Source organism: Pseudomonas sp. A, assembly GCF_056270345.1.
Genome location: NZ_CM149873.1, coordinates 4,149,652 through 4,261,691, shown reverse-complemented (window position 1 = coordinate 4,261,691; position 112,040 = coordinate 4,149,652). Strand labels below are relative to the sequence as shown.

At 66.0% G+C, this 112,040-nt stretch carries 97 protein-coding genes (2 of these 97 only partly in view); 48 read left to right on the top strand and 49 right to left on the bottom strand.

Annotated features, from left to right (window positions below; all coding sequences use genetic code 11):
• Positions 1-632, bottom strand: partial view of an SIR2 family NAD-dependent protein deacylase gene (locus AC0MAZ_RS18870; protein WP_475858834.1) — the 5' portion only. Its footprint begins 118 nt before the window's first position; the window shows 632 of its 750 coding nt (coding positions 1-632); its start codon is at positions 630-632; the stop codon falls past the left edge of the window.
• A 141-nt stretch (positions 633-773) separates the two neighbouring features.
• Here AC0MAZ_RS18870 and AC0MAZ_RS18865 point away from each other — a divergent pair, with 141 nt between their 5' ends.
• The 4 genes from AC0MAZ_RS18865 to AC0MAZ_RS18850 all read left to right on the top strand — a co-directional run bounded on the left by AC0MAZ_RS18865 (position 774) and on the right by AC0MAZ_RS18850 (position 5,297).
• Positions 774-1,193 (top strand): RidA family protein, encoded by a 420-nt coding sequence (locus AC0MAZ_RS18865; RefSeq protein ID WP_203652356.1) that lies wholly within the window; start codon positions 774-776, stop codon positions 1,191-1,193.
• Positions 1,194-1,399: 206 nt separating this feature from the next.
• Positions 1,400-1,900, top strand: coding sequence for a GNAT family N-acetyltransferase (locus AC0MAZ_RS18860; protein ID WP_475858833.1), 501 nt, complete (start codon positions 1,400-1,402; stop codon positions 1,898-1,900).
• Positions 1,901-2,041: 141 nt separating this feature from the next.
• Positions 2,042-4,141 (top strand): putative bifunctional diguanylate cyclase/phosphodiesterase, encoded by a 2,100-nt coding sequence (locus AC0MAZ_RS18855; protein WP_232855554.1) that lies wholly within the window; start codon positions 2,042-2,044, stop codon positions 4,139-4,141.
• 277 nt (positions 4,142-4,418) lie between these two features.
• Complete coding sequence (locus AC0MAZ_RS18850) at positions 4,419-5,297, top strand: DMT family transporter (RefSeq protein WP_232855553.1); 879 nt, start codon at positions 4,419-4,421, stop codon at positions 5,295-5,297.
• A 12-nt stretch (positions 5,298-5,309) separates the two neighbouring features.
• Here AC0MAZ_RS18850 and AC0MAZ_RS18845 read toward each other — a convergent pair whose 3' ends face one another.
• Positions 5,310-6,218: an AraC family transcriptional regulator gene (locus AC0MAZ_RS18845; RefSeq protein WP_232855552.1), complete on the bottom strand. Its 909-nt coding sequence runs from the start codon at positions 6,216-6,218 to the stop codon at positions 5,310-5,312.
• 102 nt (positions 6,219-6,320) lie between these two features.
• Here AC0MAZ_RS18845 and AC0MAZ_RS18840 point away from each other — a divergent pair, with 102 nt between their 5' ends.
• From AC0MAZ_RS18840 to AC0MAZ_RS18820, 5 genes are read left to right on the top strand one after another with little or no spacing between them, the layout of a single operon-like run.
• Complete coding sequence (locus AC0MAZ_RS18840; RefSeq protein ID WP_475858832.1) at positions 6,321-6,881, top strand: carboxymuconolactone decarboxylase family protein; 561 nt, start codon at positions 6,321-6,323, stop codon at positions 6,879-6,881.
• Positions 6,882-6,928: 47 nt separating this feature from the next.
• Positions 6,929-7,993: an acyl-CoA dehydrogenase family protein gene (locus tag AC0MAZ_RS18835; RefSeq protein WP_232855550.1), complete on the top strand. Its 1,065-nt coding sequence runs from the start codon at positions 6,929-6,931 to the stop codon at positions 7,991-7,993.
• On the top strand, positions 7,990-8,811 hold the full coding sequence (locus AC0MAZ_RS18830; RefSeq protein WP_232855549.1) for an ABC transporter ATP-binding protein: 822 nt from the start codon (positions 7,990-7,992) through the stop codon (positions 8,809-8,811). Before AC0MAZ_RS18835 ends, AC0MAZ_RS18830 begins: the two co-directional genes overlap by 4 nt.
• Positions 8,798-10,003, top strand: coding sequence for an ABC transporter substrate-binding protein (locus AC0MAZ_RS18825; protein WP_232855548.1), 1,206 nt, complete (start codon positions 8,798-8,800; stop codon positions 10,001-10,003). The genes AC0MAZ_RS18830 and AC0MAZ_RS18825 overlap by 14 nt, the downstream gene beginning before the upstream one ends.
• Positions 10,003-10,758 (top strand): ABC transporter permease, encoded by a 756-nt coding sequence (locus AC0MAZ_RS18820; protein WP_232855547.1) that lies wholly within the window; start codon positions 10,003-10,005, stop codon positions 10,756-10,758. Before AC0MAZ_RS18825 ends, AC0MAZ_RS18820 begins: the two co-directional genes overlap by 1 nt.
• A 180-nt stretch (positions 10,759-10,938) precedes the next feature.
• On the opposite strand, the gene AC0MAZ_RS18815 is transcribed toward AC0MAZ_RS18820, so the two are convergent.
• From AC0MAZ_RS18815 to AC0MAZ_RS18805, 3 genes are all read right to left on the bottom strand, one after another.
• Positions 10,939-13,104 (bottom strand): TonB-dependent siderophore receptor, encoded by a 2,166-nt coding sequence (locus AC0MAZ_RS18815; RefSeq protein WP_232855546.1) that lies wholly within the window; start codon positions 13,102-13,104, stop codon positions 10,939-10,941.
• Positions 13,105-13,420: 316 nt separating this feature from the next.
• Positions 13,421-14,263, bottom strand: coding sequence for a TIGR03915 family putative DNA repair protein (locus tag AC0MAZ_RS18810; protein WP_203652363.1), 843 nt, complete (start codon positions 14,261-14,263; stop codon positions 13,421-13,423).
• On the bottom strand, positions 14,260-15,480 hold the full coding sequence (locus AC0MAZ_RS18805) for a putative DNA modification/repair radical SAM protein (protein WP_028691821.1): 1,221 nt from the start codon (positions 15,478-15,480) through the stop codon (positions 14,260-14,262). The genes AC0MAZ_RS18810 and AC0MAZ_RS18805 overlap by 4 nt, the downstream gene beginning before the upstream one ends.
• A gap of 554 nt (positions 15,481-16,034) precedes the next feature.
• Between AC0MAZ_RS18805 and AC0MAZ_RS18800 the strand changes: the two genes are divergently transcribed.
• From AC0MAZ_RS18800 to AC0MAZ_RS18790, 3 genes are all read left to right on the top strand, one after another.
• Positions 16,035-17,237 (top strand): TolC family protein, encoded by a 1,203-nt coding sequence (locus AC0MAZ_RS18800; protein ID WP_475858831.1) that lies wholly within the window; start codon positions 16,035-16,037, stop codon positions 17,235-17,237.
• Between the two features lie 105 nt (positions 17,238-17,342).
• On the top strand, positions 17,343-18,539 hold the full coding sequence (locus tag AC0MAZ_RS18795; RefSeq protein WP_475858830.1) for an efflux RND transporter periplasmic adaptor subunit: 1,197 nt from the start codon (positions 17,343-17,345) through the stop codon (positions 18,537-18,539).
• A 15-nt stretch (positions 18,540-18,554) separates the two neighbouring features.
• Positions 18,555-21,710, top strand: coding sequence for an efflux RND transporter permease subunit (locus AC0MAZ_RS18790; RefSeq protein WP_232855542.1), 3,156 nt, complete (start codon positions 18,555-18,557; stop codon positions 21,708-21,710).
• Positions 21,711-21,831: 121 nt separating this feature from the next.
• Here the strand turns inward: AC0MAZ_RS18790 and AC0MAZ_RS18785 are convergent, their stop codons facing one another.
• The 5 genes from AC0MAZ_RS18785 to AC0MAZ_RS18765 form a co-directional block, all read right to left on the bottom strand.
• Positions 21,832-22,329 carry an HvfX family Cu-binding RiPP maturation protein gene (locus AC0MAZ_RS18785; protein ID WP_203652368.1) on the bottom strand — a complete coding sequence of 166 codons (498 nt, stop codon included), beginning with the start codon at positions 22,327-22,329 and terminating at the stop codon, positions 21,832-21,834.
• Positions 22,330-22,457: 128 nt separating this feature from the next.
• Entirely contained in the window at positions 22,458-23,183 is a 726-nt protein-coding gene (locus AC0MAZ_RS18780; RefSeq protein WP_203652369.1) for a sel1 repeat family protein, read from the bottom strand.
• Positions 23,184-23,275: 92 nt separating this feature from the next.
• Positions 23,276-24,376 carry a hypothetical protein gene (locus AC0MAZ_RS18775; protein WP_475858829.1) on the bottom strand — a complete coding sequence of 367 codons (1,101 nt, stop codon included), beginning with the start codon at positions 24,374-24,376 and terminating at the stop codon, positions 23,276-23,278.
• 26 nt (positions 24,377-24,402) lie between these two features.
• Positions 24,403-25,035, bottom strand: coding sequence for a LysE family translocator (locus tag AC0MAZ_RS18770; protein ID WP_232855540.1), 633 nt, complete (start codon positions 25,033-25,035; stop codon positions 24,403-24,405).
• Positions 25,036-25,037: 2 nt separating this feature from the next.
• Entirely contained in the window at positions 25,038-25,814 is a 777-nt protein-coding gene (locus AC0MAZ_RS18765) for a YqcI/YcgG family protein (protein ID WP_203652370.1), read from the bottom strand.
• Positions 25,815-26,003: 189 nt separating this feature from the next.
• Here AC0MAZ_RS18765 and AC0MAZ_RS18760 point away from each other — a divergent pair, with 189 nt between their 5' ends.
• The gene (locus tag AC0MAZ_RS18760) at positions 26,004-26,924 is read left to right on the top strand and encodes a LysR substrate-binding domain-containing protein (protein WP_203652371.1); all 921 of its coding nucleotides are present in this window, start codon (positions 26,004-26,006) and stop codon (positions 26,922-26,924) included.
• Here the strand turns inward: AC0MAZ_RS18760 and AC0MAZ_RS18755 are convergent.
• A complete protein-coding gene (locus tag AC0MAZ_RS18755) occupies positions 26,905-27,816 on the bottom strand; it encodes a LysR family transcriptional regulator (RefSeq protein WP_203652372.1) in 912 nt (303 codons plus the stop codon). The two genes, AC0MAZ_RS18760 and AC0MAZ_RS18755, sit on opposite strands and share 20 nt — an antisense overlap.
• 114 nt (positions 27,817-27,930) lie before the next feature.
• On the opposite strand from AC0MAZ_RS18755, the gene AC0MAZ_RS18750 reads away from it, so the two are divergent.
• The 8 genes from AC0MAZ_RS18750 (at position 27,931) to AC0MAZ_RS18715 (ending at position 43,909) form a co-directional block, all read left to right on the top strand.
• Entirely contained in the window at positions 27,931-29,136 is a 1,206-nt protein-coding gene (locus AC0MAZ_RS18750; RefSeq protein WP_475858828.1) for an MFS transporter, read from the top strand.
• Positions 29,137-29,402: 266 nt separating this feature from the next.
• On the top strand, positions 29,403-31,763 hold the full coding sequence (locus AC0MAZ_RS18745; protein WP_475858827.1) for a DNA polymerase II: 2,361 nt from the start codon (positions 29,403-29,405) through the stop codon (positions 31,761-31,763).
• Between the two features lie 77 nt (positions 31,764-31,840).
• On the top strand, positions 31,841-36,283 hold the full coding sequence (locus AC0MAZ_RS18740; protein ID WP_475858826.1) for an NEL-type E3 ubiquitin ligase domain-containing protein: 4,443 nt from the start codon (positions 31,841-31,843) through the stop codon (positions 36,281-36,283).
• A gap of 94 nt (positions 36,284-36,377) precedes the next feature.
• Positions 36,378-40,847 carry an NEL-type E3 ubiquitin ligase domain-containing protein gene (locus AC0MAZ_RS18735; protein WP_475858825.1) on the top strand — a complete coding sequence of 1,490 codons (4,470 nt, stop codon included), beginning with the start codon at positions 36,378-36,380 and terminating at the stop codon, positions 40,845-40,847.
• A gap of 205 nt (positions 40,848-41,052) precedes the next feature.
• Positions 41,053-41,613, top strand: coding sequence for a DUF4174 domain-containing protein (locus AC0MAZ_RS18730; RefSeq protein WP_203652377.1), 561 nt, complete (start codon positions 41,053-41,055; stop codon positions 41,611-41,613).
• 167 nt (positions 41,614-41,780) lie between these two features.
• Positions 41,781-42,272, top strand: coding sequence for an HvfA family oxazolone/thioamide-modified RiPP metallophore (locus AC0MAZ_RS18725; protein ID WP_110733818.1), 492 nt, complete (start codon positions 41,781-41,783; stop codon positions 42,270-42,272).
• 94 nt (positions 42,273-42,366) lie between these two features.
• Positions 42,367-43,200 (top strand): HvfB family MNIO-type RiPP peptide maturase, encoded by an 834-nt coding sequence (locus tag AC0MAZ_RS18720; RefSeq protein WP_475858824.1) that lies wholly within the window; start codon positions 42,367-42,369, stop codon positions 43,198-43,200.
• Positions 43,193-43,909 (top strand): HvfC family RiPP maturation protein, encoded by a 717-nt coding sequence (locus AC0MAZ_RS18715; protein ID WP_232855532.1) that lies wholly within the window; start codon positions 43,193-43,195, stop codon positions 43,907-43,909. Before AC0MAZ_RS18720 ends, AC0MAZ_RS18715 begins: the two co-directional genes overlap by 8 nt.
• A 41-nt stretch (positions 43,910-43,950) precedes the next feature.
• Here AC0MAZ_RS18715 and AC0MAZ_RS18710 read toward each other — a convergent pair whose 3' ends face one another.
• The 10 genes from AC0MAZ_RS18710 to AC0MAZ_RS18665 all read right to left on the bottom strand — a co-directional run bounded on the left by AC0MAZ_RS18710 (position 43,951) and on the right by AC0MAZ_RS18665 (position 54,694).
• Positions 43,951-45,195 (bottom strand): saccharopine dehydrogenase family protein, encoded by a 1,245-nt coding sequence (locus AC0MAZ_RS18710; RefSeq protein ID WP_475858823.1) that lies wholly within the window; start codon positions 45,193-45,195, stop codon positions 43,951-43,953.
• Positions 45,196-45,225: 30 nt separating this feature from the next.
• Positions 45,226-46,323, bottom strand: a complete 1,098-nt coding sequence (gene nspC, locus AC0MAZ_RS18705) for a carboxynorspermidine decarboxylase (protein WP_232855531.1) — start codon at positions 46,321-46,323, stop codon at positions 45,226-45,228.
• A gap of 344 nt (positions 46,324-46,667) precedes the next feature.
• The gene (locus tag AC0MAZ_RS18700) at positions 46,668-47,282 is read right to left on the bottom strand and encodes a TetR family transcriptional regulator C-terminal domain-containing protein (RefSeq protein WP_267812638.1); all 615 of its coding nucleotides are present in this window, start codon (positions 47,280-47,282) and stop codon (positions 46,668-46,670) included.
• A 334-nt stretch (positions 47,283-47,616) separates the two neighbouring features.
• Positions 47,617-48,531, bottom strand: a complete 915-nt coding sequence (locus tag AC0MAZ_RS18695; RefSeq protein WP_203652382.1) for a pyridoxal-phosphate dependent enzyme — start codon at positions 48,529-48,531, stop codon at positions 47,617-47,619.
• Positions 48,532-48,546: 15 nt separating this feature from the next.
• Positions 48,547-49,233 carry a helix-turn-helix transcriptional regulator gene (locus AC0MAZ_RS18690; protein ID WP_475858822.1) on the bottom strand — a complete coding sequence of 229 codons (687 nt, stop codon included), beginning with the start codon at positions 49,231-49,233 and terminating at the stop codon, positions 48,547-48,549.
• A 231-nt stretch (positions 49,234-49,464) separates the two neighbouring features.
• On the bottom strand, positions 49,465-51,180 hold the full coding sequence (locus AC0MAZ_RS18685; protein ID WP_475858821.1) for an amidase: 1,716 nt from the start codon (positions 51,178-51,180) through the stop codon (positions 49,465-49,467).
• Positions 51,181-51,365: 185 nt separating this feature from the next.
• Positions 51,366-51,950: a hypothetical protein gene (locus AC0MAZ_RS18680; RefSeq protein ID WP_203652385.1), complete on the bottom strand. Its 585-nt coding sequence runs from the start codon at positions 51,948-51,950 to the stop codon at positions 51,366-51,368.
• 16 nt (positions 51,951-51,966) lie between these two features.
• Positions 51,967-52,530 carry a hypothetical protein gene (locus AC0MAZ_RS18675; RefSeq protein WP_203652631.1) on the bottom strand — a complete coding sequence of 188 codons (564 nt, stop codon included), beginning with the start codon at positions 52,528-52,530 and terminating at the stop codon, positions 51,967-51,969.
• A 174-nt stretch (positions 52,531-52,704) separates the two neighbouring features.
• A complete protein-coding gene (gene yghU, locus AC0MAZ_RS18670) occupies positions 52,705-53,541 on the bottom strand; it encodes a glutathione-dependent disulfide-bond oxidoreductase (RefSeq protein WP_254464120.1) in 837 nt (278 codons plus the stop codon).
• Between the two features lie 196 nt (positions 53,542-53,737).
• Positions 53,738-54,694 (bottom strand): DMT family transporter, encoded by a 957-nt coding sequence (locus tag AC0MAZ_RS18665; RefSeq protein ID WP_475858820.1) that lies wholly within the window; start codon positions 54,692-54,694, stop codon positions 53,738-53,740.
• 104 nt (positions 54,695-54,798) lie between these two features.
• Here AC0MAZ_RS18665 and AC0MAZ_RS18660 point away from each other — a divergent pair, with 104 nt between their 5' ends.
• Together AC0MAZ_RS18660 and AC0MAZ_RS18655 are read left to right on the top strand one after the other, a co-directional pair.
• Complete coding sequence (locus AC0MAZ_RS18660) at positions 54,799-55,683, top strand: LysR substrate-binding domain-containing protein (RefSeq protein WP_203652388.1); 885 nt, start codon at positions 54,799-54,801, stop codon at positions 55,681-55,683.
• Between the two features lie 120 nt (positions 55,684-55,803).
• Positions 55,804-56,958, top strand: coding sequence for a GGDEF domain-containing protein (locus AC0MAZ_RS18655; RefSeq protein ID WP_232855524.1), 1,155 nt, complete (start codon positions 55,804-55,806; stop codon positions 56,956-56,958).
• Between the two features lies 1 nt (position 56,959).
• Here AC0MAZ_RS18655 and AC0MAZ_RS18650 read toward each other — a convergent pair whose 3' ends face one another.
• A complete protein-coding gene (locus AC0MAZ_RS18650) occupies positions 56,960-57,283 on the bottom strand; it encodes a DUF2790 domain-containing protein (RefSeq protein ID WP_186733182.1) in 324 nt (107 codons plus the stop codon).
• Between the two features lie 279 nt (positions 57,284-57,562).
• Here AC0MAZ_RS18650 and AC0MAZ_RS18645 point away from each other — a divergent pair, with 279 nt between their 5' ends.
• The 8 genes from AC0MAZ_RS18645 to AC0MAZ_RS18610 all read left to right on the top strand — a co-directional run bounded on the left by AC0MAZ_RS18645 (position 57,563) and on the right by AC0MAZ_RS18610 (position 67,203).
• Complete coding sequence (locus AC0MAZ_RS18645) at positions 57,563-58,906, top strand: OprD family porin (RefSeq protein WP_186714114.1); 1,344 nt, start codon at positions 57,563-57,565, stop codon at positions 58,904-58,906.
• Between the two features lie 365 nt (positions 58,907-59,271).
• Complete coding sequence (locus tag AC0MAZ_RS18640; RefSeq protein WP_475858819.1) at positions 59,272-62,103, top strand: xanthine dehydrogenase family protein molybdopterin-binding subunit; 2,832 nt, start codon at positions 59,272-59,274, stop codon at positions 62,101-62,103.
• On the top strand, positions 62,096-62,635 hold the full coding sequence (locus AC0MAZ_RS18635) for a (2Fe-2S)-binding protein (RefSeq protein WP_110738705.1): 540 nt from the start codon (positions 62,096-62,098) through the stop codon (positions 62,633-62,635). Before AC0MAZ_RS18640 ends, AC0MAZ_RS18635 begins: the two co-directional genes overlap by 8 nt.
• A 2-nt stretch (positions 62,636-62,637) precedes the next feature.
• Positions 62,638-63,849 carry a cytochrome c gene (locus AC0MAZ_RS18630; RefSeq protein ID WP_203652392.1) on the top strand — a complete coding sequence of 404 codons (1,212 nt, stop codon included), beginning with the start codon at positions 62,638-62,640 and terminating at the stop codon, positions 63,847-63,849.
• Positions 63,850-63,852: 3 nt separating this feature from the next.
• Positions 63,853-64,824 (top strand): XdhC family protein, encoded by a 972-nt coding sequence (locus AC0MAZ_RS18625; protein WP_475858818.1) that lies wholly within the window; start codon positions 63,853-63,855, stop codon positions 64,822-64,824.
• Entirely contained in the window at positions 64,821-65,384 is a 564-nt protein-coding gene (locus AC0MAZ_RS18620; protein ID WP_475858817.1) for a nucleotidyltransferase family protein, read from the top strand. Before AC0MAZ_RS18625 ends, AC0MAZ_RS18620 begins: the two co-directional genes overlap by 4 nt.
• 257 nt (positions 65,385-65,641) lie before the next feature.
• Positions 65,642-66,496 carry a glyoxalase III HchA gene (gene hchA / locus AC0MAZ_RS18615; RefSeq protein WP_475858816.1) on the top strand — a complete coding sequence of 285 codons (855 nt, stop codon included), beginning with the start codon at positions 65,642-65,644 and terminating at the stop codon, positions 66,494-66,496.
• Positions 66,497-66,501: 5 nt separating this feature from the next.
• Positions 66,502-67,203 (top strand): PA1136 family autoinducer-binding transcriptional regulator, encoded by a 702-nt coding sequence (locus AC0MAZ_RS18610; protein ID WP_232855519.1) that lies wholly within the window; start codon positions 66,502-66,504, stop codon positions 67,201-67,203.
• A gap of 1 nt (position 67,204) precedes the next feature.
• Here AC0MAZ_RS18610 and AC0MAZ_RS18605 read toward each other — a convergent pair whose 3' ends face one another.
• A complete protein-coding gene (locus AC0MAZ_RS18605) occupies positions 67,205-68,197 on the bottom strand; it encodes an NAD(P)H-quinone oxidoreductase (RefSeq protein WP_475861465.1) in 993 nt (330 codons plus the stop codon).
• 272 nt (positions 68,198-68,469) lie between these two features.
• Here AC0MAZ_RS18605 and AC0MAZ_RS18600 point away from each other — a divergent pair, with 272 nt between their 5' ends.
• Positions 68,470-69,333, top strand: a complete 864-nt coding sequence (locus tag AC0MAZ_RS18600) for a LysR family transcriptional regulator (RefSeq protein ID WP_203652397.1) — start codon at positions 68,470-68,472, stop codon at positions 69,331-69,333.
• Between the two features lie 24 nt (positions 69,334-69,357).
• Here AC0MAZ_RS18600 and AC0MAZ_RS18595 read toward each other — a convergent pair whose 3' ends face one another.
• Positions 69,358-70,305: a LysR substrate-binding domain-containing protein gene (locus AC0MAZ_RS18595; RefSeq protein WP_254464113.1), complete on the bottom strand. Its 948-nt coding sequence runs from the start codon at positions 70,303-70,305 to the stop codon at positions 69,358-69,360.
• Between the two features lie 146 nt (positions 70,306-70,451).
• Between AC0MAZ_RS18595 and AC0MAZ_RS18590 the strand changes: the two genes are divergently transcribed.
• Both AC0MAZ_RS18590 and AC0MAZ_RS18585 read left to right on the top strand, forming a co-directional pair.
• Complete coding sequence (locus AC0MAZ_RS18590) at positions 70,452-71,828, top strand: L-serine ammonia-lyase (RefSeq protein WP_475858815.1); 1,377 nt, start codon at positions 70,452-70,454, stop codon at positions 71,826-71,828.
• Between the two features lie 202 nt (positions 71,829-72,030).
• A complete protein-coding gene (locus AC0MAZ_RS18585) occupies positions 72,031-73,338 on the top strand; it encodes a serine/threonine transporter (protein ID WP_475858814.1) in 1,308 nt (435 codons plus the stop codon).
• Between the two features lie 70 nt (positions 73,339-73,408).
• On the opposite strand, the gene AC0MAZ_RS18580 is transcribed toward AC0MAZ_RS18585, so the two are convergent.
• The 3 genes from AC0MAZ_RS18580 to AC0MAZ_RS18570 form a co-directional block, all read right to left on the bottom strand.
• Positions 73,409-73,864, bottom strand: a complete 456-nt coding sequence (locus tag AC0MAZ_RS18580; RefSeq protein ID WP_203652401.1) for a DUF1842 domain-containing protein — start codon at positions 73,862-73,864, stop codon at positions 73,409-73,411.
• Between the two features lie 19 nt (positions 73,865-73,883).
• The gene (locus AC0MAZ_RS18575) at positions 73,884-74,477 is read right to left on the bottom strand and encodes a DUF1842 domain-containing protein (protein WP_475858813.1); all 594 of its coding nucleotides are present in this window, start codon (positions 74,475-74,477) and stop codon (positions 73,884-73,886) included.
• A 320-nt stretch (positions 74,478-74,797) separates the two neighbouring features.
• Entirely contained in the window at positions 74,798-75,475 is a 678-nt protein-coding gene (locus AC0MAZ_RS18570; protein WP_475858812.1) for a DUF3313 domain-containing protein, read from the bottom strand.
• A gap of 182 nt (positions 75,476-75,657) precedes the next feature.
• Here AC0MAZ_RS18570 and AC0MAZ_RS18565 point away from each other — a divergent pair, with 182 nt between their 5' ends.
• Entirely contained in the window at positions 75,658-75,963 is a 306-nt protein-coding gene (locus tag AC0MAZ_RS18565) for a helix-turn-helix domain-containing protein (protein WP_186714127.1), read from the top strand.
• Between the two features lie 10 nt (positions 75,964-75,973).
• Here AC0MAZ_RS18565 and AC0MAZ_RS18560 read toward each other — a convergent pair whose 3' ends face one another.
• The 3 genes from AC0MAZ_RS18560 to AC0MAZ_RS18550 all read right to left on the bottom strand — a co-directional run bounded on the left by AC0MAZ_RS18560 (position 75,974) and on the right by AC0MAZ_RS18550 (position 79,884).
• Complete coding sequence (locus tag AC0MAZ_RS18560) at positions 75,974-77,269, bottom strand: NAD(P)/FAD-dependent oxidoreductase (protein ID WP_475858811.1); 1,296 nt, start codon at positions 77,267-77,269, stop codon at positions 75,974-75,976.
• Between the two features lie 13 nt (positions 77,270-77,282).
• Positions 77,283-78,371, bottom strand: a complete 1,089-nt coding sequence (locus AC0MAZ_RS18555; protein ID WP_203652404.1) for a polyamine ABC transporter substrate-binding protein — start codon at positions 78,369-78,371, stop codon at positions 77,283-77,285.
• A gap of 154 nt (positions 78,372-78,525) precedes the next feature.
• Complete coding sequence (locus AC0MAZ_RS18550) at positions 78,526-79,884, bottom strand: glutamine synthetase family protein (protein WP_028689491.1); 1,359 nt, start codon at positions 79,882-79,884, stop codon at positions 78,526-78,528.
• Positions 79,885-80,048: 164 nt separating this feature from the next.
• Here AC0MAZ_RS18550 and AC0MAZ_RS18545 point away from each other — a divergent pair, with 164 nt between their 5' ends.
• Positions 80,049-80,948 carry a helix-turn-helix domain-containing protein gene (locus AC0MAZ_RS18545; RefSeq protein WP_050705595.1) on the top strand — a complete coding sequence of 300 codons (900 nt, stop codon included), beginning with the start codon at positions 80,049-80,051 and terminating at the stop codon, positions 80,946-80,948.
• 193 nt (positions 80,949-81,141) lie between these two features.
• Here the strand turns inward: AC0MAZ_RS18545 and AC0MAZ_RS18540 are convergent, their stop codons facing one another.
• Entirely contained in the window at positions 81,142-82,527 is a 1,386-nt protein-coding gene (locus AC0MAZ_RS18540) for an aldehyde dehydrogenase family protein (RefSeq protein ID WP_475858810.1), read from the bottom strand.
• Between the two features lie 105 nt (positions 82,528-82,632).
• On the opposite strand from AC0MAZ_RS18540, the gene ptrR reads away from it, so the two are divergent.
• The 3 genes from ptrR to AC0MAZ_RS18525 all read left to right on the top strand — a co-directional run bounded on the left by ptrR (position 82,633) and on the right by AC0MAZ_RS18525 (position 85,316).
• Positions 82,633-83,508, top strand: a complete 876-nt coding sequence (gene ptrR, locus AC0MAZ_RS18535; RefSeq protein WP_186733201.1) for a putrescine utilization regulator PtrR — start codon at positions 82,633-82,635, stop codon at positions 83,506-83,508.
• Positions 83,509-83,595: 87 nt separating this feature from the next.
• Positions 83,596-84,039: a carboxypeptidase regulatory-like domain-containing protein gene (locus AC0MAZ_RS18530; protein ID WP_475858809.1), complete on the top strand. Its 444-nt coding sequence runs from the start codon at positions 83,596-83,598 to the stop codon at positions 84,037-84,039.
• Positions 84,040-84,794: 755 nt separating this feature from the next.
• Positions 84,795-85,316 (top strand): acyloxyacyl hydrolase, encoded by a 522-nt coding sequence (locus AC0MAZ_RS18525; RefSeq protein WP_203652407.1) that lies wholly within the window; start codon positions 84,795-84,797, stop codon positions 85,314-85,316.
• Between the two features lie 79 nt (positions 85,317-85,395).
• On the opposite strand, the gene AC0MAZ_RS18520 is transcribed toward AC0MAZ_RS18525, so the two are convergent.
• The 3 genes from AC0MAZ_RS18520 to AC0MAZ_RS18510 form a co-directional block, all read right to left on the bottom strand.
• Positions 85,396-86,217 (bottom strand): RHS repeat-associated core domain-containing protein, encoded by an 822-nt coding sequence (locus AC0MAZ_RS18520; RefSeq protein ID WP_475858808.1) that lies wholly within the window; start codon positions 86,215-86,217, stop codon positions 85,396-85,398.
• A gap of 142 nt (positions 86,218-86,359) precedes the next feature.
• Positions 86,360-87,250, bottom strand: a complete 891-nt coding sequence (locus tag AC0MAZ_RS18515; RefSeq protein ID WP_475858807.1) for a universal stress protein — start codon at positions 87,248-87,250, stop codon at positions 86,360-86,362.
• Between the two features lie 83 nt (positions 87,251-87,333).
• A complete protein-coding gene (locus AC0MAZ_RS18510; protein WP_260269812.1) occupies positions 87,334-89,334 on the bottom strand; it encodes a peptidase U32 family protein in 2,001 nt (666 codons plus the stop codon).
• A 193-nt stretch (positions 89,335-89,527) separates the two neighbouring features.
• On the opposite strand from AC0MAZ_RS18510, the gene AC0MAZ_RS18505 reads away from it, so the two are divergent.
• Positions 89,528-90,415 carry an RHS repeat-associated core domain-containing protein gene (locus AC0MAZ_RS18505; RefSeq protein ID WP_475858806.1) on the top strand — a complete coding sequence of 296 codons (888 nt, stop codon included), beginning with the start codon at positions 89,528-89,530 and terminating at the stop codon, positions 90,413-90,415.
• Positions 90,416-90,463: 48 nt separating this feature from the next.
• On the opposite strand, the gene AC0MAZ_RS18500 is transcribed toward AC0MAZ_RS18505, so the two are convergent.
• Entirely contained in the window at positions 90,464-90,844 is a 381-nt protein-coding gene (locus AC0MAZ_RS18500) for a RidA family protein (protein ID WP_050705604.1), read from the bottom strand.
• Positions 90,845-91,013: 169 nt separating this feature from the next.
• Here AC0MAZ_RS18500 and AC0MAZ_RS18495 point away from each other — a divergent pair, with 169 nt between their 5' ends.
• Entirely contained in the window at positions 91,014-91,709 is a 696-nt protein-coding gene (locus AC0MAZ_RS18495; protein ID WP_475858805.1) for a tRNA (adenine(22)-N(1))-methyltransferase, read from the top strand.
• A 192-nt stretch (positions 91,710-91,901) separates the two neighbouring features.
• Here AC0MAZ_RS18495 and AC0MAZ_RS18490 read toward each other — a convergent pair whose 3' ends face one another.
• A complete protein-coding gene (locus tag AC0MAZ_RS18490; protein WP_475858804.1) occupies positions 91,902-93,206 on the bottom strand; it encodes an MFS transporter in 1,305 nt (434 codons plus the stop codon).
• A gap of 99 nt (positions 93,207-93,305) precedes the next feature.
• Positions 93,306-93,551: a DUF2790 domain-containing protein gene (locus tag AC0MAZ_RS18485; protein ID WP_110738166.1), complete on the bottom strand. Its 246-nt coding sequence runs from the start codon at positions 93,549-93,551 to the stop codon at positions 93,306-93,308.
• A 115-nt stretch (positions 93,552-93,666) separates the two neighbouring features.
• Here AC0MAZ_RS18485 and AC0MAZ_RS18480 point away from each other — a divergent pair, with 115 nt between their 5' ends.
• Positions 93,667-94,599 carry a LysR family transcriptional regulator gene (locus AC0MAZ_RS18480; protein WP_234562831.1) on the top strand — a complete coding sequence of 311 codons (933 nt, stop codon included), beginning with the start codon at positions 93,667-93,669 and terminating at the stop codon, positions 94,597-94,599.
• 210 nt (positions 94,600-94,809) lie between these two features.
• On the opposite strand, the gene AC0MAZ_RS18475 is transcribed toward AC0MAZ_RS18480, so the two are convergent.
• The 3 genes from AC0MAZ_RS18475 to AC0MAZ_RS18465 form a co-directional block, all read right to left on the bottom strand.
• Positions 94,810-95,121: a hypothetical protein gene (locus tag AC0MAZ_RS18475; RefSeq protein ID WP_203652415.1), complete on the bottom strand. Its 312-nt coding sequence runs from the start codon at positions 95,119-95,121 to the stop codon at positions 94,810-94,812.
• Between the two features lie 93 nt (positions 95,122-95,214).
• A complete protein-coding gene (locus tag AC0MAZ_RS18470; RefSeq protein ID WP_232855505.1) occupies positions 95,215-96,519 on the bottom strand; it encodes an MFS transporter in 1,305 nt (434 codons plus the stop codon).
• Positions 96,520-96,822: 303 nt separating this feature from the next.
• The gene (locus AC0MAZ_RS18465; RefSeq protein ID WP_475858803.1) at positions 96,823-97,491 is read right to left on the bottom strand and encodes a class I SAM-dependent methyltransferase; all 669 of its coding nucleotides are present in this window, start codon (positions 97,489-97,491) and stop codon (positions 96,823-96,825) included.
• A gap of 258 nt (positions 97,492-97,749) precedes the next feature.
• Between AC0MAZ_RS18465 and AC0MAZ_RS18460 the strand changes: the two genes are divergently transcribed.
• The 4 genes from AC0MAZ_RS18460 to AC0MAZ_RS18445 all read left to right on the top strand — a co-directional run bounded on the left by AC0MAZ_RS18460 (position 97,750) and on the right by AC0MAZ_RS18445 (position 101,574).
• Positions 97,750-98,502: a methyltransferase domain-containing protein gene (locus AC0MAZ_RS18460; RefSeq protein ID WP_232855503.1), complete on the top strand. Its 753-nt coding sequence runs from the start codon at positions 97,750-97,752 to the stop codon at positions 98,500-98,502.
• Between the two features lie 32 nt (positions 98,503-98,534).
• On the top strand, positions 98,535-99,005 hold the full coding sequence (locus AC0MAZ_RS18455) for an OsmC family protein (protein WP_232855502.1): 471 nt from the start codon (positions 98,535-98,537) through the stop codon (positions 99,003-99,005).
• A gap of 938 nt (positions 99,006-99,943) precedes the next feature.
• The gene (locus AC0MAZ_RS18450) at positions 99,944-100,495 is read left to right on the top strand and encodes an isochorismatase family protein (RefSeq protein ID WP_254465297.1); all 552 of its coding nucleotides are present in this window, start codon (positions 99,944-99,946) and stop codon (positions 100,493-100,495) included.
• Positions 100,492-101,574 carry a DUF1615 domain-containing protein gene (locus AC0MAZ_RS18445; RefSeq protein WP_475861464.1) on the top strand — a complete coding sequence of 361 codons (1,083 nt, stop codon included), beginning with the start codon at positions 100,492-100,494 and terminating at the stop codon, positions 101,572-101,574. The genes AC0MAZ_RS18450 and AC0MAZ_RS18445 overlap by 4 nt, the downstream gene beginning before the upstream one ends.
• A gap of 168 nt (positions 101,575-101,742) precedes the next feature.
• Here the strand turns inward: AC0MAZ_RS18445 and AC0MAZ_RS18440 are convergent, their stop codons facing one another.
• From AC0MAZ_RS18440 to AC0MAZ_RS18400, 9 genes are all read right to left on the bottom strand, one after another.
• A complete protein-coding gene (locus tag AC0MAZ_RS18440; RefSeq protein ID WP_475858802.1) occupies positions 101,743-102,612 on the bottom strand; it encodes a metal ABC transporter substrate-binding protein in 870 nt (289 codons plus the stop codon).
• Positions 102,609-103,508 (bottom strand): metal ABC transporter permease, encoded by a 900-nt coding sequence (locus tag AC0MAZ_RS18435; protein ID WP_028692191.1) that lies wholly within the window; start codon positions 103,506-103,508, stop codon positions 102,609-102,611. Before AC0MAZ_RS18435 ends, AC0MAZ_RS18440 begins: the two co-directional genes overlap by 4 nt.
• Positions 103,508-104,254, bottom strand: coding sequence for a metal ABC transporter ATP-binding protein (locus tag AC0MAZ_RS18430; RefSeq protein WP_203652422.1), 747 nt, complete (start codon positions 104,252-104,254; stop codon positions 103,508-103,510). The genes AC0MAZ_RS18435 and AC0MAZ_RS18430 overlap by 1 nt, the downstream gene beginning before the upstream one ends.
• Positions 104,251-105,162 carry a metal ABC transporter substrate-binding protein gene (locus AC0MAZ_RS18425; protein ID WP_475858801.1) on the bottom strand — a complete coding sequence of 304 codons (912 nt, stop codon included), beginning with the start codon at positions 105,160-105,162 and terminating at the stop codon, positions 104,251-104,253. The genes AC0MAZ_RS18430 and AC0MAZ_RS18425 overlap by 4 nt, the downstream gene beginning before the upstream one ends.
• A 10-nt stretch (positions 105,163-105,172) precedes the next feature.
• A complete protein-coding gene (locus tag AC0MAZ_RS18420) occupies positions 105,173-105,742 on the bottom strand; it encodes a DUF6162 family protein (RefSeq protein WP_475858800.1) in 570 nt (189 codons plus the stop codon).
• On the bottom strand, positions 105,739-106,056 hold the full coding sequence (locus AC0MAZ_RS18415; RefSeq protein ID WP_028692195.1) for a hypothetical protein: 318 nt from the start codon (positions 106,054-106,056) through the stop codon (positions 105,739-105,741). Before AC0MAZ_RS18415 ends, AC0MAZ_RS18420 begins: the two co-directional genes overlap by 4 nt.
• Positions 106,053-106,589, bottom strand: a complete 537-nt coding sequence (locus AC0MAZ_RS18410) for a thiamine pyrophosphate-binding protein (RefSeq protein WP_203652425.1) — start codon at positions 106,587-106,589, stop codon at positions 106,053-106,055. Before AC0MAZ_RS18410 ends, AC0MAZ_RS18415 begins: the two co-directional genes overlap by 4 nt.
• A complete protein-coding gene (locus AC0MAZ_RS18405; protein ID WP_475858799.1) occupies positions 106,586-107,788 on the bottom strand; it encodes a PepSY-associated TM helix domain-containing protein in 1,203 nt (400 codons plus the stop codon). The genes AC0MAZ_RS18410 and AC0MAZ_RS18405 overlap by 4 nt, the downstream gene beginning before the upstream one ends.
• A 114-nt stretch (positions 107,789-107,902) precedes the next feature.
• A complete protein-coding gene (locus AC0MAZ_RS18400; RefSeq protein ID WP_232856159.1) occupies positions 107,903-109,096 on the bottom strand; it encodes a PepSY-associated TM helix domain-containing protein in 1,194 nt (397 codons plus the stop codon).
• A 316-nt stretch (positions 109,097-109,412) separates the two neighbouring features.
• Here AC0MAZ_RS18400 and AC0MAZ_RS18395 point away from each other — a divergent pair, with 316 nt between their 5' ends.
• Both AC0MAZ_RS18395 and AC0MAZ_RS18390 read left to right on the top strand, forming a co-directional pair.
• The gene (locus AC0MAZ_RS18395) at positions 109,413-110,396 is read left to right on the top strand and encodes a TauD/TfdA family dioxygenase (protein ID WP_203652428.1); all 984 of its coding nucleotides are present in this window, start codon (positions 109,413-109,415) and stop codon (positions 110,394-110,396) included.
• A gap of 185 nt (positions 110,397-110,581) precedes the next feature.
• Positions 110,582-112,040 carry the 5' portion of an amino acid adenylation domain-containing protein gene (locus AC0MAZ_RS18390; RefSeq protein WP_475858798.1) on the top strand. The gene runs 1,946 nt beyond the window's last position, so the window shows 1,459 of its 3,405 coding nt (coding positions 1-1,459); it begins with the start codon at positions 110,582-110,584; the stop codon falls past the right edge of the window.

Sequence of the window (112,040 nt, the reverse complement as noted above, 5' to 3'; positions counted from 1 at the left end):
CCCGCCGCCAGCGCCAGCCGTGGAATCGAGGCCGCCGGCTGCACCACGCCGGACGTTCCCACCGACAACAGCAGGTCGCACTGCTGCGCGGCGTCGAATGCCCGCTCCAGTATTTGCTCCGGCAACATCTCGCCGAACCACACCACACCAGGTCGCAGCGGCCCGGCGCAGCGACTGCAGCGCGGTGGCTCGATGCGCCGGCCTTGCAGGGCGTCCTCGGGCAGGGCCACAGGCGCGTCCACCGGCCGTGCGCAGTCCAGGCAGCGGAACGCGTCCAGCCGCCCATGCAAATGCAGCACGTCCTGGCTGCCGGCGCGCTCGTGCAGGTCGTCAACGTTCTGCGTCACCAGGGTCAGCTTCGGTACCCGCGCCGCCAGCGCCGCGATGGCCTGGTGAGCGGGGTTGGGCGTGGCCTGGGCGATTCCCGCTCGGCGCATCTGGTACCAGCCCCAGACCAGCGCCGGGTCGGCGCGAAAGCCTTCGGCGCTGGCCAGTTGCGCCGGGTCGAAACGCTCCCACAACCCGGTCAGCTTGTCGCGGAAGGTGGCGATGCCGCTTTCGGCGGATACCCCGGCACCGGTGAACACCACCACGTGGCGGGCTTGGGTGAGCAAGGTTGGATCGAACGGCATGGGGGCTCCAGGACGACGGTGCGAGGGCGCCACTGTGCCAGTGGGGCCGGAAGGCGACAAGCACCGGGGAGTCGGGGGCTTGACCTCGACCTAACCTGAGGTCTGATACTCGGCCGCTCATTCCATCGACGGAGCGATACCATGACCCAGCCAGCCGCCTTCGCCCTGAGCAACCCCGAAGGCCTCTACGACCCCAGTGGCAATGCCTATTCCCATGTCGCCGAAGTGCGTGCCGGCAGCCGCCTGCTGTGCATCGCCGGGCAGGGCGGCGAGGACCTGCAGGGCAATCTCTCGGCGCGATTCGACGAGCAGGCGCGCCAGGCCCTGGTGAACCTGAAGATTGCCCTGGCCTCCCGTGGGGCCACTCTCGAGCACGTGTTCAAGCTCACCTTGCTGGTGGTCGATCATTCCGAGGCGCGCCTGAGCCAGTGGGTGGCCGAGGCCGAGCGCGCCTGGGGTGGCAGGATGACGCCGACCTGCACGCTGATTCCGGTCCCGCGCCTGGCGCTGGACGGGATGCTGGTGGAAGTGGATGCGGTGGCGGCGCTGCCCGAGGCGTGAGCGATCGGCCCTGCACAATCCCTGTAGGAGCGGCCTTGTGCCGCGAAGGGGCGCGTAGCGGCCCCAGGGTTCCAATTTAAAGCAGAAATCGCCGGGGCCGCTTTGCGGCCCTTCGCGGCACAAGGCCGCTCCTGCAGGGGGGCGTGCAAGCCCTGCCCACGATGGACTGGTAGACTCGCGATTTGCCAATCGATCGAGCCTGCGCCATGACCGCCCCTGTCGAACTGCACCAGACCGGCCCCGAGCACGTCGAACTGATGCGCAACCTCTACCAGTTCTACGCCTACGAGTCCTCCGACTGGGAGCAGGAGGACGTCGAGGTGGACGGGCGCTTCTACATCCACGAGCCGCACTTCGCCCGCTACTGGCAAACCCCCGGCTGGAGCGCCAACCTGATCCTGGTGGACGGCTTCATCGCCGGCTTCATGCTTATCGAGCGCAGCGAACTGCCCGGCATCGAGGCCTGCGAGTTGGCCGACCTGTTCATCCTCAAGAAGTACCGCCGCCAGGGCGTGGGCCTGGCGGTGGCGCGGCAGACGCTGTGCGAAGGCGACAGCGACTGGCTGGTGCGCTGCTATCGCGAGGATGCCCCGGCCCTGGCGTTCTGCCAGGCAGTGCTGGCGGACCTGCCGCGTCCGGTGCGGGAGATCGCGCTGGATGACGAGCCGCCACTGCGCAATTTCCTGGTGACCCGACGGCGGCACTGACCACCCCGCAGATTTTTTGTGACGCACTTCACAAAAACCCTGCGTCGAGCGGCATAATGCCAGCACTTCGTTATTTCGGACTGTTCCGACGTACGGTCCGGAGGTTTCCTATTCCTGCTGTGAAGGAGTCAGGTCATTCCCATGCCGCTCGCCGCCAATCCTGACATGATGTACCGGTTGTTGATCCAGAGTGTGGCGGACTACGCCATCTACCAGCTCACCCCCGAGGGCATCGTCGCCAACTGGAACCCGGGCGCGCAGCGGGCCAAGGGCTACCAGGCCGAGGAGATCATCGGCCAGCACTTCTCGGTGTTCTATACCGACGAGGACCGCCATGCCGGCCTGCCGGCGCTCAGCCTGGACACCGCGCGTAACGAGGGGCGCTTCCAGGCCGAAGGACTACGCCAGCGCAAGGACGGTTCGCACTTCTGGACCAGCGTGGTGATCGAACCGATCAAGGACGAACACAGCGGCCAGTTGATCGGCTATGCCAAGATCACCCGCGACATCTCCGAGCGCCGCCAACATGAGCTGGAGCTGCTCAAGGCCAAGGAGCTGGCCGAACAGTACAGCCAGGAGATGACCACCCTGTCGCAGTTCCTCGACTCGGTGATCGCCAACATTCCTGCCAGCGTCATCGTCCAGGACCTGCAGAGTCAGCAGATCCTCCTGGCCAACCAGCAGGCCGAGCACCTGTTTGGCCGCCAGGGCACGCGCATGGTCGGCCAGCTGCCCGGCCAGTGCCTGGTGCCAGCGGCCGTCGACTACCTCGAACAGCAGTTGGCGCGCGGGGCGCGCAGTACCAAGGGCTATGCCGCCGAAACCCGGGTCGACACCGCCACGGGGCCGCGCACCCTGCGCAGCCGGGCCACGCTTTGCGACAACCGCGAAGGGCAGGGGGACTACGTGCTGTTCGTCGCCGAGGACGCCACCGAGGAACTGGCCGCCCATGCCCAGATCCATCACATGGCCCACCACGACGCGCTGACCGGGCTGCCTAACCGTACCCTGTTCCACGAGCGTCTCAAGCAGGCGCTGCTGCGCGGCGAGGACAGCGACAAGCTGACCGCCGCCCTGTGCCTGGACCTGGACAACTTCAAGAACATCAACGACACCCTTGGCCACGCTTTCGGCGACAAGCTGCTGCGCGCCCTGGGCAAGCGCCTGCGCCGCGAGCTGCGCGAGCACGACACCCTGGCCAGGCTCGGTGGCGACGAGTTCGCCGTGGTGCTGTCGGGCCTGGAGACCGGCGACGCGGCGCGTAACACTGCCCAGCGCCTGATCGAGGCGATCTGCCCGCCGTTCCATATCGAAGGGCACCAGTTCAGCGTGGGGGTGAGCATCGGCGTGGCGGTCGCGCCCGACGACCACGACCAGGCCGAGCAGTTGCTGGGCTACGCCGACATGGCCCTGTACGAGGCCAAGCGCAATGGCCGCAACCGCTACGAGTGCTTCCATGTCGAACTGGATGTCGCCGCCCGCCAGCGCCGCCTGGTCGAGACCGACCTGCGCACCGCGCTGCACCTGGGCCAGCTGCAGCTGCACTACCAGCCGGTGGTGGACCAGCAGAGCGCCAGCGTCACCGGCTACGAGGCCCTGCTGCGCTGGGAGCACCCGAGCCGCGGCATGATCATGCCCATGGATTTCATCCCCATCGCCGAGGAGACCGGGCTGATCCACGAGATTGGCGCCCGGGCGCTGAACCTGGCATGCCAGGAGGCGGCCAGCTGGGGCACCGCGCAGACGGTGTCGGTCAACCTGTCGGCGGTGCAGTTCAAGAACGCCAACCTGGTGCACACCGTGGCCCTGGCCCTGGCTGACTCGGGACTACCGGCCACGCGCCTGGAGCTGGAGATCACCGAGTCGGTGCTGCTGGGCAACAGCGAGGAGAACGTGCGCACCCTGCGGGCATTGAAGGATCTGGGTGTGTCGATTTCCCTCGACGATTTCGGCACGGGGTATTCCTCGCTCGGCTACCTGCGCTCGTTCCCCTTCGACCGGATCAAGATCGACAAGTCGTTCGTCCACGACATGTGCGAAAGCCGCGAGGCGATGTCGATCATCCGCGCCATCACCGAGCTGTCCAACAGCCTGATGATCAAGACCACGGCCGAAGGGGTGGAGTCGGCCGAGCAGATGGAGCGTCTGCTGGCCGAGGGGTGCTCGCATTTCCAGGGCTACCTGTACGGCCGACCGGCACCGGCGAGCGAGCGCTTGACGCAGGTGATGCCGCGGTCCTGACGGGTTCTGCACGCCCTTGTAGGAGCGGCCTTGTGCCGCGAAAGGGCCGCAAAGCGGCCCATGCGATCTTTGCAGCAATGCTGAATCCTGGGGCTGCTGCGCAGCCCTTTCGCGGCACAAGGCCGCTCCTACAGAATCCGCAAGGCATTCGGCAAAAGTGGTCGATCAGCGAACAAAATGTACCGGTTGGACCACAAGGCTTTGTCGCGTCCCCGGGTTCTCTTCTAGAATCCGCCCATGCCCCGGCACCATGCCGGGGCCATCGCCCGAGAGCCTCATGAGTTCCAGTTCGCCGCTGTCCGGAGTCAACCAGCCGCTGCGTGGCATCGCCCTGGTGGTGGTGGCCACCTTCCTGTTCGCCAGCCACGATGCACTGTCGAAACTCCTCGGTGGGATCTACCCGATCATCATGGTGGTCTGGGTGCGTTACCTGGTGCACACCCTGCTGATGGCCGGGATCTTCCTGCCCAAGGCGGGCCTCGCGGTGCTGCGTACCCGCCGGCCATTGTTGCAGACGCTACGCGCGCTGAGCCTGCTCAGCACCAGCCTGCTGTTTACCGCCGGCTTGCAGTACTTGCCGTTGGCGGAGGCGACCGCGGTCAACTTCCTCGCGCCGGTGCTGGTCACCGCGCTGTCGGTGCCGCTGCTCAAGGAGCGGGTGACGCCGGGGCAGTGGTTGGCGGTGGTGATGGGCTTCATCGGTGTGCTGGTGGTGGTGCACCCGGGCGGGGCGATGTTCACTCCGGCCATCCTGTTCCCCTTCGGCTCGGCGCTGGGGTTCTGCTTCTACCAGTTGCTGACGCGCAAGCTGGCCGCCCACGACACTCCAACCACCAGCAACTTCTATGCGGGGTTGTGCAACACCCTGATCCTGACGGCGCTGGTGCCGTTCTTCTGGCAGGTGCCGCAATGGCCCCATGTGCCGCTGATGCTGGCGCTGGGCGGCTGCGGGATGACCGCGCACCTGTTGCTGACCCAGGCGTTCCGCCATGCCGCACCGGCATTGCTGGCGCCGTTCAGCTATTGCCAGATCGTGTTCGCCGGGCTGCTGGGGCTGGTGGTGTTCGGCCAGGTCCCGGATGGCACGAGCCTGGTCGGCATTGCGGTGATCTGCCTCAGCGGGCTGGGGGCGGCCTGGATGCAGCGAAGGGCGTGAGGGGCATGTTCCTCAGCCAGCACCCTGCTGTTTGCGATAGGCCCCGGGTTGCACGCCGACCGCCTTGGCGAACGCCCGGGTAAAGGCCGCCACCGATTGATACCCCGCCTGCGCGCCCACCTGTTCGACGGTATTGCCCGCCTTGAGCAACTGGCAGGCATGGCGCATGCGCAGCGCCAGCAGTACCTGCCCGGGCGATTGCCCGGCCAACTCGTTGAAGCGCTTGAAGAAGGCCGAGCGCGAAAGCCCCGTGCAGGCCGCCATGTTCTCCAGCGTCCAGGCCTGCCCCGGCTCCTCGATCAAGCGTTCCAGCAAGCCGGCGAAGGCCGGCTGGCGGGCGAGGGCGACCAGCCCGCCCAGCGAGTGGCCGGCGTGCACCTGCTGGCGCAGCACATACAGGAACAGCAGGTGGGTGAGGCGTTCCAGCAGCGCCTGGGAGGGCTGCGGGCGACGGCATTCCTCGAGGATCAGCCCGAATAGCGCCCGCGCCGCGCTGCCGGCCGGCTCGCTGGCGCGCAGCAGGATCCAGTCCGCCAGCCCGTCGACGATCAGTGACGACAACCCCGACTGGAAGTGGAAGAACCCGCACACCAGCCCCACGCCGTCGCCCGCTTCGAGGTCCAGCGCCTGCATGCTCCGGCGCGGCTGGGCACAGGCGTCGGCGGCATCCTCGTCGTTGGAAAGTCGATAGGCCAGGTCCCGCAAAAGGAATACCGCATCGCCGCTCTCCAGGCGCAGCGGCTGCGCCTGGCCATCGATATGCAGCCAGCAATGGCCCTGCACCACCAGGTGGAAACTGGCCCGGCCCATGCCCTGGGTGCTGGCGTGCCAGCCCCCGCAGTAGCGGCCGACATGGAACAGGCTGGCGTCGAGCTCCAGACTCTCTAATAACCAATCGACGAGGGGGCTGGAAGAAATCATCTAATGCAAGGACTCTGGAGCAAGGAAAGGCGACTGATGAATATGGATGCTACTTCTTATAACCAACAGACTGTAGCGACCTACATCAAAGGAGACCACTCCATGTCCGCACGCATCACTCTACACAGCCTGCAGACCGCCCCGGAAGCCGCCCGCCCATTCCTCGAGAACGCGCAGAAGAACTCCGGCTTCATCCCCAACCTGCTGGGCATCCTGGCCAACGCCCCGGCGGCGCTGGAAACCTACGTTACCGTCTCGGCGCTCAACGGCAAGTCCGAGCTGACCCTGGCCGAGCGCGAGGTGGTGCAGTTGATCGCCGCCACCCAGCACGGTTGCGATTTCTGCGTCGCCGGCCACACCGCCGTGGCGCTGAACAAGGCCAAGCTGCCCCAGGAAGTAGTCGATGCCCTGCGTGCCCGCGGCGAGCTGCCTGACGCCCGCTACGAGACCCTCGCCGAATTCGCCCGTGAAGTGATCGCCACCCGCGGCAACGTCGGCGATGCCACCTATCAGGCATTCCGTGACGCCGGTTTCAGCGAAGGCAACGCCCTGGAAGTGATTCTCGGCGTGAGCCTCGCAACCCTGTGCAACTTTGCTAATGTGTTCGCCCAGACGCCGCTCAACGACGAGCTCGGCAAGTATCGCTGGCAGCCTTCGGCCTGATCAAGGCCTGATGCCGGCGCGTCCGGCGTTTCAACAGGAGTAGGGACATGCTTGATCATGCATTTCGACAATGGCTGGATGCCAATGCCGAGGCCATCGACCAGGGCCAGTGCGATCCACACCTGGTGCTGGCGCATATCGCCGAATCGCAATTGCTGCGCATCGGCGTCGCCCCGGCCCTGGGCGGCTCGGGTGGCGACGTCAGCGCGGCGGTCGAGGCCATCGCCGCCATCGCCAGCCGTTCGCTGGCCGCGGCCTTTGTCTGCTGGGGCCAGCGCGCCTTCATCGAATACCTGCTGCAAAGCCCTAACCGGGCGCTGTGCGAACGGCTGCTGCCCGACCTGCTGAAGGGCGAACTGGCCGGGGCCACCGGCCTGTCCAACGCCATGAAGTTCCTTTCCGGCATCGAGGCCTTGCAGGTGCGTGGCCGCGCCGCGAGCGACGGTTGGAACCTGGAAGGGCGCCTGCACTGGGTGACCAACCTGCGCAAGCGCGGCTTCGTGGTGGCCGCGGCTATCGAGGATGACGCCGGTGGCGCGCCGTTCGTGGTCGCCATCCCGTCGAACGCGCCGGGCCTGGAACGCTCCGACGACCTGCAACTGATGGGCCTGCAATCGAGCAACACCGCGGCGCTGGCCTTCCACCAGGTACCCTTGGCCCGCGACTGGCTGCTGCACGACAACGCCCGCGAGTTCCTGCCCAGGGTGCGTCCGGCGTTCCTGGCGCTGCAGTGCGGCATGGCCATCGGCCTGGCTCGCCGCGCCCTGGAGGAGGCACAGGCACACCTGCAGGGGCGTGGCGCGTTCCTCGATGAGGCGCGTCAGGTGCTCGCCGAGCGTCTGGAGAACACCGTCGCCGAGCTCAAGCAGGGGCTGCTCGACGGCCGCTTCCAGAGCCAGCCGGCCGCCTTGTTCAAACTGCGCATCACCCTCGCCGAATGCGCCGCCGACGCCGTGCAGCTGGAGTTGCAGGCCAGCGGTGGCAAGGCCTACCTGACCGCCTACGGCGAGGGCTTCGCCCGCCGCTGGCGCGAGTCGGCGTTCGTGCCGATCGTCACCCCGAGCCTGGTGCAACTGCGCGCCGAGCTGCAACGCCAGGCGGCCTCTGCATGACCGACGTGCTACTCGAAGCCCGCGACATCAGCCTGGGCTACCCGCGCGAGGGTGGCTGGCAGGCGGTGCTGGAGCAGTTCGACCTGGCGCTGGCGCCGGGGGAGGTGGTCAGCATCCTCGGCCCCAGCGGGGTCGGCAAGTCCAGCCTGCTGCGCGTGCTGGCCGGCCTGCAGCAGGCCCGTGGCGGCAGCGTGCAGTTGCGCGGCGAGCCGCTGCAGGGGCCGCATCCGCGCCTGGCGGTGGCATTCCAGGACCCCAGCCTGCTGCCTTGGCTGAGCCTTGAGAAGAACGTCGCCTTCGGCCTCGACTTCGCCCGCCAGCCCAGGCTGCCGGCGGCCGAGCGGCGCGCACGGATCGACCACGCCATCGACGCGGTGGGCCTGGCCCACGCCCGTGGCCAGTACCCGGCGCAGCTGTCCGGCGGCATGGCCCAGCGCACCGCGCTGGCCCGCTGCCTGGCGCGCCAGCCCGAGGTGTTGTTGCTGGACGAACCCTTCGGCGCGCTGGACGAGGTGACCCGGGCCGACATGCAGCAACTGCTGCTGCAGCTGATCGCCACCCACAACACCGCCGCCGTGTTGATCACCCACGACATCGACGAAGCCCTGCTGCTGTCCGATCGCGTGCTGCTACTGGGCAACCACCCGGCGCGCACCCTCGGCCAGTGGCACATCGATCTGCCGCAGCCCCGCGCGCAGCGGGTCGAGGAACTGGGCGCGCTGCGCATCGAGATACTGAAAACCCTTCGGCGGGCAAGCCGCACAGCCGAACCCACTCCATTCCCCTTGCCCTCGGAGGCTGTCCATGTGCATGGATGACTGCTGTTCCACGACGTCCCGTCGCGACTTTCTCAAGCTGAGCGCCATGCTCACCGCCGCCGGCGCCGTGCCGCTACTGTCGAGCCTGCAGGCCCGCGCCGCCGCCGAGCCGGACGCGCCGGTGCGCATCGGCTACCTGCCGATCACCGACGCCACGCCCTTGCTGGTGGCGCACAACAACGGCCTGTTCGAGGCCGAGGGCATCAAGGCCGAGCGCCCGGTGTTGCTGCGCAGCTGGGCGCAGGTGATCGAGGCATTCATCTCTGGCCAGGTCAACGTCATCCACCTGCTGTCGCCAATGACCGTGTGGGCGCGCTACGGCAGCAAGGTGCCGGCCAAGGTCGTGGCCTGGAACCACGTCGGCGGCTCGGGCCTGACCGTGGCCCCGGACATCACCGAGATGAAGCAGCTCGGCGGCAAGACCGTGGCGATTCCGTTTTGGTACTCGATCCATAACGTGGTGCTGCAACAGATGCTCACCGACAATGGCCTCAAGCCCGTGTCCAAGCCGGCCGATGCGCAACTGGCGGACAACGAGGTCAACCTGCTGGTGCTGCCGCCGTCGGACATGCCACCGGCCCTGGCCAGCAAGCGCATCGCCGGCTACATCGTTGCCGAGCCGTTCAACGCCCTGGCCGAGAACCTCAAGGTCGGCCGCGTGCAGCGCTTCACCGGGGATGTCTGGCGCAACCATGCCTGCTGCGTGGTGTTCATGCACGAGCACGACCTGAACAACCGTCCTGAGTGGTCGCAGAAGGTGGTCAACGCCATCGTCAAGGCCCAGCAGTGGACCCGCGAACACCGCGCCGAGGCCGCAGCCCTGCTGTCCAAGGCCGGCCCCAACAAGTACACCCCGCACGAGCCGGCGGTGCTGACCAAGGTGCTGGCGCCTTCCGCCGAAGACCGCGCCGGCTACATCGCCAGCGGCGCGATCCAGCACCAGCAATGGGACGAGAAGCGCATCGACTTCCAGCCTTACCCGTTCCCCAGCTACACCGAGGAACTGGTCAAGCGCCTGAAGAACACCCTGATCGTCGGCGAGAGCGATTTCCTCGCCGCCCTGGACCCGGCGCAGACCGCCCGTGACCTGGTGGACGAGCGTTTCGTGCGCAACGCCATCGCCGCCGTGGGTGGCCCGACAGCGTTCGGCATCGCCGAGAACTTCCAGCGTAGCGAGGAGTTCGCGGTCTGATGCGCAGGCATGTCGTGCATGGCGCCCTGGGCCTGGCGGGCCTGGCGGCGCTGCTGTTGTTGTGGTGGGCGGGCGTGCGCCTGTTCGGCGCCGCCGATGGCCTGTCGGCGCGTTTCTCGCCCCAGGCCACATTGCAAAGCCTGGTAGAGCTGCTGGGGCAGGGCGAGGTCTACGGGCATATCTGGGTAAGCCTCAAGCGCATCCTCGTCGGCCTGCTGCTGGCGCTGCTGATCGGCGTACCGCTGGGTCTGCTGGTGGGCAGCTACCGTCACCTGGAGGCGGCGACCACGCCGGCGTTCCAGTTCCTGCGCATGATCTCGCCGCTGTCGTGGATGCCGGTGGTGGTTATGCTGATGGGCGTGGGCGACCAGCCGATCTACTTCCTGCTGGCCTTCGCCGCGCTGTGGCCGATCCTGCTGAACACCGCTGCCGGGGTACGCCAGCTCGACCCGCGCTGGCTGCAGTTGAGCCGCAGCCTCAGCGCCACGCGCTGGGAGACCTTGTGCAAGGTGATCATCCCCGGGGTGATCGGCCATGTGCTGACCGGCGTGCGCCTGGCCATCGGCATCCTGTGGATCGTGCTGGTGCCGTGCGAGATGCTCGGTGTCAGCGCCGGGTTGGGCTATTTCATCCTCGATACCCGTGACCGGTTGGCTTACTCGGAGCTGATGGCGATGGTGCTGCTGATCGGGGTGCTGGGGTTCATGCTCGATGCCCTGGCGCGCGGGCTGCATCGGCGTTGGGTACATGCCTGATGTCTGTAGGAGCGGCCTTGTGCCGCGAATGGGCCGCAAAGCGGCCCCGGCGATCTTTGTATCAACGCTGAAATCCTGGGGCCGCTACGCGGCCCTTTCCGGCCGGTCCGACGCCTCGGCAAGGCCGCACCTACAGGGGGAGCGCGTGAGGCCTGGAGGCGCGTCCCTGCGCCTCGGGATTCAGAAACTGTACTTGGCCGTCAGCATCAGGTTGCGCGGATCGCCGAAGGTGTCGCTGCCATAGTTCACCGACTTGGAGATCGACGAGTAGTACTTGCGGTCGAACACGTTGTTGGCATTGAGCTGCAGGTCCAGGTGCTGGTTGACCGCGTAGCCGGCCATCAGGTCGGTGACGGCGTAGGCGCCCTGCTCGAGGCGGTAGCTGCCGCCGTCGGCCACGGTGAAGTCGTTGTACATGCGGCTCTGCCAGGTGACGCCGCCACCGACCCGCAGTTTCTCCAGCGGGCCCTGGAAGTGGTAGGTGGTGAACAGCTTCAACTGGTGCTGCGGCGTGTCGGACTCGAACGGCTTGTTGACCTTCTCTGGATTCTTGGCGTCCTTGACCGTGTGTACGCGGGCATAGGTATAGCCTGCGCCGATCTGCCACTGCTCGGTCAGCGCGCCCTGCACCTCGAAGTCGATCCCCTGGCTGCGCACTTCGCCGGAGGCCTCGTAGCAGGCGAACTGACCGGCCCGGCACAGGCTCTTGTCCACCTCGACCGCGCGGTTCTCCTGATCAATGCGGAACACCGCGAGGCTGGCGTTGAGCGCGCCGTCGAAGTACTCGCCCTTGATGCCCACCTCGTAGTTCTTGCCTTCGATCGGCCGCACCGGCGTGCCGCTGGGGTCCTTGTTGTCCTGGGGCTGGAAGATGTCGGTGTAGCTGGTGTACAGCGAGTGGTGCTCGTCCAGCTCGTAGATCAGGCCGGCGTAGCGGGTGACGTTACGGGTCACCTTGTAGTCGCCCTCGTTGCTGCCGCGCTGGTCGTAGTCGTACCAGTCAAGGCGCCCGCCTAGGATCAGCTTGAGCGGGTCGGCCAGGCTCAGGCGGGTGGTGGTGTACACGCCTTCCTGGTTGATCAGGTAGCGGCTGCTGCTGGTGTGCAGGAAGTCCGGTTTGCCGCCGTCGATGGGGTAGTCCAGGTCGTAGGGGCTGTAGTTGCGCTCGGTCATGTCGTAGATGCGCTTGCTGGCACCCACCACCAGCTCGTGGGTGCGGCCGAAGGCCTCGAACGGGCCGCTGGCGAAGGTGTCCAGGCCCAGCTGGTTCTCGTCGTGGGCCGACTGGTAGACCGTACGGCTCAGCGGCTTGGCCAGGTCCCAGCGCGACTGGTAGGAGCCGCGGAACAGCGCGTTCTGTTCGCTGTAGATGGCGTTGACCTGCAGCTTCCAGTCATTGGCCAGGCGCTGGCGCAGCTCGGCGAACAGGGTGTTGATCTCCTGGTCCTTGACCTCCCAGTCGGTGGCCGGGTTGTACGAACGGGGCAGGTCCTGGTGATGGCCGTTCAGGTCGGTGGGGATCGCGCCCCAGAACACGTTGGTCTTGTCCTTCTGGTGGGACAGGCCAAGGGTCAGGGTGGTGTCCTCGCCCAGGTCGGCCTCGGTGATCGCGTAGAACAGCCCGTGGTCTTCCTGCTGTCCGTCACGGAAGCCGTTGGCGTCGCGGTACGAGGCCACCACGCGACCGCGCAGGGTGCCACTGTCGTTGAGCGGGCTGGAGGCGTCGAGTTCGCCGCGGTAGTTGTCCCAGCTGCCGGCGGCACCGGTGAGAGTGACCTTCTGTTCCGCCAGCGGACGCTTGCGCACCAGGTTGATGGCCGCCGAAGGCGTACCGGAACCGGTGACCAACCCGGTGGCGCCGCGCACCACCTCGACCCGGTCGAACATCGCCAGGTTGGGCTGGGCGCCGACCACCCAGCCGGTGTAGGCGCTGGGGATGCCGTCGTACATGATGTTGTCGACGTCGAAGCCGCGGGCCTTGTAGGTCTGCCGGCCCGGGCCGTTGGACTGGTTGAGGAACAGCCCCGGGGTGTACCTGGCCACGTCATTGATGCTGGTCATGCCCTGGTCGTCCATGCGCTGGCGGGTGATCACGGTCACCGCCTGGGGCGTTTCGCGCATGGTCAACGGCAGCTTGGTGGCGGTGGACATGGAGCCGGTGGTGTACGACTTCGACCCCTCGGTGGTGCTGCCCAGGCTGCTGTCGTTGATGGCCGTGGCGCCCAGCTCGATCACGGCCGGCGCTTGCTCCTCGGCCAGCGCCGGGGTGAGGGTCGCCATGCAGATGGCCATGGCCAGCAGGTTGCGGCTGGGCGTGAAACGGTGAGGGGAGAGGTGCGGTGACATGCCGGGCTTTATCCTTATTGCTAGTGCTTATGAGAATAATTAGCAATAAGTGTGTCGGATTATCAGGCTCGTAACAATGCATCCGAATCTGAATTGATGAATTTTTCAAAAATTCAATTCGATTGAGTTATTTCTTGTGGAGTCATACCCGTGGGAGCGGGCTTGTCGGAACGCCGCACCGCCCGGATCACCGGCTATGCCGGTGCCATACACCGCTTCGCGGGGCAAGCCCGCTCCCACGATGGTGATGCTGGCAACCCTGTTCCCTGTGGGATATCGCAGCACGAAGGGCTGGGCGATCTCCTGCAGGTGACGGTTATGGCAGTGGATCAGCCACCGTAATCCGTTTGCCACGCTGACGCCCGACCTCCAGTGCCTGCCCGTCGCGCTGCTTGCCATGTCGCGCCTGGCCGACCAGCTCGGGGATCAGCGGGCCCTCCGGCAGGTGGCGCCAGAAGCGCCCGGGCAGGTGCTGGCGCAACGCACCGGGGTTGAGCCGGGCGGGGTTGAAGGTGTGCCGGTAGTAGGCCAGCCACAGCTCGGCGCCGGGGTCTTCGGCGTTGCGCGCCCATTGCTGCCACGCCTGCGGGCACTGGCGCTGGTAGTCCAGGTGCTGGCCGTCGAAGCGCACGCCATCGAGGGGCGTGGCGATCAACCAGCGCTGGCGCCCCAGGCGATCGGCGAAATGCCCGCAAGCGCTGTCGAGGATGTCGTGGGCAGGTTCGTGGTAGGCGACCAGGTCCAGTTGCAGTTGTTCGGCCAGTGCCTCGGGCAGCGGCACGAAGCGCACGAAGGCATGCAGGTGATGGGCTTCGCGGCCGACCTGACGGATGCGCCGCTGCATCTCGCTGCCCAGGCGGTCGCCGGCGAGCATGGCGGTGCGATCGCCGTGGGCGACGCGCCAGAGTACTTCGTACAGCAGGTTCCAGCGCTGCTCGCCGCGGTAGCGACCGGCCTGTTCCAGCTGGGCCAGCAGCGCCGCCGGCACGCGGGCGCGGAACGGGCCGGGGCCGACGGGCAGGGGCGTGGGCACGGCCAGCAGGTCGTCCATACGTGCCTGGCCCCAGGTCACCGTGGCCGGGTCGATGCCATGGCCGAGCAGTTGCCGCGCCTGGTCGCGCCAGGTGGCGAAGTCGTCGCCGCAATCCAGCGCAATCATCCCCACAGGCCCATCTGCACCGGTGCCTGGGGTTCACGCAGGCGGGCGCGCAGCAGGCCACTGCGCAGCTCGGCCTGGGCCGGGCGGTAGTCGCTGGTGACGATGAACGGGCGGGCCTTGTCCAGCACGCAGCGCAACTGAATCAGGTCGTCGTAGCGGATACGCCGCTCACGGCGCAGGGCCACCAGGCGCTGCACGCTGCGCAGACCGATACCGGGGATGCGCGCCAGCAGGGCCGGCTCGGCGCGGTTGACGTCGAGCGGGAACACCTCGCGGTTGGCCAGCGCCCAGGCCAGCTTGGGGTCGATGTCCAGGGCCAGGTTGCCGGTTTCGCCCAGCAGTTCGCCGGCCTTGTAGCCGTAGCCGCGCAGGAGGAAGTCGGCCTGGTACAGGCGGTGTTCGCGCAGCAGCGGCGGGGCCGCCAGGGGCACGCTGGACGGGCTGTCGGGGATCGGGCTGAAGGCGGAGTAGTAGACGCGCCTGAGGCCGTAGCCCTGGTACAGCGACTCGGCGTTGCGCAGCAGGGCGCTGTCGTCGGTGGCGTCGGCGCCGACGATGACCTGGGTGCTTTGCCCGGCGGGGGTGAAGCGTGGTGCCCGTGGTTCACCGGCGACGGCCTGCTGGCCGTGGTGGATCACGCCCATGGCCTGGCGGATGGTGCTGGCGCGTTTTTCCGGGGCCAGGCGTTCGAGGCTGGCGTCGGTGGGCAGCTCGATGTTCACGCTCAGGCGGTCGGCCAGGCGCCCGGCTTCCTCGATCAGCAGCGGGTCGGCGTCGGGAATGGTCTTGAGGTGGATGTAGCCGCGAAAGCCATGCTCCTCGCGCAGCAGGCGCGCCACCCGGATCAGCTGCTCCATGGTGTAGTCGGCCGAGCGGATGATGCCGGAGCTGAGAAACAGGCCGCTGATGCAGTTGCGCCGGTAGAAGTCCAAGGTCAGGCGCACCACTTCCTCGGGGCTGAAGCGCGCCCGCGGCACGTTGCTCGAGCGGCGGTTGACGCAGTATTGGCAGTCGTACAGGCAGAAGTTGGTCAGCAGCACCTTGAGCAGCGACACGCAGCGCCCGTCGGGGGTGTAGCTGTGACAGATGCCCATGCCGTCGGTGGCGCCGAGGCCGTCGCGACCACGGGAGCTGCGCTTGGGGGCGCCGCTGCTGGCGCAGGACGCGTCGTACTTGGCGGCATCAGCGAGGATGCCGAGCTTGGCGATGAGCTGCATGGGGTAATCCGATTTTACTGTTCATGCATACAGTATTTCGGCGTTGGGCTGATAGCAAGTGTTTGCAGGTGGTTTTGATGGCGTGATGGCGCAGAGGTGCCTGGCGAAAGTGTTGCAGCGTCTATGAGATCGAGCGCCGCCCGCGCGGCGCATCGCGACGCAAGGCCGCTCCTACATTTGTTGCAACGTGCCGAACCTGTCAGGCCATGGTTGCCCGCCTTGGTGCATGTCTTGAGATAGGTGAGGCGGCAGTGGTGCCCACATTGAAATCGCGTCGAATCAACAAGGCGGACCAGGTGATGGCCCAGGAGGGATTGGCCCGAAACAAATGTAGGAGCGGCCTTGCGTCGCGATGCGCCGCGCGGGCGGCGCTCGATCTCACAGGCGCTGCAACTCTAACGTCGAACACCCTCAAAGACCCTCATTTCAAGACGATCCACCCTCGGCACCCCTTGATTACAAAATTGTAATCTTCCCGCCACCCCCCCGATAACCACCGCTGCCTAAAGTCCCTCGCCAAAGCATTCCGCCGCTTGTCGACGAGGACTTCCGCCGTGCCCATCCCCCGCAAGATCGCCTTGCTCTGCCTGTTGCTGGCCGGCCCTGCCGGTGCCCAGGGCCTGAGTCTGGAGCAGGCGCTCGACGCCGCTTTCGCCCAGAACCCGGACTTCGCCGCCATCGGCCGCGAGATCGGCATCGCCGAGGGCGAGCGCCGCCAGGCCGGGCTGATTCCCAACCCCGAGCTGTCCTGGGAAGTCGAGGACACCCGCCGCGACACCAGCACCACCACCGTGACCCTCAGCCAGGCCCTGGAGCTGGGCGGCAAGCGCGGCGCGCGGATCGAAGTCGCCGAGGCCGGCCAGGCGATCGCCCGGTTGGAGCTCGAGCGCCAGCGCAACAGCCTGCGCGCCGAGGTGATCCAGGCCTTCCATGCCGCCTTGCGGGCACAGACCGCGCTGGAGCTGGCGCAACAGTCGCAGGCGCTGACCGAACGCGGCCTGCGGGTGGTGGACGGGCGGGTGCGGGCCGGGCAGTCCTCGCCGGTGGAGGCCACCCGCGCCCAGGTCCAGCTGGCCCAGGCCGAGGCGGCGGTGCGTCGGGCGCGCACCGAACGTGGCGTGGCCAACCAGGCCCTGGCGCGCCTGACCGGCAGTGCCGAGGCCCGCTTCGACCGGCTCGACGCGAGCAACCTCTCGCCTGGCCCGGCGCCGCAGACCGAGCGCCTGCTGGCCAAGGTCGAGCAGACTGCCGAGTGGCGCCTGGCCGCGGCGCAGATCGAGCGTGGCGATGCCAGCCTCGGCTCCGAGAAGGCCCAGCGCATCCCCAACCTGACCGTCAGCCTCGGCAGCCAGTACAGCCGCGAGGACCGTGAGCGGGTCAACGTGGTCGGGCTGTCGATGCCGCTGCCGCTGTTCGACCGCAACCAGGGCAACGTGCTGGCCGCCGCCCGCCGCGCCGACCAGGCCCGCGACCTGCGCAACGCCGTGGATCTGCGCCTGCGCAGCGAAACCCGCAGCGCCCTGGAGCAGTGGGGCACGGCCATGGGCGAGGTCCAGGCCTACGACCGCACCATCCTGCCCGCCGCCCAGCAGGCGGTGGACACCGCCACCCGCGGCTTCGAGATGGGCAAGTTCGCCTTCCTCGATGTGCTCGATGCCCAGCGCACGCTGATCGAGGCGCGCGGGCTGTACCTCGAGGCGCTGGCCCAGGCGACCGATGCCCGGGCTCAGGTGGAGCGGATCTACGGCGAGCTTTGAGCCTCGTCCCATCGCGGGGCAAGCCCGCTCCCACGGGAATGCGTGGAAGCGGGCTTGCCCCGCGATGGGCCCTGAACTGCAACGACTTTTCCAGCAGGAGCAATAATGACCAACCCACGCAAGCTCGCCATCCTCGCCGCTGCCCTGGCCGTTCTCGGCCTCGGTGGCGCGGCCTGGACCGGTACCCTTGGCAAGGCCGGCAGCGGCCAGGCCCAGCACGACGACCATGGCGAGGAAGGCCATGGCCATGAAGAAGGAAAGGCAGAGGAGCATGCCGACGAAGAGGGCCAGCTGCACCTCTCCGCCGAGCAGATCCAGGCCGCCGGCGTGCAACTGGCCACTGCCGGCCCACAAAGCCTGGGTACCGCCATCAGCTTCCCCGGCGAGATCCGCTTCGACGAGGACCGCACCGCCCACGTGGTGCCCCGCGTCCCCGGCGTGGTCGAGTCGGTGCAGGCCGAGCTGGGCCAGGCGGTCAAGCGCGGCCAGGTGCTGGCGGTGATCGCCAGCCAGCAGATCTCCGAACTGCGCAGCGAGCAGCAGGCCGCCCAGCGCCGCCTGGAGCTGGCGCGCCTGACCTTCGAGCGCGAGAAGCAGCTGTGGCAGGAGCGCATCAGCGCCGAGCAGGACTACCTGCAGGCCCGCCAGGCGCTGCAGGAGGCCGAGATCGCCGCCGCCAACACCGGGCAGAAGGTCGCCGCCGTGGCGCCGGCCGGCAAGGGCAATCGTTACGAGTTGCGCGCACCGTTCGACGCGGTGGTGGTGGAAAAGCACCTGACCGTGGGCGAGGTGGTGGACGAGACCAGCAATGCCTTCACGCTGTCTGACCTGAGTCGGGTCTGGGCCACCTTCGCCGTGGCCCCGCGCGACCTGGACAAGGTAGTCAGCGGCCGTGGCGTCAGCGTCAGCGCGCCGGACCTCGGTGCCCAGGTGGAAGGCAAGGTCAACTACGTCGGCAGCCTGCTCGGCGAGCAGAACCGCGCCGCCACCGTGCGCGCCACCCTGGCCAACCCCAATGGCGCCTGGCGTCCCGGGCTGTTCGTCAACATCGCGGTCACCGTCGAGCGTTTCGACGCCGCCGTGGTGGTGCCGGAAAGCGCCCTGCAGACCTGGGAAGAGCAGACCGTGGTGTTCGCCCGTACCGACGAGGGCTTCGAGGCCCGCCCGGTGAAGACCGGGCGTCGTGACGCCGGCCAGGTGGAAGTGCGCGAAGGGCTGGCCGCCGGCACCGTGGTCGCCGCCGCCGGCAGCTTCGTCCTCAAGTCCGAGCTGGGCAAAGGCTCGGCCGAACACAGCCACTGACCGGGGACGCCATTCATGTTCGAACGCCTTATCCAGTTCGCCATCGAGCAACGCCTGGTGGTGATGCTCGCCGTGGTGCTGATGGCCGCCGTGGGCATCCACAGCTACCAGAAACTGCCCATCGACGCCGTGCCCGACATCACCAACGTGCAGGTGCAGATCAACACCGCCGCGCCCGGCTATTCACCGCTGGAAACCGAGCAACGCATCACCTTCGCCATCGAGACCGCCATGGCCGGCCTGCCGGGCCTCAAGCAGACCCGTTCGCTGTCGCGCTCGGGGCTGTCGCAGGTGACGGTGATCTTCGATGACGGTACCGACATCTTCTTTGCCCGCCAGCTGGTCAACGAGCGCCTGCAGGTGGCTCGCGAGCAGTTGCCCGAGGGTATCGAGGCGGCCATGGGGCCGATCTCCACCGGCCTTGGCGAGATCTTCCTGTGGACGGTCGAGGCCAAGGAGGGCGCGCTAAAGGATGACGGCACGCCCTATACCGCCACCGACCTGCGGGTGATCCAGGACTGGATCATCAAGCCGCAGCTGCGCAACGTACCGGGCGTGGCCGAGGTGAACAGTATCGGCGGCCATGCCAAGCAGTACCTGATCGCTCCCGAACCCAAGCGCCTGGCGGCCTACAAGCTGACCCTCAACGACCTGGTCGCGGCGCTCGAGCGCAACAACGCCAACGTCGGCGCCGGCTACATCGAACGCAACGGCGAGCAGTTGCTGATCCGCGCCCCGGGCCAGGTGGCCTCGGCCGAGGACATCGCCAATATCGTCATCTCCAGCGTCGATGGCACGCCGATCCGCGTCAGTCATGTGGCCCAGGTCGGCCTGGGCCAGGAACTGCGCTCGGGCGCGGCCACCGAGAATGGCCGCGAGGTGGTGCTGGGCACGGTGTTCATGCTGATCGGCGAGAACAGCCGCACGGTGTCCCAGGCGGTGGCGGCCAAGCTCGAGGAGATCAACCGCAGCCTGCCCAAGGGTGTGGTGGCGATCACCGTCTATGACCGCACCAACCTGGTGGAAAAAGCCATCGCCACGGTGAAGAAGAACCTCATCGAAGGCGCGATCCTGGTCATCGCCGTATTGTTCCTGTTCCTGGGCAACATTCGCGCGGCACTGATCACCGCCATGGTCATCCCGCTGTCGATGCTGTTCACCTTCACCGGCATGTTCAGCAACAAGGTCAGCGCCAACCTGATGAGCCTGGGTGCGCTCGACTTCGGCATCATCGTCGACGGCGCGGTGGTGATCGTCGAGAACGCCATCCGCCGCCTGGCCCACGCCCAACAGCATCATGGCCGCATGCTGACCCGCTCCGAGCGCTTCCACGAAGTGTTCGCCGCCGCCCGCGAGGCACGCCGCCCGCTGATCTACGGGCAGTTGATCATCATGGTGGTGTACCTGCCGATCTTTGCCCTGACCGGGGTCGAGGGCAAGATGTTCCACCCCATGGCCTTCACCGTGGTGATGGCACTGCTGGGGGCGATGATCCTCTCGGTGACCTTCGTGCCGGCGGCCCTGGCGCTGTTCGTCACCGGCAAGGTGAAAGAAGAGGAGGGCGTGGTCATGCGCACCGCCCGCCGTCGCTATGCCCCGGTGCTGGACTGGGTGCTGGGCCGACGCAACCTGGCCTTCGCCGGCGCCGCCACCCTTGTGCTGTTGTCCGGCGTGCTGGCCAGCCGCATGGGCAGCGAGTTCATCCCCAGCCTCAGCGAGGGTGATTTCGCCCTGCAGGCCCTGCGCGTGCCGGGCACCAGCCTGTCGCAATCGGTGGACATGCAGCAGCGCCTGGAGAAGACCATCATCGCCCAGGTGCCGGAAGTCGAGCGGGTGTTCGCCCGTACCGGCACCGCCGAGATCGCCTCCGACCCGATGCCACCGAACATCTCCGATGCCTACGTGATGCTCAAGCCCCGCGAGCAATGGCAGGACCCGGGCAAGCCGCGCGATGAGCTGATCGCCGAGGTGCAGCGCGCCGCCGCCAGCGTGCCGGGCAGCAACTACGAGCTGTCGCAGCCGATCCAGCTGCGCTTCAACGAGCTGATCTCCGGGGTGCGCAGCGATGTCGCGGTGAAGGTGTTCGGCGACGACATGGAGGTGCTCAACCGCACCGCCGCGCAGATCGCCGCCAGCCTGCAGCAGGTGCCGGGCGCCTCCGAGGTGAAGGTCGAGCAGACCACCGGCCTACCGGTGCTGACCATCGATATCGACCGTGACAAGGCGGCCCGTTACGGCCTGAATGTGGGCGACGTGCAGGACGCCATCGCCATCGCCGTGGGCGGTCGCACTGCCGGCACCCTCTATGAAGGCGATCGCCGTTTCGACATGGTGGTGCGCCTGTCGGAGGCGCTGCGAACCGATGTCGACGGTTTGTCCAGCCTGCTGATCCCGGTACCGGCCAGCGCCGCCGCCGGTGCTTCGCAGATTGGTTTCATCCCGCTGTCGCAAGTGGCCACCCTGAACCTGCAACTGGGCCCCAACCAGGTCAGCCGCGAGGATGGCAAGCGCGTGGTGGTGGTCAGCGCCAACGTGCGCGGGCGTGACCTCGGTTCGTTCGTCGAACAGGCGTCGCAGACGCTGATCGACCAGGTGCAGATACCGCCGGGCTACTGGACCCGCTGGGGTGGCCAGTTCGAGCAGCTGCAGTCAGCGGCCGAGCGCCTGCGGGTGGTGGTGCCGGTCTCGTTGCTGCTGGTCATGGCCTTGCTGCTGATGATGTTCAACAACCTCAAGGATGGCCTGCTGGTGTTCACCGGCATCCCCTTCGCACTGACCGGTGGGGTGCTGGCGCTGTGGCTGCGGGATATCCCGCTGTCGATCTCGGCGGGGGTGGGCTTTATCGCGTTGTCGGGCGTGGCGGTGCTCAACGGCCTGGTGATGATTGCCTTCATTCGCAACCTGCGTGAGGAAGGCCGGGGCCTGCGCGCCGCGGTGGAGGAGGGCGCGCTGACCCGCCTGCGGCCGGTGCTGATGACCGCGCTGGTGGCGTCGCTGGGGTTCATTCCCATGGCCCTGGCCACGGGCACCGGCGCCGAGGTGCAGCGGCCGCTGGCGACGGTGGTGATCGGCGGAATCCTGTCGTCGACGGCGCTGACCTTGCTGGTGTTGCCGGCGTTGTATCAGTGGGCGCATCGGCGGGATGAGGACAACCTGGCAGAAGGTATGTAACGCTATCTCCTGTAGGAGCGGCCTTGTGCCGCGAAAGGGCCGCGCAGCGGCCCCAGATTTCAGCATTTATGTAACAATCGCCGGGGCCGCTTTGCGGCCCTTTCGCGGCACAAGGCCGCTCCTACAGGTATCTGCGCAGCCAGTGATCCAGACTCAACCTGCCAGCCCCCTTCAACAGCAACGGCAGCAACGCCACCAGGTAGATCAGCGGCAGTTTGAAGTTGCCGAAGCCCTGGTCGGTGATCGCATACCCCCGCCCCAGTTCCGCCAGGCTCGACCACTGGCTCGGCCAGTGCACCGCGGCTATCGCCACCACCGTCACCACCATCAGCACCGCCGAGGCCAGCCGGGTACCGAGCCCCAGCAGCAGGAGCAGCGGGCAGATCAATTCGGCCCACATCGACAGCTGCCAGTTGAGGTCCGCCGGCAGCAGGTCGAACGGGAACGGAAAACTGCCTTGCAGGTCGGCGAACCAGTTGGCGCCGTTGAACTTCTCCAGGCCCGATTCGAAGAACTCCCAGGCCAGGAACAGGCGTAGCGGCAGGTCGGCGCTCCAGTTGCCGGTGTGATCAAGGGCGTTGAACAGCTTCCATTCAGCAAACAGTGGCAGGGCTTTCATGGGCAGGCTTCCCGGTGTAGGCGGCAACGGCGGGGTGCCGTCGCGCTGTTGTGGCCGGGAGTGTGCAGGGCGGGGGTATCGGCAGTGTGTCGGGGGCGATGGGGTTATGTATCGCTGTGTAGCGAGGCTCAGCGATTGCTGGTCAGGCGCTGTTGCGCCGCCGCGCAGCCGTTGATGTCCACCGCCTTCTGCAGGAAGGCCTGGCGCTGGCGGGGGTCGAGCTCACCGAGCAGCCGGTAGATCTCGGCCTGGTAGTCGCGCTGGCGCCCCCACTGCATTTGCAGGCCCTGCGGGCGGGTGCGGCTGCACGCCAGGCGGGTGGCCGGCTGTGGGTAGTAGGCGGCGTACAGGGTGGCCATGCTGGGCACCGCCTCCAGGGCCTCGCGGTAGGCGGGGCTGGCATTGTAGGGCGAACACCAGTGGGCGATGGCCAGCGCGGGCGGGGCGAAGCCTTGCTTGAGGCTGGCCTCCAGCAACGGGCAGGCGGCTTCGGCGATCTGTCCTGCCGGCAGATAGGTGGTGTAGTACAGCGCCAGGCGGTACTGCGCCACCGGGTGGCCGAGGGCCACCGACCTCTTCAGCAGGGCCACCGCCGTTGGCAGCGTGTGGGCCATCGCCTGGCCTTGGCGGCTGAGCTCGGGGTCGCCGCCGGCGGTGCGCAGCGGGCTGGCGCCGTCGTCCTGGCTGTCAGCCTGCTCGAGCAGCGGCAACGCCTGGCGATAGAGCAGGTCGGCATGGGGGTCGATGTTCACGTCCAGGGCCTGGGCGCCTGTGGCGGCCAGCAGCAACGGCAACGACGCGACCAGACAGGCGCGGGGACGGGCCAGAAGCGAGGGGACGGCAGGAATGGTCATGGCGGTTACGCGGTTGCCTCGGGCAAATCAGGAGCGACGACGGCCTATTCTATCCATCCGCGTGCGTTCCCCGAAAGCCCGGCGTGCGGCCATCAGACCAGCTTGATCGGCGCGACCTTGCGCAGGGCCTGTCTTTCCTGGGCCAGCCCCAGCTTGGCGGTGATCACCTTGGCCAGCGTGTTGTTACCCAAATCATTGAAGTGCAGGCGGTCGACGAACAGGTGCTCGGCGAACACCGGCGAACTGCTGAGCATGCTGTTCATGTCGTAGCAGGGGACCGGGTCGGCCTGGCTCTTGATGCGACGGAAGAAGGCCATGTGCAACTGGCTGTCGAAGGTGTCGCCGAGCAAACGGTCGAAATTCGACGGCTGACGCTCAAGCTTGCCGAGCATGGCCTGTTCCGCCTTGGGCAATGCCTCGCGGCACCAGGGCAGCAGCGGCTGCAGGATGAAGGTGAGGGTGGTGTGGCCGTCTGCCAGCAGGCGGTCCCATTGGCGCAGGGTGCGGCCCACGGCAGCGGCGGCGCGGATCAGGCGCTTGTCCGGACTCGATAGCGGTTCCACCTGCGGCCAGTGTGCTTCCCGGGCCGGCGCCAGGAGCTGGCCCAGGCGTTGCCAGAATGATTCGCGGCGCGCTTCGCCTGGCGTTTGCACGCCTTCGTTGAAGCGGTTGAGGAAATCCTGGTAGGCCTGCGCCCGGTGCGGGTCCTGCGCGCCGGACAACACCTCGGCGAGGGCCTCCTGGGCCAGCGTGTTCAGGCCGCTGAGCACCACCACGTGACCGATCTGGCCGAAACGGTGCTGGTGGGTGAGGAACATCAGCAATTCCTGGGTGGCGTTCAGGCCGCAACCGGCAAGGCTCAGCCAGATCTCGCCAGTCAGTACCGACAGGTACGAGGCCACGGTGTGCTCGTCGGAACTGGCACCGATGCCCATGGCGGTGGAGCCGCCCACCAGCAGGTTGACCCGCGCCGCGCCACCGCGCTCGGCCACCGAGAAGCGCTTGCCGGCGCAATGGCTGTAGCGCATGCCCAGGGCATCGGTGTTGATGGTGCCGGAGCGATAGCCGCGCTCGTGCACGTACAGCGTGTGCGGCGCGCGGCGGCTGCCCAACTGCAGGAAGCGCTGGTAGTCCTGCGCCAGGGGGTCGGGCGTGCCCATGCTGCCGGTGGCGGCGGGGTCGATCGGGGTCATGGGCGCTCCTTCTTTTGGGGGTTGGCTCAGGCGGCCAGCTCCTTGAGGTTGTAGGCCAGGCCGACGCCGGCGATCAGCAGCAGGGCGACCCCCGAGGCCAGGCTGATCACACGGTTGCTGCGCGGCGAGGCGATCTTGCCGATGGCGAAGATGTACAGGCTGAGCACGGCGAAATCGATGGCGATCCACAGCAGCGACAGCACCACCATGCTCTTGCCGAACGACTCGGTGATCTGGATGAACTGTGGGAAGAAGGCGATGAAGAAGATGATGTCCTTGGGGTTGGAGATGCCGACCATGAAGCCCTGCAACAGGCCGCCACGACCCGGCTGCGCGCTGGCCGATGGCTGCGGGGCACTGTCGACCGGTGCTTGCAGCGCCTCGCGCAGGGTGCCAAGGGCGATGTAGCCGATGAACAGGCAGCCCAGCAGGCTCATGCCGCTGAGCCAGGCCTTGTCGATGGCCGCGCTGGTCAGGATGATCCAGGCGGCCGCGCCGATCAGCACCAGTGACGCCCAGTTGGTGCCGACCGCGGTGAACAGGGCCTTGCGCGAGCCCGAGGCGGCGGCGGTGTTGACGATCAGGGCCACCACCGGGCCGGGCGTGGCGATCAGCAGCAGGACGGTGAGGGCGTAGGTGGCGGTCAGTGCGGTATTCACGATCAGTTCTCGGTGAGGGTTGCAGCGGTTGCATGGGCATGGAACGGGCAGCGCGCCGGGCTCGGCGAGCCGGGCTCCTGCAGTTGGTACTGCTTCCATTCGAAGTTGTCGTCCTGGCCAAAGAAGCCCAGGGTGTCGGGCATCACCCCGTCGTTGTAGTGGCGCACCCGTTCGCGGATGCGTGCGCGGATGCGCTGGCCGCTTTCGGTGCTGGCGCTGGCGACCTCGTCGAAGCTTTCCCGCGGGTTGATGACGAAGGCGATGTGCCGGCCCAGGTTGCGGCTTTTCATCAAGCGGTGGGCGGGGAAGCTCATGTTGATGAACAGCGGCATGCCGGCGAAGCAGAATGACCAGCGCGTGTCGTGCGGGTCCTGCGGGACCTCTTCGGGCCAGGGCTGCGGGTCGCGTGCATGGACCTGGTTCAGCACATCCCAGGCCAGTGTCTGTTGCGCCTGCAGCGTTGTGTCGGGCGCCGTCTCGAGGAACACCAGCAGCGGGTTGCCGATGCGCTGCTTGAGCGGAATCGGCTCGATGGTGCGGATGTAGTCACCCAGGCCCCGGGCAATATCGTCGGCCAGCCGTTCGGCACGGGCGAAGACGATGTGGCAGGTGCGCGCGTTGACCGCCTTGCGTCCGAACAGGCACGGGAAGTCGGGGTTGGCGAGGGTTTCCTTGAAGTGTTCTATGGTCTTGTGCGTCCAGTGGTGGCGGTTCTGGACATGTTCATCGGCGAGCTCCAGCGCATCCAGGCGGTAGCAGTTTCCATAACCCGTAAACATGATTTCCCCAGGCATATCCGTATGCAGTGTTTAGTAGGACTTCTCGTTCAATAGATCGTTTTCATTACAACTCGGCAGGTTTGCTATATTTAATTGTTATTTACCGGCATTTTCCGAGATGGTTCCCGCGTTGTAAAACGCCTGGATCTATGACCTACTATTAGCTTCACTCATGCTCTGGAAGGCGCCATGTCGGAACGGATTCAAGCCTTGCACGCCTTGCGCGCCTTCGAAGTGGCCTCGCGTTACGGCTCCTTTACCCGCGCGGCCCAGGAGCTGGCCCTGACCCAGGGCGCGGTCAGCCACCACATCAAGACCCTCGAAGCCCTGTTCGGCTGCGACCTGTTCGAACGCCGCGGCCCCAAGCTGCGCCTGACCGAGCACGGCCGGCTGCTGGCCCAGGAGCTCAAGGTCGGTTTCAAGATCATCGAAAACGCCTGCGCGCTGCTGCGCCAGGACCGCTATGGCGTGCGCCTCAAGGCACCTTCCACGCTTACCGTGCGCTGGCTGCTTCGGGCCCTGGACGGCTTCAAGCGGGTCGACAACAGCTGCTCGGTGCAGTTGTCGAGCGTGTGGATGGACATCGACGCGGTGGACTTCTATTCCGAACCCTATGACTGCGCCATCCTGCTCGGCAACGGGCGCTTTGCGGCAGACGTGGAGAGCCTGAAGCTGTTCGATGAATGGCTGATCCCGGTGTGCCACCCGAGCTACCTCGAGCAGGCCCGGCCGGAGCTGTCGGTGCTCTCCAGCTGTGAATTCCTCCACCCCTCGCCGGACCGGCGTGACTGGCGGCGCTGGCTGGCGCGCATGGACGCGCTGGACATCAGCATCGACCAGGGCCAGGTGTTCGATACCCTCGACCAAGGCATCTCGGCCGCCCAGCAGGGGCTGGGCATCTCGGTGGTCGACCTGGTGCTGGCCAGCGCCGACCTGGCCGCGGGCAACCTGGTCACGCCGTTCCCCCACGCGGTGGCCACTGGCGATGGCTACTACATGACCTGGCTCAAGGCCAGCCCCAAGGCCCACCAGATGCACAAGCTGCGCGACTACCTGGTGGCGCAGGTGCCGGGGTTGTCGCACAAGGACATCAGCTACCTGTACGGCTGAGGTCGGTGGCCGGCAGCACCCGTTCGAGCATGAAGTCGATGAACACCCGCAGCTTGGGCGGCATCTGCCGCCCCGATGGCCACAGCAGGTAGAAGCTGCCGCGCCGCTCCATGAAACTTTCGAGCACGCTCACCAGTCTGCCGGCCGCCAGTTCCTTGCGCACGCTGAAGTCCGGCAGGCAGGTGATGCCGCGGTGGTTGAGGGCAAAACAGATGCGCGTCTCGACATGGTTGCAGACCATCGAGATGGGGATCGTGTAGTCCTGCTCGGGGTGCTCCCGGCGCAGCGGCCAGGTTTCCAGCTTGCCGCTGCTGGGGAAGCGGTAGTGCAGGCAGCTGTGCCCGGCCAGTTCGCGGGGATGCTGCGGCGTGCCGCGCTCGCGCAGGTATTCGGGGGAGGCCACCAGGCGATGCTGGAAGTGCCCGAGGAACTTGGCGTTGAGCCGCGAGTCCAGCGGCTGGCCACCGCGCATCACCACGTCGAAGCCCTCGCCGACGATATCCACCATGCGGTCGCTGAAGTCCAGGTCCAGTTCGATCTCGGGGTAGCGCGCCATGAACTCGGCCAGCGCCGGCATCACCAGCCCGGTCACCTGCGGCAGGCTGACCCGCAGGCGCCCGCGGGGCGCGCCGCTGGCCTGGGAGAGTTCCTGCTCGGTGGCTTCGATCTCGGCGAGGATGCGCCGGCTGCGTTCGAGGAACAGTGTGCCCTCGGCGGTCAGGGTGATGCTCCGCGTGCTGCGGTGGAACAGGCGCACGCCCAGGCGTTCCTCCAGCCGTGCCACGCGCTTGCCCACGGCGGACGCACTGATCCCCAGCGACTGGCCGGCGGCGACGAAACTGCGGGTTTCGGCGACCCGGTTGAAGACCATGAAACCGCTGAGGCTGTCCATGTTGCACTCCGATTGCGGACATCGATGTCCTGACTGATCGGAATTGTACCCGGCTTTTTCCGCAATGCCCCAGCGGCGCACCATGCCTGCCTTGATCGATAGCCGGAGACAACCATGCATTCACCTTCCCCGACGGCGAGCGTCGCCGCATCCCCCGCCAGCGCCGTACGCCTGCCCCTGAGCGGCCTGCTGGCCCTGGCCCTGACCGGCTTCATCGCCATCCTCAGCGAAACCTTGCCGGCCGGCCTGCTCGACCAGATCGCGGACGGCATGCAGATCAGCCAGGCCATGGCCGGGCAGTGGGTCACGGCCTATGCCCTGGGCTCGCTGCTCACCGCCATTCCACTGGTGACCCTGACCCAGGGCTGGTGGCGGCGCCGCGCGCTGTTGCTGGCCATCGCTGGCTTCATTCTGTTCAACGGCCTCACCGCACTGTCCTCTGACAACACCCTGACAATGTGCCTGCGCTTTCTCACGGGCGCCGCCGCCGGCCTGGCCTGGGGCCTGATCGCCGGCCATGCGCGGCGCATGGTGGCGCCGGCCCAGCAGGGCAAGGCCATGGCGGTGGCGATGCTCGGGCAACCCATCGCGCTGTCGCTGGGCCTGCCTATCGGCACCTGGCTCGGCGCCTGGTTGGGTTGGCGCGCGGCCTTCGTGGTGGTCACGGTCGCGGCGTTGCTGCTGATCGTCTGGGTGGTGCGGGCGGTGCCGGATTTCCCCGGCCAGGCCGCCGGCAAGCGCCCCGCGGCGCTGGTGGTGCTGCGCACGCCGGGCGTGGCGCGGGTGTTGCTGGTGATCCTGGCTTGGATCCTCGGCCACAACATCCTCTACACCTACATCGTGCCGCTGCTGGCGGCGGCGGGCATGGCGGCCGAGGTGGGCCAGGTGCTGATGACCTTCGGCCTGGCCTCGCTGGCCGGCATCGTGCTGGTGGGCCTGGGTGTCGACCGTCATCTGCGCGGGCTGGTGTTGCTGTGCCTGGCCGGGTTCGCCCTGGCAACCCTGGCCTTGGGGCAGGCACGGGGCGCTGCCTGGCTGGTGCATGTCAGCGTGGCGCTGTGGGGGATGACCTACGGCGGTGCGCCGACGCTGTTGCAGACCGCCTGCGCCGATGCGGCGGGCGAGGGCGGCGATGTGGCGCAGTCGATGCTGGTGACGGTGTGGAACAGCGCGATCGCCCTGGGCGGGATCATTGGCGGGCTGCTGCTGGTCGGCGCCGGGGTCGGGTCGTTTGGCGCGGTGGTGCTGGGGCTGGTGGCGCTGGCGTGGCTGCTGGTGTTGAGCGGGCGGCGGACCGGGTTCGTCGCGGGCGCACGTTAGCCCGGGGGAACGCAAGCGTGTAGGAGCGGCCTTGTGCCGCGAAAGGGCCGCGAAGCGGCCCCGGCGATCTTCCATCAACACTGAGATCCTGGGGCTGCTACGCAGCCCTTTCGCGGCACAAGGCCGCTCCTACAAGGGGCAGGGCATGGCTGGGCGTGGGAGCGGGCTTGCCTCGCGATGGGGCCAGGCCTGGAAACACCCCTTTATGCCAGGAGGAACGGTACAATCCGCCTATATGAGAAAAGCAGCGATCCGAGGTCCCCGCAGTGCCGTTGCAACAAGGCTTCGTCCTGACCCGCCACTGGCATGACACGCCCGAAGGCACCTGCGTGGAGTTCTGGCTGGCCACCGACCAGGGCCCACGGCGCCTGCGCCTGGCCGCCCAGCCCTCGGTGGCGTTCATTCCCGCGGCACAGGCTGCCCACGCCCGGGCGCTGCTGGCCGACGAACAGGGCGTCGAACTCAAGCCGCTGCAACTGCGCGACTTCGATCTGCGCCCGGTGATGGGCCTGTACTGCCGCCAGCACCGCCAGCTGATCGCCTTGGAAAAGCGCCTGCGCGCCGCCGGTGTCGAGGTGTTCGAAGCCGACATCCGCCCCCCGGAGCGCTACCTGATGGAGCGCTTCATCACCGCCCCGGTGCGCTTCGATGGCCGCCCCGACAACCAGGGCGTCCTGCACGATGCCCAGCTCAAGCCCGACCCGGACTACCGCCCGCCGTTGCGCCTGGTGTCGCTGGACATCGAGACCAGCGAACGCGGCGAGCTCTACAGCATCGCCCTGGAAGGCTGCGGCCAGCGCCAGGTCTACATGCTTGGCCCGGCCAACGGCGAGGCGGGCGAGTTGGACTTCGACCTGCATTACTGCGCCGATCGCGCCGAGCTGATCGTCTGCCTCAACCAGTGGCTGGTCCGCCACGACCCCGATGCGATCATCGGCTGGAACCTGGTGCAGTTCGACCTGCGCCTGCTGCATGAGCACGCCCAGCGCCTCAATGTGCCGCTGTGCCTGGGCCGCGACGGCGCGCCAATGCACCTGCGCGAGCATGGCAGCCGCAGCCACTTCTTCGCCGAGGCCCCGGGCCGATTGCTGATCGACGGCATCGAGGCCTTGCGCTCGGCGACCTGGAGCTTCCCCTCGTTCAGCCTGGAGAGCGTCGCGCAGCAGTTGCTGGGCGAGGGCAAGGCCATCGATACACCGTACCAGCGCATGGACGAGATCAACCGCCGCTTCGCCGAGGACAAGCCGGCCCTGGCCCGCTACAACCTCAAGGACTGCGAACTGGTGACGCGGATCTTCGCCCATACCCGCTTGCTGGACTTCCTCCTCGAACGCGCCTCGGTCACCGGCCTGGCCGTGGACCGCAGCGGCGGGTCGGTGGCCGCGTTCTGCCACCTGTACATCCCGTACATGCACCGCCTGGGCTATGTCGCGCCGAACCTCGTCGGCGGCGAGGGCGAGGCCAGCCCGGGCGGTTTCGTCATGGACTCACGGCCCGGGCTGTACGACTCGGTGCTGGTGCTTGACTACAAGAGCCTGTACCCCTCGATCATCCGCACCTTCCTGATCGACCCGGTGGGCCTGGTCGAGGGCCTGCGCCAGCCGGATGACGCGCACTCGGTGGAGGGCTTTCGCGGTGGCCGTTTCTCGCGCAGCCAGCATTGCCTGCCGGCGATTGTCGAGCGCGTCTGGCAGGGGCGCGAGGCGGCCAAGCGCGCAGGCAACGCGGCGCTTTCGCAGGCACTGAAGATCATCATGAACGCCTTCTACGGCGTGCTCGGCTCCAGTGGCTGCCGCTTCTTCGACCCGCGCCTGGCCTCGTCGATCACCCTGCGCGGGCACCAGATCATGCGCCAGACCCGGGCGCTGATCGAGGCGCGGGGCTTTGATGTGATCTATGGCGACACCGACTCCACCTTCGTCTGGCTCAAGGACGCCCACGACGAGGACGCCGCAGCGCGCATTGGCCGCGAACTGGTGGCCGAGGTCAACCAGTGGTGGCAGCGGCACCTGGCCGACACCCTGGGCCTGGAAAGCGCCCTGGAGCTGCAGTACGAAATCCACTACCGGCGTTTTCTCATGCCGACCATCCGTGGTACCGACGAGGGCAGCAAGAAACGCTACGCCGGTCTGGTGCGCCGCGCCGATGGCAGCGAGGAGATGGTCTACAAGGGCCTGGAGTCGGTGCGCACCGACTGGTCGCCGCTGGCTCGCCAGTTTCAGCAGGAACTCTATGGCCGGGTGTTCCGGGGCCAGCCGTACCGGGACTACGTGCGCGGCTACGTCGAACGCACGCTGGCCGGTGAGCAGGATGAACTGCTGATCTACCGCAAGCGCTTGCGCAGGCCGTTGGCCGACTACCAGCGAAACGTCCCGCCGCATGTGCGCGCAGCAAGGTTGGCGGACGAGTACAACAGCCGTCTCGGGCGGCCCCTGCAGTACCAGCGCGGCGGCTGGATCAGCTACCTGATCACCACCGCCGGCCCGCAGCCGCTGGAGAACCTGCAGGCGCCGATCGACTACCAGCACTACCTCAGCCGCCAGCTGCAGCCGGTGGCGGATGCCATCCTGCCGTTCGTCAACGATGACTTCACCCGCCTGACCGATCGCCAACTGCTGCTGTTCTGAGTGGGTGGTAGCTATCTAATCATTGCTAGCGCCTCGCTTTGCCTAGCCTCGGGCCTCCACGCACTATGGAGGTCAGCATGCAGAGCAGTAACCAGCAGCCATCGGTTGCAGTCGATAGCCTGGCCGTGGCCCAGGCCTACCAGGACCAACTGATCGCCAAACGGCTGCCAGCCTGGGTCACGCGGTTGAGCGAGTCCGAGTTCACGCTGCTCGGTGATGCCCTGCGCAGGCTCCTGGACTGCGAGCAAAAGCTTTCGGCCGCGTTTGCCCGGATCAGGCATATCGATGTCTTCAGCAAGCCATTGCTGCAACAGGCGCTCCAAGCTCACGGCAATCTTGACCCCGCGGCTATGTACTTTCGGCGTTGGTATGTCTATGAGGCAAACACGGTCAGCTACCTGGCAGGTCGTGTGCTCGTTCCGGACAGCGACTACTACGATATGCCGGTGCTGGAGTCCGCGCTCTACAACTTCACTGAATCCGAGTGTTGGCAACAGCCTCGGCGCAATGCCGTGGTCGATGGCAAAGGCGTTCGTCAGCCGGGGTTGTCCGCGTTGACCCTGGCCAGACTGTGTCGAGCGCTAGACATGGGGCAGCAGTATCAGGATCACCTTGACTCGGTTCTGCTTGCAGGCACCGACGCATACAGTGTCAAGACACTGCTGGCGCAGTTCCTGCGCAGCAGCATGCTTGCCGACGCCTTGCAGGCCAAGGCGCAGGGAGGGCTGAGCGAGGCCGAGCTGCAATTGGTGATCGGGCTGTGCCGGGATGACAAGCTTGGCAGTCTGGAGGGTACGCCGGTCCATGCCCGGCAACTGAAGATCTTCGGTTGCCCGGTGCAGCGTGTCGTTGTGCTGGATGTCATCGATGAGGGGTGGGTCTTCAATACCAGCAAGCGAGTGCTGGTGTACGTGCCGGGCGACCCACTGGGCGCCTGGAGCGTCAGTGACGATCTTGAGGAGTATGCGCGTCGCGTGCTGGGGCAGCGACTGCGCAAGGATGACTACCGTCGTTTCTTCAGCCGTTTCGTGCGCCGTCGTGACAGCCACCGGGTCTTTACGGCGGTCAGCGAGCGCCTGGATGACGTGGCGGGCTGGGCGACCCGGGATCTCGATGAGCAGACCACAGGCTACCGGCTGCCGCTGTTTGATCATCTGGCAGACGCCTGGATTGCACAGATCAAGGACGATGCCGCAATGATCGCCCCGCCCGTGGCGCAACTGGACCGTCAGGTGCAGGCCGAACACGACAGGCGCCTGCGCTCCGAAGGCTGGATGTTGCTGACCGTGGCCGGCCTGTTCGTGCCATTGCTTGGCGCGGCGCTGGCGGCGCTGATGGTCTACGAGTTGCTGCGCGAGTCCTTTCAAGCCATCGACGACTGGCGCAACGACGAGCGTGATGCCGCCCTCGAGCACTGGCTGAACGTTGGCAAGGGCGTGGTGACGCTGGCTGCGGCTGCCGCAACCGTCACCGTGGTTCGCCGCGGCTGGAGCAAAGTGGACCGCTTGGTCTCGGCGCGGCTGGACGATGGCAGTGAAAAACTGTGGAACGGTGATCTGCAGCCCTACCGCGGCGAAGGGCCGCCGAGTGACGCGGTCATCGACGAACAGGGTATCCACCGGCATCGAGCGAGCCGCTGGGTCGAGATGCAGGGGCACTGGTATCGGGTCGGCCAGGACCGTGCTGGCCAGCCTTGGCGACTATTGCCTTATCGCGGACACCGCCCGCAGCTGCGTCACAACGATGCCGGGGCTTGGCGGCTCTGGCACGAGCAACCGGCCGAGTGGAGCGGTTCGCACATGATGTTTCGCCGGCTGGGCAGGCCGTTCAGTTCGCTCGATGAACAGCAGATCGACCAGGTCATGGCCATTCACGATTTGCAGGAAGATCACCTGCGGGCCTTGCATGTCTATGACCGGCGCCCGGATGCGGCAGTGACCGATACGGCCAGCCGCATCCTGCTGGCCAGCCGCATCGGGGAACTGGCTCAGCAGTTGCGCAGTGGCGCGGCCGTCACCGACGCCACGCTGCTTCGGCGCGCACGCGGTCTGCCTGGGGCAAAGGGGCAGGACGGTCAGTCCCTGGCCGATGTGGTATGGCGTCAGCGCCGTGTCCTGCTGCAGCAATGGTATGACTCGGATTTTCCCGATACCGAAGCCAGTTCGATCCTGCGCGGCAGTTTCGCCAGTCTGCACCGTCTGGCGGCAGATGAAGTCTGGCGTACGGCCAGTGCCGATGACCAGGCTGCATTGCTGGATACGCGGCGGGTGCCGTTGTCCATGGCCCAGTCGGCCAGGCGCCAGGTCATGGGCATCCGTATGGCGCGCGTGTACGAGGCGCTGCTATTCGATACGCCGCAGACACTGGACCTCGGACGGGTCGTCCTGAATCTGCTCGGCCGATTGCAGGGGGCTGCGACCAGGCCCGGCTGGCGGCTGTACGATGGCGATGCAGACCAGCCGTTGGTGAGCATCGCGGGGCGTGGAACACCTTTCGATCTGATCCACCGCAATGGCGTGTTCAGCTGTCGTGTGGCAGGCGCTGAGCCCTTGGCGACCGAGGGCGAGCTGTTCGACATCCTGGGCAAAGCCTACGGTAATGAGCAGTGGGCCTCGCTGGGTCTTGACGAACCCCATGCGCCCGCATTGCGCGCACGACTGGCGGCGGATGCCGGCAGCCTGCGGACCCTGATCGCGACCTGGCTGGGCGCGGATCAGCCAAACGGTGCGTTTCTGGCCCCGTTGCCGCTTGGTGACGGCAGGGTAGGCTATCCGTTGAGCGGTGGCAGATTCTGGGCGACCATGGGTCAGCGCCCGCCGCGGGCCCTTCAGGCACGGCTGCGAGACCTCTATCCGGCGTTCAGCGACGAGCAGATCGGGCGATGGCTTCAAGGAGAGGACGCACAGGCGCGCCTGGACGCGTTGGAGCAACAATACAACGTACTGAACAACCACCTGAACCAGTGGGTTCGAGGTGCATTTCCCACATTCGAACTGTTGGCCCGGCGTGCCTTTCGCAAGGGTCTGATCGACTGCTGGCGCTGGTTGGTACCGGAACTGGAAGGCGGCCTGGCGGAGTCGCAACGCTACATGTTGTTCCAGGTCCGCAGTCGGCTGCAGCGCTTGCCGAGCATCCCGTCGTCCGTCAGCTTCCCCCATATCTCGATTCTCGGGCTGCATGACATGCGCCTGGAGTCGATTCCGGATGACTTTCTGCGGGCATTTCCCAATTTGCGCAGCCTGGAGATCACCCACTGTCGGCTCAGGCGCCTGCCCCTGCCGGAAACCCTCACTGGGCAGCTGGAGGTGCTCGACCTGTCGGGCAACCAGATCGCCCTGGATGAGGGGCAAGCCCTGGTCCTGGCCAGTTGCCAGTCGCTGGTGTATCTCAACCTCTCGTTCAATCCACTGGGCAGGAGTTTTTCGGTCTTCGGCATGCCCAGGCTCAATGCCTTGCACCTTCAAGCCAGCCAGCTGGACACCTTTCCCTACGGCGTCATGGACAGCCCGGAGCTGCACACACTGGACCTCAGGGACAACGCGCTTTACGACTTGCCTGAGGATTTTCACCAGTCGAATCTGTGGCGGGTGGGCAGGGTGAACCTGCGTGGCAACCTGTTCGCCGCAGCGCCGGAGTCTTTGAGTCGATGGCATTGGCTGGAAGCCAGTCGCGTGCCTTACCGCCTGCGTTGGCTGGATGTCGTGCCGGTCGAAAGGCGTGACGAGATGTCTGCCCTGTGGACGCAACTGGAAGCGGAGCAGGGTTCTGCCGACTTTTTCAATACGCTGGCCGCGCTGACTTCATCGGGTAACTTCAAGTCGGCGCCATTGGCCAGGAACTTCGCGGTGCGCCTGTTGGACATGTTCGAATTCATGAGCCGAGACCCTGTGCTCAAGCGGGAGTTGTTCGACAACGCAGCCGTGACTGATTGCCAGGACAACGCAACGATTCGCTTCACAGACCTCGAACTGCGTGTACGGGTGTGGCGGGCGCGACACAGCGAACTGGCACGTCAGCCGGAACAGGCGCTGCTGCACCTGGGTGGGCAGCTCTGGCGGATGAACGTGCTGGATCAGTTCGCGGCTGAGCATGCGCTCAGGGCGGGCGCGAGCAGCGAGTCGATCGAGTTCGCGCTGGCCTATCGCATTGCGTTGCGCAGCAAGCTCGACCTGCCGATCCAGCAGGATGACATGCTCTATTTTGGCATTCCCAACCTCACTCCCTGGGACCTGCACAATGCCACGCATGCGGTCATCGCCGAGCAATCGGCGAACAACCTGGCCCAGTACCTGGCCAGGCAACCATACTGGCAGGACTACTTGCGGGCCAACTACGCCCGCAGGCTCAGGGTGCCATCAGGTATGCATGAAGAGCTGCAGCGGCTCATGGAACTTGGCGACAGGGACCAGGAGATCGCGCGCCTGCATATCGACAACCAGCAACGGGAGCATGAGGTGATGCTGCAGTTGACCCGCGAAGCCATGGGCCGGGCCAGGACAATATCGCTGGGCGCTTCATGAGCAAACTGGAATGCGTGAAGGTGGTAATTAGCTAGCGCCAGGCAAGCCGATGCGTCGGATAGGCTCCTATACCTTTGCGAGCCGGAGCAACGACATGAACAGCGCAGTCAAAAGGTCAGCAGGAAGCATTGATACGCTGGCCATGGAGCAGGCCTACCAGGACCAACTGATCGCCCGGCGCCTGCCGCCGTGGCTGAGTGGCCTGAACCCGGCACAGTTCGCCGTGCTGGGCGAGGCGCTCAAGACCAGCCTGCGCTGTCGTCAGGGATTGAGCATGGCGCTGACGCGGATCCAGGCTATCGACCAGTTTGCCAGGCCGCTGTTGCAGCAAGCGCTGGGCGACCGCCATGGTGTCGTCCAGCCCGTCGATGACTTGTCTTTTCGCCGACAGTATTTCCACTTTGCCAACGAACCTGGCCTGATTGCCGGCCGCTATCCACTTCAGGGGTCGAGTAACTACGAGATCCCTTTGCTCGAAGCGGCCCTGTGCAACTTCACGGCGCAAGAAGCTGGCGCCAACGGACAGCCGCGGCACAGTGCGGTGGTCGACGAAGCGGGGCAGGTCCTGTCTGGCGTGGACGCCAAGGGCTTTGCCAGCTTGTGTCGGACGCTCGACCTGGGCGCACAGTATCAACGCCATCTCGACGAAGTGCTGGGGTCGGATGTCGCCGGGCAGAACGTCAAGGTGCTGCTCAGGCAATCACAGCAGGCCAACCTGCTGATCGATGCCTGCAAGGCCAGGGTCGAAGGCGTGCTGAGTGATGCCGAACTGGCCTTGATCATTGGCCTCTATCACGATGGGAAACCGGGCACGCTTGCCGGTGCCCCGGTGATCGCCAAACAGATGAAAGCATTCGGTTGCGAGCTGCAGCAGATCGTCGTGCTGGATGTGATCGACAAGGGCTGGTTGCGCGATACCAGCAAGCGCGTGCTGGTGTACATCCCAGACGACCCCCACGGCCCCTGGAGTGCCCGTGACGACCTGGAGGACTTTGCCCGGCGAGTGCTGGGCAAGCGCCTGCGCAAGGTCGAATACCAGCGCTTCTTCGCACGCTTTGTGCGCAGGCGTGACTGCCAGGTGTTCTTCTCAAGTGTCCAGCAGCGTGTGGGTAATCTGGCCGACTGGGCGACCCGAGACCTGGACGAGCACATGCATGCCTACCCAGGCCCATTGTTCGAGCATCTGGCCAGCGCCCGTATCGCCCAGATCAAGGACGACGCCGCGATGATCGCGCCACCCGTGGCCCGGCTTGATCGGGCGTTGCAGGCCGAGCACGACAAGCGCCTGGCGGCCGAAGGCTGGACCTTGCTTGGCCTGGCCGGTTTGTTCATACCCCAGGTCGGTATCGCGTTGCTGGCGGTGATGGCCTGGGATCTGTTGAAGGAGACCTTCCAGGCCGTCGAGGACTGGCGCGAAGGCGACACCAATGCCGCCCTGGATCACCTGTTGACGGTAGGCAAGAGTACCGCGCTGGTTGGGGCGACGGTGGCCGGGGTGGTGGTGCTGCGTCGAGCCTGGAGCCTGGTGGACGAACTGCTGCCGGCACGGCTGGAGGATGGCAGCGAGAAACTGTGGAGCGGCGACCTCACGCCCTTTCGCAGTGACGCGCCGCCTGCCGCCGCGCAAGTGGACGAGCAGGGCGTCTATCAGTTGGGCAACCAGCGCTGGATCCGCATGGAGGGGCACTACTACCCGGTGCGCCTGCGGGCGAGTGACGAGCAATGGCAGTTGTGCCCGCACCAGGGCCACGGGCCATTGCTGCGCCATAACGACGCTGGCGCCTGGCGGCTGTGGAGCGAGTCGCCGAGCGAGTGGGATAACCGACACAGGATGTTTCGCCGGTTGGGCGGTGCGTTCGAGCGCCTGGACGATGCGCAGGTAGACCAGGCCATGGCGATCCATGGGATGGATGCCGGACAACTGCGAGGTTTGCACGTGTATGGCAGGGCAGCGCAGGCGGAGTTGACCGATACGGTGGCGCGCATGGAGCTGGCCGAGCGGATCCGGGAGGTGACAACTCAACTGCGTGCAGGCGCCCAGGTGGTTGACCTGGCGGTGCTGGAAAAGGCCAGAGGCCTGCCGGGAGCCGGGGAGATGAGCGACCAGGCGTTGACCGGGCAACTGTGGCACGACCGCCGGATCGTGTTCCGACAGCTGTACGATGAGCAGAATGTCGATACCGAGTCCACCCAGCTTTTGCGACGGGACTTCGCCAGCCTGCATCGGCCGGCCGCGCAGACCTTGCTGCGCGAGGCCAGCGACAGCGACCGGCAACGGCTGCTCGATGAGCGCCGGGTACCAGTGGCAATGGCCCTGGCGGCCAGCACCCGGGTTCGGCGCATTCGCCTGGCCAGGGTGCTGGAGGCGTTGACCTTCGATACCCCGCAGAACCTCGATCTGGCCAGGGTGGTCCTGGCGCTGCTCGAAAAGATGCCTGGCGCGGCCACCGCACCGGCCTGGCGGCTTTACGATGGCGCCGCCAGCGAGCCATTGCTCAGCACCTCGGGCACGGGGCGAGAGCTGCAACTGGTGCATCGCACCGGTGTCTTCCAGCTTGCCGACCACGACGGCGCGGCCATCGGCCAGCCGGGTGAGCTGTTCGCGGTGCTGGCACAGGGTTACGACGCCGGTCAGCGGGCGGCGATGGGTATTGCTGAGCCGTTCGCCGAGTCCCTGCAGGCGGCGCTGGCCCGGCAGGCGTTGCAGCAACGTCAGTCCGTCGCGAGCGTACTGGGCCTGGATCGCGCACCGGTTTCGTTCATGGCCCCGCAACGGCTCGAGGACGGTCGCCTCGGTTATCCACTCAGCGGCTGGCGCCGCTGGTTGGGCATCAGCAACAACCGGCCGCGCGCATTGACGGCCAGACTGCGCGATCTGTATCCGGCGTACAGCGATACCCAGCTCCAGCAATGGCTCGAACAATTGCAGCAGAGCGGCCGGGATGCCGATACCACGCTGGGTGAACTGGAACAGCAGCATGCCCTGCTGCAGGAGACACTGACCACCTGGAAGCGCAAAGCGTTCGCTACGAGCGAATGGGAGGCGCGACGCGACCTGGGGCGCGGGTTGATGGACTGCTGGCGGTTCCTGGTTCCCGAGCAGGCCAATGGTGCGCTGCCGACCGGAGGCTACCTGCTGACCCAGACCCGCAGCCGCCTGCGGCAACTGCCGAGCCTACCTGCCCAGGTCAGTTTTCCCCATGTGTCGAGCCTGGCGCTGAGGGCCATGCGGCTGCGTGAGGTCCCGGACGCGTTCCTGCGGGCCTTCCCCAACTTGCGCACACTGGAGATTACCCACTGCAAGCTGCAGCAGTTGCCGTCAGCGCTCAACGAGCAGCTTGAAGTGCTCGACCTGTCCGGCAACCGCATCACCCTGGATGCCGAGCAAGAACGGATCCTGGCCAACTGCAGGGCGCTGATCTACCTGAACCTGTCGCACAACCCGCTGCGCAGTTCGTTTTCCGTCCGTGGCATGCCGCGCCTGAATGCCTTGTTGCTCAGCCGCACCGAGGCGACCGCCTTGCCCGACGGCGCACTGCAGGCCCCACGCTTGCATACTCTGGACCTCAGCGACAACGGTATCGAGGCGCTGCCCGAGGGCTTTCACCAGTCACATCTGTGGCGCGAGGGCAGGGTAAGGCTGTTCGGCAATCTACTGGCCGTGAGTGTGGACGCGATGGACACGTGGAACCCTGTTACGCAAACCCGGGTGCCCTATCAGTTGCGCTGGCTCGACCTGGTAGACGGGGACGTGCGAGATGACATGGCGGCGGTCTGGGTTCAGCTGGAGAGTGAGGTGAATTCCGCGGAATTCTTCAACCTGCTGGCCGAACTCACCGACTCCGCTGACTTTCACAGCGAGTTTGGCGCCCGCTACCTGGGCGCCCGGCTGTTGCGCATGCTGCAAGCGATGCAGGAGAGCCCGGCGTTGCGCGAGGAACTGTTCGCCAATTCGGCGGTGACCCGCTGCGAAGACAGCGCGACGTTCCGCTTCAGCGATCTGGAGGTACGCCTGAAGGTCTGGCAGGCCGAGCAGGGCACGCTGCCGGGCCAGCGCGAACAGGCCCTGCTGCACCTGGGCGGCCAGCTCTGGCGCCTGCAGCGACTCGACGAACTGGCCTGGACCCACGCCGAACTCATGCCCACCGCGGGCGTGGAGTCACTGGAGGTGGCGCTGGCCTATCGGATCGACCTGCGCGACGAGCTGGGCCTGCCGGTCGAGCTCAGCAACATGCTCTACCGTGGCGTGGCCAACCTCAAACCGGCAGACCTCGCCTGGGCGCGCAACTGGATCCGGGCGGCGCAGACCGAGAATGCGATCAGCGAGTGGATGGTGGGCCTGCGTTTCTGGCGGCAATACCTGGAAACGACCTTTGCCGAACGCCTGCGGGTTCCCCAGGCCGACCACGACACCCTGGACGACCTGCTGGCCCTGGATGCCCCGGAGGAGGCAATTGACCGCCTGCATGCACGGTTCCTGCGGCGCGAGCACGACACCCTGGTGGCGCTGACCCGCGAGGCGCTGGCCAGGAACGCGCTTAGCTGGCAGGTGCCGCTGCATTGACGGGCCTCACGGGCGCGGGCATTGAACTATGCTCAGCTCAGCCGTAGACGGTTTCCGGGAGGCAACGGCCAGTCAGGATGGATCCGGTAATGGCAAGTTACCTTTAGCCCAAGCACCGGTCTATCCGGGTGGTTTAGGCTCCCGCGTCGGATCTTTCTCCCTGATCCGCAGTCTTTGGTTTTATCGAGAGAATAAGGAGATGCCCATGCTCGTCCGGTTACTGACCCTCGCCACCTTGCTCGCCGTAGCAGGCCCCTTGTATGCCGCCGACAGCGACGCGCCCCTGGCCAAGGAACTGGGCAAGGCCAGGCCACTGGTGGTCATTGCCCCGAGTTCGGCCGACCCGACCCTACGCGGCCTGGAAGAGGCGCTGAAAGATCCCGCCACCCAGGCCGGATTCAAGGAGCGTGGCCTGGTGTTGTACAGCGTGGCCCAGATGATGGGTAAGCGTGAGGACAAGAACCTCGAGCAGCAGACCACCATGGCCCTGATCCGCGAGCTCAAGCTGGGCGCGAGCAAGGGCACCAAGGTGATCCTGGTGGGCAGGGACGGCGAGCGCCATATGCTCAAGGACGACGACAGCGGCGCGAAGCTCGACCCGCAGGTGATCTTCAAGGCGGTCGACGAACTGCCGGCCAGCGAGAAGGCGGTCATCGCTCCCGAGCCCGTCGCCGCCGCGCCCGCCGAGCCCAAGGCAAAGGACAGCAAGGCCAAGCCTGCGAAGCCCGCCAAACCTGCCGCACCACCCAAGCCGCTGGAGGACTGACACCTCTGCCACGGCCCTCTGCGTGATCAGGGGGCCGTTCGTGTATCTCTGTGTATCTGTGCCTCGCCGCGACCCACTGGCATACAAAACATCGCCTGCCTCGATACATCCGCGACACACCGCTGCGGCTCAATGGCTCCACTTTCCAACCACAGTGGAGCGACACCATGAAAACGACCCGTCAAACCCTCGGCCTGCTCGGCGCCACCCTGCTCGGCGGCATGGTCCTGGGCAACAGTGCCTTTGCCGTAGAACCCCTGGCCCAGGGCTACCAGCTGGCCGCCGCCAAGACCCCGGGCGAAGGTAAGTGCGGCGAGGGCAAGTGCGGTGCCGGCGGCAAGGCCACGCAGAGCGAAGGCAAATGCGGTGAAGGCAAGTGTGGCGCCAGCGCCAAGGCCGGAGCCGAGGGCAAGTGCGGTGAGGGCAAGTGTGGCGACGCCTCGTTCGCCCGCACCGACAGCAACCACGACGGCAAGGTCTCCCGCGAAGAGTTCCTGGCCGTGGCCAAGGACCGCGCGGCTGACTTTGACAAGATCGACCGCAATCACGACGGCTTCATCTCCGAGCAGGAGGCCCACGATCACCTGGCGGCGATCTACAAGGCCAACGGCAAGGCCATGCCTGATGGGCTGTTCAGCCACCTGACCGGCAAGTCCTGAAGCCTGTCGCGGGGCCAGCCCGCTCCCACGCATGACATTGTGGGAGCGGGCTGGCCCCGCGATGCCGTTCAACGCCCCACGGAGCCCTCCGATCATGCCCCAACCCCAATTGCACACCGGCCTCGGCCTGCGCCGTGGCCTGCTGTCCGACCTGCTGACGATGGAGGCGGGCGCGGTGGACTTTCTCGAGTGCGCCCCGGAAAACTGGATCGGCGTCGGCGGCGCCTTCGGCCAGGGCCTGGCGCGCCTGGCGGAACGCTTTCCCATCGCCTGCCATGGCCTGTCGTTGTCACTGGGCGGTACCGCGCCGCTGGACCGCAGGTTCCTCGAGCGCACCCGACAGTTCCTCGACCGCCACCAGGTGCGGATGTACAGCGAGCACCTGAGCTATTGCAGCGACGACGGCCATCTCTACGACCTGATGCCGATTCCCTTCACCGAAGAGGCCGTCCACCATGTGTCCGCACGCATCCGCCAGGTCCAGGACGTACTTGGCCGGCGCATCGCCGTGGAGAACATCAGCTATTACGCCGCGCCGTACCAGGCGATGCCCGAACTGGACTTCATCCGCGCCGTGCTTGACGAGGCCGACTGCGACCTGCTGCTGGATGTGAACAATGTCTTCGTCAATGCTTGCAACCACCGCTACGACGCACGGGTCTTCCTCGCCGGCCTGCCTCGCGAGCGGGTAGTGAGCATGCATGTGGCCGGTCATTACGACGAGGCACCGGACCTGAAAGTCGATACCCACGGCGCGCCGGTCAAGGAGGATGTCTGGGCGTTGTTCGCCGACGCCTGCCGACGCTTCGGGACGCAGCCCACCGTGCTAGAGCGCGACTTCAATTACCCGCCGCTGGCCGAACTGCTGGCTGAAACGGCGCGGATCCGCAGCCTGCAACGTGCCCACGGAGCGCCAGGCCATGACTGAGACCCTGCGCACCCAGCAGTTCACCCTGGCGCGCCACCTGCGCGACCCGGCCGCCAACCCACCGCCGCCCGGCATTGAGGCACGGCGCCTGAAGGTCTATCGCGAGCTGTTCTACGGCGCCATCGAAGGACTGCTGGCCGGTAGCTTCCCGGTGCTGTGCCGGACCCTGGGCGATCAGCGCTGGCATGCGCGGGTGCGTGATTTCTACGCCCATTACCGCAGCCAGACACCACTGTTCACCGAAGTAGCCGAGGCATTCCTCGACTACCTGCAGGGTATCGAGCCCGATACGCCCTGGCAGCTGGAACTGGCGCACCATGAATGGATCGAGGCGCAGCTGTACCTGAGCGATGCCGAGGATCCGCCGCACGATCCGGGCGGCGACTTGCTCGAAGGCGAGCCGCTGCTGTCGTGTGTGGCGCGGGTACTGGCCTACCGTTGGCCGGTGGAACGCATCGGCCCGGACCACCAGCCGAGCGAAGCGCCGGAGCAGCCTACCCTGTTGCTGGTCTACCGCGACGCCGACCTGCAGGTACGTTTCGCCCGCCTGGCGCCGCTGGCCTGGCAGCTGCTGATGGGCCTGCCCGGCACCGGCCGCGAGCGTTTGCGCGCGCTGGGCGATCAGCATCTGCAGCAGGGGTTGCACCTGCTGCATCAATTGCGCGAGCAGGGCATCATTGTCGGGACCGTGCAGCGCGCGGTGCCGTAAAAACAGAAGGGGCGCCATCTGGCGCCCCTTCGTCGTGCAGCTTAGGCTTCAGCGTCCCACGGACGATCGCCTTTTTCATCCTTGACGCGGGTCGGCAGGCCCATCACGTCCAGCGCCTTGAGGAACGGCTCGGCCGTCAGCTCCTCGACGTTGACCATGCGCCCGGCGTCCCACTCGCCACGGGCGACCAGCAGCGCGGCGGCCACCGGCGGCACGCCGGCGGTGTAGGAGATGCCCTGGCTGTCAGTCTCGGCGTAGGCTTCTTCGTGATCAGCCACGTTGTAGATGAACACTTCGCGCGGCTGGCCATCCTTGGTGCCCTTGACCAGGTCACCGATACAGGTCTTGCCGGTGTAGCCCGGGGCCAGCGAGGCCGGATCCGGCAGCACGGCCTTGACCACTTTCAGCGGCACCACTTCCAGGCCTTCGGCGGTCTTGACCGGTTGCTCGGAAAGCAGGCCGAGGTTCTTCAGCACGGTGAACACGTTGATGTAGTGCTCGCCGAAGCTCATCCAGAAACGTACGTTTGGCACGTTCAGGTTCTTCGAGATCGAGTGCACCTCGTCGTGGCCGGTCAGGTACAGGTTCTGCGAACCCACCACCGGCAGGTCGTCGGTACGCTTGACTTCGAACATGGTGTTGCTGGTCCACTGGCTGTTCTGCCAGCTCCACACCTGCCCGGTGAACTCGCGGAAGTTGATTTCCGGGTCGAAGTTGGTGGCGAAGTACTTGCCGTGGGAACCGGCATTGACGTCGAGGATGTCGATCGAATCAATGCGGTCGAAATACTGCTGCTGCGCGAGTTTCGCGTAGCTGTTCACCACACCCGGGTCGAAGCCGACACCGAGAATGGCGGTAATGTTCTTCTGCTGGCATTCCTCGAGGTGTTTCCACTCGTAGTTGCCATACCAGGGCGGGGTTTCGCAGATCTTGCCCGGTTCTTCGTGAATCGCGGTGTCAAGATAAGCGACACCGGTATCGATGCAGGCGCGCAGCACCGACATGTTGAGGAAGGCGGAACCAACGTTGATCACGATCTGCGATTCGGTCTCGCGGATCAGTGCCTTGGTCGCCTCGACATCGAGGGCGTTGAGCGAGAAGGCCTGGATGTCGGCGGGTACCTTGAGGCTACCCTTGGCCTTGACGCTGTCGATGATGGCCTGGCATTTGGAGATGTTCCGTGACGCAATCGCAATACGACCCAGTTCGTCGTTATGCTGTGCGCACTTGTGGGCCACCACCTTGGCGACACCTCCTGCACCAATGATAAGAACGTTCTTCTTCAATTCAGCTTCTCTCCTTCATGAAAGCCTGTCTTACGACAGGCTCGAAACGTAGTCGTCGAACCCAAACTCGCGCACCACCTCGACGCTGCCGTCGAGCTGCTTGACCGCGATGGACGGCATTTTCAGACCGTTGAACCAGTTTTTCTTGACCATGGTGTAACCGGCGGTGTCGACGAACGACAGGCGGTCACCGATCTGCAGCGGCTTGTCGAACTGATACTCGCCGAAGATATCGCCGGCCAGGCACGACTTGCCGCAGACCATGTAGGTGTGCGCGCCGTCGTTGGGCGCCATCTTGGCGTTGAGGCGATAGATCAGCAGGTCGAGCAGGTGCGCCTCGATCGAGCTGTCGACCACGGCCAGGTGCTTGCCGTTGTACAGGGTGTCGAGCACGGTCACTTCCAGCGAGGCGCTGTTGGTGATGGCCGCTTCGCCCGGCTCCAGGTAGACCTGCACGCCATATTTTTCCGAGAAGGCTTTCAGGCGCGCGCAGAACGCGTCCACCGCGTAGTCTTCGCCGGTGAAATGGATGCCGCCACCGAGGCTGACCCACTCCACCTTGTGCAGGAGGTGGCCGAAGCGCTCCTCGATGTGCGTGAGCATCTTGTCGAACAGGCCGAAGTCGCCGTTCTCGCAGTTGTTGTGGAACATGAAGCCGGAGATCTTCTCGATCACCTTCTCGATCTTTTCCGGGTCCCACTCGCCCAGGCGGCTGAATGGGCGCGCAGGGTCGGCCAGCAGGTAGTCGGAGCTGCTCACCTGCGGGTTGACGCGCAGGCCGCGCACCTTGCCCTCGGATTGCTCGGAAAAGCGCTCGAGCTGGCCGATGGAGTTGAAGATGATCTTGTCGCAGTTCTCGAGCATCTCTTCGACTTCATCGTCGGCCCAGGCCACGCTGTAGGCGTGGGTCTCGCCGGCGAATTTCTGGCGGCCGAGCTTGAGCTCGTACAGCGAGGAGGAAGTGGTGCCGTCCATGTACTGCTGCATCAGGTCGAACACCGACCAGGTGGCGAAGCACTTGAGGGCGAGCAGGGCCTTGGCCCCGGACTGCTGGCGCACATAGGCAATCTTTTCCATGTTGCCCAGCAGTTTCTGTTTATCGATGAGGTAGTACGGCGTCTTGATCATTTAAAGGCCCCCGGCCAGGCCGGCCAAAAAAAGGACACGCATTGTGCCTTCACTTGCCGCGCTACGAAAGGGCGCGAGACGCATTTCGTCCGAGTTGCGCTGCTCTTCGTTAGCGAAGCGCCATCAGGCCCGCGGCTGTGCCGTCCCTGGTGCCGGACCGGTCCGCGCCGCAATGGCCGACCGACAGCCTTTTCCTGCTGGGGCAACAGCAAGTTGAACAAACGAATGTGACTATCGTAATCGGCTGTTCCCGGGCGCAGGGAGAATCCGATGAGCGCGGGAAGAGAGCGATCATTCAATGCATTGCAGGTAAGATAGTCGTTATATTTTTATTGATATAGCGATCAGGCGATCCTGCCCAAAGGCCATGGTTCCGGGCGCAGGCTGCGCAGCAGAAGGTCGGACTGGGCCTGGGTGGATGCATGGGTCGGCTTGATCTGCCCCGAGCTGCCGGGGGCCATGCCGAAGCGGAAGGTCGCCAGCGACGTGGACCAGAGGAACAGCAGCAGATGCTCTGGCGCGGTCCGCACGATCAGCCCCCGGTCCATCCACTGCGCCAGACAGGCCAGGGTCTGCCGGGCACTCTGCTGCAGCAGCTCGGCGCGCTCGCCTGGCAGTTGCCGGGCGCCATGCAGCATTTCCTTGAGCCATACCCGCACGGCACCGGGATGACGCCGCGCCACTTCGGCCTTGGCCTTGAAGTAGCGGGGCAGGGCCTGCTCGGGGTGAGCGTCCGGCACCAGGCTGCGCGCGGCGCGTAGCAGCGGCTCCATCACCAGGTCGAGCACGGCTGCGTAAAGCAGGCGCTTGTTGCGAAAGTAATAGAACACATTGGCCCGGGGCAGGCCGGCGCGGGCGGCGATGTCATCGACCCGGGCGGCGGCGAAGCCGTGGTGGGCGAACTCTTCGCTGGCGGCAGCAAGGATCAGTTGCAGGTTGCGGTCACGGATACTGGGCATGGCAAACATGTACTTCTGAATCGATATGTTCAAAAGTATATAGCGGTGGCGTGCTCGCCGATAGCAGCACGGATTCCTGTGCGCAGATCACCCAGCCCTTCGGGCTACGCTGTCGCGCAGGGAACTGTTATCCCTGTGGGAGCGGGTTCACCCGCGAACACCGGCGCAGCCGGTGCCATACACCGCGCTGGATGCTTCGCGGCGGTGCGGCGGTTCGATAAACCCGCTCCCACAAGGCCAAGCTAAATCAATGGGTTGCGTGTTGTTCCATAGGAGCGGGCTTGCCCTGGATCAAAAATTAGGTTTTGTTCCAGCAGAACGGGTCTGTGTCGAATCAGCAGGTCGCTCGCCAAGCGCGGATCTGCTCCAGCGTGGCGGTGGCGCCGCCGCAGACGATCACCAGCACATTGCCGTAGGCCGCCATGGCCTCGGGGTGTTCGAGCAGGGCCAGCGCGGCGCCGCAGGCCGGCTCCACCAGCAGGCGATGGTCGCGCAGCAGCCGCTCGCAGGCGTCGAGGGCTTCGCGGTCACTGACCAGGTGGCTGAGCACCGGCTGCTGGCGGGTGCAGGCCAGCGCCTGCTCGGCGACCCGCTTGGCGCCCAGCGAAGTGGCCACCGAGGCGATGCGCGGCAGTTCCACGGTATGCCCGGCGGCCATGGCGGCGTGCAGCGACGCCGCGCCGTCGGTCTCCACCGCCAGTACCGGTACGTCGTGCCAGCCGTTGCGCTGCAAGCCCTCGACCACCCCGCAGAGCAGGCCGCCGCCGCCAACCGAAAGCACCACCGCGTCGGGCTTGAAACCTGCTGCGGCGACTTCGTCGATCATGCTGGCGTGGCCGGTCCACAGCAGCGGATCGTCGAACGGGTGGATGAAGGCGTCGTCCGCGCCGACCAGGGTCTGGGCGTGCTCATTGGCTTCCTGCCAGGAACTGCCGCGCACGACCACGCTGGCGTCTTCCAGGCGTAGCAGTTCCCTGGCCCGCTCGGTGGTGGTCTCGGGCACCACCACGGTCACCGGCACACCGAGTTTGCGCCCGGCATAGGCCACCGCCAGGCCGGCGTTGCCGCCGGACGACGAGACGAAATGCCGGGCACCGCGGGCATGGTGGACCTCGCAGGCATGGCCGACGCCGCGCAGCTTGAACGAGCCGCACGGTTGCAGGGCTTCGAGCTTGAGCCACACCGGGCGGCCGGCGCTCAGGGACAGCGGGCGGGATTCGATCAGTGGGGTAGGAATGTGCAGCGGCATGATGGGCTCCGGGGTTCAGTCGCGGGCAGCCGTGGCGGGTTCGCCGCGCAGCTGCTCCAGGTAGTTGTAGACGGTATAGCGGGTCACGCCGAGGGCCTCGGCGGCTTTCTCCACGCCACCCTTGACGATGAACAGGCCGCGCTCCTGCATGATGCGCACGGCCTCGACCTTGGCCTGTTTGTTCATCCGCCCCTGGCCGCTGCGTTGCAACGCATCCTGGATGATCCCGGCCATCAGCGCGGTCATGTCGGCCGCCTCGTCGGTCGCCGCCGGTGTGGCGCCCAGTGGCTGGAAGTGCTGGAGAAAGGCCATGGCCGCGTCCAGGCCGGTGACATCGGTGTTCACGCACAGGCTGGCGAAGGGGTGGCCGTCGCGGTCACGGAAGATCGCCGTGGCGCTGCGCAGGCTGCGACCCTTGAGGGTGGTGGGGTAGTCGGGCAGCACCACTGGCGCGCAACCTTGTTGGTCGGCCGAGGCCTGCATCAGCGCCTTGAAGCCCTGGTCCTGCTCGGGGGCGGCGAGAATCGGACTGCCAACCCGGCGGCCGGAGAGATGGCCGTTGACGATCGCCACCACCGAGCGCTCCGGGTGATCGAGGTCGTGCAGGAGGATTTCGACGTTGCGTGGGACGACACTGCCCAGGGCCTGCAGGGTGGCCTGGAGGACAGTCAGGGTGAGTTGGCGTTCTTCGAGGAGGGTCATGGCATCATGCAAATATCAACATAAAGTTGATATTTGCATGATTTGTTGAGTTTTACCAGCGTGCTCGTTGATCACGCCCCCTCAAGCCTTGCGCGATCCTTGTAGGAGCGGCCTTGTGCCGCGAAAGGGGCGCACAGCGACCCCGGCGATCTTTGCCTGATCACTGAACCTGGGGCTGCTACGCAGCCTTTTCGCGGCACAAGACCGCTCCTACAGGATGTGGCCGGTACTTCAGCCTTGTGGGTCAGCCAGCTTTGGCGTGCGCGGCGGGATCATGCGGCGCGAGCCGGTCGACTCGAAGGCGGCAGCAAATTTCAACAGATTGTTGTCACTGTACGCCTTGCCGGCAAAGGTCAGGCCCACCGGCATGCCGATATCGGCCATCACGCCCATCGGCACGGTCACGGTCGGTACGCCCAGGTGACGGATCGCCAGGTTGCCGTTGGCCACCCAGATGCCGTTGCTCCAGGCGATGTCCGCCGACGCGGGGTTCACATCGGCGTCCGCCGGGCCGACATCGGCCACGGTGGGGAACAGCACCGCGTCCAGGCCCTGGGCGTCCATCCAGTCTTCCAGGTCGAGCTTGCGGGTGGCTTCCAGGCCGCGCAGGCCATCGGGCACGCTGGCGATCTGGTCCCAGGTCTTCAGGCCGCGCTTGGCCATGTTGACGTATTCGTCCATGCCGGCGGCCAGGTCGTCCTCACGGTTGGGCAGGGTGCCCGGGTCGTGGGGGAAGATCCGCGGGCCGTCGACATCGGCCAGGCGGTTGAGCTTGGGATCGTCGTTGGCGCGCAGGAAGTCGTCGAAGGCCCAGCCGGACAGCTCCCACAGTTCGTCATGGAGGAATTCCTTGCTGACGATGCCGCGGGTGAACACGGTCGGCGCGCCCGGGCGGTCGCCCTCGCAGTTGGACACCAGCGGGAAGTCGGTCTCGACCACTTCGGCACCGGCCGCTTCCAGGGCCTGGCGGGCTTGCTTCCACAAGTCGATCACGCTGGCGCGGGTGTTGATGCGCTGGCCGGTCGGGCCGCCGATGCCGGGCTTCTGCGAGGTACCGGCTTCGCTGTCGGCGTTGATGTACATGCGTGGCACGGCGAAGCGCTTGCCCCTGAGCGACTCGGCGCCCACGGCGAGGTCCAGGTACGACTGCGGGCGCACGCTGGAGGCGGCCGGGATCGGCACCCAGGGCTGCAGGCGCCACAGGTCGCCGCGGCTGTCGGCGTCGTCGGCCACCACCGCGTCGAGGATTTCCAGCAGGTCGGCCATGGTCCGGGCGTAGGGCACGACCACGTCCATGGTCGGCGTCAGCGGCCAGTTGCCGCGCACCGAGATCACCCCGCGCGACGGGGTGTAGGCGCACAGGCCGTTGTTCGAGGCCGGGCCACGGCCACTGGACCAGGTTTCCTCGGCCAGGCCGAAGGCGCTGTAGCTGGCAGCGGTGGCGGTGCCGGCGCCGTTGGACGAGCCGGAGGCGAAGGGCGCGGTCAGGTAGGCGGCGTTGTACGGGCTCTCGGCGCGGCCGTAGACGCCGCGCTGCATACCGCCGTTGGCCATGGGCGGCATGTTGGTCTTGCCCAGGCAGATGGCGCCGCCGGCGCGCAGGCGCTCGACGGTGAAGGCGTCACGCTGGGCGACCAGGTCCTTGAACGCCGGGCTGCCGGAGGCGGCGGTCAGGCCTTTGACCAGGTAGCTGTCCTTGGCGGTGTAGGGAATGCCGTCCAGCGGGCCGAGGGTTTCGCCACGGGCGCGGCGGGCGTCGGAGGCTTCGGCCTCCTTGAGCGCGTCAGGGTTGCGCACGACCACGGCATTGAGTGCGGTGGCGGTGTCCTTGCCATCGTAGGCGTCGATGCGCGCCAGGTAGGCCTTGACCAGTTCGACGGCGGTCGTGCGGCCGGACTCGAGCGCGTCGCGCAGCTCGGCAATGGAAACCTCGGTTACCTCGATCATGCTGTCACCACAGTTGTGCAGGTGGAAAAATCATGGCGCGAGTGTAGCAAGAAGGTCCCGATGGGCGCAGGCATGCAGTGGCGAAATGCTTCGTTGCAGCGCGGCATTCAGGCGCTTGCGGGGCAGGGCTGAATAACCGGGGAGCGGCGAACCGCCGCTCCCCCGTTATCGATGGGCTTTGCTGATTACAGCAACTTGCGCTGTACCGCCTCGTCCAGGGTGCTGCGGGCCAGTTCGCGGACCACGTCGCGGGTATCGGCCTGGAACGGCAGGCCGACGATCAATACCAGCTGCATCCAGGTGCGCACCGACTCGCTCTTGCTGACACGGCCGATTTCCTTGCCGTCCTTGTCCTTGAACACGGTCTCCAGGGTGAAGGTGTTCTTGGCGGTCGACGGCACGATGAAGAAGGTGAAGCCGGTGATGAACGCCGAGGCCACGACGAACTGCTCATGGTTGGTCAGGGTCGATTCGGCGTACAGGTCGGCCGTGCCTTTCTGCGTGGTCACCTGGGTGAAGCGTCCGGACTCCTGGTAAGTCTCGGTGAGGGTCTTTTCCCACATCTGCGCCTGGGCGCCGGCGGCGGCGGTGGCCGGGTTGTTGTTGGCCTTGAAGAGCGACGTGCTGCGCAGGTAGGCACTTGGCTTGACCGCCTCGACGCTGGCCTTGGGCGGCCAGGTGCCGACCGGGGGCAGGTCGCCGGTGGAGTAGGAGACGCAGCCGCCGAGCAGCAGTGCGCCGAGCAGCAGCAGGTGTTTGAAGCCGTTCATGGGGTGATCCCTTCTTTCAACGTTTGGCCAGTTGCACGGTGGCGGTGTCCATCAGTTCGGTCACCAGCTGGTTGAGCTGTTTCGAGCCCATGGTCGGTGCCCAGTATTCGCGGCCATACAGGCCGACATTGCGCTCGAGCTTGACCTGGTCCTTGGCCCTGGCCAGCTCGCTGCCGTTGCGGTCGACAATGACCAGGTCGCCGGCGACATCGAAACTGTCGACATAGATCGGGCCATTGACCCAGATCCACAGCGTCAGCGTCAGCAGGGCGCCGGGGAAGTAGCCCGGGTGCGGGGCGCGACGGCCCTTGAGGGAGGTCATGTCGAACTTCAGCAGCACGTCCTGCTCGTCGAGGCGAGTGGGGTACTCGCTGATGGCCTTGAAGTAGCCGCCTTTTTCCACGTACTGGCCAAGCTGGCTGGTCAGCGAGCGGCTGATGGTGGTGCGCGTGGCTTCGTCGATGCCGGGGGCGGACACCACCACGTCGGCAATCTGCGCGGTGCGTGGGCTGGTGACCGAGGCAGGGTGTGGCGGGGTGCCGACGGGGCCGGTGACGTTATAGGAAATGCAACCGGTCATGGACAGCAGAGCCGCCAGGGTGGCGGCTCGCAGCAGTGTGTTCAACGTGGGACTTCCTTGCACAGGTGTGAAATCTGAGCAGGATGACGGCCGCGTTGCAGGGAACTTTAGGATGCGATGCCATTAAATTGATATCGCCCTGGGAGCAGGGCCGGCAATCGACCCCGTTCGATATCAGGCAAGGTCCGCCGCCGAATGGCGTTCCGCCACCTGGCTGGCTTCCTCGCCCCAGGTCCGATTGACCCGGGTGCCGCGTTGTACGGCCGGGCGCTGGGCGATGGTTTCGGCCCAGCGCTGTACGTTCGGGTATTCGTGCACCGCGAGGAACTCCGCCGCGCCGTACAGGTTGCCACGCACCAGCTGGCCATACCAGGGCCACACGGCGATGTCGGCGATGCTGTACTCGGGGCCGCCCAGGTAGGCACTTTCGCCCAGGCGGCGGTCGAGGACGTCGAGCTGGCGCTTGGCTTCCATGGTGAAGCGGTTGATGGCGTACTCGAACTTTTCCGGCGCGTAGACGTAGAAGTGGCCGAAACCTCCGCCCAGGTAAGGCGCCGAGCCCATCTGCCAGAACAGCCAGTTGAGGGTTTCGGTGCGCGTGGCGATGTCCTTGGGCAGGAAGGCGCCGAACTTTTCCGCGAGGTACAGCAGGATCGAACCGGACTCGAACACCCGCACCGGCGGTTCGACGCCGCAGTCGAGCAGGGCGGGGATCTTCGAGTTGGGATTGACCTGCACGAAGCCGCTGGCGAACTGGTCGCCCTCGCCGATGCGGATCAGCCAGGCGTCGTATTCGGCGCCGCCGTGGCCGAGGGCCAGCAGCTCTTCCAGGAGGATTGTGACCTTGACGCCATTGGGCGTGGCCAGGGAGTACAGCTGCAGCGGGTGCTTGCCGGTGGGCAGCGGCTTGTCGTGGGTGGGCCCGGCCACCGGACGGTTGATGCTGGCGAACTGGCCGCCGGAGGGCGCCTCGAAGGTCCAGACCTTGGGCGGAACGTAGGGCTTGCTCATGGGGAATCTCCAGTATGGCGCTATGCAGGTGGACTGCTTTCTATGCCATGGATTCGCCAATAGTCACAAGCGCGACATGCTCTGTGTAGGAGCGGCCTTGTGCCGCGAAAGGGGCGCGAAGCGGCCCCGGGGTTTCAGCGTTGATGCATCAATCGCCGGGGCTGCCATGCAGCCCTTTCGCGGCACAAGGCCGCTCCTACACGGTCCGTGCAGGGGCTGCGGGCTGGGGCGCGGGCTTTTTCGCGGGTTTCAGCCGCGACACCCCGAACAACACCAGCACCAGCCCGGCCACCTGGTACAGCGAGACCGCCTCGCTGAGGATCAGCCAAGACGCCAGCATGGTCAGCACCGGCCCCAGGTTGCCCACCGCCGCCGTGTGCGTGGGGCCCATGCGCTGGATCGCCAGGGCCACCCAGTAGATCGGCAGCACCGTGGAGAACAACGCCATCAGTGCCGCGTTGAGCCACACCGCGCTCGGCAACTGCAGCAACGGCGCGACATCCGCCACCAGCAGGTAGTGGGCCAGTACCATCAGCGACGAGGCGCTGCCGCACAGGCCGGCCAGGCGCATCGAGTTCATGCGCTTGAGCATCATCCCGGTACCGGAGTAGTACAGGGCATAGGTCACCGCGCTGGCGAACACCCACAACGAGCCGACCAGCACCTGGTTGCCGCCGCCCGCGCTGCCGATGTCATGCACGAAGGCGATGCCCAGCCCCAGGTAGCACAGGCCCATGGCCGCCAGCGTGCGCAAGGTGGGGCGTTCGCGTTGGACGACGGCCTGGATCACCAGCACCAGGGTCGGGTAGGTGAACAGGATCAGGCGCTCGAGGCCGGCGCTGATGAACTGCAATCCATAGAAGTCGAACAGGCTGGCCAGGTAGTAGCCGAACAGGCCGAGCAGGGCGACCCGCAGGCCATCGCCGGCGCTCAGCGGCGCTCCGTCCTGGCCACGGCTGGCCCACACCAGCCAGGCGAACAGCGGCAGCGACAAGGCCATGCGCAGCGCCAGCAGGCTGATGGCGTCCACGGGGCCGGCGGCATAGGCGAGCTTGACGAAGATGGCCTTGAAGCTGAAACCCAGGGCCGCGAGCACGGCATACAGGCTGCCGTTGGCGAGGGCGCGGTGGAGCGGGGCGGGTAGGCGGGTCATGACAGGTCCGTGACGGCAAAGGGGCGTGGCTTATTCTGCGCAGAACGCAGGCAGGCTAGAATCGCTTTTTCTCGAACATGGCGTTCTGATTTGGAGAAACCTCGATGCACTTCGACCTCGTGGACCTGCGCCTGCTCGCGGCCATCGCCGCGACCGGCAGCCTGAGCAAGGCGGCGGCGACCTTTCCGGTGGCGGTGTCGGCCGCCAGCACCCGGCTGCGCCTGTTCGAGGCGCGCTGTGGCTTGACCCTGTTCCTGCGCAAGGCCGACGGCATGCAGCTGACCCCCGCCGGGCGCCTGGTGCTGGAGTCGGCGCGCGGCGTGCTGGGCGAGGCGCAGAAGCTGCACGACACCCTAGGCGAGCTGGCCGGCCAGCGGCGCATTACCCTGCACCTGGCGGCCTCCACGGTGACCAACAGCACCTTGCTGCCGGCGGTGCTCGGGCCGTTCCTGGCCGACTACCCGGAGGTGGACCTGCAACTGGTCGAGCACAAGAGCATCGATGTGCTGCGGGTGGTGCTGGCCGGTGAGTGCGAGATCGGCGTGTACGACGGCAACCTGGTCAACGATGGCCTGGTGTCGCTGCCGTTTCGCACCGAGCGGCTGGTGCTGCTGGTGCCGCTCGATCACCCGTTGGCCGGGCGTGGCCAGCTGCGCCTGGCGGACGCCCTGGGTTTTCCCTTCGTCTGTCTGCCGGCCGAGCGCGCCATGCAGCGTTTCGTCGAGGAGCTGGCGATGAACCTGGCCATGCCGCTGAAGGTGCGGGTACGCGCCCCCAGCTTCGAAGCCATCGCCCAGTTGGTGGCCCAGCACGCCGGCATCGCCATGCTGCCCGAGACCGCCGCGGTACGCGCCGAACAGGAACTGGCGGTGCGCCGGGTGGCGCTGGAGGAGCGCTGGGCGACCCTGGAACTGCGCATCTGCTTTCGTGGCTGGGAGGCGCTGAGCTCCCATGGGCGGCAGCTGGTGAGCTTCCTTTCCGGGCAATAGCGCGGACGGATGTGTTTCCCGTCGAAATGCCATCATTTGGATATCAAATGTACCTGTGCAAACGCTGTCGAGCACATACAATCAGCGCTCTGAACGGTAAATCACAGGCCACTCCCACCCATGGCGTTCGACGCTTCCACCCTGCTGACCCTCTCCATTGCCCTGGCCGCAGTCGCCGCCTTGTACCTGGCCGTGGAATGGATCAGTGTGCGCGAGTCTTCCTTGCTGTGCTGGAGCGCCAGCTTCGCCACCATCAGCGTCGGCTCCTCGCTTGCCCTGCTGCGCGGCAGTGGTTATCTGTTCATCGGCATCTGGTTCGCCAATGGCATGCTGGTCGCCGCCCACTGGCTGTTTTTACTGGGGGTTTCGCGCTTCACCGAGGCGCGCCTGTCACGGGCCTGTTACCTGGCGCCGCTGCTCTGGCTCGGTCTGTTGCTGCTGCCGCAATGGCCGCTGTGGTCGAAGACTTTCCTGGTGGTCAACTCGCTGCTGGTCGCCAGCTTCACCCTGTACGCCAGTGCATTGCTGCGCCCGCACGGCAAGTCCCTCAGCGTGGGGGCGGTCCAGCTGCGCTACATCCTGCTGCTGCATGGCCTGTTCTACCTGGCCAAGACCTTGCCGGCGCTGCTGCCGGGGACGCTGATCGACCTCACGGCGTTCCGCGGGCAGATCATCCAGGCGTCGCTGGTGGAGGGTGCCATGGCGATCATGCTGATCGCCCTGTCGATGACCGGCACTGTGCGCTACCGCCGCGAGGAGCGCATCGAGCGCCTGGCCGCGCGCGATCCGCTGACCGCGCTGTACAACCGTCGCGCCCTGGAGGTGCGGGCGGCGAACCTGCTGAAGGAGGTCTCGCCGCAACGTCCGGGTGCTCTGTTGCTGATCGACATCGACCACTTCAAGCTGGTCAACGACCTGCACGGGCATGCCGCCGGCGACCGCCTGCTGGTGGCCTTGAGCGAAATGATCCGGGCGTTGCTGCCGGAGCGGGCGATCGCCGCGCGCCTCGGTGGTGACGAGTTCGTCATCCTGCTGGGTGATGCGTCGCGCCAGGCCATTGAACAGCTGGCCGATACCTTGCGCCGGCAGTTCCAGGCCACGGCCGAGCAATTGTTCCGCACCCCCGAAGCGGTGACCCTGAGCATCGGCGCCAACCTGTTCGACCGGCCACCGGCCAGTCTGGCGGCCCTGATCGAGCAGGGCGACGTGCTGCTGTACGCCTCCAAGCGCGGCGGGCGCAATAGCCTGCAGCTGGTGGACGGGCTGCGCGGCTGAGCTACTTGTTGTTGATGCATTGCGACTGCACCGAATAGCGCACGGTGCGCAGGGTGCCCTGGCTGTCCTCGAAGGTCATCAGCCGGGGCACCACCTCGCAGGTGCGCGGGTCGCCCGACTGGCGCACGAGGCGGGCGACGTCGAGCTTCATGCCATAGCGATAGTCGACGATCTCCGGCATCGGCTTGGCGCGTTGCGCCGCGTAGGCCGCCACGGCCTGCTGGTGGTCCTCGAGCAGCTGCTCGTTGTCCAGCCTGGAAAAGCCCGTGGCCTGGGCCGAAAGGGAAAGCGCCAGCAGGGCGGCGATCAGGGTCGGTCGTAGCATGGTGCGTGTCTCCGAAAGGTTCGTTTCGCAGTCCACGCTAGCGACGGGCAGCCGACAGCGGCATGACGCCCGGGTTACAGATATGAAAGGTGGCCGGGGATGCCGATCCCACGGCCGCGAATGACACGATTGTAATCCCCCCATCACCTTCCCGTTATCCGCCAGCGGCGAGCATCAGGCTCGGCCAACGGGGCTGGGTGCGCACGCATCTGGCCAGACCAGGGACGCTCCAGCGCCAAGGCCCGACAACAAGAACAGCCGCAATCGAAGGAGCAACGGATGACAAGCAATCCAACACTTTCCCTGGCCGCCCTGGTGGCGCTGGCCGGCTTCGGCCCGGCGGCCTGGGCCGCGCAAGAGCAGCAGGAAGGGTTCATCGAGGGCAGCCGCCTGAGCGTGCTCAACCGCAACTACTACTTCAATCGAGACCACCGCGACGGTCGCGCGCCCACCTACAACCCCGGCAAGGCCAGCGACAACGGCTACTCCGAAGCCTGGGCCCATGCCATCATCACCCGCTTCGAATCCGGCTTCACCCAGGGCACGGTGGGCGTCGGCGTGGATGCCTTCGCCATGCTCGGGCTCAAGCTCGACACCGGTGGCGGGCGTAACGGCGGGCGCAGTTCGTTCGACGTGCTGCCGGTAGACCGTGACGGCCAGGCCCGCGACGAATACAGCAAGGTCGGGGGCGCGGCCAAGGTGCGCCTGTTCGACACCGTGCTGCGGGTGGGCGATGTGTTCCCGGTCAACCCGGTGGTCGCTGCCGGCGACTCGCGGCTGCTGCCGGAAAGCTTTCGCGGGGTGACCCTGGAGAACACCAGCCTGCAAGGCTTGACGCTGCAGGCCGGGCGCCTGCATGCCATGAGCCAGCCGGTATCCAGCGACCTGCGCGAGAACTTCGTGACTTTCTACGGCGGCCCGGTCGACTCGCCATGGATCGCCTACGGCGGCGGCGACTACGCGATCAACGAAAACGTCAGCGTCAGCCTGTTCGGCAGCCGCCTGAAGGACGTGTGGAACCAGTACTACGCCGGCACCAGCGTGACCTGGCCGTTGTCGGACGAACTGGCGCTGATCGGCGGGTTCAATTTCTACAATGCCAAGGATGAAGGCCGTCAGCGCCTGGGGCAGTTCGACAACGACATCTGGAGCGCCAAGCTCGGCGTGCGCTACGGCGCCCACACCCTCGCGCTGACCCATCAGCGCAACAACGGTGACGACGATTTCGACTACCTGCGCCAGTCCGACTCGATCTTCCTCGACAACTCCATCCAGTACAGCGACTTCAATTCGCCGAAGGAGCGCTCGTGGATGCTGCGCTACGACCTGAACATGGCCGCCTACGGCGTGCCGGGCCTGTCGTTCATGACCCGCTACGGCCGTGGCAGCGACGCCGACTACAGCCACGCCAACGCCTACTACATGCGCCGCGATGACAACGGCGACCCGCTCACCGACCAGAAGCGCTGGGAGCGCGACATCGAGGTCAAGTACGTGGTGCAGACCGGCGCGGCCAAGGACCTGTCGCTGCGCGTGCGCCAGGCCACCACCCGGGCCACGGCCTTCGAATCGGACCTGGACGAGGTGCGGGTGATCGTCGAGTACCCCCTGTCGATCCTCTGAGCATTTCCCGAATTCACCTTGAGAAGCCCACGTGCTCCTTTGGTTACAGGTGAATGTCTTGACGCCTCCAATGAGGCGTCTTTTTTTTGCCCCCGATTTCGCCCCCCCCACCTGTAGGAGCGGGCTTGTCCCGCGATCACGGGCAACGCCCGTGCCAAGCAGTAGCGATGCCTCGCTTGCCCTCGCCATGGGCCCTATCCAATCGAAGGCCCCACCCCGCGACAAGTTGTCTGCTTGACTTGCAGAGGTACCCTACGATCGTCAACTTGACTTCGCAGTCAGTTTTTGTGATCGTGCGCGCCCTCCCAGTTTCTCAAGCACCAGAAAAAGCATGGGCAGCCCAAGAGCTACCCAGAGGATCAACCATGTCCAACCGTGATATTTCCCGGCGTTCGTTCCTGCAAGGCGGGCTGATCGCCGGTGTCGGCGTGACCCTGGCGCCGCTCGGCAGCCAGGCCTTCGCCGCCCTGATGGAAAACAAGGTCACCACCTCGCCGCAGAAGTGGATGAACCACGACGGCAAGGCGCGTTTTCGTAACGACGCGCTGTCCAAGGTCTGTGGCAACAAGGTGTTCGCCCGCGACATCCGCGCCAAGGACATGCCCGGCTGGCCGCAGCAGCAGGGCCACGCCATGCTGCTCAAGGCCACCAAGGCCGACCGCATCTACGCAGGCCATGACCTGTCGCTGCTGGGCGCCGAGCTGCAGCCGGACCGTATCGTCACCGCCGACGACCTGAAGAAGGACGGCATCGCCTGGCCCGAAGCCCATTCGCCGGACCCGCTGCTGCCGCCGGGCCAGGTGCCGATGTTCATCGGCCACCCGGTGGCGATCCTGATCTGGAACGACTTCGAGCGTTTCCGCAAGGCCAAGCTCAAGCTGCAGTTCAACGACCAGGCAATCCGCTATGGCGCCCAGGCGCCGCTGTACCAGCGCGACCCCTACGGCAGCTTCCGTTTCGTGCGCGTGGGCGGCAAGACGCCGTTCGACGAGGACGAATACTCGAGCCTGAAGAACACCATGCTGTTCCCCACCATCCTGGCGCGCAAGCCGGTATGGACCGCCGAGCCCAAGCAGCACGGCACCCTCACCGAGCAGGGGATGTTCTACGCCCAGCGCATCGACGAGCAGCTCAAGCAGCCGCCGGAAGACTGGTTGCTGTTCGACGAACGCTACAAGACCCCGTCGATCGAGCCCGCGGCCCTCGAGCCGGACAACGGCAACGGCTGGTTCGACCCGGCCACCGGCACCCTGCATTTCGTCGTGGCCACCCAGTGCCCGTTCGAAGTGGCGCAGGAATGCGTGCACATGATCAAGCCGTCGCGCTTCGGCCTGAAGCACCTGAACATGCACCCGGGCTACACCGTCGGCTACGGCTCCAAGGACAACAACATCTTCGTGTTCTACGCCGCCGTCGCCGCCCTGTACGGCGCGGGCGTGCCGATCCGCCTGGCCAACGACCGCTATGAGCAGTTCCAGAGTGGCATCAAGCGCCACCCGTTCGACATCCGCTACCAGCTGGCCGTCGACAAGAAGGACATGAGCTTCAAGATTTTCCGCGCCGACATGAGCGTCGACGGCGGCGGGCGCATCAACTACAGCCCGTCGGTGGCCGCCGTGGGCGCCACCGCGGCGCAGTCGATCTACTATATGCCGCAGAACGACCTGTCGGTGACCGCCTACCATTCCCGTGGCGTCGAGGCAGGCTCCATGCGCGGCTACGGCACCCTGCAGAGCATGGCCGCCACCGAGATGATGGTCGACGAGATCGCCGACCGCCTGGGCGTTGACGCCATCGAGCTGCGCCGCAAGAACGCGCTCAAGTCGGGCATGAAGAACACCCAGGGCGCGGTGCCCGCCGGTGCCCTGCGCCTGCACGAGATCCTCGACAAGGCCGCCGCGCACGACTGGTGGAAGAACCGCCAGGCGCGCAAGCAGGCCGAAGACGCCAAGGACCACGACAACTGGTACGGCGTGGGCTTTGCCATCACCCAGAAAGACTTCGGCACCGGCTCCGAGGCGCCGATGGCGGCAGTCGAGTTCACCGCTGACGGCCGTATCAGCCTGCGCCATATCGGCACCGAACTGGGCACCGGTATGTCCACCTCCCAGGCCCTGGTGGTCAGCGACTTCCTCGGCCGTGTCGCCGACGAGGTCATGACCGCCCAGACTGAGTGGCCGGAGTTGGCGCTGACCACCAGCGGCAACCCCTACCTGATCAGCCAGGCCGAGCAGGACGCCGCGCTGCGCAACCCGCGCTGGGTCGGCAAGCTGGCTTCGCCTTCGTCGGCGACCAACTCGGCGTTCTACTTCAGCCACGCCACCCGCGAAGCGGCCCGCGTGCTGTTCAACCACGGCCTGTGGCCGGCGGCCATGGCCCTGTGGAGCCAGGGCCCGTATGGCGGTCAGGCCAACCCGCTGGTGGTGCGCCGCGAGAACGCGGTGTGGGTCAACGGTGAGCTGACCGGCAACGGCCTGGCACCGATCCCGTTCGCCACGCTGGCCAAGAAAGCCCACGAAATGGGCCTGGTCACCGGTGTCAGCGTGCACGGTTTCAACCGCTGGAGCTGGGCCGAGGCCGACTACGTCATCGACGGCGTGCGCGAGCGCCTGCCGCTCGATGCCGTGGCGGTGAAGTACGGCGACGGCGCGGTGAACGCGAAGAAGGCGCAGATGAACAGCGCCGGCTTCCACCTGCTCGACCGGCAGAACGCCGAGTACCCGGCCACCCAACTGAACAACGCCATGGTCACCTACTACAGCCCGGTGGCGACGATCGTCGAGGTCAAGGTGAACAAGGGCAGCGGTGAAGTGAGCGTGCTCAACCACCACAGCTGGGTCGAGTGCGGCCGGGTGCTGGTGCCGGAGCTGGTCAAGGGCCAGCTCGAGGGCGGTATCGCCATGGGCATCGGCCATGCGCTGCTGGAAGAAATGCCGCTGTACGAGGGTGGCCCGGGCGAGGGCGACTGGAACTTCAACCGTTACCGCCTGCCGATGGCCAAACATGTGGCGGTATGGAAGCAGACTTCGGAGATCCTGCCGCCGCTGTCGCCGACCGATCCGTCCAAGGGCATCGCCGAAGTGGTGATGATCCCGGTGGTCGGCGCCATCGGCAACGCCGTGGCCCATGCCATCGGCAAGCGCGTGCGCGACCTGCCCATCACCCCCGCCCGAGTCAAGGAGGCCCTCAATGGCTGACCGCAAGCTGCAACTGACCCTCAACGGTCAACCTGTCGTCACCGAAGTGGTCCCCGATGACCTGGCGATGATCGACTTCCTGCACGAATACCAGAACCTCACCGGCTCGCGTCTTGGCTGCGGCCAGGGCATCTGCCATGCCTGCGTGGTGATCGTCGACAATCCCGACGGCACCAGCGAGGAAGTGCGCACCTGCATCACCGGCGCGCATTACTTCGAGGGCAAGAAAGTCCGCACCATCGAAGGCCACGCCAAGCTCGACGAAGCCGGCAACCCCGGCGAGCTGAACCCGATCCAGCAGAAGTTCGTCGACCGCTTCGCCTTCCAGTGCAGCTACTGCGCGCCGGGCTTCGTCAACGCCGCCACGGTGCTGGTGGAAAAGGCCCAGCGCAAGCCGCTGAAGCAGAGTGAGCTGGAGGGCGCCATCGAGGCCAGCCTCGGCCACCATGTGTGCCGCTGCACCGGCTACGTGCGTTACTACGAGGCGACCCGCGAAGTGCTGGGTGACCTCGGCCTGGTCAAGGAGGGTTGAGCATGACGCGTGTTCTGAGCAGCCTGGCCCTGGCCATCGGCGCACTGGTCACCTTCAACGCCCAGGCGGCGGACGAGGCCTTGATCAAGCGCGGCGAATACCTCGCCCGCGCCGCCGACTGCATGGCCTGCCACACCGCCGAAGGCGGCGCGCCGTATGCAGGCGGCCTGCCGATCCATTCGCCGTTCGGCACCATCTACGGCACCAACATCACCCCGGACAAGCAGTACGGTATCGGCAACTACAGCAGCGACGAGTTCTTCGCCGCCCTCACCGAGGGCAAGCGCAAGGACGGCGCCAACCTGTACCCGGCCATGCCGTACACCTCGTACCACCTGGTCAAGCGCGAGGACTCCGACGCCATCCATGCCTACCTGATGAGCGTGGCGCCGATCAACCGTCCGGCCCCGGAAACCAGCCTGAGTTTCCCGTTCAACGTACGCACCGGCCTGATCGGCTGGAACCTGCTGTATGGCAAGAGCGTGCAGCTGGAGGAGGGCAAGGGCAACAGCGAGGCGTGGAAGCGCGGCCAGTACATGGTCGAGGTGCTCGGCCACTGCGGCGAATGCCACACCCCGCGCAATCCGATTGGCGCGCTGCAGCAGGACAAGCGCCTGACCGGCGGCTTGCTGCTGGGCTACCTGGCACCAAGCCTGCTGGCCCAGGACCTGGCCGACCGCGGCTGGAACCAGGCGGATCTGGCGACCTTCCTCAAGCACGGGGTCAGCGCCCAGGGCAGCATGTTCAACGAGATGTACCCGGTGGTGCACCACAGCACCCAGCATCTGCAGGACAGCGACCTGGCGGCCATGGCCACCTACCTGCTCGGCGACCAGCCGCCGGCGGCCAAGGTGGTGCAGGCGGTCGCCCACGAAACCATGGGCGAGAGCGCCAAGCGCGGCCGCCAGCAGTACCTCAACGTCTGCGCCGGCTGCCACGGTGTCGAGGGCGAGGGCAAGCCGCACATCGCCGTGGCCATGCGCGGTAACACCGTGCTGCGCCAGGCCGACTCGCGCAACCTGGTCAAGGCCATCGTCGACGGCATCCGCGAGCAGCAGTTCACCGGTTTTGAGCGCATGCAGCCGATGCCGGGCTTCGCCGACAAGCTCGACGACCGGCAGCTGACCGATATGGTCAACTACCTGCGCGAAGCCTGGGGCGGCCTGCCGGGCGACCTGACCACCCAGCAGCTGGCCCAGCTGAAGGCGGACTGACCCGTGCAGCATCTCGACCTGCAGGTGGTGCGCCAGGCGGCGCAGTGGTCGCGTGACGGCTTGCGCGTGTGGCTGTGCACGGTGCTCTGCACCTATGGCTCGGCGCCGCGCGCGCCGGGCTCGCTGCTGGCGGTCAACGATCAGGGGCACTGGGTCGGCTCGCTGTCCGGCGGCTGCGTCGAGGAGGACTTCCTCGAACGCGTCGCCGCCGACGAGTTCGCCGGGGCCGTCGCCGTGGTGCGCTATGGCGACGGCAGCGACACCCGCGGCAACATCCGCCTGCCCTGCGGCGGCATCCTCGATGTGCTGGTGGAGAACCTGCCGGGCGACTGCGCGACCCAGGCACACCTGGGGGAGCTGGAGGCGGCCTTGCTGGGCCGTCGCCGGCTGCTGCGCGAGGTCGACCTGCGCACGGGCGAACGTCGCGTATTGGATGACCACAGCCAGGGGCCACGGGTGGTGCAGGGCGGCGAGTTCGTGCGCTTGCGCGTCGGCGCCGCCCAACGCCTGTTGCTGGCGGGCTACTCGAGCGTCGCGCACTTCTGCGCCGAGTTCGGCAAGGGCCTGGGCTTCGAGGTGGTGCTGTGCGACCCTCGCGACGAGGTGATGGACAACGTGGTGCTCGACGGGATAGAAATCCGTCGGGAACTGCCCTCGCTGTTCATCGCCAACGGTGGCTGCCACCGCGACACGGCGGTGGTGGCGCTCACCCACGACCCGAAGATCGACGACCTGGCCATGCTCGAAGCGGTACATACCGAAGCCTTCTACATCGGCGTGATGGGCTCGCGCGCCACCTCGGAAAAGCGCCGTGAACGCCTGCGCCGTATCGGCGGGCTCGACGATGCCGAGATGGCGCGCATCCATGCCCCCATCGGCCTCAACCTGGGCAGCAAGACGCCGGCGGAGATCGCCCTGGCGGTGCTCGCCGATATCCTCCGTACCCGCAGCGGCATCGCCCGCGAGGCTTTGTGAGCGTCGTCGCGTTGGTATTGGCGGCCGGCCAGGGTTCGCGCTTCGGCGCGGACAAGCGCCGGGCCGCGCTGGGCGATGGTCGCAGCCTGTTGCAGCATAGCGTCGAGCGCGCCCTGGCGGCGTTCGACGAGGTGCGCGTGGTGCTGCGCGCTGGCGAACGGGGCGAGGATCTGGGGTTGCCGGCGGGCTGCCGAATTGTCCATAGCCTCGATGCCGGGCTGGGCATGGGCCATAGCCTGGCGGCGGGCGCCGCTTCGCTGGGTGACAGCGAGGCGCAGGCGGTCGCCATCCTGTTGGGGGACATGCCGTGGATTCTGCCCGCAACCTTCCGGCGGTTGATCGCAAGCGCTGGCCCTGCGGTCATCGTGGTGCCGCGTCATCTGGGGCAGAATGGGCATCCGGTGCTGTTTGGGCGCAACTACTGGCCTGAACTCGCACTGATGGCCGGCGATGAGGGCGCGCGTTCGGTGCTGCAACGGCATCGGCAACAGTTGCAGGTGGTCGAGGTAGACGACGCAGGTGTATTGCGCGACGTCGATACACCCGCTGCGCTCGACTAGACTGCCCTGAGCCATTTTGCGGTCCCGGTGTAGGAGCGGCCTTGTGCCGCGAAAGGGGCGCGAAGCGGCCCCAGGCTCCGAGTCACCATCAATATCGCTGGGGCTGCTGCCGCAGCCCTTTCGCGGCACAAGGCCGCTCCTACACCGGGACTTTGTACCGATGCCACGGACAGCCATTGAGGGAAAACCCTCATTGCCGCTCATCCGGTGGCCTCCTAGCATGGATCCGGTCAACCCCCAGGCACTGGAGCACAGCCATGACCAACAGCAACGACGACAAACGCCCGACCCCCGACCCGGCCGAGGACAACGCCTTTTTCCCCTCGCCGTTCTCCCTCAGCCAATTCACCTCACCCAAGTCTGACCTCAGCGGCGCCGACTACCCCGACGCCTACAAGGGCGGACGCTGGAAAATCCTCTTGATCGGCGCCGATGAGCGCTACCTGCTCACCGACAACGGCACGCTGTTCTCCACCGGCAACCATCCGGTGGAAACCCTGCTGCCCATGTACCACCTGGACAAGGCCGGCTTCGGCTTCGACGTCGCGACCCTGTCGGGCAACCCGGTCAAGTTCGAATACTGGGCCATGCCGCGCGAGGACCAGCAGGTGCTCGGCCTGTTCGAGCGCTACAAGCCAGCCTTCAAGCAGCCGCGCAGGCTCGCCGAGGTGATCGACAGTGCCCTGGGTGACGACTCCGATTACATTGGCGTATTCATTCCCGGCGGTCACGGCGCTTTGATCGGCCTGCCGGAAAGCAAAGAAGTCGCCCAGGTGTTGAAATGGGCGGCGGATCACGACAAGTTCGTCATCACCCTGTGCCACGGTCCGGCGGCGCTGCTGGCTGGCGGCAAGCTGTTCGATGGCTACAAGATCTGCGCCTTCCCCGATGAACTGGATGCCAAGACCCCGGACATCGGCTACATGCCCGGTCACCTGACCTGGAAGTTCGGCGAACGCCTGCAGGCCCAGGGTGTCGAGATCGTCAACGACGGCATCTCCGGCGCCGTCCACCAGGACCGTCGGTTGCTCACCGGCGACAGCCCGCTGGCCGGCAACGCCTTGGGCAAGCTGGCCGCAGCGGTATTGCTCAAGGCGGTCAACGGCGGGTGAGCGGCATGCCGTTCGACAAGGTAGTGCAGGCGGTCCGGCAGATCGAGCAGGCCACCGCCCTGGCGACGATCCAGACGGCCGTGCGCAACGTCGCCCGGCCGCTGGGCTATGACCGCTTTGTGCTGTTCAGCGCCAGCGCCGCGCGGGACGAGGTGGTCGAGCGCATCCACTGGGTGGAAGGAGACTGGTTCGGTGACGGCCAGGCGGTCGATGCCCGGACCTACGTACGCCATTGCCCGGTGACCCGCCATCTGCTGGCGGCCCGTGAAGCGTTCTTCTGGAGCAAGCAGCCGAGCGACGAAGGTGAACGCTATCGGGTGGTGCGGGTGCCATGCGGGCCGGGCATCCATGGCCTGCAAGTGCCGGTGTTCGGCCCGGCGGGCCTGGAGGGAGCGATGAGCCTGGGCGGTGTGCGCATCGACGCTTCGGCGCCGGCGCGCCTGGCCCTGAGCCTGCTGGCCAACGCCGCGTTCCTCGGTGCACGGCGGCTGCTGGAGGCACCGCCCGGCGAGGGTCAGCTGTCGGCGCGTGAGCGCCAGGTGCTGGCCTGGACCGCCGCCGGGCAGCGCCAGGCGGATATCGCCGCCACCCTGGGCCTGTCGGTGCGCACCGTGGAAAACCATCTTCGCGCCGCCCGCCGGCGCCTGGGGGTGAGCACCACCGCCCAGGCGATCAGGATCGCCCTGGGCAGCGGCGCGCTCGACTGACTCAGCCGTTGTGCGCAACCGTCAACACCACCTTGCCGATATGCCGACCAGACTCCATCAGGGCATGGGCCTGGCTGGCCGCCGCCAGCGGGAAGGTCGCGTGAACCAATGGCTTGACCGAACCCCTGCGCACATGAGGCCAGGCCTTGGCCAGCAGGTCCGTGAGAATCGCTGCCTTGTCGTCGGCGCTGCGCGCGCGCAACGTCGAGCCGATATGGGTCAGGCGCTTGGTCAACAGGGGGAACAGGTCGACCTCGGTGGCCGGGCCCTTGACCACGCCGATCTGCACGATGCGTCCGTCCATGGCCGCGGCCTTGAAATTGCGGGCCACATAGTCACCGGCGATGATGTCGACGATCACGTCCACGCCCTTGCCCTCGGTGTGCAGCATGACCTGTTCGACGAAGTCCTCGCGGGTGTAGTCGATGGCCACGTCGGCGCCCAGTTCCAGGCTGGCGGCCTGTTGCCCGGCGCCATTGACCGTGGTGAGGATCTTCGCCGCGCCCAGGGCCCGGGCCAGCTGCGTGGCGGTGGTGCCGATGCCGGAGGCGCCGCCGTGGATCAGCACGCTTTCACCGGCCTTGAAGCCGCCACGCTGGAACAGGTTGACCCAGACGGTCATGAAGGTTTCCGGCAAGGCCGCGCCCTCGACCATCGACAGGTTGTCCGGCAGGTGCGCGGTGGTGCGTTCGTCGGCCACGGCGTACTCGGCGTAGCCGCCGCCCTGGACCAGGGCGATCACCGCGTCGCCCACGGCAAAGTGGCGGACCTGCTCGCCGGTGGCCACGACCTTGCCGGCGATCTCCAGCCCCGGAATGTCCGGCGCGCCGGCGGGCGGGTCGTACAGGCCCTTGCGCTGCAGCAGGTCGGGGCCGTTGACACCGGCGGCATGGACCTGGATCAGCACCTCCCGGGGGCCTGGTCGAGGCGTGGCATGGGTGGCGGCCTGCAGGACCTCGGGGCCCCCAGGTTGGGTAATATCGATGGCGGTCATGTGAGTGGGGATGTGACGCATGAAGACCTCTGTCATTCTGAGGAAAGGCCGCGTTGGCCCGGTGTGTCACAGGGTATGAAACCCACGCTGCGCGGTCGCGCGGCGATTTTGCGATGCACCTTTGCAGATTTTCTTCAGGTGAGATTTGTGTCGCGGTACCTGTCCTGTGGGAGCGGGTTTACCCGCGAATACGCTGGTGAACCCACTGCCGTTTTCGCGGGTAAACCCGCTCCCACAGGCTCTCGTTACCCGACGAATGATGGAGTGAGCGAATGAACTGGGATGACGCCCGCATGCTGCTGGCCTTGAGCCGCGAACTGACCCTGCGCCGCGCCGCCCGGGTGCTGCGCGTCGACCAGGCCACGGTGGGCCGGCGGGTGGCGGCGCTGGAGGCCGACCTTGGCGCGACCCTGTTCCTGCGCACCCCCGCCGGTTACCAGTTGACCGCCACCGGCGAAGTGGCCGTGGAGCTGGCGCAGAAGATGGAGCAGGCTGCCCTGGAGCTGGCCCGTCGCACCCGGGGCAGCGATAACGAACAGGCCGGCGAGGTGCGCATCGCCACCACCGATTCCCTGGCCCTGGAGTTCGTCATCCCGGCGCTGCGCCGGTTGCATGACGATCACCCCGAGGTGCGCATCGTGCTCAGCGGCAGCTCGGAGATCGTCAACCTGTCGCAACGCGAAACCGACATCGCCATCCGCAACCAGCGCCCGGACAACCCCGACCTGGTGCTGCGCAAGCTGGCCAGTTGGCAGATGGGCCTGTTCGCCTCGGCGGACTATCTGGCGCGTCGCGGCATGCCGCAGGAGGGCAGTTTTGCCGGCCATGACCTGGTGGTGTACGAGCCGTACTGGCGTGATCGCGGGGTACCGACCCTGGTGGACGTGCCCATGGGCGAGGGCAGGGTGGTGATGGCGGCCAATGCCAGCATGATGCTGCGCCGGGGCATTGCCGAAGGGTTGGGCCTGGGCGAGATCCCCGTGGCGTTGGGGCAGCGCGACGGCCTGCTGCGGGTCTGGCCGCAGCGCGCGCGCAGCCAGCCCTACGAGGTGTGGATGGTCACCCATCGGGACCTGCGCCACACGGCGCGGGTGCGGGCAGTGATCGACCAGCTGGTGCAGGCGTTTGCCGATTGAGGACGCAGTGCGGTGCGAATACCTTCAGTTGGCGGGCAGCTTCAGCGGATGCAAGGCGCGGAAACCCTGTGCTTCTTCCACCAGCCAGTCATGCACCGCACGCGCTCCAGGCTGGCTCAGTCCGCCCGGCGGATACAGCAGCACATAGCGCTTGTGGTTGGCGATCGGCACCCCGAACGGCACGATCAGCGCGCCGCGCTCCAGCTCGTCGTTGAGCAGGGTGCGCCGGGCGATGGCCACGCCGACACCGGCGATGGCCGCTTCGATGGTCAGGTGGTTGCGGTTGAAGGTGTGCCCGCGGCGCACGTCCAGCCCGCCGGCGCCGATGCCGTCGAGGTAGAACTCCCATTCGGCGTACTCCGAGCTGCCGCGCCAGGCGGTGATGTCGTGCAGCAGCGGGTAGTGGGCCAGGTCCGCCGGCCCATGCAGCGGCGGGCGGCCACGCAGCAGGGCCGGCGAGCAGACCGGAAAGATCTGTTCGTCCAGCAGCGGGGTGGAGAGCATGCCCGGATAGCTGCCGTCGTTGAGGTCGATGGCCAGGTCGAAGTCTTCCGGGTGCAGCGCCTGGTTGCTGTCCTCGGCCACCAGGCGCAGCTCGATGTCCGGGTAGCGCTGCTGGAAGCGCGGCAGGCGCGGTGTCAGCCACTTGGCCAGGAACGAGGGGATCGAGCGCAGGCGCAGGGTGCCACGGATCTCACCGGCATCCAGGCGCAGCAGCTCGGCCTCGATGCTGCCGTAGGCCTCGGCCACGGTCTGCGCCAGGCGCTGGCCTTCGGCGGACAGCTCGACGCCGCGGGCGCGGCGCAGGAACAGGCGAAAGCCCAGGCGTTCCTCGAGCTGGCGCATTTGTTGGCTGACCGCGCCGGGGGTGATGTGCAGCTCCTCGGCGCAGCGGGTGAACGACAGGTGCCGCGCCGCACAGGAGAACACGTGCAGCCAGACGAACACCTGGCCGTTGAGTGGGCCTTTCATCGTTTAGTCCTGCTAAAGGCTTATGTAGGAAGTTTCGTTGGTCAAGCTGGCCTGAGAGGGGCAGTATCGCGCAACTTGGCAATACCGCTCAAATTTTCCAGAGAGCCGTGGCATATCCTAGATGGTTGTCACGGTCAGGCATTAGCATGGCTATCAGTGTTTTCGACCTTTTCAAGATTGGCATCGGCCCGTCCAGCTCCCATACCGTCGGCCCCATGCGCGCCGCGGCGACCTTCGCCCAGGCCCTGCGTGAACGCGGCCTGCTGGCCCAGGTGCGGCGAGTCGAGGTGCGCCTCTATGGCTCGCTGTCGGCCACCGGTGTCGGTCACGCCACGGACCGCGCCTGCCTGCTGGGGTTGATGGGCCAGTGGCCGGACCGCATCGACCCGCACAGCATCGAGCCACGCATCGACCAGCTGATGCAGGAGCAGTGCCTGATGCTCGACGGCAGCCAGCCGATCAAGTTCCAGTACAGCCGTGACATGCGCCTGCTCGACGAGAACCTGGCCTATCACCCCAATGCGATGACCCTGGAAAGCTTCGACGGGCAGGGCAGCCAGTTCAGCCAGACCTACTATTCCGTGGGTGGCGGCTTTATCGTCGAGCAAAGCGAGATCGATGCGCCGCAAGGCAGCGACAACCTGGTCGCCTTGCCCTACGAATTCTCCAGCGGCGCCGAACTGCTGGCCCTGTGCAAGGCCCACAACCTGAGCGTCAGCCAGCTGATGCTGGCCAACGAGTGCGCCTGGCGCCCGGAAAGCGAGGTGCGCGAAGGCCTGCTGAAGATCTGGGCGGCGATGGGCGAGTGCGTCGACAACGGCCTGCGCAACGAAGGCATCCTGCCCGGCGGGCTGAAGGTCAAGCGCCGGGCGGCACGCCTGCACCGCAGCCTGCAGGAGGTCGGCAAGCCCAACGTGATCGGCTCGACCCTCAGCGCCATGGAATGGGTCAACCTGTTTGCCCTGGCGGTCAACGAAGAGAACGCCGCCGGCGGGCGCATGGTCACCGCGCCCACCAACGGCGCGGCCGGGATCATCCCGGCGGTGCTGCATTACTACATGAAGTTCAACCCCGGTGCCTGCGACGACGACGTGGTGGCGTTCCTCCTGGCCGCCGCAGCAGTGGGCATCCTGTGCAAGAAGAACGCCTCGATCTCCGGCGCCGAAGTGGGCTGCCAGGGCGAGGTGGGCTCGGCCTGCTCGATGGCCGCCGCGGGGCTCGCCGAGGTGCTGGGCGCCACGCCGCCACAGCTGGAAAACGCTGCTGAGATCGCCCTTGAGCACAACCTCGGGCTGACCTGCGACCCGGTCGGTGGCCTGGTGCAGATCCCCTGCATCGAGCGCAACGCGATCGCCGCGGTGAAGGCCATCAACGCCGTGCAGATGGCCCTGCGCGGTGACGGCGAGCACTTCATCTCCCTCGACCGGGTGATCCGCACCATGCGTGACACCGGCGCGGACATGCACGCCAACTACAAGGAAACCTCCCGCGGCGGCCTGGCTGTCGCGTTCGTCGAGTGCTGATGGCTCCGTACGGACCCCGCTGTAGGAGCGGCCTCGTGCCGCGAAAGGGCCGCAAAGCGGCCCCGGCGATACTCCTCCCACACTGAAATTCTTGGGCTGCACTGCAGCCCGTTCGCGGCACAAGGCCGCTCCTACAGGGGAGCGGTATCAACCTGCAACACCCGCTGCACCTGCGACAAAAACAACTACAAGGCGATACCCAATGACTGATGTACAAAGCACCACGAGCGTTCGTGCGGATTCGGCTGCCCTGGCTTCGGCCAGCGGCTCGACCACCTGGAACCGCCACGACACCACCTGGGCCCTGGGCCTGTATGGCACGGCGATCGGCGCCGGCACCCTGTTCCTGCCGATCAACGCCGGGGTCGGCGGTTTCTGGCCGCTGCTGATCCTGGCGCTGCTGGCGTTCCCCATGACCTTCTTCGCCCATCGGGCCCTGACCCGCTTCGTGCTGTCCGGGCGCAAGGGTGGCAACGAGGACATCACCGAGGTGGTGGAAGAGCACTTCGGCGTGGGCGCCGGCAAGCTCATCACCTTGCTGTATTTCTTCGCCATCTTCCCGATCCTGCTGGTTTACAGCGTGGCCTTGACCAACACCCTGACCAGCTTCTTCGAACACCAGCTGCACATCGGCGCGCCGCCGCGGGCGTTGCTGGCCCTGCTGCTGATCTGCGGGCTGATGATCGTGGTGCGCTGCGGCCAGCAGATCATCGTCAAGGCCATGAGCCTGCTGGTCTATCCCTTCGTTGCCTCGTTACTGTTGCTGGCCCTGAGCCTGATTCCCAACTGGAACGGCGCGTTCTTCGCCCAGGCCAACGAAGGCATCAGCGCCTCCAAGCTGCTGCTGACCCTGTGGCTGGCGATCCCGGTGATGGTGTTCTCGTTCAACCACTCGCCGATCATCTCGGCGTTCGCCGTCGACCAGAAGCACCGTTATGGCAATGACGCCGACCGCAAGAGCGGCCGCACCCTGGCCACCGCCCATGTGATGATGGTGCTGACGGTGATGTTCTTCTGCTTCAGCTGCGTGCTGGCCCTGAGCCCGGCCGACCTGGCCGCCGCCAAGGCGCAGAACATCTCGATCCTGTCGTACCTGGCCAACCACTTCCAGACCCCGGTGATCGCCTTCGTCGCGCCGCTGATCGCGCTGGTGGCGATCACCAAGTCGTTCCTTGGCCACTACATCGGTGCCAGCGAAGGCTTCCAGGGCATGATCGTCAAGAGCCTGCGCGGGCGCGGCAAGACCTGGCCGGCCAAGCGCCTGGAGCGCGCCACGGCGTTGTTCATGCTGGTGACCTGCTGGGCGGTGGCGACCCTCAACCCGAGCATTCTCGGGCTGATCGAAAGTCTGGGTGGGCCGGTGATCGCCTGCTTGCTGTTCCTGATGCCGATGTATGCGGTACAGAAGGTGCCGGCGTTGCGCCAGTACTCGGGCAAGCTGTCGAACGTATTCGTGGTCTTGATCGGCTTGATCACGCTGTCGGCGATCGCCTATAGCTTCATGGCCTGACCGATGATCGCGGGGCCAGTCCGCTCCCACACCTTGATGTGGGCGCGGGCTGGCCCCGCGACGGTTCAGGTCAAGCGTTTTCCAGGTGCTTGATCACCGCCTTCAGGCGTTCCGCGGGTTGCGGTTGATCCTGGTGGGTGATGTCCGGCGCCTTGCGCACGCGGCCATGCTGGTCGACCCAGTGGCCGTTGCTGAAGTACCGGTAGCTGGCGGTGCCGATGTTCCAGCCCTGGTCGAGCAGACCCTGCAGGTGGAAGCTCTGGGCGATCTGGCTGAGCGGGCCGCTTGGGCTGCCATCCAGGTGCAGGACAATTGACGGGCTACCTACGGGCGCGAACGGCAGCTCGCTGTAGCCGCCCCACACCTTGGCGTGGAAGACCTGGACCGGATGCGTGGCCTGGATGATGGAGGCCCTGCCGGTGACCTTCTTCTGCACGGTATTGACCAGCAGGTCGAGGGTCAGGATAGGTGCGCCGAGCAGCCCGTTGCTGACGTTCAGGCGGGTATGAAAAAGTCCGAAGGACATGCTGATTCTCCTTGTCTGCTCAGGCTTTCTTGGCGGCTTTGGCGGCCGGGCTCTTGGTCGAGGCGAGGGCCTGGTCCAGGGCTTTGCCCACGGCACCGCTGGCCAGTTGCTTGAGTTGCGCGACGTCACCAGTGGCGATCACTGCCTCCAGGGTGGCGTTGTGCAGTTCGGTCGTCAGGTCGACGTTCGCCAGCGTCTGGATGCGCTTGAGCTCAAGCACGACGGGTACGTTGTCCACCTCGATCCAACGCTGGCCGTTGTCGTAACGGTAGCTGGCCGTGCCTTTCTGCCAGTCCAGGTCAAGCAGTGCGCGCAGTTCGAACTGCTCCGGCGAATTGGCGTGTGGGCCACCGTGGTTGCCACGTACCGTCAGCAGGATCTTGCCTTCGCTTGGTGGTTGCACGGTGAGGTAGCTGTAGCTGCCCCAGGCATCCAGGCCCAGCTCCAGCGGTGGGTTGGTGGTCTGGGTGATCAGCGCGTGGCCGTTGACGCTGCGGTCTGGGGTGTAGACCAGCAGGTCCAGCTGCAGGCGCGGGGCGCCCGGGGCATTGGTACCAATGAGGTAGGACACCGGGAACAGGCCTTCCGACGGTGCGGTCAGCGATACAGACATGATTGCCTCCGTTGCATTCAATGAATGAGATACCGTAACCAACGCTTGCGCAGGCGGACGGGGGAGAAAAGGGGGAGAGGCAGGTAGACGGGCGGATGTACTGGCGTGCCCGGTGCGAGCGGCTGTTGGCAGCCGGCTTGTGCAGCCATCCCTGAAGTGCGGTGCCGCCTGCCTGGCAGCTCGCTTGAGTTAAGCAGGCAAAAAATGCAGTGATGGCCTTTTTGCAGTATGTCCGACGAGTGGTGTCAATCAGGCCTGCAAGCCGGCTCCCGTTTCGTGGGAGCGGGCTTGCCCCGCGATGAGCTACGGGCTGGACGGACTCACTTCGACTTCTGCTGCAACGCCACGAAGCTGCGGCGCATGTCGCTGGCCCAGCCATCGAGCACCGGCTTGACGTCGTTCAGGGCCAGTTGCGTGCTGTCGTTCTCCAGCTCCTTGCCGCTGCCCTTGCGCACCACCTGGGCCAGCACGTTCTGGTTGCCGCCGTCGAGGAATGCAGCCTCCACGGCGATGTCCACGGCCTGGTCGCGGCCGCCGGCGGCCGTGTTCACCGCCGCGGCCACCAGGGCGATGGGAATCACCTCGTAGGGTTTGAGGCCCTCGGTGCTGGTGGACACTGCGGTGATCGCCGGGCGCACCACGATGGTGTTCGGGCCAGGCTCCTTGACCAGGGTGAGCACGCTCCCCAGTTCGCGGCGCATCGCTTCGTTGAAGTAGCGGGTGATCTCCTGCAGGGTCTGCGCCGAGATCACGTTGGTCGGCTGCGGCTTGGGATAGAACTGGCTCGGTTCGATGAACACCTTGGTGTACTGGCTGGCCTTCACACCCGGATCGATCCAGCGCATCACCGGCGCGCCGGAGACGCTCTCGGCGGGCTTCAGGCGGCTGTAGTCCTTGAGAAAGCCGGAATAGTCCTTGGGATCGACACGGTTGCTGGAGCAGGCAACCAGGGCCAGCAGAGCAGCGCACAGCAGGGTGGTGCGAGGCAGGTGCTTCATGATGACGAGGTCCATGAGGGAAGTGGCCAGAACAACGCTAGCAGGTGGTTGGCCGAAGGCCAGTGTTCGGATGGCGACGGTTGCCGTTTCCTACTGTATTGCCGGAATACGCTGACTATCGATGGGGCTCTGACACTGTGAAGGTATGCCCTCCACGGGTATGTTTATTCTGGAGGTCCACTGTGACCAGCAAACTCATTGAATCACTGCGTGCCGACCTCTCGGCCCTCGAGCAGGCAGGTGCCGTCGGCAAGGTCACGTTGCGCGACTTCGAGGCGATCTGCCCGGCCCCGGTGCGGGCATTCAGCGCCCAGGACATCCGCCACCTGCGCGAAGCGCTGAACTTCAGCCAGCCGGTATTCGCCCTCCACCTGCACACCAGTGCATCGACGGTGCGCAAGTGGGAACAGGGCGAAACACGCCCGGCCGGGCCTGCCTTGAAGCTACTGAACATCATTGCCGACAAGGGGCTGCAGGCCATCCTCTGAAGCAGGGTTGTCAGCCCAGCGCCTCGCGCAACCGGTACCACAGCATGCCCAGCGCCAGCAGCGGCGAGCGCAATGCCTTGCCGCCGGGGAAGGTCAGGTGCGGCACCGCGCTGAACACATCGAAGCCCTGGCTGTGCTCGGTGGCGATGGCCTCGGCGAGCAGCTTCGCGGTCCAGTGGGTGACGTTAAGTCCATGCCCAGAGTAACCCTGGGCATAGTAAACGTTGGGGTGCTGGCCGAGGCGGCCGACCTGGGGGAAACGGTTGGCGGTGATGCCGATCATGCCGCCCCACTGGTAGTCCAGGCGCACCTCGGCCAGTTGCGGGAACACCTTGAGCACCTTGGGCCGCATGTAGGCGCCGATGTCCTTGGGGTCGCGCCCGGAATAGTGACAGGCGCCGCCGAACAGCAGGCGGCGGTCGGCGGTCAGGCGGTAGTAGTCCAGCCCCACCTTCTGGTCGCACAGCGCCATGTTCTGCGGGATCAGCGTGCGCGCCAGGGCCTCGGGCAAGGGCTCGGTGGCCACCACGTAGCTGCCGGCCGGCAGCACCTTGCCGCACAGGCGCGGCTCCAGCGCGTCGAGATGGGCGTTGCAGCCCAGGATCAGGCTCTGGGCGCGGACCTTGCCCCGGGCGGTGTGCAGGGTCACCGTGCTGCCATGCTCGATGCGCAGCACCGGGCTCTGCTCGAAGATCCGCACACCCAGGCCGAAGGCGGCCCGGGCCTCGCCCTGGACCAGATCGAGCGGGTGCAGATGGCCCGAACCCATGTCCACCAGGCCGCCGGCGTACAGGTCGCTGGCGACGATCTCGCGCATGCGTTCGGGGTTGACCAGGCGGGTCTCGTGGCGATAGCCCAGCTCGGCCAGGTCGCGCTGCTCGTCTTCGAAGGCGGCGAACTGGGCGGGGGTGTTGGCCAGCTCGCAGAAGCCCCAGCGCAGGTCGCATTCGATACCGTACTGTTCGATGCGCCGGGCCACCAGCGCGACCGAATCGATGCCGGCCTGCTTGAGGTAGCGCACGCCGTCCTGGCCGACGTGACGGGCGAAACCGGACACGTCATGGCCGATGCCGCGGATCAGCTGGCCGCCGTTGCGCCCGCTGGCGCCCCAGCCGATGCGGCGGGCTTCCAGCAGGATCACCGAGAGGCCGCGCTCAGCCAGTTCGAGGGCGGCGTTGACCCCGGTCAGGCCGCCGCCGACAACGCAGACATCGGCCTGCAGGTCCTGGTCGAGCGCAGGGTAGGTGGCCGCCAGGCGCGCCGAGGCGGCGTAGTAGGAGGCGGTGTGTTCGTTCATCTGTGGCATGGGCGGGCTCGGCTCAGCGGTTGGACTTGATCTTGCTCCAGGAGCGGGTCATCTGCCGCAGGATCCCGGGGCTCTGCATGGTCGAGACATACAGGTTGTCCAGCACGTCCTGGGGCGGGTAGATCTCGGGGTTGTTCACCAGCGCCGGGTCCATGTCGGCCTTGGCATCCGGGTTGGCGTTGGCGTAGCCGACCGTGGCGCTGACCTTGGCGATCACCTTGGGGTCGAGCAGGTAGTTGATGAAGGCCAGGGCCTGCTCGGGGTTCTTGGCGTCCTTGGGGATGGCCAGCAGGTCGAACCACAGGTTGCTGCCTTCCTTGGGAATGCTGTAGGCGACCTTGACGCCATTGCCGGCCTCCTCGGCGCGGTGGGCGGCCTGCAGCACGTCGCCGGAATAGCCGAAAGCGATGCAGACGTCGCCGTTGGCCAGGTCCGAGACGTACTTGGAGGAGTGGAAGTAGGTGATGTACGGGCGCAGTTCCAGCAGGCGGGCCTCGGCCTTGCGGTAGTCGTCGGCCTTCTCGCTGCGCGGGTTCATGCCCAGGTAGTTGAGCATGGCCGGGAACAGTTCGTCCGGCGAGTCCATGAACGCCACGCCGCATTGCTTGAGCTTCTTCAGGTTCTCGGCTTCGAACAGCACCGCCCAGGAGTCGATCCGATCGATGCCCAGCACCGCCTTGACCTTGTCGACGTTGTAACCGATGCCGTTGGTGCCCCAGAGGTACGGCACGGCGTACTGGTTGCCCGGATCGTTCTGCTCCAGCTGCTTGAGCAGTTGCGGGTCCAGGTGCTGCCAGTTCGGCAGCTTGCTGCGGTCAAGCGGCAGGAACGCGCCGGCCTGGGCCTGGCGCGCGAGGAAATGGTTGGAGGGCACGACCACGTCGTAGCCGGTGCGCCCGGCCAGCAGCTTGCCCTCCAGGGTCTCGTTGGAGTCGAACACGTCATAGACCACCTTGATCCCGCTGCTGGCCTGGAAATCAGCCAGGGTGGTGTCACCGATGTAGTCGGTCCAGTTGTACACGCTGACCGTCGGCTGGGCCTGGACGGCGGCGCCGAACAGCAGGGCGAAGGTTGCGGGGATCAAAGCTTGCGGATGACGCATGTCGACACCTCGTTGGTCTTGTTCTTCGAATTCGGTGGTGTAGGGGCTGCTGCGCAGCCCATTCGCGGCACAAGGCCGCTCCTACTGAACGCGCGCAGCCCCTGTAGGAGCGGCCTTGTGCCGCGAAAGGGGCGCAAAGCGCCCCCGAGGGGGCTTAAACGCTCAGCAGCAGGAACTCCCGCTCCCACGAGCTGATCACCCGCTTGAAGTTCTCATGCTCGGCGCGCTTGACCGCGACGTAGCCCTGGACGAACTGCTGCCCCAGGTACTGCTGGACCTTCTCGCAGTCTTCCATGTGCTGCAGTGCGTCCTCGATGGTGATCGGCAGGCGCAGGTTGCGTCGCTCGTAGGCACGGCCCTGCACCGGGGCGCTGGGCTCCAGTTTTTCGACCATGCCGATGTAACCGCACAACAGGCTCGCGGCGATGGCCAGGTAGGGGTTGGCGTCGGCACCCGGCAGGCGGTTCTCCACGCGCATCGCTTCGGGGCTGGACGTTGGCACGCGCAGCCCGGCGGTGCGGTTCTCCTCGCCCCATTCGACGTTCACCGGCGCCGAGGTGTCGGGCAGGAAGCGGCGGAACGAGTTGACGTTCGGCGCGAACATCGGCAGCAGCTTGGGGATGTACTTCTGCAGGCCGCCGATATGGTGCAGGAACAGCTCGCTCATGCTGCCGTCGTCATTGGCGAAGATCGGCTTGCCGGTGGCGATGTCGACCACGCTCTGGTGCAGATGCATGGCGCTGCCCGGCTCGTCGGTGATCGGCTTGGCCATGAAGGTGGCGGTGACGTTGTGCTTGAGCGCCGCCTCGCGCATCGTGCGCTTGAACACGGTGATCTGGTCGGCCAGGTCCAGGGCGTCGCCGTGACGGAAGTTGATTTCCATCTGTGCCGGGCCGTCCTCGTGGATCAGCGTATCCAGGTCCAGGCCCTGGATCTCGCACCAGTCGTAGACGTCCTCGAACAGCGGGTCGAATTCGTTGGCGGCATCGATGGAGAACGACTGGCGGCCACTCTCGGCGCGCCCAGAGCGGCCCAGCGGCACCTGCAACGGCAGGTCCGGGTCTTCGCAGCGCTGGGTGAGGTAGAACTCCATCTCCGGCGCGACGATCGGTTGCCAGCCCTTGTCGGCGTAGAGTTTCAGGACCTTCTTCAGCACGTTGCGCGGCGACAGCTCGATGGGGTTGCCCTGCTTGTCGAAGGTATCGTGGATGACGATCGCGGTCGGTTCGATGGCCCAGGGGATCTGGTACACCGCCGTGGGGTCGGGGCGGCAGACCATGTCGATGTCGGCGGCGTCGAGCAGGCTGTAGTAGATGTCGTCATCGACGTAGTCGCCGGTGACGGTCTGCAGCAGCACGCTCTCGGGCAGGCGCATGCCGCGCTCGTGGAGGAACTTGGCGGTCGGGGCGATCTTGCCGCGGGCGATGCCGGTCAGGTCGCTGATCACGCATTCGACTTCGGTGATCCGGTGTTCTTTCAGCCAGGTGGACAGCTGATCGAAGGGGGCGTTCATACAAACCTCTTGGTTGGGTAGTTGTGGTGGGACGCAAGGCGTTCATCGCCGCAGGGCACTTCCCACAGGTGACGCTGAGGACTATCTTGGTCGCTGCCCCCCGGGGTGATCTATCCACTTTCTTCAGCTATCAATGCACCAAAAGAGTGCAACTAGGACAGCGCGTGACAACGCCAACCGCCTTGCAGGTCCAGGACATCCGCACCACCGACGTGACCGAACAGACCCGTGCCACCCCGGGATGGCAGCAGCAGTACCGGCAGATGTCCCCCGGGCATTTCAACGGCCAGCTGCGCTGGCTGGGGCTCGACGGCGTCGAGGTGTACGAGGAGCGCCTGAACACCCGGGTCGAGCAGTTCTTCCGCGCCCCCAGCGGTGCCCTGGCGTTCTGCTTCGACCGTAGCGAGAACAGCCTCTACCTGCTCAACGAAGACAGCCGCAACATCTGGATCACCCCGGAGAACTACCAGGAAGTGGCGGTGGTGTTCGAGCAGCCGTTCCTGGCCAGCCATGGCCTTGACCTGGAGCGTCTGCGCGGCCTGTTCATGGTGCCGCTGACCTGCCAGCAGAATGCCCTGTTCGGCAACTGGCTGAGCGCCACCCTGACCCGCCTGGGCCAGGCCGATTGCCCGCTGGAGGGCAGGGCGTTGGCCGAGCAGTTGCTGGAGGACTGCCTGTTCATCCTCGACAATGCCGGGCAGCGTCTGCAGGGCGAGGCGCTCGGACGGCGCGACGAGGAGCGGGCGATCATGCGCCGGGTCAGCGAATGGGCCGCCGACTGCCCCGACGAGACCCTCAACCTGGTGGAGCTGGCCAAGGTCGCCGGGGTTTCCGTGCGTCAGTTGCAGCAAGCCTTCAAGGGGTTCACCAACCTGCCGCCGGCACACTGGTTGCGCCTGCGGCGGCTGAACGGCGCGCGGCGCGACTTGCTGGCGGGCGATGCCACGGTGGCCGAGGTGGCCATGCGCTGGTCGTTCTGGCATCTGGGGCGGTTTTCCGAAAGCTACCGCCAGCTGTTCCGCGAACTGCCGAGCGAGACGCTCAGGCGTGGTCGGGGAAACTGATTACGAAAGGTCTGCTTGGGCGGTTTCCGGCAGTTGCCGAACTTCCTGTGTAGGAGCGGCCTTGTGCCGCGAACGGGCCGCAGAGCGGCCCCGGCGATCTGTCTTGTGGCGCAGGCCCTGGGGGCGCTACGCGCCCCGTTCGCGGCACAAGGCCGCTCCTACACAGGGATCGCGCAGGGTTTGAGGCAGAGGGTCAGTTGCGGTCCAGCCACACCGTCTGGGCGTTGGTGAACTCGCGCACGCCGAAGTGCGACAGCTCACGGCCGAACCCGCTCTTCTTCACACCGCCGAACGCCACGCGAGGGTCGGAGGCGCAGTAACCGTTGATGAACACACCACCGGTGTCCAAAGTCGCGGTCATGCGCTCGGCCAAGGCATAGTCAGCGGTGTAGATCGTTGCGGCCAGGCCGAATTCACTGTCGTTGGCCAGCTCCACCGCGTGGTCTGCATCGTGGGCGCTGATGATCGCCGCCACCGGGCCGAACAGTTCCTGCTTGAAGGCGGTCATGTCCGGGGTGACGTTGGCGAACACGGTAGGCGCGTAGAAGTTGCCCACACCTTCGATCTTGCTGCCGCCCAGCAGCAGGGTGGCGCCCTCGGCCAGGGTTGCCTGGACCTGGCCGTCGAGTTCGTCGCGCAGGTCGTAGCGGGCCATCGGGCCGATGTAGGTGGCGTCGTCCAGTGGGTTGCCGATGGTCAGCGCGCGGGTGGCCGCGACGAACTTCTCGGTGAACGCTTCGACGATGCTTTGCTCGACGATCAGGCGCTTGGCGGCGGCGCAGACCTGCCCGGTGTTCTGGTAACGGCCGATCACGGCGGCCTTGACCGCGGCATCGAGGTCGGCGTCGGCCAGCACGATGAACGGGTCGGAACCGCCCAGTTCGAGCACGCACTTCTTCAGCGCGGCGCCGGCCTGCGCGCCGATGGCCATGCCGGCGCGCACGCTGCCGGTAAGAGTGATGGCGGCGATGCGCGGGTCGTTGATGGCGCGGGTGACGCCTTCGGGGGTGACGTTGAGCACCTCGAACACGCCTTCAGGCAGGCCGGCGCGCTTGAACAGGTCGGCCAGCAGGTAGGCGCTGCCCATCACGTTGGGCGCGTGCTTGAGCACGTAGGTGTTGCCCGCCAGCAGCGCCGGTACCGCGCCGCGCAGCACCTGCCAGACCGGGAAGTTCCACGGCATCACGGCGAGGATCGGGCCCAGCGGGCGGTATTCGATGCGGGCCTTTTCGACCTGGGTCGGCTCCGGCGCCAGCATGGCCGGGCCGTGTTCGGCGTACCACTGGCACAGGCCGACACACTTGTTGACTTCGCCGCGGGCCTGGCTGATCGGTTTGCCGATCTCGCGGGCGATCATCTGGGCGAAGGCCTCGGCGTTGGCCTGCAGGGCTTGCCCAAGCGCGACCAGATACTCGCTGCGCTGACCCAGCGACACGTTGCGCCACTGGTTGTAGCCCGCCTTGGCGCGTTGCAGCGCCGCGTCCAGTGCGGCGTCGGTGTCGAAGGCGTAGTGGCCGATCCGTTCGCCGCTGTAGGGGTCGACGGAAATGGCGTGGGTCAGGCTGCTGATCTCGCTCATGGCAGGACTCTCATTGTTTTGATCGGGTCAGCCCAGACTAGGGGTAGCGTGCTTTAATGAAAACTGAATAATAATGAGCGAAACATTCACGTTTGGAGAATGACCGTGGACCTGGTGCAACTCGAGATGTTCAAGGCCGTGGCCGAGCACGGCAGCATCAGCGCCGCCGCCCAGCAGATCCATCGGGTGCCGTCGAACCTGACCACCCGCATCAAGCAGCTGGAGGAGGACCTGGGCGTCGAGCTGTTCATCCGCGAGAAAAGCCGCTTGCGCCTGTCGCCGGCGGGCTGGAACTTCCTCGAGTACACCCGGCGCATCCTCGACCTGGTGCATGAGGCGCGGCTGACCGTGGCGGGCGAGGATCCTCAGGGCACCTTCGCCCTGGGTTCGCTGGAAAGCACGGCGGCGGTGCGCATCCCGGCCTTGCTGGCGGCGTACAACCAGCGCTACCCCAAGGTTGACCTGGACCTGTCCACCGGCCCGTCGGGGACCATGCTCGAAGGCGTGCTGTCCGGGCGCCTGGTGGCGGCCTTCGTCGATGGCCCGGTGCTGCACCCGACGCTCGAGGGCATGCCGGTGTTCGAAGAAGAGATGATGGTCATCGCGCCGCTCAACCACCCACCGGTCACCCGTGCCCGTGATGTGAACGGTTCGAGCATCTACGCGTTTCGTGCCAACTGCTCGTATCGCCACCATTTCGAGAGCTGGTTCGTCCATGACCAGGCGGTGCCGGGCAAGATCCACGAGATGGAGTCGTACCACGGCATGCTGGCCTGCGTCAGTGCCGGCGCGGGCCTGGCGATGATGCCGCGCAGCATGCTCGACAACATGCCGGGGTGCAGCACGGTCAGTGCCTGGCCGATGGCCGAGGACTTCCGCTACCTGAAGACCTGGCTGGTGTGGCGGCGGGGCACGGTGTCGCGCAGCCTGAGCATGTTCATCAAGCTGCTGGAAGAGCGTCGAGAGCTGCCTACGCCCTGACGGACTAACGGTGCGCCGGGATGCGAACCCCAGCCTCGGAAAATCCTCCAAATTGTGTAGACCATCCCCAAGCGGGAGGAATGCACCATGCGTACCCATCATTACGGCCTGTGCGCGGCGCTGTTGCTGGCCTTGGCCATGCCCTGGACATTGGCGGCGGCCGCCGACCTGAACGCGCCCATCGATTCGCAAGGCGTGCAGCTGCAGCCCCAGGAACAGAACGGCATCCGTTACCTGCAGGGCGGCATCGGCCAGGACGAGGCCAATGCCCTGCGCCGCACGCCCGGCTATGACTTGCACATCACCCTCTCGACCGGCCCGGACGGCAAGTTCCAGAGCGGTGCCGCGCTGGATATCCAGTCGGCCCAGGGGCAATCGGTGCTGGCGCTGCAGGACGTCGGGCCGCTGATCTTCGTGCAGTTGCCTGCGGGGCACTATCGGGTGATCGGCAATGCCGATGGCCGTACCGTGCAACAGCAGGTGACGGTGGATGGCAAGGCGCCGGCGCGGGTTGATCTGAACTGGCGCTGAGGGCCAGCCCTTTCAAGGTCTTTTGGGCGCCAGGCGATAGACCGAGTGAGGGCTACCACGTGTCCGCCGTCAGGCTGGCAGCGCCTGTGAGATCGAGCGCCGCCCGCGCGGCACAAGGCCGCTCACACAGGCATAGCGCGTGGCTTGAGGGCCGCGCGGTCGCTTTGGGAGCGGCTTCAGCCGCGAACACCGGCGCAGCCGGTGCCAGGCACCGCGTCGCCTGCTTCGCGGGTAAACCCGCTCCCACAGGGATCGCGCCAGATTCTAAAAATTGAGCAAGACAGTTGCTCCCACATTTGTTTCGGGCCCATTTCTCCTGTGCCATTACCTGGTCCGCTCTGTTGGTACGACGCGGTTTCAGCGTGGTCGCTACCGCCGCTCCACATGGCTCAAGACATGCGCCAAAGCGGGCAGCGGTACCCTTACAGGACTCACTGGCCCGAAACAGACGTAGGAGCGGCCTTGTGCCGCGATGCGCCGCGCGGGCGGCGCTCGATCTCATAGGCGCAGGAGCCTTCGCGGCGAACACCAAGACGAATGAACCCTTGAATGGAACGCAGTGTCCTTAGCCAATAGTGGCAAATCACTTTTCACTTTCAGAGCATTCGGACAATAATCGAGGAAGTATTACCACTTGTAACCCGGTTGGATGTGCCGGGGCGCTGGTGCACAACGAGGGGCGCAGCCCCCACTTGCCCGCAGGCACGCGCCAGGTCGCGCGCCTGCCCGTGAAGACCATCAGGAGAAGTCATTTGATGAAGACCCGTCTCGCCACTACGTTGGCTGCCGCTGTGCTGGCATTCGCCGGCGCCAACCTGGCCCAGGCCGCCCAGGTGTCCGGTGCCGTGGGCGCCACTGGCCAGGGCGACATGACCTACCGTATCGGGATGTCGTTCGACTGGGACAAGAAATGGCTGGAAAGCAGCACCGGCCACCTGACCGGTTACTGGGACGCGGCCTACACCTATTGGGAAGGCGGCGAGGCCAGCGGCGCCCACTCGTTGTCGTTCAGCCCGGTGTTCGTCTATGAGTTCAGCGGTTTTACCTACACCCCGTTCATCGAGGCCGGTATCGGCCTGGCGGCATTCTCCAAGACCGACGTGGGCGACCAGCGCCTGGGCTCGTCGGTGAACTTCGAGGACCGGATCGGTTTTGGCCTGAAACTGCCGGCGGAGCAGAAGGTCGGCATCCGTGCGATGCACTATTCCAACGCTGGGCTGAAGCAGCCTAACGATGGGATCGAGTCGTACTCGCTGTTCTATAGCAAAGGGTTCTGAACCGAGACTCTCTGCGCAGGAGGAGTGTCGACAGATCGGAGGCTTCGGCTGGGTAACCAGCCGCTGAGCTCATTTTGCTTCACTGTCCATTTTCACTGAGTCTGCTTGCTACAGAAGAACTACGCCTGATTTGCACTGCTTCATTTTCTACGAAGTAGATAGTGTGTTGGTTGTGATCTGGGGTGGTTTGATTAACTTGCGCAGCTTCGACATCCACAGCTGCGTTAAGAGCATTCCTGGCTTGAGTCGCCCGGCTATCGGCGTCCATTGCATGGTTGGCGCTCCAATTGTTCGTCCATCCATCCACCAATGCGGTAGCGCCGTTAAGGGCCATCAAGGCAGGCTGCTCTCCAGGCATCAGGAGATTGGCAACCGAAGTGCCAGCATTGATGAGATCGGCCAATGGGGATACTACAGCTTTGGTTACCTCGTAGAGCGTGAAGCGTTCAGGGAGCAGGGACGCAGGGATGCCCTTTTTCCTTGCCTGATCCACCACCCGATTGGTTGTGATCACATCCCAGGCAACAATCACATTTTTGTCGAACCGGCCTAGCTGGGACATTGCTGCTCCCGGCACCAAGTTGGCCCACTGCACCCTGCCTGTCGGATCTCGATAATTCACCGGATCCCCCTGGCAATAGGCATACGCATTAAGACCGCCGGCCCCGAACGGACTCAACCGGTCGGGAGAGTGAAAGCGCATCAGCCTCGGATCGTAGCTGCGGTGGCCATTGCCCAGGTGATAGACACCGGTCACTGCATCGCGCAGCTCGCCACAATAGGCCAAACGCGGTCCCGACACTGTTGTCGGCACACCATAGGGTGTATACACCCTGGAGTATCCCGTACTCCCCAGTACAGACTGCTGCCAGTCAGTGATCGACAGATTGAGGGTCGCCAAGGAAGTCGCTCCGCTGCACAGGAATGTTCACGCTAGCATCGGTCTGAACCTCGGGTAACTGACAGAATTGCCAGGTGGCGCGTCGGTCGGGCATCGGCGCAGCGGGCTGCTTCACCCGCTTGCGCCTGTCCACGCGGGCGTTTCAACGCACCGCCTTGATCGCCAGCACATTGCACAGCGGGTGCTCCAGCACATGCGCCGTGGTGCCGCCGAGAAACGCCTGCAAGGCATCGTGCCGGTGGTTGCCCATGACGATCACATCCACCCGGTGGGCGGCGATGTACTGGGTGATCGCCTTGACCGCCGGGCCTTCGAGGAAGTGACGACGCTCCAGGTCAATCTGGTAGTGGTCGCCCAAGCGGTTGAATGCCGTGCGCTGGGCCGTGCGCACGCTGGTGTCGAACCCGGGCATGGTCACGGTGCCGGCGCCGAAGTCGGCGATATGGGTTCTGGCGGCATCACATACATGCAAAAGATGCAGTTCGGCATTGCACTGCAGGGCCAGGGCGTGGGCGCTGCGGATCACCTGGTCGTCCAGGTGCTCGCCGCTGCCATGGCTGTTTAGGTCGACCGCTGCGGCGATCTGTCGGGGCAGGGGCAGGCGGATGTCGCTGACCAGGTGCACCGCCACCGGGCTGTCCTTGAGCAGTTGCCAGTCCAGCGGCGTGACCAGCAGGCGCTTGAGGATGGGTTCGTGCTGTACGTCCTTGACCAGCAGGTCGCAGCCCAGGCGCTCGATCTGCTCCAGCACGCTGCTCAATGGATCGCGGGTCAGCAGCAGTTCGGTGGAGACATCCAGGCCGGCCGTGCGCAGCTGTTCGGCCTCGTCGGCCAACCACTGGCGGTTGTCCGCGAGCAGGCGTTCGCGCTCGCGGCTGTCGCTCATCAGGCCGAAAGTGTCGACATCGTCGACGAAGACATTGAGGTCCAGCAGGGCCCCGCTGGATTCGGCCAGCGCCGCGGCGCGCTGCAGGGCAGGCGTGTGGCGCATCTGCGGGCCGAGCATGACCAACAATCGCTTGAACTGGCTCATCTCACACCTCCACGTGTGGCAGCCCCTTGTTCAGTCTAGACCCGCCGCCGGTTAAATCTTTTGAAGCGACGGCGGGTCACGCCTCAGTGCGGCGCGCGCGGGATGGTCTTGAGCAGGTCTTCCGGGCTGATGTGCCCGACCACCTGGGCCACCGCGCTGCCCGGGGTCGGCAGGTCGATGATATGGCTCTTCATCTTGCCGATCACGTGCATCTCGCAAGGCTTGCAGTCGAACTTCAGGGTCAGCACTTCGTCGCCCTGGATCAGTTGCATGGGCGCCACCTTGGTGCGCACGCCGGTCACGCCCTTGGCCTGCTTGGGGCACAGGTTGAAAGAGAAGCGCAGGCAGTGCTTGGTGATCATCACCGGCACTTCGCCGTGCTCTTCATGGGCCTCGTAGGCGGCGTCGATCAGTTGCACGCCGTGGCGGTGGTAGAAGTCGCGGGCCTTCTGGTTGTAGACGTTGGCCAGGAACGACAGGTGCGACTCGGGGTAGACCGGCGGCGGCGTGGTCTCGGCCTTGCGCCCGCCCCGTGGGTGCGCCTTGACCCGCGCTTCGGTCAGCGCCTCGATGGCCTCGCGGCGCAGGGCCTTGAGCTGTGAGTTGGGGATGAAGTACGCCTGCGGCGCATCGAGCTCGATGGCCGTGGCGTGGTACATCGTGGTGCCCAACTGGCCGAGCAGGTCGTGCAGTTGGTCCAGGGCCTGCTGTGGCTTGTTGGCGGCACCGAACGGCCCATCCAGAGCCACTTGTACACTGACACCCTCTTCACTGCTGAGGGTGAGCATCAGGCGCTGTTCACGCAGTACCGCATGCCACTCGACACCGACCCGGCGCTCGGCGGAGGTACGCTGCAGCGCCTGCTGCCAGTTGTGGTCGAGGTTGCGCGACAGCGGGTGGTTGGGGCGCAGCTTGTACAGCCCCTCGGGCATCTCGTTGGGCTCGACGCGGTAGCGGTAGCGCTTCTGGCCGTCTTCCTCGGATTCGCTCTTGAGTTCGGCGATGTTGGCGCGGAAACCCACGACCTCGCGCTTGACCAGCACATTGAGGCCGTCGCCGTTGGTCAGCGGGACATCGGTGGCCACCAGCAGGTCGCGTTTGCCGACTTTCTCCACCACGCCCACCGGCAGGCCGGTGAAGGTCGGCGAGTCGAAGGCGCCGATGTCGATCTTGCGATCACTGACGAAGTAGTCAGTGCTGCCACGGTGGAAGGTCTTGTCCGGGTCCGGCACGAAGAAGTGCTCGGTACGGCCGCTCGAGGCACGGGCCAGTTCAGGGCGGTCCTCGAGGATGGCGTCGAGTTCCTTGCGGTAGTGGGCGGTGATGTTCTTCACGTAGCCCACGTCCTTGTAGCGACCCTCGATCTTGAACGAGCGCACGCCGGCATCGACCAGGTCGCGCAGGTTGGCGGTCTGGTTGTTGTCCTTCATCGACAGCAGGTGCTTCTCGAAGGCCACCACGCGGCCCTGGTCGTCCTTGAGGGTGTACGGCAGGCGGCAGGCCTGGGAGCAGTCGCCGCGGTTGGCGCTGCGCCCGGTCTGGGCGTGGGAGATGTTGCACTGGCCGGAGAAGGCCACGCACAGCGCGCCATGGATGAAAAATTCGATGGCCGCGTCGGTCTCGGCGGCGATGCTGCGGATCTGTTGCAGGTTCAGCTCGCGGGCCAGCACCAGCTGGGAGAAACCGGCCTGGTCGAGGAACTTGGCCCGCTCCAGGGTACGGATGTCGGTCTGGGTGCTGGCGTGCAACTCGATCGGCGGGATATCCAGCTCCATCACCCCGAGGTCCTGCACGATCAGCGCATCGACACCGGCGTCGTACAGCTGGTGGATCAGCTTGCGGGCAGGTTCGAGCTCGTTGTCGTGGAGGATGGTGTTGATGGTGGTGAATACGCGGGCATGATAGCGCCGGGCGAACTCCACCAGTTCGGCGATATCGCTGACCTCGTTGCAGGCGTTGTGGCGCGCGCCGAAGCTCGGGCCGCCGATGTAGATGGCGTCGGCGCCGTGCAGGATCGCCTCGCGGGCGATGCTCACGTCACGGGCAGGGCTGAGCAGTTCCAGGTGGTGCTTTGGAAGGGACATGTCGTTATAGGTTCGGGCTGTCACGGTAAGGCGGGCATTGTAGCGGTGAATCGGGGCGGGGGCATCCATAACCGATGAACTCGCCCGAAACGGCGGCGGAGCCTGGGCGGTTGGCCTGGTATTTTTGTCAGTTATGCGTGCAGCGTTGCGGTGATAGCGTCGGGTTCAATATCTTTCTGGGAAAGGTTATGCGATGACTTCCACGCGTTTGGCCGTGATCGACCAGCAGCAATCGGTGCTGGGAGGCTCAAGCTTACCAAGGGCTTACACGCCATATGGGGCCGTTTCCGATCAGCGTGGTGCTCTGTTGGCTTACTGCGGCCAGCCCCGCGATTTGCTGACGGGCCATTATCACTTGGGCAACGGGCATCGGACCTTCAATCCGTTCGTGATGCGGTTCAATTCAGTAGATCGGTTGAGTCCATTTGGGGCGGGGGGGATCAATGCCTACGCGTACTGCAATGGGGATCCGATCAATTTCTATGACCCGAATGGCACGGACGGTTTTCTGGTTGCGGTGAATCTTTTCATAGCTGCGTCTGCTGCAAAAAAGGTTAAAGAAGAGGTGCAGACGTTGCTGGCGATCTCGATGGTTGAGAGTCGGCGGAAGAAATTGATTGGCATGGGGCATGCTGAACTTGCTGGAGAGGGGATTTCCAACGCGGTAAAAAAAGGTCACAAAGCGAGTCTTGGTGCCAACCTGTTGAAAGCGGGGGCAGGATCGGCAGTGGGCGCTATTGTTAAGACGTCAGCAGAGGACCCTGCAAGCTCCTCGGTTAAGTCAGGGCTTTTAACAGGTGGTGTTTTTGCTATGCATGTGGCTACCTATGTGCTCGAGTCGATGCTGCCGAAACCAAGGATAAGTTACGAAGATCAGTTGACTGCGCTGGACGCTCACCTTGCAGGTCTGTCTCAGGACAATACAACTGCACCAGCGAATAACTCTACACTCCGCATAGTCGCTAAGGCACTGGCTAGAGGTGTGGGCGATGTCATGGCAGTAACACGTGGTACGGACACTGTGGATGGCGCAGGTCATGACAGGAGAAGAAACAGTGCACCCGCTGTTTTGAATGTATAGCCAATCAATTCCCAAAGGGCCCCATGATGGCGGCCCTCTGGAAGTCGATCAGCCCTTGGCCGCCATTGCCGTGACCTCGACACGCATCCCCTCGAACGCCAGCGAAGCCACGCCCACCGCCGCGCGCACAGGCCATGGTTTCTTGAAGAACCGCTGGTACACCTCGTTGAACGCCGCCCGGTCGGCCATGTCGGTCAGGTAGATGGTCAGGTGCAGCACTCGGTCCATCGAGCTGCCAGCGCGTTCCAGGGCGACCTTGAGTGCCTGCAGGGTGCATTCGCACTGGGTGGTGATATCGCCCAGTTCGAGGCTGCCGTCGGCCTGCACGGGGATCTGGGTGCTGACCAGGATGCCGTTGTACTCGGCAACGTCCGAGGAGATCGAGTCGGCGTCCGGGTCGGGGGTGTAGATGATGTCGCTGTTAGCCATGGGGTTTCGCCTTGCAACGGAAGGAAACCGCCAAGCCTACGCGAGCGGGTCAAGCAGGTCGAGGCGTGGCGGCTGGTCGCGGGCATTTGAAATGCGCGGCGCGGGCGGTCAGAATCGCGCCCCGACCCGGCCACAGGCGCCGGGCCCAGGTTGTCAGAAGAGGCTTGCGTTGAACGAACACACATTGTCCATGCGGCTGGAGCGCGTGGCCGCCCATGTGCCGACCGGGGCGCGGTTGGCCGATATCGGCTCGGACCATGGCTACCTGCCAGTGGCGCTGGTGCGCCGCGGTGCGATTGCCGCAGCGGTGGCCGGCGAGGTGGCGCTCACGCCCTACGAGGCCGCACGGCGTACCGTGCGCGAAAATGGCCTGGATGATTGCATCACGGTGCGGCACGCCAGTGGCCTGGCGGCCATCGAGCCGGGTGATGGGATTACCGCGATCAGTATCTGCGGCATGGGCGGCGAGACCATTCGCGACATTCTCGAGGCTGGCAAGCAGCACCTGGGCGGGCACGAGCGCCTGGTCCTGCAACCCAACGGCGGCGAGCCGGCGTTGCGCCAATGGCTGATGGATAACGGCTACCGGATCGTCGGCGAGGAAGTACTGCGGGAAAACCGCTTCGACTACGAAATCATCGTCGCCGAACGTACCGAGGCGGTCGCCTATACGGCCGAGCAGCTGTACTTCGGCCCGCTGCTGATGCAGGCACGCAGCCCGGCTTTCCTGTTCAAGTGGCAGCGCATGCTGCGCCAGAAGCAGCAGAGCCTGGACAACTTCGCCCGGGCACGCCAGCCGGTGCCCGAGGACAAGGTGCTCGACATCACCCGCCAGGCCGGCTGGATCCGCGAATTGCTGGCCTGAGCCTAATGCCAGTCAGTTAGTGCTTCATCGTAGTTATTGGGGCTGCTTTGCAGCCCTTCGCGGGTAAACCCGCTCCTACAGGATCGCGCAAACGCTAAATCGAGCGCTGTACTTGTGGTAGCGGGTTTACCCGCGAAGGGGCGCGGAGCGACCCCAATTGGCTTTACTGACTGGCATCAGGCCTGAGCCCATTCATATCGGGTTGACCACGCTGGCGGGCACCTTCAGCACCAGCATGCCACCGAAGACGATGGCCACGGCCAGCACCTGCAGGGCCAGGCCAGGGTTGGCGGTGCTGTCGCGCATCCAGCCGATCAGGTAGGGCGCGGCGAACGAGGCAATGCTGCCGAATGAGCTGATCATGGCGATACCGGCGGCCTGCGTGCCACCGGCCAGGAACGCCGGCGGCAGTTGCCAGAACATCGGCAGCGCGGCGCTGGCACCCATGCCGGCGATCACCAGCCCGGTCATCACCAGCAAGGCATTGCCCGGCGCCGACCCGGCCAGGGCGATGCCGGCGGCGGCCATCAGCAGCGGCACGCACAGGTGCCAGCGGCGTTCGCGCTGGCGATCCGAGGAGCGCCCGCAACCGAGCATGAACAGGCATCCGGCCAGATAGGGGATGGCGCTGAGCAGGCCGACCTGGCCATCGCTGCCGATACCGGCGCCGTGGATCAGACTGGGCATCCAGAAAGCCAGGGTGTTGACCGCCAGCATCACCGCGCAATACACCGCCACCAGCAGCCAGACCTGCGCATTGCCGAGCAGGCCGGCCAGCGATCTGATGGGTTTGTGCCGCTCCTCACCGGTCATTTCCTCGCGCAACGCATGCTTTTGCCCGGCATCGAGCCAGGCGACCTGCTCGAAGCTGTCCGGCAGGCACTTGAGCACCACCAGCCCGAGCAGCACCACCGGCAGGCCCTCGATCAGGAACATCCACTGCCAGCCGCGCAGGCCGCCCTGGTCATGGAAGGCCTGGAGAATGCCGCCGGACAACGGTCCGCCGACCACGCCGGCCAAGGGCACGGCAATGGCGAACAGCGCGGTGATCTGGGCGCGACGCCGTGCCGCGTACCAGCGGTTGAGCACTACGAGGATGCCGGGGAAGAAACCCGCTTCAGCCACCCCCAAAAGAAACCGCAGGGCATAGAAACCGGCGGCGTCCTGCACCCACATCATGCCGGTGGACAACAGGCCCCAGACCACCATCAGGGTGGCGATCCAGCGGCGCGGCCCGATCCGCTCCAGCGCCAGGTTGCTGGGCACGCCGAACAGCGCGTAGGCGATGAAGAACAGACCGGCGCCCAGGCCGTAGACCGTGTCGGAAAAGCCCAGGTCGGCGCTCATCTGCATCTTGGCGAAGCCGATGTTGATGCGATCCAGATGGGCGAACAGGTAGCACACCAGCAGCAGCGGCATCAGCCGCCAGGTGATGCGGGCATGGGTGGCGTCGCAGGCGCGCACGGACGTGGCCGTGGAGGTTTCTATCGTATTCATGGTCCGGGACGTTCTTGTTGTTGTCCCGGCAGATCATGCGGCGGTGTCGCCGGCGGGCAAATGCACTTTCAGCAAGATGGCTGGTATTTTTCCCAGGGCTTACAGCTGCGAGCAGTTGCCCATCTGGCGATAGTCGACTTCGCGGGTCTGGCCCTGGTGGTCGACGTAGACCATGTGCGCGGTGCCCACCTGGCAGTCGGCGTCATTGCTGGCCGGGGTGATCGAGATGACCTTGGCGATGTCCAGCGGCATGCCGTATTCGTAGGTGCTGGCAGTGGTGTCGGCCAGTGCGCCAAACGAGGCGAGGGTGGCGCTCAGGGCAAGCAGGGCGATCGAACGTTTCATGACAGGCTCCTCATTTATTGCGGATAGCTAATGATCCATTCATTTGTGTTTCACAATAAATGGGCTATCACGTGATAGATTGCTGCCTTTCATGTATGAATGAGGCTGCCTGCCCATGGACATGCTGCATGCGATGCGAACCTTCGCCCGGGTAGTGGAGTGCGGCAGCTTCGCCGCGGCGGCCCAGGCCCTGGATATCTCTGCGGCGCAGGTGTCGCGGATCGTCGCGGAGCTGGAGAACCAGTTGCAGACCCGCCTGCTGCACCGCACCACCCGGCGCCTGCGCATGAGCGAGGCGGGGGAGCGGTTTCTCGAGCGCACCCGGCAGATCATGCTGCTCACCGAGGAGGCGGTGGACGAGGCCCGTGGCGCCCACCTCACGCCTCGCGGCCACCTGCGTTTCCATTGCACCCATGGCCTGGGGTTGCTGATGATGCCGCTGGTGGCACGCTACAACGCCACCTGCCCGGAAGTGGTGATGGAACTGACCCTGTCGCAGCGCAACCCCGACCCGCTAGCCGAGGGGCACGATGTGGTGATCACCATCGGCCAGGGCCTGCCGGACTCGCAACTGATCGCCATCCCGCTGGGCAGCATCCACAGCATCCTATGTGCCTCCCCGGAGTACCTGGCCCGCCACGGCGTACCTGAGCGGCCTGAGGATTTGCATGAGCACATCTGCCTGCGCACGGTCGACCCGCTGTTCGAGGAGGACTGGTCGTTCGAGGGCCAGCCCGACAGCTGTGTGATCGTGCCCCAGGACACCTTCCTCACCAACGTCGCCGACGCCATGCTCAAGGCCACCGAACTGGGCATGGGCGTGGGGCTGCTGCCGTACTACTCGGCGAGCCAGGCCATGGAGGAGGGGCGCCTGTGCCGGCTGCTGGCGCCGCACCGGCTGCGCCAGCGCGAGATCTATGCGATCTATCCGTCGCGGCATTACCTGGATGCCAAGGTGCGTACCTGGCTGGACTTTCTCAAGGAGCAGTTGCCGTTGCTGTTTGCCGAGCACCAGCGGGTGGTGGATGAGCCTCGCTACTGGCGTTGACGCATATCGCGGGGCAAGTCCTTTCAAGGTTTTTGCAATTTTTGCATATGACTCCAACTCAGGATTGCTGGGGTCGCTTTGCGACCCTTTCGCGGCACAAGGCCGCTCCTACAGGATCATGCGGTCGCCTGTAGGAGCGGCCTTGTGCCGCGAAAGGGTTGCAAAGCAGCCCCGGCAAATCCAAGTCGGACGCCAATTATCATCACCTTGTCAACGGCTGTCCTGATCCTCGGCACTGCCACCTGACGCCCCGGCCCCGGAGCCTGTGGCTTCACCTGTGCTGTTGGAGCCTCCAGCAGCGCCGTCGGCAGCATCGGAATCGCTTCCGGTGTCACTGCTGTCGTTGTCCTTGCTGCCACCGGGGTTGTTGATGCTGCCGTCTTCACCGGCGGTCTTGCCTTGGTCCGTGGCCTGTCCGCTGTGACCGTTGCCATCGTTCATGTCGGTCGCGGCAAGGCTGAGGGTGGCGCCGCCACCGAGCAGCAGCGCCAGCATCAATGCGAGGGGGCGTGGATTGACCATGATGAATCTCCTGTCGAATGACCTGTCATCGTTGGGCTGCCACGGTGGCGCCAAGGTGCCCGTCAAGCGACGGGCGGTCCTTGGCGCGGGCTTTCAGTGGGCGTCGGGACGCGGCGACTGCTGGCCGTGCGTGGCGTCCATTGCCTCCAGCGTCGGGTGCTCCTGGGCCGCGTGCATCAGGTCCTCGGTCACCCGCAGTTCCGCGCCGGTCGGCGAGAAGGTCGCGGTCGGCGCGAATGGCGCCGGGTGCTCCGGTGCCGGGCGCTTGCCACGACGCCAGAGGAAGAAGCCGACCATGGCCAGGTTGATCACCGCGAAGGCCCAGAACAGTCCAGCCTCGCCGTAAGCGGTCATCATCGGCGAAATGGCCAGCGGCGCCATGGCCGAGCCCAGCGAGTTGATCAGCAGCAGCCCCTGGATCATCGGCACCAGCGCATCGGCCGGGGCGCGGTCGGCGGCGCTGCTGACGGCCACCGGATACAGGGCGAACACGCCGCCGCCGAGCAGGAACAGCAGCGCCGGCAGCAGCACGGTGTCGGCCGGCAGCAGCACGATCAGCACCGACAGCACGGTGCACAGGGCGGCCAGGGCGATCAGCACGTCCTGGCGGTCCTTGCGGTCCGACCAGCGCCCGACCGGGTACTGCAGCAGCATGGCGCCAAGAATGACCCAGGCCATCATGTCGCCGACCTTGCCTACATCCAGGCCGATGCGCTGCAGGTACAGCGGCAGCAGGGCGTAGATGCCGGCGATGGCGACCCCCGAGCCGAAGCAGCCGACCAGCCCGGTCGGCGCCACGCCCAGCAACTGCCGTGGCTTGAGCGGCTCGACCTGATCCAGCAGCGGCGACACCCGTGGCAGGATCACGATCGGCAGCACCGACAGTGTGGCGAGCATGCCGGCGACCATGAACGGCGCGGTGTCGCCCCAGCCGGTGACCTCGCCCAGGCCGGCCTGGGCGATCACCCCGGCGCCGTAGAAGGCAATCATGTACAGCGCCAGCAGGCGTCCGCGGATCTTGGCGTCGCCGGCCAGCAGCAGCCAGCTCTCGATCACCAGGAACACCCCGACCGCGGCCCAGCCGTTGATCAGGCGCAGGGCGAACCACCAGGTGGTGTCGTAGAACAGGCCCTGCAGCAGGATGGTCGCGCCGATCAGCGCGGCGAAGCTGCTGTAGGCGCGGATATGGCCGATGCGCAGGATCAGGCGGTCGTTGAAGATCGCGCCCAGGGTCAGGCCAATGAAGTAGGCCGAGGACACCACGCCGATGGTGGTCGCCGATTCGCCGGCGGCGCCCAGGCGCAGGGTGGTCAGGGAAGACAGCACGCCATTGCCCAGGGCAATGATGAACAGGCCGAGCAGGGGTGCCAGCGCCATCGCCAGCAAACGCACAGACATAGTTACCTCAAGGTTGAAAAGAGCTCAGATGCACCTTTTCGGCTGCACGGGCCGGGTCGTGGCGGCGTGCAGTACGGCCTGGGCGGGCTGCGACCTTGGCAAGATTCAACCGCGGACCTGATGCAGGCAGGTCGGGCGGGGGCGGTTGAGCCTGTGGCACATGCGCGATGTGATGAGGCACGGACGCTGTCTTTGCGGGCGGTTGCCACCGGCTGGGGCGACGGGCGAAAAGGAGGCGGGATTTTAAGGCCTGTGCAGGATTTGCCAAGTAGGAAAAGGCTGCGACGAGTGGCCGCAGGGGCGTCAGTCCAGGCTCTGCGCCGCCAATAGCAGGGATTGCGGCACCTGGCTCTGCGGATGTTGCGGCTCCTGTAACTCCAGCAGGCCGAACCCGGCCAGCTCCAGCGCCTTCAGCCAACTGCCCAGGGTGCGGAAGTACCAGGGCATGGGGCGCCAGTCACCGGTGAACCCGGCAAACGATTCCTCGCGCCAGCCGTCCTGGTATTGGCCGGCAGCCGCCGTCCACGGGTGCAGGGTCTGGATCAGCAGCGTGCCGTCGGGCAGCAGCAAGGTCCGCATGGCGCAGAGCAGGGGGATGATGTCCTGTTGCAGCAGGGCGAAGTTGGCGCACACCAGGTCATAGCCATGGCCGATGTCCACCGCACCTTCGGCCAGCTGCTGGTAGCTGGCCAGGTGTACTTGGGGCGAGCCCGCCGAGTGCGCGGCGGCGACCAGCGTCGCATCGCCATCCACGCCGACCGTGTCGATGCCCCGTGCCGCCAGGGCACGCAGCAACCAGCCCTCGCCGCAACCCAGGTCGAGCACCCGCGCAGGCTGACGGCCCAGCACGGCCAACAGTATCGCCTGGTCGGTGACCTCGCGGCGGGAGGCGATGGTGCCGGAGCGTACGGCTTCGATCCAGGCCTGGGCGTTGTGCTGCCAGCTGTCCAGCAGGGGATCGGTGGTGGGCATGCTCGGGTCCGATAAGGGCGGGTGGTTCTGGTGTGATGGTTTGCAAATACGACCAATAAATCGCGAGCGATTTTTGCGCTCAGGCAAGTCGTCGCGACGAGTCGTAGCCCAGCTACGGCGAGGAGCGACAACGCCGCATGAGCGCAAAAAGTGTCGCGAGTTATGGTCGTTATTTGTGAAACACCACACCAGCATAGGCCAGTCTTGTGTCCGGGGGGCTTTGCTCTGCACACTGGCGCACCTGCGAAGGAGCATGGCATGGCACTTGCGAAAGCGGATTTCACCACGCGCCTGCTGGTCGAGGCCGGTATCGGCCCGGGCATGCGCGTGCTTGACGTCGGGTGTGGCAGCGGTGATGTGAGCTGGCTGCTGGCTCGCCTGGTGGACGGCGATGGCGCGGTGGTTGGCGTTGACCAGGCGGCTGATGCCCTGGAGCTTGCACGTTCTCGTGAGACACCCAAGGGCGCGGCGATACCTGAGTTCGTCCAGGCTGACCTGCAGGCACTGCCCGAGTCCCTGGGGTTGTTCGATGCCATCGTCGGGCGGCGGGTGCTGATGTACCAGGCGGAGCCGGTCAAGGCTTTGCGTCTGCTGGCCCGGCATCTGTTGCCCGGTGGGCTGATGGTCTTTCAGGAACACGACAGCAGCCTGACCCCGGCCAGCCTGGAACCCTTTGCGTTGCATCGCAAGGCCCAGCAGTGGTTGCAACGCATGCTGGCCCATGAGGGGGCTGATCTGCATATCGGTTTCAACCTGCATCGACTGTTCAGCGAGGCGGGGCTGGCGGTCGAGGACCTGCGGGCCGAAGGCCTGGTGCAGACGCCCGACAGCGCCTATCCCCTGGCCGATATCATTCGTGCCTGCCTGCCGCGGATCATCAGCCATGGCGTGGCTACGGCCAGGCAGGTCGGGATCGATACGCTGCACGCGCGGCTGGAGGCCGAGCGGCTTCAGTCCCGGGGCGTCTATATAGGCGACATGGCCTTTGGCATCTGTGCGCGCAAGCGCTGAACAATGTGTTTATTTGATCAAGGAGGTATCGGATGGCGCAGTACACCGCACAAGTGACCTGGAATCGTGACGGGCAGGATTTTCTCGGTAACCGCTACAGCAGGCGGCATTTGTGGCGTTTTGATGGTGGGGTGGAGGTGCCGGGCTCGTCCTCGCCCCATGTGGTGCCCTTGCCGATGTCGGATGCCTCGGCGGTGGACCCGGAGGAGGCGTTCGTCGCGGCGTTGTCGAGTTGCCATATGCTGTGGTTCCTGTCCCTGGCGGCCAAGCAGCGGTTTTGTGTCGAGCGGTATGTTGATGATGCCCTGGGGGAAATGGCGCTTGATGGGGCTGGGCGGATGGCCATGACCGTGGTCACCTTGCGGCCTTTGGTTGAATTTTCCGGGGAGCGGAGGCCTGACTTTAAGCAACTGGAGCGGTTGCATCATCTGGCGCATGAAGAGTGTTTTATTGCCAATTCGGTGAAGACTGAAGTGCGGTGTGAGCCGGTGGTTTCTGGGTGAGGCTTTGGTGCGGTTATTGATTGTTGATTGTTTAGAGAGCTGTATGCGCATTCATTTGCGATGTTGACGCTTATTCACCTTTCCGCCCTTACGGCGGGTTACTTTGGTCTTGGCCAAAGTAACCAAAGCCGCCTCGCTCCATTCATCCGGCCCTCCGCTTCGCTCCGGGTTCCCTCACTCCGGCCTTGCTCCCGGGAGGACCGCGCTGCAGGGCCCATCCTGGGCCCCAGCGCTTGACGGGCATCCATGCCCGTCACCTCCCTGCGCAAGACCTGCGTTCGGCCTCCTGAAGTCGCGAAGTTACGGGCGGCGCCTGGACTGGCGCAGCTGTCGCTAGTTGAAAGCTTAGTTGATCTCTCGACCGTATCGCGGGGCAAGCCCGCTCCTACACGATAGTCGCCGTTATATAAATCCCTGTAGGAGCGGGCTTGCCCCGCGAAAGGGCCGGAACAGCCAATACATAACTAACTGTAAAACAACTAACTTCGAATTTCTTGCTCTTGCTCTTGCTCTTGCTTCTAAGCGCGCGATAGTCCAGGCAACACCAATTGCGACTTCAGGAGGCCGAGCGGAGTTCTTGCGGAGGGAGGTGACGGCCATGGATGGCCGTCAAGCGCTGCGCCCCAGGATGGGGCGTTCAGCGCGGTCCTCCCGGGAGCAAGAACGGAGCGAGGGAACCCCGGAGCGAAGCGCAGGGGCCGGATGAATGGAGCCAGCGGTTTTTGCCTACTTTTGCCCAAGAGCAAAAGTAGGTCGCCGTAAAGGCGAAAAGGTGACTATGCGTCGACATCGCAAATGAATGCGCATACAACTATCAAAACAACCGGCCTCAGCTACACGCCCAACGCATAGTCCACCTGCAAAACCAGCAGCCCCCAATTGACGCCATCCCCCGCCTGGGTAAGGCTACCCCTTCCACTCAAGGCATGAGGCCACCAATGCTGATCGATCCCCGCAAGTCCACGCTGCTGGTCATCGACATCCAGGAAAAACTCATCGGCGCCATGAGCGACCCCGAGGGCACCGCAGCCCGCGCCCGCTGGCTGCTCGCGGCAACCGCCGAACTAAAACTCCCCACGGTGATCTCCGAGCAATACCCCAAGGGCCTGGGCCACACCCTGGCCGCCCTCAAGGCCGCAGCGCCAGCCGCCGAGATCGTCGAGAAACTGCACTTCTCCTGCGTAGCCGCCGAATGCCTGCCCAACAGCCTGCTTGAACGCGAACAGGTAATCGTCTGCGGCATGGAGACCCACGTCTGCGTGCTGCAGACCGTGCTCGGCCTGCGCACCCTGGGCAAGCAGGTGTTCGTGGTCGAGGACGCCTGCGACAGCCGCACCCCACAGAGCAAGGCTGCGGGCCTGGCGCGCATGCGTGATGCCGGGGCGCAGGTGGTCACCCGCGAGATGGTGCTGTTCGAGTTGCTGGGCAGCTCCAGCCACCCGCTGTTCCGCCAGATCAGCAAGACCTACCTGGTCGGTGAACAGCCCTGAACGCCCGCCTGCTGACCACCGCGCTGCTGACCCTGGGCCTGCTCCAGGGTTGCGCCGGGCGACGTGAGGAAGCCGCCGAGGCCGACCCGGCCAAGGTTCGCGCCCAGCTCGTGCGCCTGCTGCCGGCCCAGGTCAAGGATCGCCAGGGCTGGGCCGAGGATATCCAGGTGGCGTTCCAGGCCCAGGGCATCAGCCCGAGCAAGAGCAACCTGTGCGCGGTGCTGGCGGTGACCGAGCAGGAATCCACCTTCAACGCCGACCCGCAGGTGCCAAACCTGGGACGCATCGCCCGGGAGGAGATCGACCGCCGGGCGGCGCGCCTGCATGTGCCCCGGCTGCTGGTCGATGGCGCCCTGGACACGCCCTCGGCCAACGGCAAGACCTACCAGCAACGGCTGCTCGCCGTGCGCAGCGAGAAGCAGCTCAGTGCCCTGTACGACGAGGTGATCGGCGGCCTGCCGCTGGGGCGCTCGCTGCTGGGCGGGTTGAACCCGGTGCGCACCGGCGGGCCGATGCAGGTCAGCGTGGACTTCGCCGAGCGGCACGCCAAGGGCTATCCCTACGACCACTCGGGCAGCATCCGCCAGGAGGTGTTCAGCCGCCGTGGCGGGATGTACTTCGGCATCGCCCACCTGCTCGGCTACCCCACCCACTATGAACGCCAACTGTACCGCTTCGCCGACTTCAACGCGGGCTGGTACGCCAGTCGCAATGCGGCGTTCCAGGCGGCCTTGAGCCGGGCGAGCGGGGTGGCGCTGGCGCTCGATGGCGACCTGATCGCCCCCGGCGCCATACTGCCCGGCACCACCGAGCAGGCGGCGCGCAAGCTGGGGACGAAGCTGGGGTTGCGCAATCCGCAGATCAGGGCTCAGCTGGAGAAGGAGAATGGTCTGGAACTGGAGGACACCACGCTGTATCGCGGGGTGTTCGCCCTGGCCGAAGCGAAGGCGGGCAAGGCGTTGCCACGTGCGGTTTTGCCGGGGATCGAGCTGAAGAGCCCGAAGATCACCCGCAAGCTGACCACGGCGTGGTTTGCCGGCAGGGTGGATGAGCGGTATCAGCGGTGCATGAAACGCTGAGGTGGTCCTATGGTATTGAACATGACTCATTGATTTAGTCGGGGCCTGTGGGAGCGGCTTTAGCCGCGAACACCGGCGAAGCCGGTGCCATGCACCGTGTTGCTTTCTTCGCGGGTAAACCCGCTCCCACAGGGTATTTGTTCCCTTCGCGATTTCCTGCAAAGGCGCTCAACTGTCGCCGAGTGCCTTGACCACCTGCTCGACACTGGCCTTGAGCCCCGTCACGGTGTCGTCCGGATCGCTGTCCAGCACCAGCAACTTCGCCCCGGAAGCGGCGATCATCTCGGCCACCTTTGCGTCCGGCTGACGATGATGCAGCACCAGCGCCACATCCTGCGCCTTGAGGTGCTCGCCCAGCGCCTTGAGCGCCGTCTCGTCCCATTTGTCGTCGGCGGGCAGTGGCTGTTCGACCACATCCAGGTTCAACCCGCTGGCCAGGTAGCCCAGGCGCTCGGACAGGCTGACCACAGTCAGGTTGTCGACCTCGGCCAGGCGTGTCTGGCTGTTGGCGGTCAGCTCCAGCATCTGCCGCTTGAGGCCGGCCAGGTTGCCCTGGATCTTCGCCTTGTCGGCTGGCGCAAGTCGTTCCAGGTCGTTGGCGACGACATCGGCCATGCGCCCCAGGTTGGTCGGGTTCAGCCAGGGGTAGGCGGTAAACGCCTCATCACCCTTGACCGCGATACCAGGCAGGGCGCCATCCACCGGCCGCGCGGCGTCGATCTCGACGATGCGGATATTGCTGCGCCGGGCCGTGGGATAGAGCGGGTCGTCACGCCAGATCGAGCGCACGCCGATCACCGCGTCGGCCTTCGACGCCGCCTTCTGCAGGCTGGCGCCGCCACGGCCGCTGAAGTACGACGGCTGGCGGCTGGCCGGCAGATTGGCCGGGGCGGCGCGCTGCAGCTGCACCGAGGTGCCGTCAAGCAATGCGCTGGCCAGGCTGTGGGTTACCGGCAGGGTGGTCAGCACTTGGGTGGCGCCGGCCACCAGCGGCAGGCCGCTCAGAGCCAGGGCCAGGGTCAGTTTCTTCAGGGTCATGCCGGGTTTCCTTGCAGGCGGGGGACGAGGGCGCGGGCCAGGGCGGCGAGGGCGAAGCAGATCCCGGCGACCAGGATGATCGCCGCGCCCGAGGGCACCGGCAGGTCGAAGACGATCGGCAGCAGGATGCCGAGCAGGGTGCTCAGGGTGGCGATGATCACCGAGACGAAGAAGAAGCCCTTGAGCGACTGGCTGACCAGCCGCGCCGCCGCCGCCGGGATCACCAGCAGGGCGCCGACCAGGATCGCGCCGATCACCTTCACCGAGGCCACGGTGACCAGGGTCACCAGGACCACGAACAGGTAGTCCAGGGTCTTCACCGCCACCCCGCGCACCGCCGCCAGCTGCGGGTTGAAACTAGCCAGCATGATGCGGTTGTACAGCGGCAGGGCCAGGGCCAGCACCAGCACGGCGACGATACCCAGCACCAGCAGGTCGTGGGCGCTGACGGTGAGCACCGAACCGAACAGCACGTTCTCGAGGATGTGCACGTTGATCTTGCCGGCCAGCATCAGCAACAGGCTCGCGCCCAGGGCCAGCGACACCGAGAGGAACACGCCGATCAGCGTATCCGGGGACAAGCCGGTGCGGTTGCGCAGGAAGTTGAGCAGGATGCCGAACAGCAGGCAGTAGCCGAACAGGCTGCCGTACGGGCCGGTGTAGGGCTCGCCGAGCAGGATGCCGATGGCCACGCCGGTCAGCGCGGCATGGCCGACCGCCTCGGAGAAGAAGGCGAAGCGCTTGACCACCACCAGGGTACCCAGCCCGCCCAGCACCGGGCCGATCATCAGGCCTGCCAGCAGGGCGTTGACCACGAAGCCGTAGGCCAGCGCCTCCGGCAGGTAACCAGCGGTGGCCCAGTCCTGGACCAGCTGGCGGAACGATTCGAAACTCATCAGGCAAGGCTCTCGCTGCGCGGGTGGACGGAGAACAGCCCGAGCAGGCGCTCGGGGGTCAGGGCCTGGGCCGGCGGGGCGTCGAACAGCACCTGGCGGCTCAGCCCGGTGACCCGGTCGGCCAGGCGCAGCACCGCTTCCAGGTCGTGCTCGATCCACAGCACGGTGGTGCCGGCCTGGCGCCAGCCGTGCAACAGTTGCTCGAACACCTGGATGCCGGCCTCGTCGAGGGCCGACATCGGCTCGTCCAGCACCAGCAGCTGCGGCTCGGGGATCAGCCCCTGGGCCAGCAGCACGCGCTGGCGCTCGCCACCGGACAGCGCGCCCATGCGCCGCTTGCGCTTGTCGAGCATGCCCACTCGCGCCAGCGCCGCGTCGATCGCCGGACGCACGCGCCGGGACAGGCCGAGGAACGCCGGGCGGCGCTGGCACATGGCGGCCATGAAGTCGTCCACGGTCATTGGCAGGCCGCGGTCGAATTCCAGGGCCTGGGGCACGTAGCCGATCACTTCACGCTCAGCGGGCCAGTGCAGGGTCAGCTGGCCCTGGTGCGGCATCTGCCCGAGCAGGGTCTTGATCAGCGAGCTCTTGCCGCCACCGTTGGGGCCGACGATGGCGTGCACGCTGCCGGGGGCGACGCTGAAGCGCACGTTCTCGAGGATGCGTGTGCGGCCAAGGGTGAGGTCGATGCCGTCGAATTCGATACGCGGCCCGCTGGCGGTTGTGAGGTTGGCGGCGGCGGTCACGTGCGGTTCTCCTGGATGGCCTGGACCACCGTGTCGAGGTTGCGCTTCATCTCCACCTCGTACTTCTCGGTGGTGTATTCGCCGTAGGAGATGTGCGTGAGCGGGTAGATGCGCACGCCGGACTCGCGGTGGATGGTGTCGACGTAGGCCGAGGGGAAGTCCATCTCCGAGAAGATCACCTTCACATCCAGGGCCTTGAGCTGGTCGATGGTCTTCTTCAGCTGCGCCGGGCTCGGTTCGATGCCGTGGGCTGGTTCCACCACGGCGGTGACTTCCAGGCCGAAGTCGCGCACCAGGTAGTCGTAGGCGGCATGGATGGTGGCGACGCGGAAGGTCGCGTCAGGTGCCTGGGTGACCTTGGCCAGGGCCTCGGCGCGCAGGGCACGCAGGCGCTTGGCGTAGGCCCGGGCGTTCTGCGTGTAGAACTTGGCGTTGTCCGGGTCGAGCTTGCCCAGTTCGCGGGCGATGTTGTTGACCTGGGCAATGGTGGCGCTGATCGACAGGAAGGTGTGCGGGTTGACCACCTTGCCGGCGCCGCGGGCGGCGATGCCGGTGGCCGCCAGCAGCGGCACGTTGGCGTTGGACTCGATGGTCTTGATGTCGGGCTTCTCGCTGGCGGCGATCATGCGGTCGGCGAAGTCGTCGTGGCCGACGCCGTTGAGCACGATCACGTCGAGGCTGCCGATGCGCTTGATGTCCTCGGCGCGGGGCTCGTAGGCGTGGGGATTGAAGCCGGCCGGGATCAGCGGCACCACCTCGGCCTTGTCGCCGACGATGTTGCTCACGTAGCTGTAGTAGGGGTGCAGGGTGATGCCGATGCGCAGCGGCTTGCCATTGTCGGCGAGGGCCACGGCGGGCAGGGCGCAGGCCAGGAGCAGCGCCAGGGTGCGGCGGGCGAAGCGGAGCATGGGCAGGTCCTTAGTGACGGTGTTGGCGGGTGACCCCGGCGTCGTAGTGGGTGGCGATCTGCTGCCAGCCGGCGGCGATCAGCGCATCGCTGTCCAGCGCGTCCGGGGGCAGGGCGGTACTGTCGCGGCGCAGCCAGACATCCGGCTGGGCGTCGCTGGCGGCGGGCAGGATCACCAGGAAGCTGCCGGCCACCTGGGTGTCCTGACTGCGGCCCAGGTAGGCGCCGTTGGCCAGCAGCGACCACTGGTGGCTGCCGCGGCTCTGGCTGCTGGCGTCGTTGACGAACGGCGGCAGCCCCTCGTCGGCCAGGGCCTGGGCGTCCGGGGCGGTGCCGTTGTCCTCGCGCAGGGCGCGGATCTCCTCGACGGCCACCCACAGGTCGGTGTGGATGCCCTGTTCGGCGGCATTGAGGTCGCGGCGGGCGTCGAGCTGGTGGGCGGCGATGGCCTGTTCATCCTCACGCTCGCCGCGCGCGGCCACCACGCTGGCGGCCAGCACCACGATCAGCAGCGCGGCCAGCAGCACGTAGAGGGTCTCGTGCCCGGCGCCGGCCGGGCGCACCACCTGGGCGCGGCTCATGGCGCACCGATGTCGGCGTGGTCCACTTCCACCACGTGGCCGGGGCCGGCATCGAACAGCACGTAGAACTCACCGTCGGGGCGCTTGAAGGTCAGGGTCGAGTCGTCGCCGAGCTTGCTCGCCACCAGCACCTGCTCGTCGTAGCCGATCACGTCCAGGGTCACCCCGGGAGCGCCGCTGCCGTCGGAGAAGCCGCCCTTGCAGGTGATCTGCTCGCCGTGCTCGGTGCACTCGCACATCGGGTTGTGCGCCAGCGCCGGGGTGGCGGCCAGGGCCAAGAGGGGCAGGGCGAGCCTGCGCATCAGCTGTTTCATTTATTGCCTCCTTGTTTCTCGAGCCAGGCCGCGGTGGCGGGGGATGCCTTGGCCAGCGGCACCGCGGCCTGGTACATCTTGCCGTCCCAGCCTTCGATGGTGATCCAGATGTCGGCGTCAGGTCGGGTGCGTGGCGGGATCGGCAGCGAGGTGCCCATGCGCGCCGGCGCGCCGAAGAAGATCGTGCCGGCGGCGCGCAGGCTGCGCGGCTTGCCCACCCGCAGGTAGATGGCCTTGGCGCCTTCGTTGCAGGTGCCACAGGCGGCGTTGAAGGCCTTGAAGTAGCCGGCCGGACCCTCGGCGCGCGGCGCCTCGTCGCGCAGTTCGGCCAGGTCGAGGGTCCAGCGTCCGACCTGGATATCCTCGACGATGTTGGCACCCAGGCCACTGTCGCCGCGGAACAGGCTGGCGTCGGCGAAGTACTTGGGCATGAAGCCCAGCGGCACGAGGATCAGCAGGATGTTCAGGTGGAAGCGCCATTTCAGCCACAGCTGCTTCAGGCCGCTGGGCGGCAGGGTATCGGTCTGGCTCAAGGTTGGGCCTCCAGGGTGGTTGGGCTGGCCGCGGCGCGCTTGCGTGCCGGACGCTCGCTGCGCTTGAGGGCGGCGAGGGTGGCCTGGGTGGTGCGTTTGGTCCAGATCAGCAGGCCGCTGAACACCATCAGGGTCAGTACCAGGCCGAAGAAGAACCAGATCAGCTTGATCGCCAGGCCACCGAAATCACCGGTGTGCAGCGGGCGCATGGATTCGGTGACGAACTCGAGGGCCGAGCGGTCGCCGAGCAGGAACTGGCTGTCGACGTTGCGCGTGTAGGGGTTGACCTCGGCGGTCTGGAACATCAGCGGATACCAGCCTCGCCCGCCCATGCTGTAGTGGCTGTAGGCGGTGGCCGGCAGCGAGATGAAACTGATGTCCAGGCCGGGTACTTTCTCGGTGGCGATGCGTGCTGCCTGGTCCAGGTCGATGCGTGGCGCCGGGCTGCCGTCGGCAGTCTGCGGTACCTGCTCGCGGGCGATGACCGGCACGATCGGCTCGGTGGAAACTGTCACATGGTTGTCGCCGAGGATCGCCTGGATCAGGAACCAGGTGCCGGTGATGGAAATGACCGCGATGAACCAGATCGACCACACCCCGGCCAGGCGGTGCAGGTCGCCCCAGAAGATCCGTGGGCCGTGGCCGGTACGCACTGGCTTGAAGAAACCGCGCCAGAACTTCTTGTACACCACCAGCCCCGTGACCAGCGAGGCCAGCATCGGCAGCCCGAGCAGCGACACCAGGTACCAGCCCCAGCTGTAGCCGTTGGTGAAGGGCACCAGCCACCAGCCGTGCAGGGCGCGGGTGAAGGCCTCGAAGTCGAAGTCCGGACGCTGCCCCTGTATGGCCCCGCTGTACGGGTTGACGTAGAGCAGCGCATTGGTGCCGTCGGCGCGGGTTACCGAGGCCTGCAGGGCGAAGTGCGAACCGTCCGGCTGGCTGAAGAAACGCACTGCCAGGTCCGGTTCGGCCTTGTGCATGGCGTCAAGCACCTGCTGGTAGCTCAGGCGCTGGCTGTCGTTGTCGGGCTTGCTGGCGCGCACGTCGGCGTTGGCCAGCCAGACGATCTCCTGGCTGACCACCGCGAGCATGCCGGTGAAGCAGACGATCAGGACGAAGAACCAGATCGGCAGGGCAAGCCAGCTGTGGACCAGGAACCACAGCTTGGAATTGGATTTCTTTCTCGATTGTCGGGCCATCGCTCGGTCTTCTGCATATAAAAATACGGTCGAGTCTGTGCTCAACCTGGAAGGCTGCATAAGTAAGGACGAATGAGAATCAGAAAGCTGCCAAAGCAAATGAAAGAAAATGTTTCAAGAACTGGACGTGACCTCCGTCGAAACCGGCGCCTTGGCCGCGCGCGCCTGCTTCAGGCTGCGCTTGAGCGCGTTGGCGGTGGCCAGGGCGGTGCGCTTGCTCCAGATCAGCAGGCCGCTGAGCACCATCATGCTCAGTAGCAGGCCGAAGAAGAACCAGATCAGCTTGCTCGTCAGGCCGGCGAACTCGCCGGTGTGCAGCGGGCGCATGGACTCGGTGAAGATCTCCACCGCCTTGCGATCGCCGAGCAGGCGGCTGGCCTCCATCGCCCCGGTATAAGGGTTGATCTCGGCCTTCTGGTACACCAGCGGATACCAGCTCATGCCGCCGATGCTCAGGTGCGCATAGGCGTTGCTGGGAAAACCGACATAGTCGACGGTGAAGCCGGGAATCTCGCGCTGGGTGATCCTCACCGCTTCGTCCGGGCTGATCATCGGCGCGGGGCTGCCGTCGGCGGTCAGTGGCACCGTCTCGCGGGCTATCACCGGAATGATGGGCTGGCTGGAAATGGCGATATGGTTGTCGGCGAGCAGCGCCTTGACCAGGAACCAGGTACCGGTGATGGAAATCACCGCGATGAACCAGATCGACCAGATGCCGCTCAGGCGGTGGAAATCGCCCCAGAAGATCCGTGCGCCCTGGTTGAAGCGCAGGGTCGGCTTGAAGAAACCTTTCCAGAAGCGCTTGTAGATCACCAGGCCGGTGACCAGCGAGGCCAGCATCGGCAGCCCGAGCAGCGACACCAGGTACCAGCCCCAGCTGTAGCCGTTGGTATGCGGCACCAGCCACCAGCCGTGCAGTGCGCGGGTGAACTCTTCGAAGTTGAACTGCGGCGGGACGCCCTGAATATGCCCGGTATAGGGGTTGACGTAGACCCTCAGGGTACGGCCGTCGGGGTAGGTGACATCCGACAGCATGGCGAAGTGCGATTCGCTCAGGGTCATCAGGCTGGCCACGGCGATACCGGGCTGGTCGCGCTGCATGGCCACCAGCAGTTCGTCGTAGTTCAGCCGCCGGGCCTCGTCCGAAGGCGGGTTGGCGCGGGTTTGCGGATTGGCCAGCCAGACGATCTCGCGGCTGATCACCGCCAGGGTGCCGGTGACGCAGACGATCAGCACGAAGAACCAGATGGGCAGGGCCAGCCAGCTGTGCACGAGGAACCAGATTTTCGAGCGTGACTTTTTCGACATGGGGTACGCAGTGTCAATGGCGAAGTTCAGGGGCAAAAGCCCGGCCGTATCTGAAAGAGACGCATGAGCAGGGCAAAACCTGATGGATCATTTGCAAGCAAGTGTTTCCAGGGTGGCCGTGCTGGCGATGCAGGCCCACGTGGGAGCGGGCTGGCCCCGCGAACACCGGCAGTGCCGGTGCCAGGCGCCACAGTGCCTGCATCGCTCCTGCAAAGGGACTAATTTGCCTGCCCCTCGAAACGTCCTCCTATCACCGGACGCGAGCGTGCCCCTGGGCCGTCGGTCCCTTTCATCGAATGTGTACAGGAGGCCCGTCATGGGTGTTGCTGTGGGATTTACAGTGCGTCCGCTGTTGCCGGAGCAGGGACGTTTGCCGTTGCTGGTGGAGGCGGGTGACGACGACACCAGCCTGTTGGAGGTGTTCGACGAGCTCAAGGCGCTGGTGGATGAACACCTGCCGCGCGACGGCGGCATCCTGTTCCGCGGGTTTCGCCTGGAGGGCGCCGAGCAGTTCCGCCAGTTCGCCGCCAGCTTCGGTCATCCGCTGCTCAACTACGAGTTCGGCTCGACGCCGCGCACCAACGTCACCCAGGGGGTCTACACCTCCACCGAGTACCCGGCGCACCAGCATATTCCGCTGCACAACGAGCAGGCCTACTCCCGCGACTGGCCGATGAAGATCTGGTTCTACAGCATGATCGCGGCAAAATCCGGTGGTCAGACGCCGATTGCCGACAGTCGCGAAGTCTATCGGCGGGTGCCGGTGCATGTCCGCGAGCGTTTCGTCAGCAAGGGCCTGATGTACGTGCGCAACTTCGGCAACGGGCTGGATGTGTCGTGGGAGGATGTATTCAATACCGATGACCCGCAGGAGGTCGAAGCCTACTGCAAGGCTCACGGCATCACCTGCGAATGGAAAGATGACGGCGAGCTGCGTACCCGCCAGGTGTGCCAGGCGGTGGCCGAGCACCCGGTGACCGGCGACATGGTCTGGTTCAACCAGGCGCACCTGTTCCATATTTCCAACCTGCCGCCCGAGGTGCGGGAAAGCCTGCTGGACATCGTCGATGAGGAAGACCTGCCGCGCAACGTCTACTACGGCGACGGTTCGCCCATCGAGGACGAGGTGCTCGATGAGATCCGTGCGGTGCTGGAGGACTGCAAGATCAGTTTCCTCTGGCAGGAAGGTGACGTGATGATGCTCGACAACATGCTCGCCGCCCATGCCCGTGCGCCGTTCGAAGGCCCGCGCAAGGTGATCGTGGCAATGGCCGAGGGGCATTCGCTGGAGCAGGCCTGACCTGCCGATCGCTCCTGCAGGCCGGCGCGACCTCCTGTAGGAGCGGCCTTGTGCCGCGAAAGGGGCGCACAGCGCCCCCATCACTCCCGCGTCGAGCCCCTCGCTAAATCATCCCCCCGCCCATTCGTTCTTGTTGATGCGCCCGGACCTTCCGGTCGCACCGCCGATCAGCAAGGACCTCACACATGAATGCCGCAGACGCCCAGAAACTTTCCCGCCGTTTCATCGAGTTGCCCCTGGACAAGCGCCGCTTGTTCCTCGAAGGGATGCGACGCGAGGGTATCGATTTCGCGCAGCTGCCCATGTCGTCCTGTGCCGGTCTGAGCGAGCGCGACGGCCTGTCCTACGCCCAGCAGCGCATGTGGTTCCTCTGGCAGCTGGAACCCCACAGCGCCGCCTACAACCTGCCGATGGCCGTGCGCCTCGACGGCGAGCTGCAGGTCGAGGCGCTGGAGCGGGCGTTCAGCCTGCTGGTCGCCCGCCACGAATGCCTGCGCACCACCTTCGCCCAGGACGGCGAGCGGGCGTTGCAGCGGGTGGCGGAGCCTGCGCCGGTGAACATCCAGCTGTTCGACCTGGCCGACCTGCCCGAAACCACGCGCTGGGAGCGCGCGCACCAGCAGATGGCGGCCCAGGCCACCCAGGCCTTCGACCTCGAAGACGGGCCGCTGTTCGGCATCGCCCTGTTGCGCCTGGCGCCCCAGGCACACGTGCTGTTGCTGACCCTGCACCACATCATCGCCGACGGCTGGTCGATGAATATCCTGATCGACGAATTCATGCGCAGCTACGACGCCCTGGTGGCGGGGCGCGAGCCGCAGCTGGCGGAGCTCAAGGTGCACTATCGCGACTATGCGCTGTGGCAGCGCAGCTGGCTGGAGGCCGGCGAGCGCGACCGCCAGCTGGACTACTGGCGCGAGCAGCTGGGTGAAGAGCACCCGTTGCTGGAGCTGCCGACCGACCGGCCTTACCCGGCCCAGCCCAGCCACCTCGGCGAGCGCCTGGAGCTGACGCTCGACGCGGGCCTGCGCGAGGATCTCAAGCAGTTGGCCCAGCAGCACGGCGTGACGCTGTCCACGGTGCTGCTGGCCGTGTTCAAGACCCTGCTGTACCGCTACAGCGGGCAAACCGACATCCGTGTCGGCGGTCTGATCGCCAACCGCAACCGCAGCGAGACCGAAGGGCTGGTCGGCTTCTTCGTCAACACCCAGGTGCTGCGCAGCCAGTTCACCGCGCAGACGCCGTTCAGCGACCTGCTGCGCAGCCTGCACCAGGCCTCCGTCGGCGCCCAGGCGCACCAGGACCTGCCGTTCGACGCGCTGATCGAAGCCCTGCAGCCCCAGCGCAGCCAGAGCCATACGCCGCTGTTCCAGGTGATGTTCAACCACCAGCCGCTGGTCACCGACCTCAATGACGTGCGTCTGGACTGCGGCCTGCGCGTGGGCTACCTGAGCGCCGAGCAGCTGGCCGGCAGCCGCCGCCAGCATGCCGCCACCAGCGACCTGATGCTCGACACCCGGGAGGAGGGCGAGCAGCTGTTCGCCGCCTTCACCTATGCCACCGACCTCTTCGACGAAGCCACCATCGCCGCCCTGGCCGGGCACTGGCGCAACCTGCTGCGCGCGGTCTGCCAGGCACCGCGCC

What these genes read in the sequence shown, in the direction of transcription:
- AC0MAZ_RS18580 (WP_203652401.1), bottom strand. Translation starts at nt 73,864, where the DNA reads ATGTCCTTCGGACTTTTTCATACCCGCCTGAACGTCAGCAACGGGCTG.
- AC0MAZ_RS18650 (WP_186733182.1), bottom strand. Translation starts at nt 57,283, where the DNA reads ATGCTACGACCGACCCTGATCGCCGCCCTGCTGGCGCTTTCCCTTTCG.
- AC0MAZ_RS18575 (WP_475858813.1), bottom strand. Translation starts at nt 74,477, where the DNA reads ATGTCTGTATCGCTGACCGCACCGTCGGAAGGCCTGTTCCCGGTGTCC.
- AC0MAZ_RS18480 (WP_234562831.1), top strand. Translation starts at nt 93,667, where the DNA reads ATGGACATGCTGCATGCGATGCGAACCTTCGCCCGGGTAGTGGAGTGC.
- AC0MAZ_RS18830 (WP_232855549.1), top strand. Translation starts at nt 7,990, where the DNA reads ATGACCGACGTGCTACTCGAAGCCCGCGACATCAGCCTGGGCTACCCG.
- AC0MAZ_RS18850 (WP_232855553.1), top strand. Translation starts at nt 4,419, where the DNA reads ATGAGTTCCAGTTCGCCGCTGTCCGGAGTCAACCAGCCGCTGCGTGGC.
- AC0MAZ_RS18595 (WP_254464113.1), bottom strand. Translation starts at nt 70,305, where the DNA reads ATGAAAGGCCCACTCAACGGCCAGGTGTTCGTCTGGCTGCACGTGTTC.
- AC0MAZ_RS18405 (WP_475858799.1), bottom strand. Translation starts at nt 107,788, where the DNA reads ATGGCCCGACAATCGAGAAAGAAATCCAATTCCAAGCTGTGGTTCCTG.
- AC0MAZ_RS18550 (WP_028689491.1), bottom strand. Translation starts at nt 79,884, where the DNA reads ATGAACGCCCCCTTCGATCAGCTGTCCACCTGGCTGAAAGAACACCGG.
- nspC (WP_232855531.1), bottom strand. Translation starts at nt 46,323, where the DNA reads ATGATCAAGACGCCGTACTACCTCATCGATAAACAGAAACTGCTGGGC.
- AC0MAZ_RS18845 (WP_232855552.1), bottom strand. Translation starts at nt 6,218, where the DNA reads ATGATTTCTTCCAGCCCCCTCGTCGATTGGTTATTAGAGAGTCTGGAG.
- AC0MAZ_RS18400 (WP_232856159.1), bottom strand. Translation starts at nt 109,096, where the DNA reads ATGTCGAAAAAGTCACGCTCGAAAATCTGGTTCCTCGTGCACAGCTGG.
- AC0MAZ_RS18530 (WP_475858809.1), top strand. Translation starts at nt 83,596, where the DNA reads ATGCGTACCCATCATTACGGCCTGTGCGCGGCGCTGTTGCTGGCCTTG.
- AC0MAZ_RS18820 (WP_232855547.1), top strand. Translation starts at nt 10,003, where the DNA reads ATGCGCAGGCATGTCGTGCATGGCGCCCTGGGCCTGGCGGGCCTGGCG.
- AC0MAZ_RS18735 (WP_475858825.1), top strand. Translation starts at nt 36,378, where the DNA reads ATGAACAGCGCAGTCAAAAGGTCAGCAGGAAGCATTGATACGCTGGCC.
- AC0MAZ_RS18810 (WP_203652363.1), bottom strand. Translation starts at nt 14,263, where the DNA reads ATGATTGCGCTGGATTGCGGCGACGACTTCGCCACCTGGCGCGACCAG.
- AC0MAZ_RS18490 (WP_475858804.1), bottom strand. Translation starts at nt 93,206, where the DNA reads ATGAATACGATAGAAACCTCCACGGCCACGTCCGTGCGCGCCTGCGAC.
- AC0MAZ_RS18655 (WP_232855524.1), top strand. Translation starts at nt 55,804, where the DNA reads ATGGCGTTCGACGCTTCCACCCTGCTGACCCTCTCCATTGCCCTGGCC.
- AC0MAZ_RS18525 (WP_203652407.1), top strand. Translation starts at nt 84,795, where the DNA reads ATGAAGACCCGTCTCGCCACTACGTTGGCTGCCGCTGTGCTGGCATTC.
- AC0MAZ_RS18630 (WP_203652392.1), top strand. Translation starts at nt 62,638, where the DNA reads ATGACGCGTGTTCTGAGCAGCCTGGCCCTGGCCATCGGCGCACTGGTC.
- AC0MAZ_RS18730 (WP_203652377.1), top strand. Translation starts at nt 41,053, where the DNA reads ATGCTCGTCCGGTTACTGACCCTCGCCACCTTGCTCGCCGTAGCAGGC.
- AC0MAZ_RS18485 (WP_110738166.1), bottom strand. Translation starts at nt 93,551, where the DNA reads ATGAAACGTTCGATCGCCCTGCTTGCCCTGAGCGCCACCCTCGCCTCG.
- AC0MAZ_RS18560 (WP_475858811.1), bottom strand. Translation starts at nt 77,269, where the DNA reads ATGCCACAGATGAACGAACACACCGCCTCCTACTACGCCGCCTCGGCG.
- AC0MAZ_RS18415 (WP_028692195.1), bottom strand. Translation starts at nt 106,056, where the DNA reads ATGAAACAGCTGATGCGCAGGCTCGCCCTGCCCCTCTTGGCCCTGGCC.
- AC0MAZ_RS18790 (WP_232855542.1), top strand. Translation starts at nt 18,555, where the DNA reads ATGTTCGAACGCCTTATCCAGTTCGCCATCGAGCAACGCCTGGTGGTG.
- AC0MAZ_RS18395 (WP_203652428.1), top strand. Translation starts at nt 109,413, where the DNA reads ATGGGTGTTGCTGTGGGATTTACAGTGCGTCCGCTGTTGCCGGAGCAG.
- AC0MAZ_RS18680 (WP_203652385.1), bottom strand. Translation starts at nt 51,950, where the DNA reads ATGAACGGCTTCAAACACCTGCTGCTGCTCGGCGCACTGCTGCTCGGC.
- AC0MAZ_RS18515 (WP_475858807.1), bottom strand. Translation starts at nt 87,250, where the DNA reads ATGAGCCAGTTCAAGCGATTGTTGGTCATGCTCGGCCCGCAGATGCGC.
- AC0MAZ_RS18585 (WP_475858814.1), top strand. Translation starts at nt 72,031, where the DNA reads ATGACTGATGTACAAAGCACCACGAGCGTTCGTGCGGATTCGGCTGCC.
- hchA (WP_475858816.1), top strand. Translation starts at nt 65,642, where the DNA reads ATGACCAACAGCAACGACGACAAACGCCCGACCCCCGACCCGGCCGAG.
- AC0MAZ_RS18475 (WP_203652415.1), bottom strand. Translation starts at nt 95,121, where the DNA reads ATGGTCAATCCACGCCCCCTCGCATTGATGCTGGCGCTGCTGCTCGGT.
- AC0MAZ_RS18825 (WP_232855548.1), top strand. Translation starts at nt 8,798, where the DNA reads ATGTGCATGGATGACTGCTGTTCCACGACGTCCCGTCGCGACTTTCTC.
- AC0MAZ_RS18570 (WP_475858812.1), bottom strand. Translation starts at nt 75,475, where the DNA reads ATGAAGCACCTGCCTCGCACCACCCTGCTGTGCGCTGCTCTGCTGGCC.
- AC0MAZ_RS18470 (WP_232855505.1), bottom strand. Translation starts at nt 96,519, where the DNA reads ATGTCTGTGCGTTTGCTGGCGATGGCGCTGGCACCCCTGCTCGGCCTG.
- AC0MAZ_RS18500 (WP_050705604.1), bottom strand. Translation starts at nt 90,844, where the DNA reads ATGGCTAACAGCGACATCATCTACACCCCCGACCCGGACGCCGACTCG.
- AC0MAZ_RS18540 (WP_475858810.1), bottom strand. Translation starts at nt 82,527, where the DNA reads ATGAGCGAGATCAGCAGCCTGACCCACGCCATTTCCGTCGACCCCTAC.
- AC0MAZ_RS18640 (WP_475858819.1), top strand. Translation starts at nt 59,272, where the DNA reads ATGTCCAACCGTGATATTTCCCGGCGTTCGTTCCTGCAAGGCGGGCTG.
- AC0MAZ_RS18765 (WP_203652370.1), bottom strand. Translation starts at nt 25,814, where the DNA reads ATGTTTACGGGTTATGGAAACTGCTACCGCCTGGATGCGCTGGAGCTC.
- AC0MAZ_RS18510 (WP_260269812.1), bottom strand. Translation starts at nt 89,334, where the DNA reads ATGTCCCTTCCAAAGCACCACCTGGAACTGCTCAGCCCTGCCCGTGAC.
- AC0MAZ_RS18665 (WP_475858820.1), bottom strand. Translation starts at nt 54,694, where the DNA reads ATGACCCGCCTACCCGCCCCGCTCCACCGCGCCCTCGCCAACGGCAGC.
- AC0MAZ_RS18675 (WP_203652631.1), bottom strand. Translation starts at nt 52,530, where the DNA reads ATGACCGGTTGCATTTCCTATAACGTCACCGGCCCCGTCGGCACCCCG.
- AC0MAZ_RS18605 (WP_475861465.1), bottom strand. Translation starts at nt 68,197, where the DNA reads ATGACCGCCATCGATATTACCCAACCTGGGGGCCCCGAGGTCCTGCAG.
- AC0MAZ_RS18460 (WP_232855503.1), top strand. Translation starts at nt 97,750, where the DNA reads ATGGCACTTGCGAAAGCGGATTTCACCACGCGCCTGCTGGTCGAGGCC.
- AC0MAZ_RS18740 (WP_475858826.1), top strand. Translation starts at nt 31,841, where the DNA reads ATGCAGAGCAGTAACCAGCAGCCATCGGTTGCAGTCGATAGCCTGGCC.
- AC0MAZ_RS18755 (WP_203652372.1), bottom strand. Translation starts at nt 27,816, where the DNA reads ATGGACAGCCTCAGCGGTTTCATGGTCTTCAACCGGGTCGCCGAAACC.
- AC0MAZ_RS18505 (WP_475858806.1), top strand. Translation starts at nt 89,528, where the DNA reads ATGACTTCCACGCGTTTGGCCGTGATCGACCAGCAGCAATCGGTGCTG.
- AC0MAZ_RS18425 (WP_475858801.1), bottom strand. Translation starts at nt 105,162, where the DNA reads ATGCTCCGCTTCGCCCGCCGCACCCTGGCGCTGCTCCTGGCCTGCGCC.
- AC0MAZ_RS18645 (WP_186714114.1), top strand. Translation starts at nt 57,563, where the DNA reads ATGACAAGCAATCCAACACTTTCCCTGGCCGCCCTGGTGGCGCTGGCC.
- AC0MAZ_RS18420 (WP_475858800.1), bottom strand. Translation starts at nt 105,742, where the DNA reads ATGAGCCGCGCCCAGGTGGTGCGCCCGGCCGGCGCCGGGCACGAGACC.
- AC0MAZ_RS18775 (WP_475858829.1), bottom strand. Translation starts at nt 24,376, where the DNA reads ATGACCCCGATCGACCCCGCCGCCACCGGCAGCATGGGCACGCCCGAC.
- AC0MAZ_RS18555 (WP_203652404.1), bottom strand. Translation starts at nt 78,371, where the DNA reads ATGCGTCATCCGCAAGCTTTGATCCCCGCAACCTTCGCCCTGCTGTTC.
- AC0MAZ_RS18715 (WP_232855532.1), top strand. Translation starts at nt 43,193, where the DNA reads ATGACTGAGACCCTGCGCACCCAGCAGTTCACCCTGGCGCGCCACCTG.
- AC0MAZ_RS18780 (WP_203652369.1), bottom strand. Translation starts at nt 23,183, where the DNA reads ATGACCATTCCTGCCGTCCCCTCGCTTCTGGCCCGTCCCCGCGCCTGT.
- AC0MAZ_RS18660 (WP_203652388.1), top strand. Translation starts at nt 54,799, where the DNA reads ATGCACTTCGACCTCGTGGACCTGCGCCTGCTCGCGGCCATCGCCGCG.
- AC0MAZ_RS18785 (WP_203652368.1), bottom strand. Translation starts at nt 22,329, where the DNA reads ATGAAAGCCCTGCCACTGTTTGCTGAATGGAAGCTGTTCAACGCCCTT.
- AC0MAZ_RS18685 (WP_475858821.1), bottom strand. Translation starts at nt 51,180, where the DNA reads ATGATCGAGGTAACCGAGGTTTCCATTGCCGAGCTGCGCGACGCGCTC.
- AC0MAZ_RS18750 (WP_475858828.1), top strand. Translation starts at nt 27,931, where the DNA reads ATGCATTCACCTTCCCCGACGGCGAGCGTCGCCGCATCCCCCGCCAGC.
- AC0MAZ_RS18435 (WP_028692191.1), bottom strand. Translation starts at nt 103,508, where the DNA reads ATGAGTTTCGAATCGTTCCGCCAGCTGGTCCAGGACTGGGCCACCGCT.
- AC0MAZ_RS18865 (WP_203652356.1), top strand. Translation starts at nt 774, where the DNA reads ATGACCCAGCCAGCCGCCTTCGCCCTGAGCAACCCCGAAGGCCTCTAC.
- AC0MAZ_RS18700 (WP_267812638.1), bottom strand. Translation starts at nt 47,282, where the DNA reads ATGCCCAGTATCCGTGACCGCAACCTGCAACTGATCCTTGCTGCCGCC.
- AC0MAZ_RS18760 (WP_203652371.1), top strand. Translation starts at nt 26,004, where the DNA reads ATGTCGGAACGGATTCAAGCCTTGCACGCCTTGCGCGCCTTCGAAGTG.
- AC0MAZ_RS18720 (WP_475858824.1), top strand. Translation starts at nt 42,367, where the DNA reads ATGCCCCAACCCCAATTGCACACCGGCCTCGGCCTGCGCCGTGGCCTG.
- AC0MAZ_RS18815 (WP_232855546.1), bottom strand. Translation starts at nt 13,104, where the DNA reads ATGTCACCGCACCTCTCCCCTCACCGTTTCACGCCCAGCCGCAACCTG.
- AC0MAZ_RS18805 (WP_028691821.1), bottom strand. Translation starts at nt 15,480, where the DNA reads ATGCAGCTCATCGCCAAGCTCGGCATCCTCGCTGATGCCGCCAAGTAC.
- AC0MAZ_RS18455 (WP_232855502.1), top strand. Translation starts at nt 98,535, where the DNA reads ATGGCGCAGTACACCGCACAAGTGACCTGGAATCGTGACGGGCAGGAT.
- AC0MAZ_RS18440 (WP_475858802.1), bottom strand. Translation starts at nt 102,612, where the DNA reads ATGACCCTGAAGAAACTGACCCTGGCCCTGGCTCTGAGCGGCCTGCCG.
- AC0MAZ_RS18450 (WP_254465297.1), top strand. Translation starts at nt 99,944, where the DNA reads ATGCTGATCGATCCCCGCAAGTCCACGCTGCTGGTCATCGACATCCAG.
- AC0MAZ_RS18610 (WP_232855519.1), top strand. Translation starts at nt 66,502, where the DNA reads ATGCCGTTCGACAAGGTAGTGCAGGCGGTCCGGCAGATCGAGCAGGCC.
- yghU (WP_254464120.1), bottom strand. Translation starts at nt 53,541, where the DNA reads ATGAGCAAGCCCTACGTTCCGCCCAAGGTCTGGACCTTCGAGGCGCCC.
- AC0MAZ_RS18855 (WP_232855554.1), top strand. Translation starts at nt 2,042, where the DNA reads ATGCCGCTCGCCGCCAATCCTGACATGATGTACCGGTTGTTGATCCAG.
- AC0MAZ_RS18465 (WP_475858803.1), bottom strand. Translation starts at nt 97,491, where the DNA reads ATGCCCACCACCGATCCCCTGCTGGACAGCTGGCAGCACAACGCCCAG.
- AC0MAZ_RS18725 (WP_110733818.1), top strand. Translation starts at nt 41,781, where the DNA reads ATGAAAACGACCCGTCAAACCCTCGGCCTGCTCGGCGCCACCCTGCTC.
- AC0MAZ_RS18600 (WP_203652397.1), top strand. Translation starts at nt 68,470, where the DNA reads ATGAACTGGGATGACGCCCGCATGCTGCTGGCCTTGAGCCGCGAACTG.
- AC0MAZ_RS18690 (WP_475858822.1), bottom strand. Translation starts at nt 49,233, where the DNA reads ATGACCCTCCTCGAAGAACGCCAACTCACCCTGACTGTCCTCCAGGCC.
- AC0MAZ_RS18860 (WP_475858833.1), top strand. Translation starts at nt 1,400, where the DNA reads ATGACCGCCCCTGTCGAACTGCACCAGACCGGCCCCGAGCACGTCGAA.
- AC0MAZ_RS18795 (WP_475858830.1), top strand. Translation starts at nt 17,343, where the DNA reads ATGACCAACCCACGCAAGCTCGCCATCCTCGCCGCTGCCCTGGCCGTT.
- AC0MAZ_RS18590 (WP_475858815.1), top strand. Translation starts at nt 70,452, where the DNA reads ATGGCTATCAGTGTTTTCGACCTTTTCAAGATTGGCATCGGCCCGTCC.
- AC0MAZ_RS18635 (WP_110738705.1), top strand. Translation starts at nt 62,096, where the DNA reads ATGGCTGACCGCAAGCTGCAACTGACCCTCAACGGTCAACCTGTCGTC.
- AC0MAZ_RS18695 (WP_203652382.1), bottom strand. Translation starts at nt 48,531, where the DNA reads ATGCCGCTGCACATTCCTACCCCACTGATCGAATCCCGCCCGCTGTCC.
- AC0MAZ_RS18840 (WP_475858832.1), top strand. Translation starts at nt 6,321, where the DNA reads ATGTCCGCACGCATCACTCTACACAGCCTGCAGACCGCCCCGGAAGCC.
- AC0MAZ_RS18835 (WP_232855550.1), top strand. Translation starts at nt 6,929, where the DNA reads ATGCTTGATCATGCATTTCGACAATGGCTGGATGCCAATGCCGAGGCC.